Source organism: Ditibartonella apihabitans (assembly GCF_002007485.1).
GTDB classification, from domain to species: Bacteria; Pseudomonadota; Alphaproteobacteria; order Rhizobiales; family Rhizobiaceae; genus Bartonella; species Bartonella apihabitans.
This window is the reverse complement of record NZ_CP015820.1, coordinates 1038086-1153428: the sequence shown is the minus strand read 5'-3', so window position 1 is coordinate 1153428 and position 115343 is coordinate 1038086. Positions and strand designations below refer to the sequence as shown.

Genomic DNA, 115343 nt, shown 5'->3' with positions numbered 1-115343 from the left:
CGGTCATATATTCGCAACCATGATCGCCAACTCCCTCAACGACCGCAGCAACGCCGGAATTACGCACGGCAAAACGTTCGCCTGCCACACCGCGGAAATAACATTCGCCTTCAATCCCGCCATAAAGAACGGTATTTCCGACAATAATTGAATCCTCGGCGACAACATTGCTGTCTTCAGGTGGACGAACAATAATTCTGCCGCCAGAAAGACCTTTGCCAACATAATCATTACCGTCGCCAATAAGGTCGAAGGTTATCCCCTTGGCAAGGAAAGCACCAAATGACTGACCGGCTGTGCCCCTGAAATGAACGTTTATGGTGTTATCCGGCAATCCCCTTTGACGATAACGTCTCGCCACTTCGCCAGAGAGCATTGCACCGGCAGATCTGTCAACGTTGCGTATAAGCGTTTCAAACTCGACAGGCTTTTTTGTTTCGAGAGCTGCCGAAGCGCGCTCAATCAGCTTACGGTCAAGCACATCCTCAATCGGATGATGTTGATGTTCCGTGTGCCTTGTCTGTTTCTTTTCGGCATCGGGCTTATAGAAGATACGACTGAAATCGAGACCCTTTGCTTTCCAATGATCGATCGCCGGCTGTTTATCCAACAAATCCGATTGACCAATAATATCGTCGAGTTTTTTGAAGCCCATATGTGCCAGAATAGCGCGTACTTCTTCGGCAAGATAAAAGAAGAAGTTGATCACATGTTCCGGCGTTCCTTTGAAACGCTTACGCAATACGGGATCCTGTGTCGCAACGCCGGTCGGGCATGTGTTAAGATGGCATTTGCGCATCATGACACAGCCTGCAGCAATCAGCGGAGCTGTCGCAAAGCCGAATTCGTCAGCCCCGAGAAGCGCCCCGATAATGACATCGCGACCTGTTCTTAAACCGCCATCAACCTGTAATGCAACACGCGAACGCAAACCATTGAGAACCAGCGTTTGCTGGGTTTCGGCAAGTCCCATTTCCCACGATGAACCGGCGTTCCTGACCGAGGTCAAAGGAGAAGCTCCCGTACCACCGTCATAACCGGAAATCGTAATGTGATCGGCACGAGCCTTGGCAACACCTGCCGCAACTGTTCCAACACCTACTTCCGACACAAGTTTTACAGAAATGTCTGCAAATTCATTGACATTTTTCAGGTCAAAAATGAGCTGCGCCAAATCTTCGATCGAGTAGATATCGTGATGTGGAGGCGGTGAAATCAAACCGACACCCTGCGTCGAGTGACGCGTTTTGGCAATAATAGCGTCAACTTTATGCCCCGGTAATTGTCCACCTTCACCAGGCTTGGCACCTTGCGCTACCTTGATTTGTATAACATCGGCATTAACAAGATATTCTGCCGTTACCCCAAAACGTCCGGAAGCCACCTGCTTGATAGCCGACCGTTCCGGATTTTGTGTACCGTCCGGCAAAGGATAAAGACGATCAGGCTCTTCACCACCTTCACCGGTGTTGGATTTTCCGCCGATTTTATTCATGGCACGAGCCAATGTCGTGTGAGCCTCACGCGAGATCGAGCCGAACGACATTGCACCGGTTGAAAATCGCTTTACAATTTCGGTAGCCGGTTCAACGTCCTCGATAGCGACGGGTTTCGCACCACGCTCTTCTGCGCTTTTGATTTTGAAAAGACCACGAATGGTTTTTGCACGGGCGGTTTCACCGTTTATACGTTGTGAATAAGCCGTAAAAAGCGCCGGATTGGATGTGCGAACAGAATGCTGCAAACTTGCAACTGCATCTGGCGTCCAGATATGCGCTTCACCACGAATACGATATGCATATTCACCGCCAACATCAAGCGAATGGAGGAGAACAGGATCATTGCTGAATGCGGATGTATGGCGTTTAACTGTTTCAGCCGCAATCTGGTCCAGATCGACCCCTTCGATTGTGGTTGCTGTACCCGTAAAGAAACGGTCAACAAAAGACTGTTTTAGCCCGACTGCATCGAATATTTGCGCGCCACAATAGGATTGATAGGTTGATATGCCCATTTTGGACATAACCTTGAGCATACCTTTGCCAATCGATTTTATATAACGATAAATTACTTCGTGCTCTTCAACTTCTTTCGGAAATTCCCCGCGCTCGAACATGTCGATCAATGTGTCGAATGCGAGATACGGGTTAATCGCCTCTGCCCCGTAGCCTGCAAGGCAACAGAAATGATGAATTTCTCGAGGTTCGCCAGTTTCGACAACCAATCCGACGGACGTGCGCAACCCTTTTCTGATGAGATGATGGTGAACAGCAGCTGTCGCAAGCAATGCAGGAATAGGAATACGGTCCGGTCCAATCTGTCGATCGGACAGAATGATAATATTATAACCACCGTGAACCGCTGCTTCTGCACGCTCACAGAGGCGTTCGACCGCACCTTCAAGCCCTTCTGCCCCTTCCTGAACGGAATAGGTTATATCAATTGTCTTTGTATCAAAGTGGTCTTCCGTCTGGCCAATAGCGCGGATTTTTTCGAGATCGCCGTTTGTCAAAATCGGTTGACGAACTTCCAGACGCTTGCGACGCGAGGTTCCTACCAAATCGAATATATTCGGACGTGGACCGATGAAAGAGACGAGACTCATCACCAGCTCTTCACGGATTGGATCAATTGGCGGATTGGTAACTTGCGCAAAGTTCTGCTTGAAATAAGTATAAAGCAGTTTGGATTTATCGGACATTGCCGAGATCGGTGTATCAACACCCATTGAGCCGATCGGCTCTTGTCCGGTTGTTGCCATTGGTGAAAGCAGAAACTTCTTGTCTTCCTGCGTATAGCCGAACGCCTGTTGACGGTCGAGCAGCGACACATCCTTGCGTAAAGACCGCGGTTCGACGGGAGCAAGATCTTCCAGAATAAGCTGGGTGTTATCGAGCCATTGACGATAAGGATGCTTGGAGGCAATTTCGGACTTTATTTCTTCATCCGATACAATGCGCCCTTCCTCCAGATTGATGAGCAACATTTTGCCCGGCTGCAAACGCCACTTGCGAATAATGTGCTTTTCTTCAACCGGAATAACGCCGGCTTCCGAAGCCATGATGACATAATCATTATCTGTCACGATATAGCGCGCCGGACGCAGACCATTACGATCAAGCGTTGCACCTATCTGGCGACCATCGGTGAAGGCAATTGCTGCCGGTCCATCCCACGGTTCCATCAATGCCGCATGGTATTCATAGAACGAACGCCGTTCGACACTCATCAGACTATTTCCTGCCCAGGCTTCCGGAATGAGCATCATCATCGCATGAGGGAGCGAGTAACCACCCTCATATAAAAATTCCAAAGCGTTATCAAAACAGGCTGTATCCGATTGTCCTTCATAGGAAATTGGCCAGAGTTTTGAAATATCATTGCCGTAAAGCTCTGAATCGACCGAAGCCTGACGGGCAGCCATCCAGTTGACATTTCCTCTCAGCGTATTGATTTCACCATTATGAGCAATCATCCGATAAGGGTGGGCAAGTTTCCAGGATGGAAAAGTATTGGTTGAAAACCGCTGGTGCACAAGCGCCAAAGCACTTTCAAAACGTTCATCCTGCAAATCTTTGTAATAAGCACCGACTTGAAAGGCCAAAAACATGCCTTTGTAAATGACAGTGCGGGACGACAGACAAACGACATAAAAGCCATTATCTCTGCCACCTGTCTCATGGAAGATTCTGTTCGAGATAACCTTGCGCAGCACAAAAAGCCGCCGTTCAAAATCGTCATCCGATTTTATAGACGGGTCGCGACCGATAAAAACCTGCCGATGAACCGGCTCTGTTGCAACAATCGCAGGCGCTTTCGAGAGCGAAGAATTATCAACCGGCACATCACGAAAGGCAATAAAATGCTGGCCTTCCGAGGCAATAACTTCCTTGACAATCTGCTCGATATGGGCACGCATCGCTTCGTCGCGCGGCATGAATATATGTCCGACAGCATATTGACCGGCTTTCGGCAATTCCACGCCCTGTTCGGCCATAACTTCACGAAAAAAACGGTCCGGTATCTGGACCAATATACCTGCACCATCTCCCACCAAAGGATCTGCCCCAACCGCACCCCTGTGAGTGAGATTTTCAAGCATGAAAAGCCCATCTTCAATGATCTTGTGGGATTTTACATTTTTCAACTGTGCAATAAATCCCACCCCGCAAGCATCATGCTCATTTTTAGGGCTATAAAGTCCTTGCGCGGCCGGAATTCCATAAGCCGACGTGGCCCCTGCGCCCGCCAATGATGACGTTATTGAACCATTTTGAGTAATTTTATTACCTGAAATAACGCTATCCGACATTTAGAAAGCCCTTTTTTCACAAACCAATATGAAAACTACGCCAGAAATTTGCTGTTTTTAGTCTTCAAATAGCATTGTTAGCACGGCGTAATCTCTCGTTTAAGAAGCTATGTCAGAAAGATTCTAAGTTTTCAACTGCTAAACGTAAAAATTGAAATATTATTTCAATAATTGTTTATTTAATTTATTTTTATTATTTTAATTATGATATTTCGTTTCATTTATTTTTTAGCTGGAAGAAAAAGGCTTCCTCTCCTTTAAAAATCCCCGAGAGTCTGTGGCAGGCGAAGTGCCTCTCCGGATAAAGATTGGAATAGTGGTTTTAAAAACGCGCTTCAATTATTGTCGACTAAAATTCAAGGTTTGAGTAGAGCAAAAATTCATTCCGGTACATTCATTTCAGACAAAAATCGATAATAAAAAAGCGTGAGGCCTGTCATTGACAGACCAACACGCTTTCCGAAGTCAACATTCAGGAATAATTATTCCGCTGCTTCAACTTCCACATCATGTTTTTGAACACGCTTGTTAGTGTTAGAAGCTTTTGGAGTCTGCACCGCTATTTTACGCGGCTTCATTTCTTCGGGAATTTCCCGTTTCAATTCAATATGAAGCAAACCATTTTGAAGCTGTGCGCCAACCACTTCAACGTGATCAGCTAATTGGAAGCGACGTTCAAAGGACCGCGAAGCAATTCCGCGATAGAGAAAATCACCTTCATCATTTTCTTCTTCATGTGATTTCTCACCCTTTACAGTGAGTTGATGGCTTTGTGCTTCAATATCAATTTCATCTTCGGAAAATCCGGCCACCGCCATGGAAATCCGATAGGAATTCTCGCTCAACCGTTCGATATTATACGGAGGATAAGCTTGAACACTCTCCGGTTGTGTCATCGTATCAAACATATTGAATAAACGGTCAAAACCGACAGTTGAACGATATAATGGTGAAAAATCTACTTGACGCATAATAATTGCCCTCCTTCAGAGCGACGATTTGTTTGGTTACGGCAATCTCCAAAAAGGCAGATCAATATAACCAACGACCCCGTATCGGCGATCGCAAAGCTTATCTGGTTATTAATTAGTCGACTTTCAAGACATTGGCTAAAAATTGTTCAAAATTTAACATCCGCAAATAGACGCCAATCCCAAGTCGGGCGTAGAAGGTTTTTTTCATTACGCTCCTCTCGCTTAAGGTTCTCTTTCATTCATTTTCCCGAAATCGGAATTTTGTAATTTTACCCGTTCCAAGCAGGAGCAAGTTATGTTTTTGTGATACATTCCGATGAGGTAAAAAGTCGGAAATGTTTTTTAAATTTTGCGGACTAAATGGACAAAGGCTATAGCGAGACAACAAGGTGAGATAGTAGAATTGGACACGCTCCTGACAATGCCAAGCGACAAGAATGGAATTTACTTTCTCCACACGTCCTTGATGGAAACTTCGGACAAAAGACACTTGCGCATTGTTTCGAAAGTACAAAAACACAACTACAAAAAAGGCACTCTGATTTTTCTTCAGGGGATGGAAGATAGTTGTGAAAGATATGGAGAATTGTTTTACGAGCTATCGGCACGTGGCTTCTCTTATGCGTCCTTTGATTGGTATGGGCAGGGTGAATCTGTTCCTGAAACAGGGAATAAGAAAATTTCCAGATTAACCTTCGATATCAATCAGCACATAGGTGATCTTGACGAATTTCTGCAAAAGATTGTTTATCCCGATTGCCCACCTCCTTACTATTTTCTGGCTTATGATATGGGATGCCTTATCGCAATTTCCGCACTCGATATCATCAACAACCAGTGCCAACGCTTTATAGGTCTTTCACCGCTTTTCACTCCATTGGGGTACACGACCGGCAGTTTCCAAAGCAAACTCACCAGCCTCATGACCGATTTTGGTCTTGGCCGCTTGAAACTGCCACGAGCTAAATCACTATTTTCAAACATTAGCGGTCCGACAAAAGGAACGAATTCTGAAATTGATCGGCTAAAAAACTCGCAAAATATTCCTTTACCTGACAGGCGCTGGCTTGCCAGGGTTCTTGAAACAGTAAATTTTGCAAAGGCCCGCTTAAACAAAAACGATTTGCGTTTCCCGACGATTTTTGTTCTGGGGCATAATGATAAACTGATCAATACTCAGAAATTGCTTCGTTTTAGCAACAATGTCAGGCTCGCCGACATAATGACCCTTTTTGGTGCCGGGCACGACATCCTGAATGGGGCAGACAATTCTAAAAAGCAGTTCTGGGCACTATTCGACACGTTTATTCCGGGCACCAAGGCCTATGATATCAATTATTGAGGATTGATAGAGCTGCATCGCATAATTCCGGTGTAGCTGCTGCCACGATATTTCCGGCATCCTCCGCCTTTTCACCATTCCACTGCTTGATGACGCCGCCAGCCTGTTCGATAATCGGAATGAGTGCCATAATATCATAAGGTTTCAGTTCTGTTTCAACGACCAGATCAACAAAACCCGCGGCAAGCATGGCAAATGCATAACAATCCGCACTGTAACGCGTTAAGCGTGCTTTTGAGCGGAGTTCCGAAAAACGTGCTTTGTCTCCCCCTTTGAAAAGCTCGGGATCAGTTGTAAAAATTGTCGCTTCAGCAAGCAATTTGCACGAGCTTGTGTAAAGCTTCCGGTGCTGGCCATCATAATTTGTATAAAGATAACTTCCCTTTCCGGAACTGTAATAAAGTTCGCTTGTGAAAGGTTGTGTCATCATCCCTGCTACTGCTTTGCCAGCTTTTTTCAATCCTACAAGACTGCCCCAAACGGGCATTCCCGTAATGAAAGACCGCGTCCCGTCTATCGGGTCGACGACCCATATATGGTCGTTAAGCCCATTCAAAGCGGGAAATTCCTCACCCGCGATTCCATCATCAGGACATTGCTGATGGATAAATTCACGTAAGGCAATTTCTGTTTTGCGATCAGCAATTGTTACGGGGTCGAAACCACTTTTGTCTTTATTATCAATTGAAAGCGTATGTCGAAAAAAAGGTAGAGACGTCTCCTCTACTATTTTAGCGATTTTTGAAAAAATTCGAATCCCGGAAGATCACTCATGATTACTCTCGATTGTTTATTATCAGGTCGAACCGGATAGAGCTCATTTAAACTGCTTTTTCATAAAAAGACAATCACTGCCTGATACGTGCTCGCCACCGCAAAATGTTCTCGCATTTCCAATATATGATAGAAATCTTCGATTGGCTTTATCTTTCCGGCCAATTTACGTTCCGTCAGAAAAGTGACCGATTTGTCTTGTCTAACAATAATCACACTATTCGGCAGCTATTTTGCAAAGCGTGAATTCCTGTTCCGGAAATGCCATAAGATCAGCCGACAAAGAAGTGAGATCATTTTGCAGTGAAGCGAAATTATGGTTCGCTTCAAGTGTAATTTCGTCGAGATAGAGACTTCTATTGATTTCAATTTGAAGAGCATGGATATTTTCGGCGGGTTTTCCGTAATGGGCAGTAATAAAACCGCCCGAATACGGCCGGTTGAGACTGACATTATATCCCTTTTCTCTTAAAAGCTCGGCGGTATATTCAACAAACGCATTGGTGCAGGATTGCCCATATTGATCGCCCAAAATAAAATCCGGTTGTTCGCCACCGTTAAAAAACTTCAGTTTTCCAGGCATTGAGTGGCAATCTATAAGAACTGCAAAACCGAACCGTTTCCGCATTGAATTGAGCGTTGATTCAAGATGCTTATGATAGGGAACATATAGACTATCAATACGTTTCAAAGCATCTTCCAGATGGATTCGCCCGTTATATATCGGTAAATCACTCGCTACGTTTTTTGGTATAGTCCCCAAGCCTGCCATAACACGTGTCGACGGATTTGGAACATAATCCGGCATGGGTTCGAAAAACATATCAGGATCAAGCTCGTATTGGTCACGATTGACATCGATAAAAGACCGTGGGTAATTTGCTGCCATAAGCGCGGCACCAAGCCCTACAACTTTCCCGAAAAGCAAATCGACGAAACAATCTTCCGACATCCGGATCGTAAAATTGTCGAGCACGGATTGTTCCAGAAAGCTTTCCGGATAAAACCTGCCAGAATGAGGTGAATTGAACAAAAACGGCACACGCAGTTCAGCCGGTTCAAATATTGAAATGCTGTCACGCCGTTTGCATTCATATTAATAGCCTGCCCATTTTTTGTTTGTTTCATAAAAGGTAAACCAGTTTTTATGGCATTCGCAACCGGCAATTAACCATTATAAGAAACAAAGTCCATTCAACATGCCTTTACCGCTTTTTTACCAATCTAATTTATTGTATGAGTAAGAGTGAGATAAGGTTCCAAATCGAATAAACAACTGCTGGACATTATTATGAAACGAATTTTGCTTGCCGAAGACGATAATGATATGCGTCGATTTTTAGCAAAAGCTCTGGAACGGGCCGGTTACGAAGTTACCGATTTTGATAACGGTGCAAGCGCCTATGAACGGCTTCAGGAAGAACCGTTCTCACTTTTATTGACCGATATCGTGATGCCGGAAATGGATGGTATAGAGCTCGCTCGCCGTGCAACCGAAATTGATCCGGATTTGCGGGTAATGTTTATCACCGGATTTGCTGCTGTAGCACTCAACTCCGACAGCAATACACCAAGAGATGCAAAGGTTCTGTCCAAGCCATTCCATTTGCGTGAACTCGTTTCCGAAGTCGAAAAGATGCTTATCGCAGCTTAAAAGATATTTTTAAAAATCCACAATTTCCCGATTTATAAGCGATTTTTTATAAAAAGGCATTGACCTCACCGTTTTGTTGTGGTGTATGCAACAGCGTCAGATGGGCGTGTAGCTCAGAGGGAGAGCACTACATTGACATTGTAGGGGTCACAGGTTCAATCCCTGTCACGCCCACCATCTGTTTTTCAATTAATCCGTTTTCTTGCTTAAAAAATTTGTTTTTCCGTTTGTTGCTTATCGTCATAGAACGGCTACGAGTTACCTCTTTGTTGAAGCAAACAAGCTTTTATCCCCTCTTCATATCGCACTCTATTAATTAGGCCATTTAATCGTTTCTGGTTCATGCCATGTCAATCACATGACAATTGTTCAGAAGCTATGCGTTTCTGAAATCGGGAATCATTAAATCGGCTGCATATTCGGTTTTTTGATTCCCCACGTGACGAGTGCCTCTGCTTTTTTAAAAAATTTATGAGTGGAATTGCCGAGAAAGACAAAAATTCAATTGGCTATTCGCGTTGAAGCAAAAAACTTTTATCCAAACTGAAGGCAAAGTTGTAATTATGACAATTCAATCGCCATAAGCTCTGGTGAAGCCAATAATCACGAAGTTAATCTGATTTCCAAAATCGTTCAGATATCTCACAGGAAATAGCACGTAAAAAGCTGCCTGAACATAAAACGGCGCTCCATTTAATAGTTGCGTCCGGAATAAGCTTCTCTCGGGACCAGATGGTGTTAACCTCTTTCCCGTGAGGTTTTAGTTCCATTCAACTATAGGAAAGGAGTGGTATTAAAAGAAAACATCCTATGACTTTGATATCGGCAGGCTACAAAATTTCTTGATCAAAAATTCGCATAAATGACCGAAACTGCAATAAAAACCCGCCCTCGCCTGTACCGTATTCAAAACGAAGCCGCTTTATACTGACGAATTTTTGTCCACTTGAAACGCGCAGAATTAAACGAAATGGATTCAAGAAATATCAGTCATCGTTAAGAACTATTCCGATTGTCGTGGCCTGTTGCGTATATTATGCCCTGACAAATCACGGACATAGTGAATGCTGTTCACTCTCAAATGACAATCAATCCCGGCCACGAATTTAAAATTATATTTTTCAGCACCAATCGAGAGCTTAACGAGCGCGATCAAGAACTCTTTTGCATTCGATCAATTCAAACAAAGCTTCCTGAAGCAAGGTTTTGTTATCCTTGCCTTTTCCGATATTGCTTCCGCCCACTTCAGTGTCGGAATCGGATTTCATGAAGCTGAACAGGCCTCTGGATTGCGGTTGTTTTGCTGGTAGCGGTGTGTTTTCGGCTTCCTCTTCAGCTTTTTTCTTCCTCGTAATTGCATCAATTGCAGCAACGTCTCCATTGCCCAACGCAATTACAAAGGCTATGCCATTCTCTTTCAATAGGCGCTGTGCACCTTTTATTGTGTAACCTTGTTCATAAAGAAGTTGCCGAATTCCTTTCAGCAAATCCACATCGGCTGGCCGGTAATAACGCCGCCCGCCCCCACGTTTTAACGGCTTGATCTGGGAAAAACGTGTTTCCCAAAACCTTAGAACGTGTTGAGGTAGATCCAACGCTTCAGCAACTTCGCTGATTGTACGAAAAGCATCTGGACTTTTATCCATTTTTTGGCCTTTTCCGAATATAACAACCTCGAACTTTCTGGTAATTGACAGTTACCGCAATGCTACTTCAATTTTCACAAAACTCCGGCATATGCAAATAAACAATCGGCCATTGGCTCCTGCCACAGCTGTCGAATATCGGTCTTTTTGCTCTGCCTAAATATATATAGGTAATTTTACGATTTTTTGGACCGATGACCGTCGAGAATTTTTTTCTTCAAAACATTCGATGCCTTGAATGTCATAACGCGACGGGGGGAAATCGGCACTTCTTCACCTGTCTTCGGATTGCGACCAATACGTTCTGTCTTGTTACGAACATGAAAAGTTGCAAACGACGATAATTTTACCGTCTCGCCTTTGACAATTGCATCGCAAACTTCATTAAGGATCATTTCAACCAATGAAGCCGACTCTGTGCGTGACAGGCCAACTTTTCTGCAAACTGCATCTGCTAAATCCGCGCGCGTCACTGTATTACCAGCCATAACAATCGCCTTCTTATAATTGAAGTATAAAAAACTTATACGTTAAACATATTATCGGTCAAGTTGTCTTGGCACTACCAACGGATAAGAATAGCTCCCCATGTGAATCCGCCGCCCATTGCCTCCAGCATGACCAGATCACCTTTTTTTATTCTACCATCTTTAACCGCTACCGCAAGCGCCAAAGGCACAGACGCGGCCGAAGTATTGCCATGCTGATCAACGGTGATCACAACTTTTTCATCAGCGATACCAAGTTTTTTGGCCGATGCGTCGATAATACGTTTATTGGCTTGATGAGGTACAAACCAGTCAAGCTCGGAAGGCGATATTCCGGTTGCAGAAAAGCAATCATCCACAACGTCGGTAATCATCCCGACAGCATGTTTGAATACTTCTCGACCTTCCATTCGCAAATGCCCTGTGGTTTGCGTGGTCGAAGGGCCACCATCCACGTAAAGCTTGTCGACAAATGCACCGTCTGAACGTTGTTTACAGGCAAGAATACCACGATCACTGTTATTGCCACTCTGGTTCTCGACAGCTTCGAGAACAACAGCGCCCGCGCCGTCCCCGAAAAGCACACATGTCGAACGGTCGTTCCAATCAAGAATACGCGAGAAGGTTTCCGCACCAATGACAAGAATTCGCTTGGCCATGCCGCCTTTCAAATAAAGATCGGCAGTTGTCATTGCAAAAATGAAGCCTGAACAGACTGCCTGAACATCGAACGCAAAGCCGTGCGACATTCCCAACGCATTCTGTATTTCCACCGCCGAAGCGGGAAAAGTATGGTTAGGTGTTGCTGTTGCCAGAATAATGCAGTCGATATCGGCGACAGTAAGTCCGGCATTATCAAGAGCAGCTTGTGCGGCAGCCGCTCCAAGAGAAACGGTCGTTTCATCTTTTCCGGCAATATAACGCTGGCGGATTCCCGTCCGTTGAACGATCCATGCATCGGATGTCTCGACAATCCCCTCGAGCTCGCTGTTCAACATTTTCTTTTTAGGCAGCGCACTTCCTATGCCACATATGGCAGATCGAATCATTCAGTTCTATCCTTAACCAGCGAATCAATAATTAATTTTCAATGCGTTATATATGCTCCGCACCATGGCCCGCATGGTCACCATGATTGAGAAGTTCGGGTTTTTTATCGTGAAAATGCCTCAAATCCGCTGCGATTTTCTCGAGAAGTTTATTGTTAACCATTTCATAGCCTACACGTAAAGCAGAAGCAAACCCATCCGCATCGGTTCCACCATGACTTTTAATAACAACACCATTCAAACCAAGTAAGACACCGCCGTTTACACGTCCGGGATCCATTTTTTGCTTGAGCTTACGAAAAGCACTGATCGACAGAAGATAACCGAGTTTTGTCAGCCATGAGCTGGACATTGCTTCACGCAATATTTGCGCCATTTGCCTTGCTGTACCTTCGGCTGCCTTCAAAGCGATATTACCCGAAAATCCTTCGGTAACGACAACGTCGACAGTACCTTTCCCTATATCATTGCCTTCTACAAAGCCTTTATATTCCAATCCGTCGAGCCCGATTTCACGCAGCATCATGCCTGCCTGCTTGATTTCATCAAGTCCTTTGACTTCCTCCACTCCTATATTAAGAAGACCGACTGTCGGACGTTTGACATTATAAAGCGCACGAAACATACCGGCTCCCATGACCGCCAGATCAACAAGTTGATCCGACGACGCGCCGATGGTTGCACCTATATCAAGCACAAGACTTTCACCACGCAATGTCGGCCAAACCCCTGCAATACCGGGACGGTCGGCTTCTTCCATCATTCTCAAACAAAAATATGACATTGCCATCAATGCACCGGTGTTACCGGCTGATACACAGGCATCGGCTTCACCATTTTTCACAGCTTCGATCGCTTTCCACATTGATGACTTGCCGCGCCCGTTTCGCAATGCCTGACTAGGCTTCTCGTCCATACGGGTATAAGTTTCGGTCGCTATGAATGTTGAACAGGAACCAAGTTCCGGATAACGCTTCAAAACCGGTTCAACTGCACTCGCAACGCCATAAAAAATAAAACGTATTTCAGGAAAACGTTTCTGCGCAATTGCTGCACCGGCAATTGTGATCTCAGGGCCAAAATCGCCGCCCATTGCATCCACAGAAATTCTGATCACTCTCAAATGTCCTATTAGTTTCGAATTATATATAAGCAATGCCGCAATAAAGCGACGCTGTGTGAAACTTAACGCCAAAAATACCGGTTTAAGCCATTATACAACAATAAAATTTGTTTTTTCGACGACCTTGGCTATTTCAGTTGTTTTAAAATGGCAAAAGGTGAAGGTTCTGTTTTGTCTTTTTCCATATCTTCAATATAGTTTCCGTCCACGCCTTCTTTACGTGGATAAGGATCAATCGATAGTTCGAAGAATTCTTCAAGAAAAGCGCCGATATCAATTGAATCACCATGAAATACTTCAGGCGTGTCAGGACCTTCAGCATCTACAAAAACTTCACTTGTATTATCGTGCTCTTGATATTTGACAAGCTTGGAATCGTCGGGAATAAAAACCGACTCCACCTCTTCTTCTATATGTTTTGGAAGAGGCTCGAGTGTGACGACACAGGCCTGGACTATTTCGGCTTCAAACTTGCCTTTGACGCGAACGCCGCGTTTCTTCCATGGAGAAATATGAACATCGGCGCGAAACGATTTCACCTCCAGCAAGCCATGGTTTTCCACAAGCTTCAGCCGCTCTTTTTCATCTGCGTCAATCTTGATGCGGATTCCTTTCACCGGTAGCGAACGGACATTGACAGGATAGTGAATGGCAAAGCTCATGACGTGATGGTCATTATCATTATTGTGTGTTTGATCATTATCATCCATAACGATTTTGTCCTGTCTCTTTTCAACCGATAATTTTTCCCGATACCTTTAACGATATCGCCCGATACCTTTAATGGTTTTGTATGAGAGTCACAGAAAAGCCTTTGCTCTATTCCGATTTTTTTACATACTCATTGTTAATAATTGCAAGTCTCTAACGATGCAATCTATTGCAAACCGCTTTAAGGTGGTTTAGGCAAAAAGGTTGAAAAAGAATTTATCCCCGCCATGCGTTAGATGGAGATGTCATTGTTTTACACGGTCCGCATTACAACCCGAGCCAAGCGTGGGTTAATCATCGGTTTAATGGCTGCTACAACAATTACACTCGGTGGCTGTAAATCACATGATTTTCTCAACACAAGCCAGACCTATAATGAAGGCTATGTTCTTGACGAATCGGCACTTGCTTCTGTTCCTGTCGGTTCAAGTCGTGATCAGGTTTTGCTTGCACTTGGCTCGCCTTCGATGACAGCAATGTATGACAATGAAGTATTTTATTACATTTCCCAAACGCGTTATCGCGGTGCACAATTTATGAAGCCGAAGATTGTCGATCGTAAAATTCTGGCTATTTATTTCAACAAAAATGGGCAGGTTGAACGGATTGCCAATTACGGTCTGGAAGATGGTAAAGTTTTCGATAGCATTTCGAAGACAACCCCGACCGGTGGTCATGACCAATCATTCCTGTCCCAGTTGATCAAGGGCTCGAAGGGCGTTCCCCAGTTACCTACCAATGGCCGTTGATAGTCACTTCATTCCGTTTACAATAACTATTGTGGGCGGGGCGGAGGTGTTTGGCGCCATTATGCCGATTTCTGCACTCAGTGCTGATTGAATTAAAAAAGCTCTATCGAATGATAGAGCTTTTAGTTTTTGTTTATTGCAACCTATTTATGTCTCAATTCTTTTGCCATGCGGTCGAGAACGGCATTGACCATTCGCGGTTCTTCCCCGGAAAAGAAAGCTTTGGCAATGTCGACATATTCATTTATTGCAACAGCAATCGGAACATCTTTACGATTTTTGATTTCCCACGCCCCTGCCCGCAATATGGCACGCAGTGTAGAATCAATACGCGATAGAGGCCAATCCTCCGGCAAATGTTGACGAATCATCGGATCAAGCTGACGTTGTTCCTCCACCACCCCTGCTATGATGGCACGAAACCATTGCGGGTCAGCCTCGAGATATTGCTCGCCATCGACCTCTTGTCCCAAGCGATAAGTCTCATATTCCGATGTAATTTCCAAAATACCTGTTCCGGCAACATCCATCTGATAGAGCGCCTGAACAGCAGCCAAACGTGCAGCGCCGCGTTTATTCGCGCGGCGCGGCACGTTAATATTATTGGCAGGGCTTTTATTCAATGATTTACTCCGAACTTATGTTTCAGCGCGATCATATGTAGCGCTGCATCGGCGGCAAAACCGCCTTTATTCTTTTTATCAGGCAGTGCACGTGCCCAAGCCTGTTTTTCATTTTCGACTGTGATGATGCCGTTGCCGATAGCCAATCGCTTGCGAACGGTCAAATCCGCAATGCCGCGGCATGATTCGTTGGAAACAATTTCAAAATGATATGTTTCCCCTCTGATGACACACCCCAGTGCGACATAACCATCATAGTTTTTTTCGCCTTTTTCCGCAAAGGCAATGGCTGCCGGAATTTCCAAAGCTCCCGGAACAGTTACAACATCAAACTCTGCTCCCGCTGCTTTGAGCGTTTCCGTGGCACCTTTCAACAATGCATCGGAAATTTCATCATAAAAACGAGCTTCCACGATTAGTATGTGAGCCTTTTTCACGTTCTTCTTTGTCATAATCTGATCCTACAAACCAAAAATAGGGTTGGCACTCTATGTCCCTCAAAGCCCATTATAAACAATGGGAACGAGCCAATATACTTCCATTTAAAACAGTTTTTTAAAATGCGAAAGCGGCTTTTCTCAAAATGGCTCCAATAGAGTGCCATTTGAAGACAGCAAGGTAAATGAATTGAAAAATAACCGGAGCGCTAGCGACGGAACTCCGATAAGCGCGCAGCATATCGAGCCAATTGATCTATTTCAAGATTGACGCAATCGCCTTTCTTGCGCTCCCCCACGTTGTCACTTCCAGAGTGTGGCGTATGACCAATACGTCGAACAGATCACCATCGACCGAATTTATTGTAAGCGACGTACCGTCCAATGCGACAGAGCCTTTACGCGCAATAAAAGGAGAAAATTCCCGCGGTGCTTTCAATTGAAAACGCCTTGCATCCCCTTCTTCTTTTATCTCCATTATCTCGGCCAAACCGTCAACATGACCGGAAACAAGATGGCCGCCCATTTCATCGCCCAGTTTCAAAGACCTCTCAAGATTGATATGGCCACCAATTTTCCATCTGGAAATATTCGTAAGACGTAATGCTTCTTCCCAGGCTTCTACAGTAAAAGAATTTTTGTTTACGGCCGAACGGGATTTTTCAACAACCGTCAGACAGATACCGGAACAGGCGATAGAAGCACCGATATCGATTGTATCTATATCGTAATGGGTGAGGATTTTTATCCGTAAGCCTTCATTTAAAGGTTCTTTTTCGGCTAGCTCGCCAATATCCGTTACTATTCCGGTAAACATTCGGGAAGGAGCCTCCATTCACTGTAATTGTCTTTGCCAAATTCGGCTTGTTCGATTTTCGTGAAATCAGCAAGATATTTTTTGAAATCCGGTGCAGAAATCCTGTCATCGCCAAGCATTATTGTTGAACGGAACAGAACGACCTTGTCAACCGCCTTCTGGTCAAGAAAAGTCCGGGCTGTTATCGCACCGCCCTCGATCAGGACGCTTGAAATATTATTCTCAAACAATATGCGAAGGATTTGTTCGGGAGATATGGTCGTCTTGCTTCCATCACATTCAAGAAGTTTGACACCTTTTTCCTGAAGTTCGATTTTTTTTTGCTCGTTGCCGTTCTTGCGACTTATTACCCATGTCGGAATGGTTTTTGCTGTCGCCACCAGTTGGCAATCAAGAGGCATAGTGAGTTCCGGATCAACCACGACACGCACCGGCGACCGGTCTTCCAACCCTGACAACCGACAGGTCAGTTCGGGATTGTCTGCCAGAACAGTTCCAATTCCGATGAGAATTGCGTCGTTTTTCGCACGCATCATGTGGCTTACCGAACGCGATAGTTCATTACTGATCAGAACATTTTGCTTGCCTTTAATACCGATACCGTTATCAGCCGATATCGCCATTTTCAGCGTCACTTCTGGACGCGATAGCTCTCTTGTTGTCAGATAGGCACTCAACCCCTCGAAGGCTTTGCCTGCCAATATACCGGTTTCAACAATGATGCCGGCATTTTCCAATATTTTTACACCACGCCCGCTCACTCTTTTATCGGGATCAAGACGTGCAATGACAACACGTTTTATACCGGCATTCACAAGGGCATCGGCGCATGGGGGTGTTTTCCCGTAATGTGAACAGGGTTCGAGCGTCACATAAGCTGTGCCATTTCGTGCGTTTTCGCCAGCCATTGCCAAGGCTTGCGTTTCAGCATGTGGCCTTCCGCCTTTTGCTGTCACCCCATGTCCGACGATCGTATAACCATCGGAAGCGACTATAATCGCCCCGACTGAAGGGTTTTCGGCAGTTTGCCCGATATGCCAACTCGCCAGACGGATAGCGGCAGCCATAAATCGACAATCGGCAATTTTATCAACCATTATTGTTGTTTTCTTTTTCTCCGTCACGATCCGACAATTCGTCTATTACATCGTGAAAATCACTGGCATTGCGAAAATTGCGATAAACGGAGGCGAAACGGATATAGGCAATATCATCGATACCTTTCAGCGCTTCCATGACAAGGCGCCCTATTTGTTCCGATGATATTTCGGGTTCTCCCGAACTTTCAAGTTGTCTGACAATACCTGATATTGCCCTCTCGACACGCTCTGGATCGACATTTCTCTTACGCAAGGCAACTTCTACAGAGCGCATAAGTTTGTCACGGTCAAAAGGCACATGGCGACCGCTCTTCTTGGTGACCATCAGTTCACGTAATTGGACACGTTCGAATGTTGTGAAACGGCCGCCGCATACGGGACATATGCGGCGACGGCGAATAACCGAACCATCTTCGGCCGGACGCGAGTCCTTTACCTGAGTATCTTCAGATTGACAGTAAGGACACCGCATTTTTTACTCCGTTCAAATAATCAGCCAAGATAAGGATATAGCGGGAAACGTTCGGTCAATGCCTGAACCTTTTCACGTACATGTGCTTCTACAGCAGCATTTCCCTCATCCGAATTTGCAGCTTTCAAGCCATCAAGAACTTCGGAAATCAGCTCACCAATTTCATCAAATTCTTTTTCGCCAAAACCACGTGTGGTTCCTGCCGGTGTACCAAGCCGCACACCTGATGTAACAAACGGTTTTTCCGGATCGAAAGGAATTCCGTTTTTGTTGCAGGTAATATGGGCGCGGCTTAACGCACTTTCTGCCCGTTTACCGGTTGCATTTTTTGGTCTCAAATCAACCAGCATCAAATGGTTATCGGTGCCGCCGGATACAATATCAAGACCATTTTTAATAAGACGTGCCGATAAGGTTTTCGCATTTGCGACAACATTTTGCGCATAAGTTTTGAACGATGGGCGCAGAGCCTCGCCGAATGCAACAGCTTTTGCAGCAATGACATGCATGAGCGGTCCACCCTGAATACCCGGGAAAACAGCCGAATTGATCTTTTTCGCAATTGCTTCATCATTCGTCAAAATCATACCACCGCGCGGTCCGCGAAGCGATTTATGTGTCGTCGACGTGACAACATGGGCATAAGGAACAGGCGAAGGATGGACACCTCCGGCAACAAGGCCTGCTATGTGCGCCATATCCACCATAAGATATGCACCAACCTCGTCCGCAATTTCGCGAAACCGTTTCCAGTCCCAAAAGCGCGAATAGGCTGTGCCACCGGCAAGTATAAGTTTGGGCTTGTTTTCGCGCGCGATACGAGCGACTTCGTCCATATCTATTCTTTGGTCATCTCTGCGAACGCCATAAGATACCACATTAAACCATTTTCCGGACATATTGACCGGAGACCCATGGGTCAAATGCCCACCGGAATTGAGGTCAAGTCCCATAAATGTATCACCTGGCTTCAAAAGGGCGAAAAATACCGCCTGATTCATCTGGCTACCGGAATTCGGTTGCACATTTGCAAAAGCCGCTCCGAACAGTTTCTTTGCGCGTTCAATTGCAAGATTTTCAACCACATCCACATATTGGCAACCGCCATAATAACGCTTACCCGGATAACCTTCGGCATATTTGTTGGTTAGAACCGAACCTTGTGCTTCAAGGACAGCACGCGATACGATGTTTTCCGATGCAATCAACTCGATTTCATTACGCTGACGGGAAAGTTCGCCGCGAATGGCATCATAGATCTCGGAATCAGTTGTTTTAAGATCGTCGTTAAAAAAGCGCTTTTGCGCCACATCCACTTGGTCGCTCATGGGAAATATTCCTAACAATGAAAAATAGCCGCTTAATAATTATCACAGCGTTATATTATGTTAAACGCTTTCGACGTGAATAGCCAATAATTCGAAAAAAATCCTCAGAAAAATCAATTTGATCTGCAATTATTATTTACTGATCGCTTGATTAACCGCTAAAACTGCCTCTTGAATAATTTTTTCAGATAACACGTTTAAACGGTTACAAAAAAGAATTTATTTTTATCGCTTCGTAAGGCACAATATACCGCCTCTTCTGTAAAAGATTGGCTGTGTTCTTTGAGAAGAGATTAAAATCATTCGTGCAAGTCTTTTAACAACCCCAATCCCGGCGAAAATCAGGTGCAAGGAAATGCAAACAAAAGTTTTTATTGATGGCGAACACGGTACAACGGGCTTACAAATCAGGAAGCGGTTAGCCGCACGAGATGACCTCGAAATTCTGTCAATTCCGCTGGAAGACCGCCACAATGAAGCTGCGCGTTTGGAAAGATTGAATGCGGCCGATATTGCCATCCTCTGCCTTCCTGACAAGGCAGCAATTGACACTGTCAATAGTCTTGCAGGCAATGTGAAAATTCGCATCATCGACAGTTCCACGGCACACCGCATTGCCCCCGACTGGGTTTACGGTTTTGCCGAACTCACGAAAGGTCAGCCGGAACGGATAAGCTCGGCACGTTTCGTTGCCAATCCGGGATGTTATCCCACTGGTGCGTTAAGCATTATTCGTCCATTAAGGGAAGCCGGGATTATAGGAGAAGATTTTCCAGTCTCCATTAACGCTGTGTCTGGTTACACCGGTGGTGGAAAAAAGATGATCGCGCAAATGGAAGACCCAAGCTGTGACGAAAAGATAACCGCAAATTATTTCATTTACGGGCTTAACCTCAAGCATAAGCATGTGCCGGAGATACGTGTTCATGGTAAACTTTCACATTCGCCGATTTTCCTACCAAGTGTCGGAAGATTTCCCCAAGGCATGATTGTCAATATTCCGATTCACAATTCGCTTTTACAAAAAACCGTTACAACCGATGTTTTGCGTTCTATTTTCAAAGCCCATTATCACGATAGCAAGCTCGTCAGCGTTGCGAATGAACAGGAAACCGGTAATTTGGCGCGGCTTGACGCGGAATTGCTCGCCAATACAGACAAATTGAAAATATTTGTATTTGGTGATGATTCTGACGGGATTTACAATATTTCAGCCGTTCTGGATAATCTCGGTAAAGGCGCTTCGGGAGCAGCGGTGCAAAATCTTGACCTAATGATCGGAAAATCATAAAAATCCGGTTTTTCCTGCTCATCAATAATAGAAGACCGGCCATTATTGCCGGTCTAATTTTTTTTGCTTTTTTAATTGTTTGATTGTTTGCCGGCCGTTCATTCCGCTATTCCTGAGAGATTAAACGCACTGAAAGTCTGACTTTTTATCAAGCCGGTCATGCTTTTTCTACAGCATAAGCGCCTTTTGTTGCGCGCCAATGTGCAACGGCAAATACCAGTACCAATAGCGCAACACCCTGATGTATCAATCCCCAACTGATCGGTGCTTCAAGCAAAAGCGTGATGATTCCGAAAATAGCTTGAACAACAATGGCTAAAAGCAACAGCATTGCACGGCGCGCATGGGTTGTTCCCGATGCGAGCTTTTCGACTTTCAGAGCATGGACAAGCGCTGCCAACAACAGAAGATAAGCAAAACACCGATGGACAAATTGTACTGTCAACCGATTTTCGAAAAAATTGCGCCAGGATGGCTGATCGGCGAGCAATCCTTCCGGCACCAACTGGCCATCCATTAATGGCCACGTATTATAAACTTTGCCTGCATGGAGACCTGCAACAAGAGCTCCGAGATAAATTTGCACAAGCACCATAAAAACAAGCCAACCGGCAAATTTCTGTATGCTGCGATTGGCAGGCTTATCACTATAATCGGCAAGTCCGCGAGAAACATAAGTAACGAAGATCACAACAATACAGGCCGTAACAAGATGAATCGCCAGCCGATATTGACTGACACTTGTCAAATCACTGGCGCCGAGGCCGGACGCAACCATCCACCAGCCAATCGCCCCCTGAATGGCGATAATGACAGGAACCGCGATTAATTGTGGAAGAAACGTTTTTTCAATTCGTTTGGTCGCCCAAAACCAGATGAGTCCGAATAATGCAACAACACCGACAAGACGTGCCAATAAGCGGTGAGCCCACTCCCACCAGAAAATACCTTTGAATTGTGAAAGTGTCATTCCCTGATTGACAACTTTATATTGGGCTATTTGTTGATATTTCTCGAATTCATCTTGCCATTCTGCTTCGCCAATTGGCGGAATAACCCCGTGAACCGGCTTCCATTCGGTAATAGACAACCCTGAACCGGTAAGGCGTGTAGCACCCCCGACGATGACAATTGCCAAACAAAGAATTAATATGACATAAAGCCATATCTTAATCATTTTGCGATTGTGCGCCTGTCTGGCATTAGGCACGGTTTCATCAATTGCAGTCATTGTCATAACGAGACGCTTTCACTCAATAATATCTGCCGGGATTATCCGGTTCTTTTTCCTATTGGTGCAGCAATGTTTTTAAGAAAACAAGGGTGCAAGCCGCGACAAGCCGTCGCGTTTCCACTTTTTATCAATTATTGATGAGCCTGAATACCGGTTGCGCAGAATATTTCAAGAACAATTCCGTCCAATGATCTCCATCGGATTTGTCACCGGACGAAATAACAAGGCAATCGCTTTCAGAAAATATTTCTTCCAACCCGAATTCCGGCTCACCCGACATTGCAACAATAACAATCGAATAGCTGCTTTCGAGCGCCGAAATGAATGCCGGAATATCTTTAGAAAAATCCTTGGCACGAAGCGGACTGGCCAAACCTTGAGGCAAAATATCGACACCCGTGTCATAATCGTTATAGATAACTTCCGAAATTTTTGCGTCACCTGTCAATACATCTGTGAAACCACGATGAGGACCGATGAGATTTCCGATTTCATTGGTCGAGATATCAACCAAAAGAATTGCATTGTTCTCTTTTTTCAATTTCATCGACAAGCGCGCGGCAGTTTTTGCTGCTTTTTTGCCAACCACCGCAATAAATCCTGCTTGGTTTTGTTCGAGTTTTTCAACCGTTTCAGCTAAATTCAATGCAGCTTTCGGCGAGGACGGGGCGACCGAGTTCATGCTCCCGCCGTCGCTGTTTCCTTTACGATCGGAAAATTGACCATCCACGTTTCTGCGTGTTTTAAATAAAGCGCGGTTTTTAATGATCGTCTGAATAATCAAAAGTAACAAGAAAACAATTAAAGCGAATCCCAAGATTCTGCTTCCATATCGCGATAAAACAGATTGTTTTTCGACCGTTATTGGACCATTCACAACAACAAAAATGCTCGCCCGCAATAGGCCGGACTTCTCGATTGTTTTATCATAGTCGTCCCAAATCGCCTTCAATTTTCTCTCAAGTTCGTCAAGCGACCGATTGTCATCGGAAGAACTGGCAACGCCGCTCGCCGCATTGAGTTCATCGCGCAAACCGCGTTCAACTTTTGTCGCAACATCCGCTTGTGCGTAGAGACGTTTGATTGAGAGGTCAATATTACCTTCAAGCTCCGACTTTAGCGCATTCTGTTCAGCCCGCATTGCTTTGATCTGGGGATGGTTGCCCGCCAATTGGGTTTCCATATGGGCAATTTCTGCTGTCAACTTATTCAAATCATCAGTAGTTTTCAAAACTGCCGGATCATTGGCGATGAAGTCGAGAACAAGCGGTGACTGACCGGTATTCAAAAGATTTTTCAAAACCTCAATCGACGCATTATAGGCAACACGATTACCAATTGCGACAATGAGAGAAGAATAGAGGTCGTCGGTTTGCTTTTCTCGCTCCCCCTGTTTGGCGTTTTCACTAAAACTGTTCAAAGTCGAGCTCAAAACGTTGTTGCGCTGTGTACGAATAGTGGAAATCAGTGCCACATCGGGATTGGGATAGACTCGCTTCACTTCTTGGCGGATAGCTTCCAGCAAATTTGCCAATACAAGTTCGGCATGAGTCGCATTTTCATCATCAAACTCCAATAAAAGATGATTTTTATCATCACGGAGCGAAAGAAAATAATTGAATTTTTCAGGTTGACCGGAATTTCCTGCTTTTCCAACAGCTCGACCGTCCGCTTCAAAACCGGCTGCGATGTGACGATTGAAATGGCCCGATTGCGGTTATCGTCATCCAATGCCAGGCCATCCAGTTTTCTGATCGAAACTTCTACCTTTGCCTCGTAAATCTGCGGTTTTGACAAACAATAAAAGAAAGCGAGAACAAACAAAAAGCCGTAATCAGCAAAACAAATATTATGTTTTGCGGCAAAAAACGTGTGAAACTTCTATTCTTTCCGGCTTGTTCTGGCATTCCTGTTCAACTGATGCAAAAGACAATGCATTCCAGATAGAACAGAATGGGTAACTATCCCCTTAAAAAATAAAAATAAAACCGCCATAAAGGCGGTTTTTTGATGTTTTTGTCAAAAATAGTTCAACCGGCCGTATCAAGAGCCAATTGCGAGGAGCCATCCAAGTGATAAATATCGTCACGGAATTGGACAACCCCCTCTCCCGTTGACCAAGCGGAAATATAGACAAAATGAAGCGGTATGGGATCGGGAATATTAATCGGTGTATTTTGTCGGGAGGCAATCACCGCTTCCATACGTTGCCTGTCCCACCCGGGCGTATTCTTCAAAATCCACACATTGAGATCGCGAATGTTCTGAATACGGATACAACCAGATGAATCAAAACGCATCAAGCTATTGAACAGGGTTTGTATGGGCGTATCGTGCATGTACACCGAATAAGGATTGGCAAAATTGATCTTTGTCGATGACATGGCATTAATTTTACCCGGATCTTGCCGGAACATCATACTGACAGCCTCGTCACTATGCCAATTGATGCTTTCTGGGGGCACTTCCTCGCCACGATTATTAAAAATATGGATGCTGTTATCCGAAAGGTAGGACGGATTTTTTTGCATCAGAGGAATAATATCTTTACGAATAATCGACTTCGGTACTGTCCAGAACGGATTAAGGATGATTTGGCTGATTTTTGAATCCAGTAACGGGGTTTGTCGATCAATTTTACCGACAACAGCTGTGTGCCTTTGTGCAACCACACCATTTTCCACGGCTTCGATTTGCGCGGCCGGTATATTGACCATTACAAAACGCTGTTCCTGAGCTGTCATTTCGACTTTCGTCTTCAACCGCTCGACATTGATGTGAAGTTGATTAAGGCGCGTCTGGGCATCGACATTCATTGATTTATAGGTCGCCTCGCCCGTTACACCATCGGCTGGCAATCCATGACGGGCCTGAAAGCGTTTTACAGCGGCATCGACATAGGTGTCGAAAGATGAAGACATCCCCACACCACTTTGAAGGTCTCCCGACGCTGCAAGTCTTTGCCGCAACGCAGTTACTGCCGGATGTGTTACACCAATTTGCAATTTTCCCTGTTCTGTCGGAACTCTTTGCCAACCGCCGCGACTGACAATACCCTCATATTGCGTAATCGCCTTTTGAGTATCTTCAACTGTTGCAAAACTTAATACCGGCTGATTGGAAGCAACTTTGGTACTCCCTGCAGGACCTGCATCAAACTGGTCATCCCAACGGGCACGCCCCGATTGTGCAAACAATGTGTTGTTTGCCTTGGCTAAAACGGGAGCATATGACAGAGCCGTTACAGTTGCCAAAGATTTTAAAAAGAACCTACGGCCTATTGAAGGATTTTTGACCGATGTCATGTTTTTATTTGTCATTCTTGATTTTTCCACGCATGCACTTGTCGATAAAATCGACATTGACGCTTAACAGCATTTGGTAGAAGTAATTGTCACTTTTTCCTAGAATTAACCATTTTTGTGTCTTTATCATGTCTAACAAAAAAGTGACTCTCCGTTAGCTGATAGATATAGGCATTGTCACGTTAAAATTGGGTAACTAGATTATCTTTTTCTTCTTTTTGAGATAAAGAAAACCCCGAAACATAACAAATAGTATAGCGACCAAAAAATGGAATACTGCAAGCGAGGGGAAAAAAATAAAGCTTGAGCTATAGACAGTAAATGCAAGAGATTCTGTCAGGGCTGCAAAAAACCATAAGATTATTCCCCAAAGAGACCCCATCCACAGCCCAAGAGCTGCAATCGGATAGACAACGGACAAACTGACTGTCAGCACCTGCCAAAGCCAGGGCATGCGATCAATCCGCCATAGTGTTCCGGGAAATACGCCGACCATGCGTATCCAATAAAAAATGGAAAACAAGAGAGCAACAAAAGCCAGACAATGCAAAAAAATGGAATAAGATGATAATACCAGATTTGGTTTAGCTACTTGGCGTAACTGGTTATCCATTAAATATCCAATTCTTTTTCAACCGGTTGAAAATAGGAATCAACTATCTCGTCGGTAACACCGGCCAAATTTTCCGGTTGCCAATGCGGTTCGTTGTCCTTGTCTATTAATACCGCCCGCACACCTTCATAAAAATCATGATTATCCATCATGTGGTGGGCAACACGGTTTTCAAGCTTCAGACAATCGTCGAGCCCTAATGGTTTACATTGCTTCATCGCGCGCCAGGTCACCATCAAACTTGTCGGTGAACGTGCCAGAAGCGTTGCAAGAGTTTCTTTGGCAAAATCGTTGCCCTCATCGGCTTTTTGTTTGAGGAGATTAATGCCTTCCTCAAGCTTGTCGGTATTGAAGCACTCTGCAATCAGTGACCGCGTCTCGGCATTTGTTTCAAAATCGACTTCAATCGCATATTGTTCCAGCGCCGGGCGTGGGTTACCCTGCTCAATAATACTTGCGCGCAGATCTTCAAGCTTGTCTTGTGAAACCGCGTGGGTAGCCAGCCCCGTTTGCAAACAATCGCCCCATTTACATCTTGCACCGGTTAGAGCCAGATACATTCCGAATTGCCCGTTCAAACGGGATAGAAAATCACCTGCTCCGACATCGGGAAAGAAACCGATAGCACTCTCCGGCATAGCAAAAGTGGTATTTTCTGTCACAATCCGGTGTGAGCCATGAATAGAAATACCGGCGCCCCCGCCCATACAAATACCATCAAGTATAGCGATATAAGGCTTTGGGAAACGTCCTATATAGCTGTTGAGCTTATATTCGGAGGAAAAATAGTCATAAGCAGGGTGCCCTGCTTTGCCTTGCTTATAAGCATAAACAACATCACCGCCTGAGCAAAAAGATCTGCCTTCTCCCTCGACCACGACACATAATACATCGTCATCTGTTTCCCAACTGTGCAAGGCTTTTTCAAGTGCACGCAACATATCAAGACTTAATGCATTCAAAGCTTGGGGCGTGCGAGACGGACAATCCCTGCCCGACCTTCTTTTAAAAACGTGACCTCGTTCCCGCCACCAAAATCAAGTTGCATAGCCCAAAACTCCTTAGGAAAACTGAAAGGCTTTTGCTATTTAAATCATTATTGGACGTAAAATCAATCAACCTTGTTTCGTTGAGGCTCAAGGCAAGAGACAAAAATTAATATTTGGTAAATTTTTTGACTTAACGTTCTTTATTCCCAAGTGTGGGGAACATTTGCATCACAGCACCTATGAGATAAATGTAGAGGCCGGAAATTGTCATGCCTATTTTCACCCATTCCGGCGCTTCGAGCCGATAGCAAATCCCGATAATGCCGAGAGCACACCATATAAGAAAGACTGTCAAATTGAGTGGACGCAAGCGCACAACGCGCACCGGATGCAAAAAATAAATCGGAAGGAATGAAATAATCGCGGAAATCACAACAATGCTGAACGCTGTCCATTCTCCCGGTTTGACAATAAAAAGCGTAAAAATCAGCATATTCCAGACAACCGGAAAACCTTTGAAAAAGTTCTCCTTGGTTTTCATACCTGTGTCGGCATAATAAATAGCCGAGGAGACCACAATGATGGCGCCGGACAAAAATGACAGTCCCTCCCCCATGAAACCGCTTTGATAAAGCGCGAATGCCGGTATGAGCACATAGGTGACATAATCGATTATATTGTCGAGAAGTTCACCTGACCACGTAGGAAGGACATATTTTACCTGAAGCTTACGGGCAATCGGACCGTCAATACCATCAACCAATAATGCCAGACCGAGCCAACCGAACATTGCTGTCCATTCTTTTTCGGAAGCAGCGACCAGCGATAAAAAGGCAAGAAACGACCCTGATGCGGTAAGAAGATGAACCGAAAATGCCCTCGCCTGCGGCATCGTTACCTTTTTATGACGCAGTTTTTCGGCACTACTCTTTATTCTACCAGCAAGTTTATTTTTCAAAGCAGACCAGTCCCTCTCGTCAAATGCGATTATCACATTTCAGCATAAATTTTTACGCCCTTTCTATCACTGATCACAAAAATTAAAACAATTGATTGCAATTGCTAGATTGATCCACATATTGTGTTAAATTGACAATGAGATCGCTCTATCAGCTAATATAGTAGAAAGGCCCGACTATGGTAGTTCCAGTAGATAAAAATAATATAACAATTGCCGTCATCGGTGCTGGACCTGCCGGAATGATTTCTGCACTTGCAGCCGCTCAAAAAGGTTATCGTTCCTATCTGATCGGTCCGGAAACAAACAGCAATGATCTCAGAACCACTGCATTGATGATGCCGGCAATAAAAATTCTCGATTCTCTCGGCATTTGGGAAAACCTGAAAGACAAGGCAGCCGCACTTTCCACAATGCGAATCGTTGACGGAACAAAAAGGCTCATCCGCAGTCCGGTTGTGAGCTTTCATTCTTCGGAAATCGGGGAGATAGCCTTCGGTTACAATATGCCGAATGTTGCACTTAACAATGCCATCAGTGAGGCTGTAGCCGACTGTAAGCTGATCAAACGTCTCAATGTTTCGGCGAAATCTATCGTCCATAGCGATGATCACGTCACAATCACTCTGGAAGACAATTCTCATGTGGATGCCCGTCTTCTTATTGCTGCAGACGGGCGAAATTCGAAAGCACGCATTGCTGCGGGGATTGACTGCCGCCAGTGGAATTATCCGCAGACAGCCATTATCTTAAGTTTTTCCCACGAGTTCCCGCACAATAACATTTCTACCGAGTTCCACACGGAAGATGGCCCGTTTACACAAGTGCCATTACCCGGCAAAAAATCCAGTCTGGTATGGGTTCTCAATCCCGAACGCGCAAACAGAATTCTTGGACTTGGACCTGAGGGACTGGCGAGTGCGATTGAAGAGAGAATGCAGGCGATGCTCGGAAAGGTAACTGTTATTACACCTGCACAAGCTTGGCCTTTATCCGGCATAGTCCCGAAGGCATTTGCCGACAAACGAACAATTCTGGTTGGTGAAGCCGCCCATGTCTTTCCGCCGATTGGTGCCCAAGGGCTTAACCTCGGTATTCGTGACGCCATCAATACCGTCAAAGCCATTGAAAGCGATTCACAAGACCCCGGCAGCCAACGGGTCATGGAAAATTACAATAAATATCGCAAAGCCGATATTTGGGTACGTACCGGTTCGGTTCACGCTCTCAACAAAGCATTGCTTTCCGATATGTTGCCTATACAATTCGTGCGGAGTGCCGGTTTGGAATTGTTGAGAAACTTTGCTCCTCTTCGAAACATTTTCATGCGTGAAGGGATGTATCCCGGCAACGGTCTGCGCGCGATTGCAAAAGCTTTATGTCCAACGAGCAAATCGACGTTGACAAACTGACATTGCGTCTTCGATCAACCAAATTTTTCGTTCGTCCATCAGAAATAGAGCGAATATCGTGTTTTTGTAATCAGATGACATTTATATTTTACTTCCAGCGAGGCTAACACAAAAAGGAACGAGATGGTTCAAGCAGCAGATATAAATGGTACATTGGTCGCTGCCGACAAAAAGATCGTTGTCGATGGTGACCATTTTTTGCAAGTGGCCGCTCTGGTCTATCGCCTGCAAAAAGGTGCTGTCGAGTTTCTGCTCATTACAAGTAGAGGTACTGGTCGCTGGATTATTCCTAAAGGTTGGCCAATGCCGGGGCGCACTCTGTCTCAAGCAGCCCTTCAGGAGGCCTATGAAGAAGCAGGTGTGCGCGGTATTGCCGAGACGGCTTCGATCGGCTCCTATCAATATACGAAAACTGACATGCCTGGCGGTGAAAATGGCAATTTCAGTGTCGATGTGTTCGCTGTACTCTATTCCCATCAGGAGAAAAAATGGCCGGAACGCGGCCAACGCATCTTCGAATGGGTTACGCCGGAGGAAGCTGCTCATCGAGTCGTCGAACCCCAATTAAAAAAATTGCTTCTTGATTATCGTCCGCGTTGATAACAACCGGGTGACTCATGGCATATAGCCGTTGAATGCCTAGCTCCACCCCGTTCTCCGGATATTGATTCGATAGGGCTCGATTTACAGATATTTCCAAATCCCGTGAAATTACATCTGGCGGAAAAATAGCGACCACTTGTAGCGTCGGTGATTCGGGAATAGAACTCTTGCTATCTCACCATGAAATTTATGTTTTTTTAAATCCTCTCTTTGAGAATTCCAGCCAGAGATATTTTATGTTCACGTTATTTGACGAAAAATAAAGAGTGGAATTTATTCGTCCCCGTTATTCACATTATTTTTCCACCACTGAACCCACTATATCTAGTTGTTGTACGATTTGAACAAACGACTCCTTGACGGGAAAGTGGTTTTGTTCTTTTATAACTTCCAAGCTGATGTGCTTTAAAGCGCGTCACGTTCCACATTGTAATCATGAGTAAATCAGTGAGTAGTCAAAATTGTAATTGCGAGCGGGCATGGCTCGCAATTTTGTTGTTTTGCGTTGATTTGAGGGTCCATGAAGCGTTGTGTAAAACTTAAAAGTTTATAATAAATTCACTATATTTGGTATAGTCTTTGAGTTAATAGCACAACATATGCCAGCGAACATCTTTCGCTTAAAGAATGTGTGTTATAGGTAACTGCATTTGACGGATCACAAGAATGGTCCGTTTTTTGCTCGTGACTTACGATCATAAATTAGGGGTTAATCTCTCTCGCCCGTTGTAGAAGATTGAAGAGATTAGGGACAGTTTGTCGTCGGTTAAAACCGACAGGGGCAAACACAACATATTGAATAAGGACAGGCTATGAAAATTGCGCGCCATTTCACAAAGGAGGGACAATCTCCCTACACTGGTATTGAATTCCATAAAGCGACAAGTGAAATCAAAAATCCCAATGGTTCGATCGTTTTCAGGCTCGAAAATATTGATGTTCCCAGCCAGTTCAGTCAGGTAGCGGCCGATATTCTGGCACAAAAATATTTCCGCAAGGCAGGCGTACCGGCAGCCTTGAAAAAAGTAGAGGAAAATGGCGTTCCTTCATGGCTTTGGCGTTCTGTAGCAGATGAAAAAGAACTGGCAAAAATTGCCGAAGACAGGCGTTATGGTTCGGAAATGGACGCGCGACAGGTTTTGGATCGTCTGGCCGGAACATGGACCTATTGGGGCTGGAAAGGCAAATATTTCGATACCGAAAATGATGCCCGCGCTTTACATGACGAACTTGCCTATATGCTTGCCACTCAACGTGTCGCGCCCAACAGTCCGCAGTGGTTCAATACAGGGCTGTTCTGGGCTTATGGTATTGATGGTCCAAGTCAGGGACATTTCTACGTCGATTGGAAAACCGGAGAGCTGACAAGGTCGAAATCGTCCTACGAACATCCACAACCCCATGCCTGCTTCATTCAATCTGTTGCGGATGACCTTGTGAATGAAGGCGGCATTATGGATCTATGGGTGCGTGAAGCCCGCCTTTTCAAATACGGTTCCGGTACGGGTTCGAATTTTTCGCAATTGCGCGGCCAAGGTGAAAAACTTTCCGGAGGCGGTAAATCTTCCGGTTTGATGAGCTTTCTAAAAATCGGTGACCGGGCAGCCGGTGCAATCAAGTCGGGCGGTACTACGCGTCGCGCAGCAAAAATGGTTGTGGTCGATATCGATCATCCCGATATTGAAGCCTATATCGATTGGAAAGTTCACGAAGAGCAAAAAGTAGCCGCTTTGGTGACCGGTTCCAAAATTGTCAAAAAACATCTCACAGCCATTATGAAGGCTTGTGTCAATTGCGAAGCAGATAACGGAGACTGTTTTGACCCTAACAAGAACCCGGCATTAAAACGGGAAATTCGGGCAGCCAAAAAAGATCAAGTTCCGGAAAATTACATTCAACGCGTTATCCAATTTGCCCGTCAAGGCTTCCGTGATATGGAATTTGATACTTATGATACAGATTGGGATTCGGAAGCCTATCTTACTGTATCAGGGCAAAATTCGAACAATTCTGTTTCTTTGAAAGACGAATTCTTACGTGCTGTCGAAAATGACAGCGATTGGAACCTTATTCGTCGCACAGACGGAAAAGTGCATAAAACAGTACGCGCCCGTGATTTGTGGGACCGTATTTCTTATGCAGCTTGGGCTTCTGCCGATCCGGGTGTGCACTTCAATACAACCATGAATGATTGGCATACATCACCAGCCGAAGGGCCGATTCGCGCGTCAAATCCGTGTTCCGAATACATGTTCCTCGATGATACGGCCTGCAATCTTGCCTCGATCAATCTGTTGACCTATCGCAATCACGATGGTTCTTATGATCTCGAAGCTTATGAACATAGTGTCCGTCTATGGACTATCGTTCTCGAGATATCGGTGATGATGGCGCAATTTCCATCCAAAGAAATTGCCAAACGTTCCTATGAATACCGCACACTCGGGCTTGGCTATGCCAATATTGGCGGCTTGTTAATGACTTCCGGTATTCCTTATGATTCGGACAAAGGACGCGCAATTTGTGGTGCCCTTACTGCAATAATGACCGGCGTTGCTTATGCAACCTCGGCTGAAATGGCCAAGGAACTTGGTGCATTCAAAGGATATAAGCCAAATAAAGACAATATGTTGCGTGTCATTCGCAATCATCGCCGTGCGGCCTATGGGGAAACGACAGGTTATGAAGGTCTATCCGTTAATCCGGTGGCTTTAATCGAAAAAGATTGCCCGGATCCGAAGATGGTCGAACGCGCCCGTAAAGCCTGGGACAAAGCCTTGGAACTTGGTAAGCTCTATGGCTATCGCAACGCCCAAGCTACAGTTGTTGCACCGACCGGCACAATCGGCCTCGTTATGGATTGCGACACAACCGGTATTGAACCTGATTTTGCATTGGTGAAATTCAAGAAACTTGCTGGTGGTGGTTATTTCAAAATTATCAATCGCGCTGTGCCGGAAGCTTTACGCACATTAGGCTATTCCGAAAGCCAGATTGCCGAAATCGAGGCTTATGCGGTCGGTCACGGGAATATTAATCAGGCGCCAGCGATTAATCCGACAACATTGAAAGCCAAAGGTTTCACTGACGAAAAGATCGAAACTTTGAACGAGGCAATGAAAAGTGCCTTCGATATCAAGTTCGTCTTCAATAAATGGACATTGGGCGAGGATTTCTGCAAAAATGTTTTGAACTTCACTGAAGAACAGCTTGATAACGTTTCTTTCGAGATGCTCCCTGCTCTCGGCTTCTCGAAAAAGGATATTGAGGCCGCCAATCTTCATGTTTGCGGTGCAATGACGCTTGAGGGTGCCCCTCATCTCAAACAAGAGCATTATCCGGTATTTGATTGCGCCAATGCTTGCGGAAAAATTGGTAAACGCTATCTGTCGGTTGAAAGCCATATCCGCATGATGGCAGCCGCCCAACCTTTTATTTCCGGGGCTATTTCCAAGACAATCAACATGCCGAATGATGCGACTGTTCAAGATTGCGCCGATGCCTACATGTTGTCATGGAAACTCGCATTGAAAGCCAATGCGCTTTATCGTGATGGTTCGAAATTGTCCCAGCCATTGAATGCATCGCTCATTGCCGATGACGATGATGAAGATGCGGTTGATAACCTGATTGAACAACCGGCGGCTGCACGTACGGCAAAAGTTACAGAAAAGATCGTCGAAAAAGTCGTTGAAAAATATATTCATGAACGCGAAAAATTACCGAATCGCCGGCAAGGCTACACGCAAAAGGCGATCGTTGGCGGCCATAAAGTCTATCTTAGAACCGGTGAATTCGGTGATGGACGCTTGGGTGAAATTTTCATTGATATGCACAAGGAAGGCGCTGCATTCCGTGCAATGATGAACAATTTCGCTATCGCCATTTCGCTTGGGCTACAATATGGCGTACCGTTGGAAGAATATGTCGATGCTTTCACGTTCACCAAGTTCGAACCGGCTGGAATGGTTCAGGGAAATGATGCAATCAAAAATGCGACGTCAATTCTTGACTATGTTTTCCGGGAGCTCGCGGTTTCTTATCTCGGTCGTTATGACCTTGCCCATGTCGATATGTCCGACTTTTCCAACACAGCCTTGGGTAAAGGCGTTAGAGAGGGCAAGACAAACCTGATTTCAACAGGTTGGACACGCGGTTACAATCTGAAACTGACAGATCCCAAAGGGCCGGTTGCAAAAATCGCGACGCCAGCCACTAAGTCGAATGTAACGACATTGAAAACTGCAACTGCTGTCCAATCAAAAGCTTCATCAGCTTTGGAAACGCATGGCGCTACTGCTTTGAAACAGGACTTGGCTGAAGAAGAAAACAAAATCAATAATTTGTTCGATGCCGATACTTCTGAAGAAGCAAAAGCCGAAGAAATGGCCAATGAAGTTGCAGAGGCCAAGAAACTCGCATCTGACCGCAGAAAACAGGCTATGATGCAAGGCTACACCGGAGATATGTGCTCCGAATGTCAGAATTTCACAATGGTGCGTAATGGCACTTGTTTGAAATGTGACACATGTGGTGCTACAAGTGGTTGTAGTTGATCATTTTACATTTTTCCTAATTCTCCTAACGGCCCCTTTGAGGGCCGTTTTTTATCACTCCCCTATGGTTACAGAACGCGAAATTCATGCTCTGCTTTTTTCATTCCCGAAACACGAATGGAGCACGCGAAAAGACCTATCAAAAGACCCGATTGATCGCTCGGTTGCGTCATTTTCTACTTTTTCAAATCTATTTTCGGGATAGATCGCTTATAGAATATAAAAATCGATAATCGCAACACGCCAGCCCGATGAAGAAATCGCGAAAACAATTTGTTCAATTGTTCATGCGGTTCCATTTACATAAACAACGAACGCCGCTTGTTATAAATTCACGATCAGAAGCTGATTTGTATTCCTCGTCCTATGAGAGATTTTCCCGAACATAGGATAGATAATTACAATTTCTTTCCATCAACTTATCTCATGTTGGTTAACTTGCTGGTCTTTCACCGTATGGCCGCCAATTCACGACATATGCGCTATGATCAGGTCTGTCCAAATAAGACTTACGGTAACTGTTATAAGAAAAGTTTTAAACAGCCATAAAAACCAACTCGCCTAAGTTGGACAGCAAAATTTTTTTGTCACACAAAATATTCAACCGGCCTCTTTAGCCAAGAGATAAGAGACAAGAGCTGTTATCCAATCACTATAGAAACGAAAATACCTCAAAAAGGATAGAAACACCGATTGGTTGAAATATTCACTTTTTGATTCAAGTTTTTTATTTATGAGACTGATTTTTAATTACTTTTCAGACAAAAACAATTTTCGTCACTTCCTTGGAATGATCGAACAATTGCGCTTCTCTGATGATATTTCCTCTTTATGCAGCCTCGACCACAAAACGCATATGCTTACTGATCGCATTTTTAGATAACGACTTTAAGGCCTGAGACCATAATTTCGTGTTCCGATAAAAGTTTGAACAATTCTTTTTCAAAAAGATTTAAATTCTTTTCCAGTCACTGGCTAACTGGTGCCGGAACCATGTCATTTGGCGTTTTGCATAACGGCGCGTACCTGTTTTGGCTTTGACAATTGCCGTTTCGATTGAATCTTCACCTCGTAAAACTCGGTTGAATTCTGGTACACCAATGGCTTTCATAGCGGGCATTGAAGGATCCAATCCCAGTTTTATCAACGAACGGACTTCGTCCAAAGCACCATTATCAACCATTTTATCGAAACGATCTTCTATACGGCGATAAACAAGGTTACGGTCCGGCATTAAAAGTAATTTGGTGACATCTTCACCTTCAAGTACCGGTTTAGTCTTTTGACTTTGCCAATAACCAAGAGGTTTTCCTGTTGCCTCATAGACTTCCAGCGCACGAATAATTCTCTGGCCGTCATGTTCGCTCAAACGACGAGCGACCGGACCATCAATATCTTTAAGAATATTGTAAAGCGCAGATGCACCTTTTTTCTTCAGCTCTTCACGCCATTTTTCTCTTATATTTGCCGGTATATCAGGAATTTCGGCCATGCCTTCCAATAAGGTTTTAAAATAGAGTCCCGTTCCTCCGACAAAAATAAGAGGGCCTTCAACAGACTTTATGATATCCGACGCATCTTTAAGCCATTGACCTGTAGAATATTGTTTTTCTGGCGAAACATAGCCGTAAAGATAATGTGGAACGCGCCCCATATCATCATTGCTCGGCCGTGCGGTGATAATCTGTAAAACGCTGTAAACTTGCATAGAATCGGCATTGACAATCGAGGCCCCGCTTTTCTCTGCCAATTTTAAAGCAAAATCCGACTTGCCGCTTGCCGTTGGTCCCGCTATCAAAGTAATTGTTCTTTTTTTCATGAGCGGAGTTTTCTATGTCCCGAAGTGAGTTGCTTGTGGCAACGTTGATTGCCAATCCTGATAGACCGGTTTTAACACCGCAGCTCGTTGATAAAGCCTCTCATAGTCTTAATGCAAGCACTGTCTATTGGCTTTGTGACGGAGTTGCATGTGATATCCCGCTTGGTGACAATATCGGGCCAGAAAAAGCGAAACAAGCCTTGCGTGCCGCACTTCAGGGCGAACCGGTGGATTTTGCTGTCCAAATTCAAGACAAGAGGCGAAAAAAACTGCTTGTCGCCGACATGGACTCAACCATGATCGGACAAGAATGTATTGACGAACTTGCCGATGTTGCGGGATTGCGCGACTATATTTCCGACATCACCAGACGCGCCATGAATGGCGAAATTGCATTTGAACCGGCACTTCGCGAGCGGGTATCCCTGTTGAAAGGTCTGCCATTATCAATCATTGACGATGTCATTGAAAACCGTATTACTCTGACCAATGGAGGAAAAGAACTTATCGCCACCATGCGCGGGAATGGCGCTTACACCGCCCTTGTTTCAGGCGGTTTTACATTGTTTACAAAAAAAATAGCAAATGCAATCGGTTTTGACGAACACAATGCCAATGAACTTGTCGTTGAAGACGGGCATCTTGCCGGTGTTGTCAATGAACCGATTTTAGGCAAACAAGCAAAATTGGAAAAGCTTGAAGAACTCTGTAACAAATTGAATATTTCACCGGGAGATGCCATGGCCGTAGGTGATGGTGCTAATGACCTTGCAATGCTTAATCTGGCCGGTTCCGGTGTTGCACTGCACGCCAAGCCACTCGTGGCGGAAGCTGCTTCAATTCGTATTGATTATGGTGATCTGACCGCTCTTCTTTATCTACAGGGTTATCGCAAGTCGGATTTTCTCTATTGAAAAATATCTCGTAATCATACTCCGGCGAGAAAGAAATTCGCTTTCTCGAGTTTGATAGTCAATTCGCCAAATCCGATATGGTAAAAGGCGCTGAAAAACCAAATCATGGAAAATAGGCGCATTAAAGCTTGTTTCAAACACCGTCTGTTTTTGTGTTGAAGTGATAATTCAATGCGAACGGGTTGGCCTGAACAATTATAGAAGCAGTTACGCCTTATCATTGATAATGAATTTAGCTATCCGATATTGATGGTCAGAAAACATGTAAAAAAGCTCGCTCCAGTATCGTCCGAATATCGCACATCATTCAAGACGTAATGTAACGAAGCGTAATTCTCCATCCTCGCCAGCAACCATTAAAAGCGCATTTTTACGGCCGTTTGCGCGTAAAAGTTCTAACTGTTTTGCAACATCTTCCGGCGTTTTGACAGCCTGCTGATTGATATCAACGATAACCTCGCCAGTGCGAATACGTTTTTCGTCAGCCGCACTATTTGCCGTAACGGCAGTAACGACAACGCCATTAATATCCGGTTTGATATGGAAGCGTTTGCGCAGTTCGTCCGATAGTGCCGACAATGTCATCCCCATTGCGTGGATGGAATCAGAGGCTTCCGCCTTTTTGTCTTCTCCGCCATGCTCGTCGTCGTCAGAAGTCTCGGTTTCCAGTTCCTTTTCTTTGAGGCGCCCAAGTTTCACTTTTACTGTCTTCTCTTCGCCATTGCGAAGAATAGTTACGTCGACAATTTTACCCACGGGACTTTCAGCAACTATCCTTGGCAATTCACGCGCGTCTTTAATGGCATGCGTACCAAAGCGCGTGATCACGTCCCCGTCTTTCAATTGAGCATTATCGACAGTTTTATCGTCAATTTTGCCGGCAACAAGCGCACCTTCCGCTTTTGGCAATTTCAAACTATCCGCAACTTCCTGACTCACCGGCTGAATTCTTATTGCAAGCGAGCCACGACGGGTTTCACCAAATTGCTTGAGCTGATCCAACACACCGGTTGCCATATCGGAGGGGATCGCAAAACCGATACCGATAGAACCTCCGGATGGCGATATAATTGCGGTATTGATACCAATGACTTTGCCGTTCATATCGAAAAGCGGACCGCCGGAATTGCCGCGATTGATCGCTGCATCGGTCTGAATAAAATCATCGTAAGGACCGGCACTAATGTCACGATTGCGCGCCGAAATAATGCCGACTGTCACTGTGCCGCCAAGGCCAAACGGATTTCCGATAGCCATAACCCAATCGCCGATGCGTGCACTTTCAGAATCACCGAATGAAACGGCGGTAAGTTTTTTGCCCTTGGGGTCAACCTGCAAAAGTGCGAGATCCGTTTTACTATCTTTGCCCAGAAGCTTTGCCTTGAGCTTGGAACCATCGGTAAAATTGACCTCTATATCATCAGCATCAGCGATGACATGATTGTTGGTGACGATTAGCCCTTTTTCAGCATCAATGACAAATCCGGAACCAAGAGACTGGACTTTGCGCGACTGGTTCAATTCGTTTTTATCATTTTTCGACGAGAAAAAGTCGTTAAAATATTCCTGAAAAGGTGCTCCCTCTTCCACTTTCGGCGGGGTGGTCTTGTCTGTCTGTTCTGTGCCTTTTATTGTTTGGGAGGTTGAAATATTGACAACTGCATCCAACAAACCCGACGCAAGATTTGCAACCGATTCAGGTGCTTTGTGTTCCAACGCGACTTCTGCAAAACTTTCAGACTGAGAAAATGAAACAACCGAGCAAAGAGCCGCAGCAAGCATAAAACGCTTTAACACCATATTCCTATCCCATCTGAAAGCGACAATGACCGTGCTATCATCCCGTTTAAAACATTTCATGACAAAGGGGAATGACTGAATTCTTCTTGAACCCGCCTTTACCCCAATTATCAATAGCTGATTTTTACCCTATCATTTACGAATATGAAAGCCACACAATAATCAAACCGATGACCATTGCACAAAAGCCGCTCAGACGTAATATATGTTCAGGCGTCACATGTATCTGTGACGCCATTTTCTTTACCAATACCGGAAAGCCTGCATAAACAAGTCCTTCGATAAAAAGAACAAGACCAATTGCAGTAAAAAAGAGCTCCATCAATTATTTGCCGGTGCAGTCACTTTTCCGGTCGCGAGCGGATTATGGAAATAATAGAAGAAATCCTCGTTCGGCGAAATAACCATCGGTGTCGATTTCAACGTCTTATAATTTTCCATTGCCAGCCAGAAATCATAAAATGACGGATTGGTTTTTCTCGCTTCCAGCAATAGACGAATGCTTTCGGCCTGTCCTTCACCGCGGGTAATTTCGGCGTCACGCTTGGCCGCTGCAACGATTTCTTCGTATTCGCGATTGGCTTCGGCCACAATGCGGTCCCGTTCCTGCTGACCACGAGCACGAATATTTTCGGCTGCTGCCTCACGTTCGGCGGCCATCTGGCGATAAACGTCTTCCGATACAGCATCTGTCAAATCGGTTTTACGGATTCTGACATCAACAATTGTAATGCCGAGTGAACCGGCATCAGCCGAAAATTGCTGCTGAACCTCTTCCATCATAGCTCCGCGTTCATCCGACAGGGCAGCTTTGAATTCGCGCTTTCCATAAACGGCACGCAAAGCATCAATGAAGCGTGGTGCCAGGTTTTCCTCTGCCGCAACTTGCGGACGACCCGAGCTGATGCGCTGCAAGAACAATTTCGGATCGGTTATCCGATAGATGAAGAATGCATCGACCTCATAATAGGCACCACCGCGGACCTGCACGGATTGCGTAGGAACATCATAGCGCAACAGACGATTATCAATAATGACTGTTTGGTCGATAAAAGGCGTTTTGAAGTAGAGTCCCGGTTCCTGTTCGACTCTGACAATTTGCCCGAAACGTTTAACTGCAATCTGCTGACGTGGATAGACGATAAATACCGACATCCAGATCGCTAACAGAACAACAATAATGACACCAAGGGCAATGAAAAAACGGTTCTGCTGCATTACTGTTGCCCTCCTGTGGTATCAGAGCCAGATTGGGTTGGCTTTGCCGCCGTGGAAGTTGCGGACGGCCGATCCTTTGCCGACATCAATTCGTTCAAAGGCAAATAGGAAACAGGTCCACCGTTTTTCTGATCAAGCACCAGTTTATCCGGTGCATTGAGAATGCTTCCTATTGTTTCCATATAGAGACGGTAGCGGCTCGCCTCGGGGGCTACTGCTGCCTCATGCGAGATTGCTTCGAAACGTTCCGCACGGCCTTTTGCCTCTTCAATCATCTGGGCTTTTTCACCCTTGGCAACTTCGCGTGCTTTTGAAGCCTCACCGTTGGCTTGCCCCAATTTCTTGAAACGTACGCGGTTACCCTCTTCAATCATACGTCCACGTTCCTGTTCAGCCTGCTGAACAGAATTAAAGGCTGCTGCAACTTTCGTCGGCGGAGCAGCCTCGCTTATAGAAACACGATTGATCTGTACACCGATTTGATATTTATCGGCTGTCGACTGGATAATCTTTTTCACGTTATCGGCAACTTCTTCTTTCTTGTCACGCAGAACATCGTCAACCGGACGGCGTCCGATCACTTCGCGCATGGCACTTTCTGCAACCTGACGCACAGTGCCTTCCTGTTCATTGACATTGAAGAGATATTTGCTCGGATCGGAAATGCGATAATATACGGAAAAATTGACATAGACGATGTTCTGGTCGCTTGATAGCATCAAACCGTCGCTCTGTTGCGTTTGCCCGGGCTTACCGCCGATGGCAATCGATTTTTCCGTAAGTGGCACTTTCAAATAATTTTCAATCGGCCAAAAATGGAAATGAAGACCGTCATTGATAATGCCAGATTTCGGCACACCAAATCTCAGTTCAACAGCCTGTTCATTCTGCTGGACAATGTAGAAACACTGAAAAAGCCAGAATATGATTGCAACGATAATCACAACAAGTACGATGGCACCACCGCCGAACTGTTTGAGTGTATCCTGACCTTTGCGCAAGATATCGTCTATATCCGGACCATTACCGCCATTATTTCCGCCGCCATTGCCGCCCGAACCTGTCGGCTTTCCGCCCCACGGATTTTTGTTATTGCCATTATCATTTCCACCACCGCTCCAAGGGCTTCCGCCGTTATTTCCGCCGCCTCCCCATGGGCCGCCGCCATTCTGATTGCTCCAGGGCATAATCACCTCTTGCTCAGCGCTATAGTCGCGCAAATTTATCGTTCCTCTTTTATAGGGATGTAAATCTAACGTTTCAACGCATTGATCGCGCTTTTGTCCTTTTTTCAAAGCTTATTGACGTTTATAGACGACAAATCTTGTAGGAAATGTGTCTTTTGGCCCTTCCGGCACCATTTCAGTTGATAAAGCTCGCCAATTTTCAGGATTGAATGACGGGAAAAATGTATCGCCTTCAACGGGTGATAATATCTCCGTCACATACATACGATCGGCAAAAGGCAACGCTTCTTTGAAGACCGTTCCTCCACCGATGACAAATATCTCATCCGTTTTTGCTTTTATTGCTTCTTCCTCGGCTATCTGTCGTGCTTCGGAAAGAGAATGGGCAACAAGCGCCCCCTCGCCCGAAAAAGACTTGTCCCGGGTGATGACAATATTGACCCTTTCCGGTAGCGGCTTTCCGAGCGAATCCCATGTTTTACGCCCCATAATTACAGGATGCCCGAGTGTCAGTGATTTAAATCTCTTCAAATCGGTTGACAAACGCCACGGCATTCCGCCATCGCGACCAATAACACCGTTTTCAGCAACAGCAACAATGAGACTGATCGTTGTCATCAGACTGCCACCGGTGCTTTTATGTGCGGCGCTGCTACATAGTTTTCGAGTTCAAAATCCTCATATTCGAATTTGAAAAGATCCTTGACTTCCGGATTAAGTTTCATCGTCGGCAAGGGCAATGGTTCGCGTGTTAATTGCAGCTTCGCCTGTTCAAAATGGTTGGTATAGAGATGGGCATCGCCGAATGTGTGAACAAAATCTCCGGCCTTCAACCCTGTGACTTGTGCAATCATCATTGTCAACAAAGCATATGAGGCAATATTGAAAGGCACTCCCAGAAATATGTCTGCCGAACGTTGATAAAGCTGGCAAGACAGTTTTCCATCGGCCACATAAAACTGGAACATGCAATGACACGGCGGCAATGCCATTTCATCAACCAATGCGGGATTCCACGCCGAAACAATCAGTCTACGGGAATAAGGGGTCTTGACAATCATGTCGACAACCTTGGCAATCTGGTCGATGTGGCGGCCATCCGGAGCTGGCCAGGACCGCCATTGATAGCCATAAACAGGTCCGAGATCGCCATTTTTATCTGCCCATTCATTCCAGATAGAAACGCCGTGTTCGTTCAACCATTTGATATTGGTATCACCACGCAAAAACCATAACAGCTCATAGATAATCGAGCGGACATGAAGCTTCTTCGTGGTCAAAAGCGGAAAGCCTTTGGAAAGATCAAACCGCATCTGGTAGCCAAATACCGAACGCGTCCCCGTTCCGGTACGATCGGAACGGTCAACGCCGTTTTTCAGAACATAAGAAAGAAGGTCAAGATAGTTTTTCATGACTTTTTCATTAGCAGATTCTTTTCAAAAGGGGAATAGCCACCCCATGCTCACCCCCACCTCTTTCAACAATAAATCACACTGGAAGTTAAATCACGTGTGAAGATTGTATTTTTCGGTTTTGAAACGTCTGAACTACTCTGCCGCTGTCGCGCGGGAATTTTTACGATTAATCTTTTCCGAAGCTTCAGGCATTTTCAAGTAATGAATCATGTAAGTTCTATAACGTCTTCATTCGAAACGCATTTTCGAGGAGCATTATCGAGATATGTGAGGCTTTGAAGCGAAGTTCGTAAATTAAAAAGACTTTCGTAAACTTCTGGCTTTGGAAATTCCATTATCGGTAAAACCACGTTCGACAAGAGTTCGGAGAGTAATATTCGGACACGTCATTATTTTGGAAGCCGGAAATTTTGCAGAAACTGTCGGACTCTCAAGATTCAAAAGTTTTTCGGCCTCTGATTGTTGGTAAGTGAGAACGAGGCGAACCTAACCTGTCTCATTGAATAAACAGGCCTAACACCCGATTTTTCACTCTAGCTAAGATAAGTTTCAACCAGCCGCACCCAATAAGTGCTTGCACGCAATAACAATTCATCATTGAAATCATAATGGTCGCTGTGGAGGTTTGCGGTGTTGCCATTACCTATAAAGAAATAACAGCCTTGCTTCTTCTGAAGCATATAAGAAAAATCTTCACTGAAAGTGAACGGTTGCGACCGCTCTTCGATAGCGTCTTTGCCAAACGTTTTTTCGGCAACACTACGAGCAAAAGCGGTCAGTGTTCTATCGTTTTGGCAAGCAGGATTGAGATGAAAATAGTCGATTTCACATTTTGCTCCGAAGACATTTGCCTGATATTCGGCAATCTCTTTTACACGTTTTTCAAGAAAATTGCGCGTTGTCTCGTCATAGCTGCGGATCGTCAGTTTCAATTCTGCGGTTGCCGGAATGATGTTATATGCTTCGCCGGCGTGAAAACTTGCTACCGTTACAACGGCAGCTTTTAACGGCGATATATTGCGCGAAACTATTGTTTGCAATGAAGTAACAATTGCAGCACCGACAACAATCGGATCGACCGATGTTTCCGGCTGCGCACCATGGCCGCTTTTTCCCTTAACAACAATTCTTGCGCGGTCCGAAGCGGCGGTTGCGGCACCCGGAATAAAGCAGAATTTCCCTACTGGAACACCCGGAACATTATGATAGCCGAAGATAGCCTCGCAGGGGAATTTTTCAAAAATTCCCTCTTCAATCATACGCCGTGCACCCCCCAAACCTTCTTCGGCCGGCTGGAAAATAAGATTGAGCGTACCGGAAAATTGCTTTGTGCGAGCCAGATAGCGAGCCGCCGCCAACAAGCTTGATGTGTGCCCGTCATGGCCGCAGGCATGCATTTTTCCGGAGTTTTTACTGGCATAGGACAAGCCGGTTTGTTCGGTAACCGGCAAGGCATCCATATCAGCGCGTAGCCCCAATGTTTTTTCGCCATTTCCGGCTTTTAAAGTTGCAACTATGCCGGTTCCGGCAAGCTTGGAGACTTTATATCCCCACCCCTCAAGCAATTTGGCAACAATAGCAGAGGTTGCTTTTTCTTCAAAACCGGTCTCGGGATTGGAGTGGATTTGATGGCGCAACGCGGTCATTTCTGGCAGATAGAGCCTGATGGCAGCAGCGACTTCACAACTATCTTCTATCATTTTCAATTACAGCCGGCGTGCCTTTCTCGCGAGGCACTCCGGATTTTCCCCTATTTCAATTTCGTTATTTTACCAGAATATAAAAGTGCCACAACGCTTATAAAAGCCGCAAACATAATATAATAGGCAATTGCACGATTGTCTCCGGTCATTCCGATAAGCGCGGTGGATATTGCGGCAGAAAAACCACCGAATATCGTAACGGCTATATTATAGGAAAGTGCAATTCCTGAAGAGCGGAAAGCTGTCGGAAAGAGTTCGGATAAGGCTGCCGATGCAGGCGCCGTATAAAGCACCATAAGAACCGCATAAAAGAATTGTTGGCCGATAAGGACCCACACATTCGGATGGGCTGACAATATCCAGAATGACGGATAGGCGAAAACAAAAATGGCGATAGCCGCTCCAATCATAATCGGACGCCGTCCGATCTTATCCGACCATGCTCCAACCAGCGGGCAAAACAGTAAAACAACGCCCATTACGATCATGCCGAGATAAGGAGACGTCAAAGCCATATGCAAATTGTTAATTGCATAGGTTGCCATAAAGGAACTAGCGGTCTTGCTCGTCACTGTCCAGATCATAACAATGCCGATACCTATCAATAGCGGCTTCCAGCTATTTTTGAGCAAAATGGCAAAAGGTACATGTTCTTTGACGCCTTTGTTCCTCTCGGCCAAGAATTCCGGTGATTCGTCAATTTGTCGACGAACGTAAAATCCCACAGGAGCAACCAGCATGCCGAAGGCAAAAGCCACACGCCAGCCCCAAAGCGCAACATCTTCAAGCGGCAGAAACGCGGTAATCATCCAACCTATGATGCCTGCCACAAGAAATGCGCCCGTCTGACTGACCTGTTGCCAAGCAGCATATTGGCCCCGTTTATTTGCAGGCGCCGTTTCAACGAGGATAGACAATGCCGAGCCGATTTCTCCTCCCGCCGAGATACCCTGTATAAGTCTGGCAATGACAATAATTATCGGTGCAATTATGCCGATCTGCGTATAAGTCGGACATATTGCGATAATCCCCATGCCGATAGCCATCAGAATCATCGTCAACGACAATGCCGACTTTCGACCTACGCGATCGGAATAACTTCCCAGAATAATGGCTCCAAGAGGACGGGTCAAAAAGCCTATGGCAAAAGTGATAAAGGTAAGCAGCATCGACACCGTTTCATTGCCGGTCGGGAAAAACTGGTCGGAAATGAGATAGGCAAAAAGTGCATAGGCACCGAAATCATACCATTCGAGCATGCCCCCTATAACGGCAGCGATAATAACTTTCCTCGAAACCGCCGGACTTTCGTTTTCAGTCGAATCTTTCGTAAGCGTCTGGGCGCTCTGCATGAGTTCTCCTTAAGGTTATCTGCTTTTTCCAAAATATCATAAAGATAATCAACTATATGTTGGTTTTTTAAAATGAAAGCCATAACGAAAAACCGAGGACTTTCAAGTTTCCAGAAGTTAGTGGGTTAACTGTTTCAATATGAAGAATAGTCAATATTGGATAGAAAATAGATCGGTAACTTTCGGAGCATTGAGCAATATGGCAGCATTTCCGAAACTGCCCGAAACCTATTTATTGCTCAAATTGCGTTCAGTCCTTATCCTTCAACGTGCTTTAAGCCGATTGAATATAAAACCGGAACGAGAAACGGCAGCAAAACTCTTTATTAGGCGGCAAAAAAATATCGAACTTACAAGGGTTTACGAACACCTGTTAAAAAATAGATTCGGCATTTTTCAAGCTCTCGGTCTTACCTTTTATTTGCGCCTGATGTCACCCATGTCCGGCAATGGTTTTATGTAGGCCGAGAACCATTTATTTCACGTATCACGCTATAATTGTCCTGAAGGAGGCAAACTTCATGCCCCATTATTAAAAGGGCGCACATGATTTCAAGTTTTTCCAGTAAAAACTGGTGAGATCGACAAGCATTGCCATGCTTGATTGAACTCGTTCAAAAAACGGCAGGATTTTCATTTCCGTTCAAACTGACGGCTGCACATCAATGGAGAGAGACAATGAAGCGTTTTTCAGGGATATTTCGGTGGATTTATGTTTTTAAATTGCCCTTGGCTAAAACTTGGCGCTAAGACTAATTGGAATAGAATTATTTTGTTTAAAACAGGAGTACAACATGAAAATCCTAGCAGCTGGACTCGTTTTGGGAAGCCTTATGATGAGCTTTTCCGCACATGCTGAAAACTTGCGTATCGCAACCGAAGGAGCCTATCCGCCATTCAGTTACGTTGACTCCAATAACAATCTTCATGGTTTCGATGTCGATATCGCCTATGCATTATGCGACAAAATGAAAGTTGAATGCACAGTTACAGCCCAGGATTGGGAAGGGATCATTCCCGGACTTCTCGCAAAAAAGTATGATGCTATTATTGCTTCAATGGTCCCGACCGAAGAACGCAAGCAAAAAGTCGATTTCACAAATCGCTATTATACAACAACACTTGCTGTTGCTGTTCCGAAGGATTCGGACATCAAGGACCTCAGTCCACAATCTCTCAACGGAAAAAATCTCGGTGCACAGGCCGGTACAACACAGGCAATCTATGCTGAAGATAACTATGCCCCCGAGGGAACCAATCTGAAGCTTTATCCAACGCCCGAAGAAGCCAATAGCGATTTGATCAATCACCGTCTCGACGCGATTATTCATGATAAATTCCCGCTTCTGACCTGGCTTGAAAAAGATGGCAAGGATTGCTGCAAACTACTTGGCGAAGTTGAAGGTACAAGAGAGCCGATTTCCATTGCCATTCGCAAGAATTCGGATGATTTGAAGAATCGTCTGAACAAAGCGATTGATGATATTCGTGCTGATGGTACCTATGACAAAATTGCCAAAAAGTACTTTCAATCCGATATTTATTAATTAACCGGTTGAATCATTTTGCAATTTTTCTATCGGCTATTGATAACGAATAACCGGAGCTTTCATTGATGATCGAGTATTTGTCATTGCTGTCATTTGGCAGTGGCGGTTGGGGTATGGTTATGCTCATCGGAGCGGGAGTGACTTTGTCACTCGCGCTTTGTTGTCTACCTTTGGGGCTTCCCCTTGGTCTCATCTGCTCGCTCATGATTCAGTCGGATGTGAAATTTTTCCGGATTATTGCAACAATATTTTCCGCAATATTCCGAGGATTACCTGAATTATTGACATTGTTTCTTGTCTATTACGGATTGCAGACCCTCGTACAATCATTGATGGCACATCTTAATATAGAAGCAGACTTTTCGGTCAATGCATTTTTTGCCGGTGTTTTGGCTTTGGGAATGGTCTTTGCCGCTTTCTCCTGCGAAGTGTGGCTCGGCGCTTTCAAAGTACTGGATAGCGGCCAATATGAAGCTGCCAAAGCTTTGAGTCTTTCGCCTGCCACAACGTTTTTTCGTGTGGTTTTACCACAACTCGCACGCAACGCCCTGCCCGGTCTTTCAAACAACTGGTTGACATTACTCAAGGATACGTCTCTTGTTTCAACGATCGCGCTCGTCGATGTGATGCGTCAGACAAATCTCGCTGTCGCAGCAACGAAAAAACCGATGTTTTTCTACCTGACTGCCTGTGTCATCTATCTTATCTTTTCGGCCGTTTCTTCTTTCATTATCCGCCATTTGGAAAAGCGTGCCAATGCCTGTTATCAAAAGGTATCCGCATGATGATACCCGACTTTTTGCATTTTATCATCAATCCGGATATTTTGAGCCGCTATGGCCCGAAATTTATTGACGGTTTTTTCGTCACCGTAAAACTCGTGGCGCTTTCCTATACGGTCGGCTTTTTCTTGAGCATCATGATAACATTTGCTTGGCGCTCGAAACATTCGTTTCTGCGTTTACCGGCTCGTATTTACATCTATTTCTTCCGTGGTTCGCCGCTCCTTGCACAATTATTTCTCTTTTATTACGGCATCGGCTCATTCAGTGTTTTTTGGAAAAGCGTCGGATTGTGGTGGTTTTTCCAAAGCTCATGGTGGTGTTGTCTGTTCATTTTCGCGTTGAATACCGCTGCTTATCAGGCCGAAATTTTCCGCGGCAGCATGCAATCGGTACCTAACGGACAATATGAAGCGGCCAAAGCATTGGGGCTTAGCCGGAAAACCACATTCATCCGTGTTATATTACCGCAATCCATGATCATGGCATTGCGTCCTTTAGGAAACGAGTTCATCCTTATGATCAAAGCCAGTGCTGTTGCATCTCTCGTAACAGTTTATGATCTGATGGGCGTTGCCAAACTTGCCTATTCACGTACATTCGATTTTCAGGTCTATATCTGGGCGGCTGTACTTTATCTGATTATCGTTGAAATTGTTCGGCGCTTGATCGGCGTGACAGAACGTAGACTGACACGTCATCTGCGTTAATGTCAGCCGAATAAAAGAGGATTGCGGGATTACGTTCAAATGAAAAAATTTGATGTTATCGTGCTCGGAGCCGGAATTGTCGGCGTATGCACATGTTTACATCTTCAATTGAGAGGCTATCATGTCTGCCTTGTCGATAAAAAAGACGCCGGACAGGGAACAAGTTACGGCAATGCGGGATTGATTGAGAGATCAAGCGTCATTCCTTACCATTTTCCGCGAGAATTTTCGCGTCTTATCGCCTATGCCTTCAATCATCAAACCGATGTGCGGTTTGACTGGACTTACCTGCCTCACATAGCACCATGGCTCTTCAAGTTCTGGTGCCAATCATCACCGAAAAACTTAAAAAAATCGACTTTGGCTTTGTTGCCGCTTATCGAAAATAGCGTCAAAGAACACGATTTTTTAGCCGAATTAGCCGGTGCCACTTCCTTTATCGAGCCGAAGGGGTGGCTCGAGATATTCCGCACCGATAAAGATTTTGATAAAGCGAAAAACCATCTTCTTTCGCTTGAGCGTTTTCACCTCAATTATGACGTTCTTGACCGGAACGCTTTAATTCAGCGTGTTCCATCTATCAGTCCGCAGCTTGTCGGCGGTATTCATTGGCTTGACCCGAAAACGGTCAATGATCCCGGCGGGTTGACCGCCGCTTATGCGCGTTATTTTATCAAACAAGGTGGGAGTTTCGTGACACTCGATGCTTTGAAAACCGAATATAATAACGGGCTCTGGCAAATAAATGATAACGGCATATCGATCGGGGCACCCGACATTGTCGTTGCTCTTGGCCCCCAGTCCATCCAATTTATGAACAAATTCGGCTATCGTCACATTCCGTTTGCCGTAAAACGTGGCTATCATATTCACTTCCGCCAAGTTGACGAGAAGACTGTTCTTGAGCATTCAATATGTGATCCCGTCGCCGGTTTTGTATTGGCGCCAATGCGTCAAGGAATCCGGCTCACAACAGGAATCGAATTTGCAAGTCCGAAAGCCCCGCCTTATTGGACACAATTAAAGCGGGCTGAAAAAATTGCAAAAAACATTTTTCCGCTCGGTGAATATGTCGAGACAAAACCTTGGCTCGGTGAACGCCCTTGTCTTTCGGACATGCGTCCGATTATCGGGAAAGCGCCTGCACATAAAGGTCTTTGGCTCAATTTTGGTCATGCGCATCATGGATTGACGCTTGGAGCGGTTAGTGGAAAATTACTTGCCGAGATAATGGCAGGTGAACAACCATTGACATCTCCTGATGCTTTCAGTCTAACACGGTTTTGAGAACCAGAAACGGAGAACAACAGCAATGGCGGCAGTTCAGCACAATAATAACGATAAAGCCAAATCTGATGAACATGTCATTGTCATTCAAGAATTAAACAAGTGGTACGGTGAATTTCAGGCCCTTCATAATATCTCGCTCGACGTTAAAGCGGGAGAACGCATTGTTTTATGTGGGCCATCCGGTTCCGGTAAATCAACCCTTATCCGCTGCATAAACCAGCTCGAAGTTCCCGAACAAGGAAGCATCCGCATTTATGGCGTCGATATCATGACTGCAGCGCCACAAGAGCAGAAAAATGTGCTCCGCGAAGTTGGCATGGTATTCCAGCATTTTAATCTCTTTCCCCATATGACTGTCATGCAAAATTGCATTCTTGCTCCCATGACCGTTCAAGGACTGACAAAGGAAAAGGCAAAAGAGCGCGCAATCAAATATTTGAGCAAGGTCGGTATCGAGGCTCATAGCGAGAAATACCCATCCCAGTTATCCGGCGGGCAGCAGCAACGCGTTGCTATTGCTCGTGCTCTTTGTATGGAACCCAAGGTCATGTTGTTTGATGAACCAACCTCGGCTCTTGATCCGGAAATGGTCGGAGAAGTTCTGGATGTTATTGTCAAGCTTGCCGAAACCGGCATGACCATGCTTTGCGTCACACATGAGATGGGATTTGCGCGCGAAGTCTCAGAACGTGTTCTTTTTCTCGAAAATGGAAAGATTCTTGAGGACACAACACCTGATAAATTCTTCTCAAACCCTGATAATCAAAGGGCTAAAGATTTTCTTGCAAAAATAAAACACTAATAATCGAGTGTTAAACCGCTTCATGAATGGCGTTTTAAAACGAAATTACGCCCTATGATGACCGAATGATAGGTTTCATCTGCCTGTTTCGACAAATTTTAACGGGCAGCACAAAGCATTTTAACCTCTCAAGCGATTTCGGATTAAGTGCGTAGATCATTATAAATTTGCGGTAGAAATATAAGCGATAGACGCATTTATGTTAAAAATAACCTGAATTCGATTCTGTGCTGTTTTCAATTTCACTCAGCATTGATAAACTTCAAGCATTTCACTGAAGCTTCAGATATTTCAACAAGGCTTGCGATGCAATTTCACCCGACGGTGCAGATGTCTTCATGGTCGTTTTGATCAAAGAAAATCCGTCAAGTTGGGCTTGACGAACCGGCCCGGCAACAACCAATTGTTCGACCTGACGGGCCAGCATACCGGGACGCAAAAATTCATTGAAATATTCCGGAACAACTGGCCGGTCGGCGATGATATTGGGCAATGCGGCGCTCCACACTTTTACCCGTGGCAATATAAAGGTTTTTGAAAAAAGATCCGCTTTATAACCAAGAACCATCGGAATATTGGCTAGTGCCAGTTCCAGAGAAACAGTACCGGACGCAGCAAGTGCCGCATCGGCTTTTGCAAAAGCTGCCCATTTTGCCTCTTCACCAACCACAATTTCCACTTTTACCGGCCATTCACTCATAAGTTTGCGCACACTGTCGGCAAGCCTTGGCAGAGTAGGCAAAACAAAATTGATAGCCGGCTGCCGTTTTTTTAAAATTTCCAAGGTTGCCCCGAAAATCGGCATCAAACCACGAATTTCAAAATGTCTCGAGCCCGGTAATACGACCACTGTCGGCTCCGACTTTTTCTCTTCCAAATGGCGCAACCGCATTCTTTCCATTGCCAGCAATGGCGGATAGGTCAACAATCTATGACCGACATAAGTTGCCGGGGGCCCTTGCAAATCATGCATAACCTTTTTTTCGAAAGGGAGCACAACAAGAACATGGTCGATATAGGAACACATTGCCTTGGCTCGTTCGGGGCGCCACGCCCAAACCGAAGGAGCAATATATTTTATGATAGGGATTTGAGGCGCGAATTTCCGGACTTTTTTCGCAACACGGTGGGTAAAGTCCGGACTATCGATAATGATCAGACAATCCGGCTTTTCATCAGCAATAAACCGCGCCAGACGGTGTATATGCAGGATGAGCTTCGGCAGTTTTTTCAAAACAGCACCAAGCCCCATTAAAGCTATGTCATCGACATTAAAGGCACTTTTTAGCCCCAACGCTTCAAGATGTGAGCCGCCAACGCCTATGAGTTTGATATTGCGTCCGGTTTTTCGTGCCAATGCCGATATCAGATCTGCTCCGAGCAAATCTCCGGATTCTTCGCCGGCAACGATAGCAATTTTAATAGGACCATCAGACATATTCGTTCTTTCCGAAGGTCTCGATAAAAAGCGAACATTTATCTGCTTGTTCAACTGTCTCTTTTAATGAAACGATGAAAGTTCGCTCTGCTTCAACGGCAACACCATCCAAATGACATTGTTTGGCATGGATAATTGTTTCAGGCCCAATGGTGGGCAAATCGGCTCTTTCATCCTGTTGTTCTTTAGCTCGCTTGACCAGCACACCCCCTGTTAGAGGAATGCGTTTTTCATTACGCATTTCCGTGACACGGCGCAACATGTTATCGGTACCCTCCGCACCTTCAACGGCCACGACGCGCCCTTTTACAGCAACTGCTCCCTGACCGATATCAAGTTTTCCCAAAATTGCAGCTGCCTCCGCTGCAAGCATAATATCCCGCCAATTTTTTTCGTCAGCGCGTTTCTTCGTCAGATTGAATCCTTTGGGTGCCAATAATTGTGGAACGACTTCGTGGGCGCCCACAACATGAAAACCATATTTTTCGACAACGCTAATGAAGGCTTTCAAAAGCGCATCGTCTCCCTGCCCCAAAGCATGAAACAATTTTGGCAATGCTGATAACGTTGTCCAATCAGGGCGCAGATCTTTGAGATTAGGCCGACTTTTGACACCACCTGCCAATATAACATTGGTGATATTCGCTTTTTTCAAAGCTTTTATCAGTCTTGCTAGCTGTACGACCGATATTTCACAGTGCTCATAGGAGTAAAGTCTCGGATCGGCCTCGCCTTTCAGTGGAACAAGAAACGGCTTTTCTCCCATTTCTTCTATTGCGTTGGCAACAGCCAAAGGCAAAACACCATTTCCCGCGATGATAGCGGTGCGACCGGAAAGGCTACGTTTTGTGTCGCCCTTCCCCATATTCAATATCCGATATCGCCGCTGTTATTTGTGTTATCGAGTTTTGGCGTACAAAACGCGCGTTTATGATCAGCTTCAACAAAATCGATAATGTCAGTTACCGCTTTTGAAGCTGGATAGGCATTACGCACGTCAATGGCTCTTTCGGCAATGGGTTTGGTTCTGTCAAAGAGCATCGGTACAGCATGACGCACAGCGTGAATTTCGCTATGCGGCAAACCTGATCTTTTCATGCCTATAATATTCAAGCCACCCAGCCATGCGTGGACGCCGATAGCAGACCCATAGGGAATGAGATCACCAACCAGAGCGGCCAAACCACCAACAAAAGCGTGATGCCCGACACGAACGAATTGATGAACCGCACCGCCGCCGCCAATAATCACATAATCACCGATCACGACATGGCCACCAATCATCACATTGTTGGAAAATGTAACGTGATTTCCCAAAGCACAATCATGAGCCACATGGGCATAAGCCAAAAATTCGCAATCATCGCCAACCGTTGTTGTTCCACGGCTTGTATCCGACCCGCGATGCATGGTGACACCTTCACGGATGATGCAATTTTTTCCGATAACCAAAGTGGTACGCCCACCTTTGTGTTTATTATTTTGAGGATCTCCCCCTAAAACTGCATTCGGATAGACAAGAGCGTTTGACCCCAATGTGGTTGGGCCCATTATGACAACATGGCTCAACAAACGGGAATCATCGCCAATAACAGCATCGACGCTAACGGTACAAAAAGGCCCGATTTTTACATTGGTACCAAGTTCTGCACCTTTTTCCACTATCGCAGTTGGATGAATTTCAACACCGGACATTCTAGAACCCTATTCTTCTTTATTCTCGGCAACCGCAATCATAGCAGCAACTTCCGCTTCTGCCACGCGATTTCCATCAACTTCCGCAATGCAAGAAAAGCGCCTGATTCCACCATGTTGTTTCAATTTCTTGACATGGAGCCTCAACTGATCTCCCGGCACAACAGGTTTACGGAATTTTGCTTTATCGACGGTCATGAGATAAACAACGCCGGGTTTTTCGTCGCCCTGAACAAGCAACGAAATTGCGCCGGCAGTCTGAGCCATCGCTTCAATGATAAGCACACCCGGCATAATCGGGTTTTCCGGAAAATGCCCTGTGAAGTGCGGTTCGTTTACCGTAACATTTTTAATGCCAATTGCCGATTGATCACCGTCAATATCAATAATACGATCAATAAGAAGAAACGGGTAACGATGAGGCAATATCGACAACAGCTTACGAATGTCTACTGCCTCCAGACTGTTCTTCTCAACAGCAGCGTTCATCTTGTCATTTCTCCTTATTGAACTTTGTCATATTTCTTAGCGCCGCAACTTCACGGAACCATTGTTTGATCGGGCGAGCGGGGCTACCACCCCATTTTTCGCCGTCAGGTATGTCATTCATAACGCCACTTGCTGCAGCGATCTGCACACGTGAGCCAATTTTTACGTGATCGGCCAGACCGACACTTCCTCCCAATTGCGTCATATCACCGATTGTAGAACTACCTGCAATTCCACAATGCGCAGCAATCAAACAAAAACGTCCGATTTGCACATTATGAGCAATTTGAACCAAATTATCTATTTTTGTGCCTTCGCCGATGATCGTATCTTTCAATGCACCGCGATCAACTGTCGTATTGGCACCGATTTCTACATCATCCTGAATAATAACGCGCCCAAGCTGCGGAATTTTTTCAATGCCGCTCGGTCCACCGACATAACCGAACCCGTCCTGACCTATTCTCACTCCCGGATAAAGACGAACCCGATTACCTATAAAGCTATACTGAATTGAAACAGATGGCGCGATATAGCATTCACGCCCTACCCGACAATTTTCACCGATGACGGCCGTTGAGGAAACAAGTGTACCGCTCCCCACTTCTGCTCCGCGTCCGATAACAGCACCCGGTTCGACCGTCACTCCTTCTTCGAGTTTTGCCTCCGGATGAACAAAAGCTTTTGGTGAAACTCCATATTCTCCAAACCACGGAGCCGGTGTTGAAGCTGTCGGAAACAGGATGCGTCCAATCATCGCAAAATCACGATGTGGCGATTGCGTTACAAGAGTAGCAATATTATCAGGAACTTTGGAAGCAACATCTTCGGAACAAAAAACGGCAAGAGCCTGGCTCCCGAGCAACGCTTTTGCAAATTTTCTACTTTCGACAAAAACGAGAGAACCCGGCTCCGCATTATCCAGCGAAGAAAGATGCTTGATTACTGAACCACTTAATTCAGGATTGCGTAAAGCGGCACCTGTTAAAGCTGCCGCCTCGCCAACAGTCAACTGTCGGGACGGCGTAAAAAATAATGAATCCGCCATCAGAACACTTTCTCTCCCGACCCTTCAAGATCGGGAGAAAGGGAAAATTAGAACTTGGTTGACACACCAAAGTTGAAGTTCTGTGTCCGGTCACCGCTCTCTTTAGCAACAGGCCAAGCATAGTCAAAGCGCAATGGCCCAAATGGCGAAGCCCACATCAAGCTGACACCGGCAGATGCACGCCATGCACTTTCATCACCGGTAACGGCTTGTTCAAAGTCATAGACCGGATCATACTTATTGCCATAAAGAGTTGCCGTATCTGCGAAGAACGCACCACGCATACCCAAGCTATCGGGAACAACCGGCATCGGGAATTGGATTTCCGCCGTGGCATTCATATAGGTTGTACCACCGAGGAAGTACTTATCTCCGTCTGTAGAGCGCTGACGAGGACCGATACCGTTATATTTGAAACCACGTATCATGTCCGAATTGCTCTTGAACATATCGAAGATACGGACACCATCGTCACCGATCTCGTGGATATAGCCACCGCCGACAGACAGCAAACCAACGAGATCGTATGTTTCCGAAATCGTCTTGTACATCATGGCCTTACCGGTCGTCTTCAAGAAGTTTGCGTCACCACCGACACCGGCATATTCCTGAATACCGCGAATGAAGAGACCATCATGCGGGTTTTTCATGTCATCTATAGTATTATAGGTCAAACCATAGCTGACCGACGAACGAATCCACGGACTATTCTTCGACGCTTGAACAATGGCACCGGAATAATCTTTCATCTCTTCATATTCTTTAATAGTACCGTGCTCTCTTGCACGATCCGCGTAGCGACCCTCGTGGTCAAGATCATATTCTTCCTGAACATAGTTATAAGCGATGCTACCGGTTAACTGTTCGGTAATCGGCACACCAAAACGAACCGAACCGCCTGTTTGTTTGACATCATAGTCGTCATTCATACGATATGTACGACGAAAAACATCAAAACCGGCCGACAACCGATAACCAAGAAAATAAGGTTCGGTAAATGACAAATTATAGTTACGTGCGTCATCTTCACCGGCACCGGCACCAATACGAACATATTGGCCACGCCCCAAGAAGTTACGCTCTGTAATAGAAGCTTCAACCGAAGCACCCGGCGAATCGCCACCTGTTGTATAACCACCACCGATAGAGAACTCACCCGTTGATTTTTCGGTCACATCAACAACAAGGATAACCTGATCCGGTTCTGAGCCCGGAGCTGTTGAAACATTGACAGTCTGGAAGAAGCCCAACCCTTCAAGGCGCCGTTTAGCACGCTGCACCATTGTCTGGTTATAAGCATCGCCTTCATTCAGGTCGAGCTCGCGACGGATAACATAGTCACGTGTTTTATCGTTACCGCGAATTTCAATTCGCTCGACATAGGCCCTCGGTCCTTGGTCGATATTGTAAACGATAGACATCGTATGATTATTGAAATCACGGTCACCACGAGGTTCAACTTTAGCAAAGGCATAACCCGAATCAGCAACCTTGTTATTGATTGCCAATACCGAGTCTTCAATGCGCTTGGCTGAATAGACATCGCCTTCATGGGTCTTCAGCACTTTTTGCATCGACTGGGTATCAATCCCTTCAATCGTGCTATCAACCTGTACATCGCCTAATTTATAGCGGGCACCTTCATCAACAACGAATTTGATTTTATAGGAATTGCTGGCTTCGTCGAATGTCGCATCAGCCGAAACAATCTGAAAATCTGCATAACCGTGATTGAAATAGAAACGGCGCAAAGCTTCCTGATCAGCCTGCAAGCGATCATCACTATAAACATCGCCTCTGGTCAGCCAAGAAAGGATATTGGAGCGTTTGGTTGCGATAACATCACGCAGACGGCGGTTACCAAAAGCCTTATTTCCTTCAAAGGTAATATCGTCAATCTTGGTTTTCTTACCTTCTGTGATCTTGAAGACGACATTCACACGTCCTTGCCCGAGATCGACAGTCTGGGCCGAAACCTCTGCATCATTACGACCTACATAACGATAGGCATCACGAATGGACTGTTCGTCGGATGCAAGTTTGGCAGGATCGAAAGCTTCGCGCGGCTTAAGCGAAATAACGCGCTGCAAATCAGGATCCTTGACCTTTTTATTACCTTGGAAAAGCACCTGATTGACGACTTCGTATTCCTTGACAGAAACCACGAGCGTACCACCAACCTGCTTCATCTTGACGTCGGAAAACAGCCCCATTGCAAAAAGCCGCTTCAAACCTTCATCAATATCATTATTGGAAAAATTCTTTCCAACCTTGATACCCGTGTTATCACGAATCGTCTGTGCGTCAACACGCTGGTTGCCACGAACCTCGATGGCGTGAACGACAGCCGCCTGTGCAACCCCCATTCCCAAAACCGAGACAGTTACAGTTGCCGGAACGGCCATTGCTACCGTAAGTGCCAGTGCAGATGCTGCGCTAAGAAATTTCGAATTCGCCGTCATTGGCTTCTTTACCCTTGTTTATTTGTTTCCAGACACACCGTGCCCAAAAATGCTTATATATCCCTAATAGCGGGTTTTTTTATACAAGCAAGGCCTTCCGTTAAAATCTGCCTACTTCTTTACTCACCGTGGCATGTATGCCACGGCATTTCACAAATATGGTAAACAGTTTACATCATTTTTAAATAACAAACATCGCCCAACTTGATAAACTGTTAACACAGCTTAATCAACCTAACCAGCATAAATAATCGTTGGATATTGCAAATAACATAAAAGCAACGACAATAATAAAGCCGACGGTAAAAATGATTTCCTGAATACGCTTGGGAACCGGCCGCCCGATAACACCTTCAATAACATAAAAAACCAGATGCCCGCCATCAAGCGGTGGCAATGGAAACAGATTTATCAACCCGATGCCGATTGAAAGAAACGCTGTAAGATTGAGAAGCGACATAAATCCGGTCTCGCTTACCTGCCAAGCTATCGTTGCCGTTTTCGAAGGGCCGCTCAATTGACAGCGATCTTCCCGCCCTTCAATCAATCGCCCGAGAAAACGAACTGTCTGAACGACAATAAAAGCCGATTTGTCCGTTGCTTCACCAATTGCCGAAAACAATCCATAATTGACATGTTTTTCATAGGCCGGATCCAGTCTTCCCGGATTATTCGGATCAGCAGGTGCTCCAGCGCCAATCATGCCGACGCGAACTTTATTGCCAAATCCGTCATCCCGTTCCGTCGGTTTTGGCGTAATGGTAACGTTATAAGGCTGCCCTGATCTTTCCAGCGTAAAATCGATCGGATCACCTCCGTGGAGCGAAACATAACCGATGAGGTCGTCGAAACTTTCAACCTTTTGACCATCCATCTCTATAAAACGGTCTCCGGGTTTTAACCCTGCCGTCATTGCGGGCGCACCATCCACCAATGAACCGATAACCGGTTCAATGATTATTCTGCCATAGGAGAAGAAGAAAAACGACAAAACCACAACGGTAAAAAGTGCATTGGTAAATGGTCCGGCAAAAACGGTAACAGCACGAGCCCAGGCACCAGCAGAAGCAAAAGATCCGGGAAGCGCCGCCGCATCCGCTTTTGAAGCCATTCCGGCAGCATCTTCGTCGCCGATAAATTTCACGTAGCCGCCAAGAGGTATCAATGCAATGCGCCACCGTGTGCCACGCTTATCGGTCCGCGAACAGATTTCCGGACCAAATCCCAATGAAAATGCACTCGCGCCGATACCGCACCAGCGCCCCACGAGATAATGGCCCATTTCATGGACAAAAATAATGACCATGATGACACATATCACACCAAAAATACGCAATAACGGTGTGCCGACATCAGCAATAAAACTCATTATTTCCAAGAGAGGCTCCGTCAATCAGATCAGGTTAAACATATTTGAAGGAACTGTCATATCTGCAGCGATTGCTCCGACGAGATAAAGCAGAATGGCAGCAAAAACCAGTCCATCGACGCGATCCATAAAGCCGCCATGTCCAGGCAGGAAGCGCCCTGAATCTTTTACACCAAAGTGCCGTTTTACCCACGATTCAGAAATATCTCCAATTTGCGATACAATCGAAAGAGCAAGAGACAGTACAGGGATAAACAAATTGGCTGGAGTAGTATCAAGAGCTACAAACGCTACGAGGCATCCGCCTGCAGTACCGGCCAATGCACCGCCAATGGCCCCACTCCACGTTTTATTAGGAGAAAATTTGGGAGCAAGTTTCGGTCCGCCGAGCGAACGTCCATTGAAATAGGCCGCTATATCCGTTCCCCAAACAATAGCGAAGAGATAAATAATCGCACCGAATCCGAATGGTTCTTCGCCTCTTATATATGTCAAGGATAGAACGGGCAAAGTTGCATAGAGATAGCCTCCAGCAACCCAACCGGTTTTTCTTCCTGCCACAAGTGCGAGGACAATAGCACATAAAAAAATCACGACAAAAACGAGAGGCGCTGAAAAATCAGCAACAAGCAGAATGCCAAAAATAATATATGCCACGGAGGCAATAATTTCGTCTATTTGCCGCCAGCAGCTTTTACTAATCCCTCTCCACTCATATAAAACAAAGCCTCCAACGCACCAGGCAAATAAAGCAAATAGAAAGCCGCCTTCCCATGTCAGAAAAAGTGCTATAGCTGCAAAGACAACAGCTGTCAGAATTCTCATGAGAAGATTAGACATCGGTTCTCCGATCCGAACAATATGCATCTCGAACTATAATTTTCATCCAATTTCTTTTTAAGACAAAGATCAGAGTTATAACAACTTTTCTTTTTTATAATCGGGAATCCGCCCGAAACGACGTTCACGCAACCAATAATCTTCAACAGCTATATCAAGTTGTCTTTCATCGAAATCAGGCCAGTAACAGGGAGCAAAATAAAATTCGCTATAAGCCGACTGCCAAAGCAAGAAATTCGACAAACGTTGCTCCCCGCTGGTGCGGATTATTAGGTCAGGATCCGGCATTTCAGCCGTATCAAGATATTTTGAAAAAACGGCTTCATCAATTTCATCAATATTGATAGTTCCGTTCGCCAGAGATTTGGCGATTTTTTTTACAGACCGGACAATTTCGGCACGTCCACCATAGTTGAATGCGACAACAAGATTGAGTCCGTCATTTTTTTGCGTAATTGTCTCTGCTTCATCGAGTAGACTCTGAATATCCGCTGGCACCTCTTCACGATTGCCTATCACCCGTACACGGACATTATTATCGCGAAGATCAAGCAGATCACGTTTTATAAATAACTTCAGAAGTCCCATCAGATGATTGACTTCAGACTCCGGTCGTGACCAGTTTTCAGAAGAAAAAGCAAAAACAGTCAACCATTCGAGCCCCATTTGACTGGCATGATGCACAATTCTATGAAGTGCTTCCATGCCAATCTTGTGACCGGCAATTCTGGGTAATCCACGAGCACGTGCCCATCGGCCGTTTCCATCCATAATGATGGCAATATGACGTGGATATAACATATTTTTCCGACCTGTTTGCTGCAATAAATAGTTTTAGACTTGCATAATTTCCGCTTGTTTAGCAGCCAATACCTTATCGATCTCGCCGATCGTCGTATCCGTCAATTTCTGAATTTTATCAGAAGCAATACGGCTTTCATCCTGACTGATCTCGCTATCCTTTTCAGCCTTTTTCAATCCTTCCATTCCGTCGCGACGAACATGGCGGACTGCAACACGCGCCTGCTCCGCATATTGGTGAGCAATTTTAACAAGCTCTTTGCGGCGTTCTTCGTTAAGTTCCGGCAATGGAATGCGCAAAGTTGTACCGTCCGTTATCGGGTTCAGGCCCAATGAAGATTCTCTGATGGCCTTGTCAACTGCAGACACCATTGATTTATCCCAGACTGAAACCGACAACATGCGCGGTTCCGGTACGGAAATATTGGCGACCTGATTAAGCGGCACAGTCGAGCCATAAGCTTCGACCGTTATCGGTTCAAGCAAGCTCGCAGAAGCACGACCGGTCCGCAAACCAGTGAGCTCGTGTTTGAATGATGAAATGGCGCCTTCCATACGGCGCTTGAGATCGTCGATATTTGTAGCGTCACTCATACTAACTCTCCTTCGGATTATTTTTAGACGAATATTATTCCGATACCACTGTATAGCGTCCGGTGCCATTCAACACATTGGCCAGTCCACCCTTTTCACTGATCGAATAGACAATAATAGGAATATGGTTTTCACGAGCCAGAGTAATTGCGGTGGTATCCATAACTGCAAGACCCTTTTGGATAACTTCTTCATGCGTTAAATGGTCGAAACGGGTTGCAGAAGGATCCTTTTTCGGGTCGGCCGAGTATATTCCATCAACCTGGGTAGCTTTTAGAAGCACGTCCGCTCCGATTTCTGCCGCTCTAAGGGCGGCTGCCGAATCAGTGGTAAAAAACGGATTTCCGGTGCCACCTGCGAAAATGACTACCTTGCCCTGACTGATGTAGCCGACAGCCTTGCGTTGCGAGAAACTTTCACAGATTTGTGGCATTGCGATGGCGGAAAGCACAACCACATCTACCCCGAGTTTTGTTAGTGATGTGCGCAATGCAAGAGAGTTAATCGCTGTTGCCAGCATCCCCATATGGTCACCGGTTACGCGATCACCACCGCGTGAGGCGACTGCAACGCCGCGAAAAATATTTCCGCCACCGATGACAACGCCGACTTCGACACCCATTTCATGCGCATCAGCTATGTCTTTGGCAATACGATCAACGACTGAAACATCGATACCGAAACTTTGCCCACCCATTAATGCCTCGCCAGAGGCCTTCAATAAAATTCGTTTGTAGAGCGGGGTATCTGTCATCAATAGTCTCCAAATGCAAAATTCATTTGCGCCTTCGATACACGAAGGGCACCGCATTGTCACGCGATGCCCTCTCTACAACGTTTTTTCCGTGTCTCACAATGCAAAAGCACTGTTTTTACGCAAATAAACCGGATTTTGTCCAAAAATCAGCCTTTTACTGCTGCAGCGACTTCGGCTGCAAAATCACTTTCGGCTTTTTCGATACCCTCACCAAGGGCAAAACGGACAAAACCTTTTATTTTTGCCGGTGCGCCGATTTCTTTTTCTGCATTCTTCAAAGCCTCGCTTACAGTTTCATCAGGATTGATGACAAAGGCCTGTGAAAGCAGAACAACTTCTTCATAAAATTTGCGCATACGACCTTCCACCATCTTTTCTACGATGTTGGCCGGTTTTCCAGACTGGTGAGCCTGTTCGGAATAAATTGCTTTTTCACGCTCGACTGCTGCCGGATCGACTTCCTCGGCAGTCAATGCCAAAGGATTTGTTGCAGCCACATGCATAGCAACCTGCCGACCAAAATGTTCGGCTGCGTCTTTATCGCCATTGGTTTCAATCGCAACAAGAACACCGATTTTACCAAGACCGTCACCAATACCGTTATGAATATAGGTGGCAATAACGCCATTATCGACAGATAGCTCAGCGGAACGACGGAATGTCATGTTTTCGCCAATTTTGCCAATGGCATCTTTGAGTGTCTCGGCAACAGTTTTATCTGACCCCGGATAGCTTGAAACCGAAATTTTTTCCAATGTTCCATCCGTATCCAGCGCGGCTTTTGCAATATTGCGAACAATATCCTGAAACGCATCGTTACGGGCAACAAAGTCTGTCTCGGAATTCACTTCGACAAGAACAGCCTTTTTACCGTTGGAGGCTACACCTACGAGACCTTCAGCCGCTGTACGACCAGCTTTTTTATCAGCCTTGGCAATGCCCTTTTTACGCAGCCAATCAACGGCTGCTTCCATATCGCCATTTGTTTCTGCAAGTGCTGTCTTGCAATCCATCATACCGGCGCCCGACAATTCGCGAAGTTCTTTCACCTGTGCTGCGGTAATGCTCATATTTGCCTCTTAATCTTAATAACGGCGAAAGCGTGCAAGGATTATCCCTCAGCACGCCCGCGACCATACATCATTGAGTTGAAGTGCCCTTGTCTCAAGGGCACAATTTATTCGTTATTCTGCGGCAGGAGTTGCTTCTTTATTTTCTTCCAGAGCAGGTTCGACAGGAGCTTCTGCCTGTGCACCAAGATCAACGCCCATTGCGCCTTGTTGACGGGCGATACCATCAAGGGCAGCCTTTGCAACCAGATCACAATAAAGAGCAATCGCACGTGAAGCATCATCGTTTCCAGGAATCGGATAATTGATATTATCCGGATCGCAATTGGTATCGATTATAGCAACAACCGGAATCCCCAGACGTTTGGCTTCATCGATTGCAATTTTTTCTTTGTTTGTATCAATGATAAACAGAAGGTCCGGAACCGAACCCATATCCTTGATACCGCCAAGTGCGCGATTGAGTTTATCGCGGTCATGTTCAATATTAAGACGTTCCTTCTTGGTGAAGCCCTGTGCTTCATTAGCAAGAATTCCGTCCAGTTTGCGCAAACGCTGAATAGAATTGGAAATTGTTTTCCAGTTGGTCAACATACCGCCAAGCCAACGTGCATTGACATAATATTGAGCCGAGCGGTTGGCCGCTTCCGCAATGATGTCGGAAGCCTGACGCTTGGTGCCAACAAAAAGCACACGACCACCGCGGGCAACCGTATCCGATACCACCTTCAAGGCGTTATGGAGTAACGGTACAGTCTGTGCAAGATCGATAATATGAATGTTATTGCGCTGCCCATAGATATAGGGAGCCATTTTCGGGTTCCAGCGATGTGTCTGGTGACCAAAGTGAACACCGGCTTCCAAAAGCTGGCGCATAGTAAAATCTGGCAATGCCATTTTTTTATCCTTTCCGGTTGAACCTCCACGGAATGAGGCAGGTAACACCTGCCACCGGCGGAAAATTGCGGATTTCTCCCGCAATCACCCTTTTCCCGTGTGTGGAATATTTGGTTAGTTAAGTGATATCGCACAAAGTTTCAAGTCTTTTAACGTCCACCGGTCGATATTCTTACACAAAATACAAAAATCGTTGTAACCGGTGTTAGTCTTTACAATTTTCTTTTGAAGTCGGGACATCAAATAATTTGAAAGTTTGCAATTTACCCCGAACAGAAAAATTTCCATAATCCATTACAAGATCGCGTGTGATACCATTCTCATAAAGAAGAAAGCTTGTTCGATAGACTGGTAAACCGTCCTGATTCTCGTCATCATTAAAATAGGAAATCGTCACCGGCCAATAAGGTTCTTTTCCGAGTTTCCCCATGATTTTGGTTTCATCGTCGGATTTTGCATCCACTTTATCGCCTAACACCACGGTCGCTTCGGTCAGACGATCGGCATCATCCGAGCCATCGAACAAGACTGTCCGGTAAAAATGCTGGCCTGCTTTTGCTTTACGGATGACTTCTTCAGTCTGGATTGTCGGAAAAGCGGCCGATTTTAACTTGACCTCATTTTCTTTGGGCTTCTTCGTATTGACAATCATATTTCCATTGGAAATTTTCGCAACGCCATCCGTTTCACTTGTAACTTCCCGATCGATTATAGTTTTGCTTACAAAACGGAATTCTTTACCATTTGCCGATTCAAAACTGGTCATTTGTTGATCGGTAAGACGCGTTGGTGAATCAGCCATATTGATGCGCGTGACGAAGCGAAACCTTGTTGTATAACCTTCACAAGCCGAACCATTGAATTCATAAGCCATACGGCCGACGAGACCCGAAATACCCGATTTATCTGCAGCATTTTCAAGCTGGAGGTCATAGATTGCCAGATGCGGCACCATGACAATTTTATCTTCGCCCCGTGCAACGTTCACGCACATAACCGATAAAATAAAGGCAAATAGAAATTTTGGCATCCGCATATTCCTGTTTTTTCCTTAACCTTGGCGTTATCATATATAATGGTAAAAAAGCGAGTAATTTCTTTTTTTGAAGATCGCATTTCCATGTTCGAGAAAATGGGTTATTGAGCAAATATGAAATGACGGGAAAAGAGGTAAAAAATGTCTGATACGATTGAAAGTCGTTTGCAAAAACTTGGCGTTACAATTCCCGCTGCTGTACAACCTGTAGCAAATTACGTGACTGCCAGAAAATCCGGTAACCAGCTTTATATTTCCGGTCAACTTCCGCTTAGTAACGGAAAGCCTGTCGCAATAGGCAAAGTCGGCCGGACAGTCACTTCCGAACAGGCAAAAAAATCTGCCGAAGCATGTGCAATCAACATTCTTGCACAAGCCAAAGCCGCTTTGGGAGATTTGAGTAAAATCAAACAGGTGATAAAAGTAACCGCTTTTGTTGCAACCGACCCCAATTTCACCGACATTCCTCAAGTTGCCAACGGTGCTTCGGATTTGTTTGTCAATGTTTTGGGTGAAGCCGGAAAGCATGCTCGTTCGGCTGTAGGAGTTGCTGCACTGCCAATGGATGTTCCGGTGGAAGTGGAAGCAATTCTGGAAATCTGAGTGATGAGGATTGATTGGTTATCAAAAAGGCCCATCGCGAATAGTGGACTTCATGGCTACGATAAGTCTGTTCAAGAAAATACGCTGCCGGCATTCGAACTGGCAGCGCTTGAAAATTATACCATTTGTTGCGATGTCCAACTGTCTCATGACGGCGTTCCGATGGTATTTCATGGCGCTTCTCTTGAACAAATAACAGGCCAGAAAAAACGTATCATAGATCTCCGTTCATCGGAAATTGCCAATATCCAAACCAGTGAGGGCAAGCCACGCATTTTTACCCTTGAGGCACTTCTTCAAAACATTGCCGGCAAAGTCCCTGTTCTGGCAAATCTGGAAGGCAATGAAGGAGAAGATGCGGGCCTGATTTCAACGGTGACAGAGTTGTTGGTTGCTTACCCGAACAAATCGGCAATCATGTCTCAGGATGTGCATATTTTACGGCGCATACGTTTCGGTGACCGTGCAATACCACACGGGATAAAAGCTGAAGGAAACAAGCGCTCGGAGATTGAACAACACTTTGCAATGCTTGCTCATGATATGGAGTTCGTGGCCTATAATTTCAGGCAGTTGTCCAATCCTTTTGTACGGTTTGTCCGTGAAAAGCTGGGCATGCCCGTTCTTGCTTTTACTATTCACAATTCTGAAGAGTGGGAAAGAGCACGTGTTAATGCCGACCAAATGATATTTGAAGGTTTTAAACCCGACAACGACAATTAAACCCCGTACATCCTAATAGTTAGTGCGATGTTTAAAACAATAAGTGAGGAGAAAAATGCAACAAAGTTATGATGAAAATAATATTTTTGCGAAGTTGATTCGTGGAGAAATTCCCTCTATCCGCGTTTATGAAGATGACGATGTCATCGCTTTCATGGATGTCATGCCGCAAGGTAAAGGGCATACATTGATTGTTCCACGGAAAGGCTCCCGCAATCTACTGGATGCTGAGCCGGAGACTCTTGCTAAAGTAATCAAGGTTGTGCAGAAAATAGCAAAGGCTGTTAAAAAAGCGTTCAATGCAGATGGTGTAACTGTCATGCAGTTTAATGAACCGGCAAGCGGTCAAACTGTTTTTCATCTCCATTTCCATGTTATTCCCCGTTTCGAAAATGTTCCTTTGAAGCCACATAGCGGGGAAGCAGTCGATACAAAAACACTGGAAGAATCTGCCGCAAAAATCCGCGCAGCACTTTAAAACAAAGGCGAGCCGCGTTAATCAACCGGTTTTGCGCAAAAGCAGCATAATGAACCGGTTTATCAGAAATGCCTGCCCGATGGTTCATCGCGCAGGCATTTTTGTCTCGATATGATTTATTTTTCGACGTTATATTTTGCTGCTATATATATCGTCATTGCATTCATTGATCGGCTGGCGTCGGCTTTTTTACCCGCCTTCCGGAAGCCTTGACTGCTCTCACCGGTTTTTTGTTCGTTTGTGCTTCATTACTGATAATTTCCAAGGCCAGTTTGTTTTTGTCCGATTTGTCGGTCATAACTTTAACAGTACCGCCATGGCGGAGCTTTCCGAACAATATTTCTTCAGCCAGCGGCTTCTTTATATATTCTTGAATAACCCGCGATAGAGGACGAGCCCCCATACGTTGATCATAACCTTTATTAGCAAGCCATTTGGTTGCATCGTCACTCAACTCGAAGGTTATTTCCCGATCGGCAAGTTGTGCTTCGAGTTGCAAAATAAACTTCTGTACGACCTGATGAATAATCGGTTCGGACAAGGGTGCAAATGGAATGATCGCATCAAGCCGGTTACGGAACTCCGGAGGAAATAACTGGTTAATTGCCTCTATGTCATCACCCTCACGCTCGGTCTTTCCAAAACCGATTGCAGACTTTGCCATATCCACTGCACCAGCATTTGTCGTCATAATAAGAATGATGTTGCGAAAATCGATCTGCTTGCCGTTGTGATCGGTCAGCTTACCGTGATCCATCACCTGTAGAAGAATATTATAGAGATCAGGATGCGCTTTTTCTATTTCATCAAGCAAAAGCACAGCATGTGGGTTCTGGTCGACAGCATCTGTCAACAATCCGCCCTGATCGAAGCCGACATATCCCGGTGGTGCACCTATCAATCTCGAAACAGTGTGCCGTTCCATATATTCCGACATATCAAATCGTAACAACTCGATGCCGAGAGACGCTGCAAGTTGTTTGGCGACCTCCGTTTTACCAACGCCGGTCGGACCTGAAAATAGATAGCTCCCTATAGGCTTGTCCGGTTCGCGCAGACCGGCACGGGCAAGCTTGATCGATGAAGTCAAAGCGGCAATCGCTTTATCCTGCCCATAAACCACTCTTCGCAATTCTTTTTCGAGATTTGCCAATGTTTTACGATCATCGCGTGATATGTTTTTTTGAGGAATGCGTGCCATTGTTGCAACCGTTTCCTCAATCTCTTTCACACCAATTGTCTTTTTTCTTTTGTCTTTAGGCAAAAGCATTTGTGCCGCGCCCGTCTCGTCGACCACATCTATCGCTTTATCAGGTAGCCGCCTGTCTGACATGTAACGTGATGAAAGTTCCACCGACGCCTTCATAGCGTCATCGGTATATTTTATCTGATGGAAGTTCTCGAAATAAGGCTTCAAACCTTTCAGAATTTCAATGGCATCATCAATAGACGGTTCGTTGACATCGATCTTTTGAAAACGCCGTGCCAAAGCCCGATCTTTTTCGAAAATCTGGCGGTATTCTTTATAGGTCGTCGAACCGATGCAACGAATAAGCCCCGAAGAAAGTGCCGGTTTCAAAAGATTTGCCGCATCCATACTACCGCCCGATGTTGCGCCCGCGCCGATCAGAGTATGAATTTCATCAATAAAGAGAATGGCACCCTTATAGTTTTCAAGCTCTTTTACAACCTGTTTCAAGCGTTCCTCGAAATCGCCACGATAACGGGTACCGGCAACAAGCATTCCCATATCGAGTGAAAAAATCGTAGCACTGCTTAAAACGTCCGGCACTTCGCCATCGACAATTCGTTTTGCCAAGCCCTCGGCGATAGCTGTTTTACCTACTCCGGGATCTCCAACCAGAAGCGGATTGTTTTTCGACCTCCGGCATAAAATCTGGATTGTTCTGGCAATTTCTTTATCCCTACCTATCAATGTGTCAATCTTGCCCTGACGCGCACGTTCATTAAGATTGATACAATATGCCGAAAGTGCATCGGTATCCTTGTTGGCCGATTGCGAAGTTGACACCTCGTCATCAGAATCATCCAGCGGGAAGCTCGCAGCGCCATTTTCGCTTGCGATACCATGGGAAATAAAATTGACCGCATCATAGCGTGTCATTCCCAGTTCCTGAAGGAAATAAGCAGCAAAACTTTCCCGTTCGGCAAAAATTGCAACAAGAACATTTGCACCGGTTACAATATCCCGTCCTGCCGACTGGACATGGATAACCGCACGCTGGATAACGCGCTGGAACGAATTGGTAGGCTTGGTATCTTCATCATCGCCTATCTGCGAATCGAGTTCCGATTGGACATATTGCGTCAAACGGGTACGTAATTGTTCAATGTCAACGTTGCAAGCAAGGATAACGGCTTTAGCATCAACATCATCAAGCAACGCCAATAACAAATGTTCCAATGTCGCATATTCCTGATGTGCGTCACTGGCAATCATAAGCGCTCTATGAAGGGCCTTTTCGAGGCTTGTGGTAAAAGACGGCATCGGAGTTCACTTTCTTTCCATTACGCATTGCAAAGGATGCTGATTTTCCCGGGCACAATCCATAACTTGCGCAACTTTTGTTTCGGCGACTTCATAGGAATAAACACCACATTCACCAACACCCGTATGGTGAACATTCAACATAATACGCGTTGCATCTTCACGATTTTTACGAAAAAATTTTTGTAAAACAAACACAACAAAATCCATAGGCGTGTAATCATCATTCAAGAGGAGAACACGATAAAAATCCGGTTTTTTTACTTTCGGAAGGGATTTTGTTGCAACACCGGTTTCAAAACTACCTGTGTCTTCATTTTCCTTCCCGCCATTCTGTCCGGCTAATTTTTGCAAACTTAATTCTACCAAGGTTATTGTTCTTTCTCGCCCATGCATTCCATGTAATGTATTTTTAACAGATTATAAGTCCCAGAATCGCAAGTTTAATAATTGTTTTACGCCATTTTCCACCACTAAGCTTCTCCCTTTAGCCAAATAATAATCACGAAAAATTTGTTCTCATAAAGAAATTGGTAACGCTGTCATATTAATCTTCCCCGCGAAAAGGCGGCAGGGGTCTCTGAGGCCCCTTTTTGTCGCAAATTCTGTTTGGCGTAATAAAAGGTCGTAAAAAGTGCAAAAAGCCTACCAAAAAGTAGCTCGTTTCATAAAGAAAGCCGCCATTGCAACTCTCATATTTTCAGTGTCTGTGACCTATGCACAAGCAGCTCCCCAAAGCGCTTATGCCGATAAATATGCCGCTATAGTTGTCGATGCCAATACCGGACGAACCTTATACGAAGTTAATGGAAATGCACGTCGCTATCCGGCATCCCTCACGAAGATGATGACGCTTTATCTTTTGTTCGAGGCAATGCAATCGGGCCGCGTCACACCAAACACCCCTATTCCGGTTTCCGCCTATGCAGCTTCCCGTCCACCCACAAAAATCGGTTTCAGAACCGGCCAAACGATTCCGGCAGAGCTTGCAGCCAAGGCATTGATCACGAAATCTGCAAATGATGTCGCAACTGCAATCGGTGAATATCTTGGCGGTTCCGAACAGCGCTTTGCCCAGATCATGACGGCAAAAGCACGTCGCTTGGGCATGATGAATACCAATTTTGCCAATGCGTCGGGTTTACCGGACGTACAGAACTATTCGACGGCACGCGATCTTGCAATTTTATCTTTGGCGCTCCGCGAACATTTTCCGAAGCAGTATGACTGGTTCAAAACCACAAGTTTCCAGTTCCGCGGCCAAACCATTAACGGACACAACCGGTTGGTACGGGATATGAAAGGCGTTGACGGTATTAAAACCGGCTACACCCGCATGTCCGGTTCTAACCTTGCTACATCTATGCGTATGGATGGACGCTCTATTGTTGCCGTTGTCATGGGTGGCAAATCATCTGCTTTACGCGATGCACACATGGCAGAGCTTTTGCGCCGTTATCTACCGGAAGCAAGTCGAGCCAAAACACGCGCCCCTCTTATTGCGGCAACACAATATGACTTGCCGGAGCCTCACAAAGCACCCGTTCCGGTTGCCAAAGCCGACATAGCCGTGGCTAAAGCCGATACAACTGCTTCGACGCCGAAGCCAGAAGCTGTAACGACTGCTTCAAATCCGCAGATTGCCAAAAAGCCGGATAATAACTCTGATGTTTTGACCGCGCTTGCCAACACAACAGCAAAAACCGCTCCGGCTGTAAAAGAGCTTGATCAGGCAATCGTTTCAAAACAGAAAAACGATGCCAATGAAAAAACAGCTATCGATCCCGTAATTACCGCATCTGCGCCAACCAACGGGCGTTCCGACCAGACAGGCTGGGCTATACAGATCGGTTCTTTGCCAAATCAACAACAGGCAACGGAAATGCTGTCAAATGCATCGGATGCCGCCCGCTCGGCTTTGGCAACAGCGACACCTTATACCCAGATTTTTGAAAAAGACGGCCAGCGCTACTATCGCGCCCGTTTCGTCGGTTTCAATACAAAAAAAGCGGCATGGGACGCCTGTTCGCTTCTAAAGAAAGCAAATTTTAACTGCTATGCGATAACAATGTAACCAATGTCTGAGTTTTGCGTAAAAGGTAATCAAGCTATGGCAAATGCAAATGATATGGTGTTAAAAGCCCGCTCCGTTAATCACGAGGGCTCGCTTCTCGCTTTGCGATCTCTTCAGCAGGCTGCTTTGAAATTGGCTGACCTGAAAGCGACGCCGCGCGGTATCACCACGCGCTCGCTTCTTGGTCTCCTGATTTGCCAAACACAACGTAACCGTCGTCTGGCTATGCCACCGGTTCGCATCCATTTGCGTGTTGCAAGTCCACGTGGATCTTTCGGTGTAAAATTCCGCTTGGGATCGACAAATATCTAAACCCCTAAAGTCTACAAAATATCCGCCTGCTCTAAAGCAAACCGAGATCGGCCAGTTCCTGTTTTAAAGCAGCCGGCAGGCGGGCTTTCTCACTCGTATTGTCATCCTCTGGCGCTTCACTTCCATCAAGATAGCGCCACCCTTGGAAAGCACGTCTCGGCTGCCAGATTGTCGGTATAATTTTTGGCTCGAGAACAAGCTTACAACGATGGATACCTTCATCATCGGTAAAGGGGCGAATATCCAGAAATTTTTGTCGGCATAGTATATTGCCTTTCATCACCCAATAAAGCGAGCCACCGTAGAGAAGTTCGTCAATTCTTTTTGGCACCATACGAGTGATGTGATATTGCTCCGGTTTTTCGCCAGCAGCTTTCAGTTGTTCCAAACGATAATCAATCCATTGGGCAAGCTCCTCCGGTGAAGAGCAGCCAACACATAATTTTACCATGTGAAGTGTCATAACTTATTACTTAACAATCCGTCACATTGACTGCAAGTCCACCCTTGCTTGTTTCTTTATATTTGTCACTCATATCACGGCCGGTTTCGCGCATCGTTCGGATACAGGCATCCAATGAAACAAAATGGCTTCCATCGCCATGAAGTGCCAGCGAAGCGGCTGTCACCGCTTTAACGGCGCCCATGGCATTTCGTTCGATACACGGTACTTGAACAAGGCCTGCTACCGGATCACATGTCATCCCCAGATGATGTTCAAGAGCAATTTCCGCAGCATTTTCAATCTGCATCGCTGTACCACCCAAAGCAGCGGTCAAACCTGCCGCAGCCATAGAAGCTGCCGAACCAACCTCACCCTGACAACCGACCTCCGCTCCCGAAATAGACGCATTATATTTTATGACACCACCAATCGCTGCAGCAGTGAGCAAAAAATTACGTATGCCGTCGCGTTCGGCTCCGGCACAAAACCGCAAATAATAACTGAGTACCGCCGGAACCACCCCTGCCGCGCCATTGGTAGGCGCGGTTACAATGCGGCCACCTGCGGCGTTTTCCTCATTAACCGCTATTGCATAAGTGGAAAGCCAGTCATTTGCCGCTAAAGGCCCAACATGATTTCTTTTGCTATCGCTCAATAATTTGTCATAAAGCTTCTTGGCTCGGCGCTTGATGTGTAACCCCCCGGGTAATTCGCCATCATGATGAAGTCCGCGATCAACACTTGATTTCATCGCAAGAAATATTTTATCGAGCCCCTCATCAAGTTCATTTTGCGTCATCATCGTTTCTTCATTGGCGCGCTTCATTTCGGCAATAGACAGGCCGGATTTTTTCGCCATATCAAGCATCATTGTTGCTGTATCAAAGGGAAAAGGAACAATCCGGTTGTCATTTTTTTTATTATGTTCAACGCGATTTAATTCGTCCTCGCTCACAACAAATCCGCCGCCAATCGAATAATAAACGCGCCGCAAAAGGACGTTTCCAAATTGGTCAAGTCCTTCGAAAACAAGACCATTGCTATGCCCCGGCAACACCGTCTTCCGATCGAAGATCAAATCTTTTTCAGGATCAAAATGGTAGGCCGGATGACCGGCAGGCTGAACTTTCTTTGTCTGATAGACTGACTGAACCAATTTATCCATGTTATCGGGATCGACACTTGCCGGTTGTTGCCCCAACAAGCCCAATATAACAGCACGATCTGTTGCATGTCCGAGACCTGTAAAGGCCAATGATCCATGTAAAGAGACACGCAAACGGGTAATTGAAGTATTGACCGGTTTAGGCCAATTGTTCGACAGGATCTCCGCCAGGAACCTGTTGGCTGCCGTCATTGGCCCCATTGTGTGAGAGCTTGACGGTCCTATGCCGATTTTGAATAGTTCGAAAACTGATAGAAACATGGATTTAAACGAACAAATCGATATCCATTATCAAATGGACGTTTGTGCCTGAACAAATTCTAGAAACCGACAGTCAGATAAATCACGGCAATAATGGCAATGAGTCCGAGTGATGCCCGAATAGCGATGCCCCAACATGATTTTTCGACAATTTCATCCATAAAGCACCTTTTGATACCCGCAATACAATCAACGCAGAATTCGTATTGAGCACACCTATAACGGTGAACCTGCAAAGACACAATATTAAAATTTGATTAACAATTTTTTCTATTCACAAAATATTTTTGAGGAATTTATCATTAGAGCAAAGCAAAATCCCGTTCCGGCCGCACTCAATCAACAAAGCGAACAAAATCCTCCAACGGGACACGTTCGGTCGGAAAATTGTTTTCAGGTGCGTTTTCATCGCGATAGCCTAAGGCAAGTCCGCAAATAACCTGTCGTTCAGGCGGTATCTGAAGCTCGTCAGAGATCGTTTTATGATATTCTGAAAAAGCCGCCTGAATACAGCTATCAAGACCAAAACTTCTCGCTACAAGTGCGATTGTCTGAATAAAACAGCCAAGGTCGAGCCAACTGCCAAGCTCCATATCCCTGTCCATTGTAAAAATAAGTCCCACCGGAGCACCAAAAAACATAAAATTTTTTGCTTGTTGGTGTTCGATCTTGCTTCGCTCGGAACGTGCGATACCCAATGACCGATAGAGATCCCAGCCGACTTTACGCCGCCGCGCGAGATAAGGCTCACGCCACGAACGGGGATAAAACTGATATTCACATTCTTCTTTTATGCCTGCCACCGACATGTCAAAAAGTTTTTGTCCCAACTTTTTCAATGCCCCGTTATGAAGAACGATAACTTGCCAAGCCTGTATATTTGCTCCCGAAGGTGCTCGCGACGATAAGCGCAAAATATCTTCCACCATCTTACGGTCAACGTCTTTATCCAGGTAAGCCCTGATAGACTTTCTACTTTTTACAACGTCGCAAAATTTTTCAATTTTGGTCATTTTTATGTTCCACCCACAGGAAAAATGAACAAGCGGCCTAATTTACCCAAGCAAAGCAAAAACTTTGTGTTAGATAGATAGCAAAGGATACCGATATGAACCAGCCTGAAACGATTAAAATACGATTACAAAAGGTTGATCTCTTTCGCGGACTCGCACTGATTGGCATGGTGGTTTATCATTTCAGTTGGGATTTGAGCTATTTTTCCTATATAGACCCTCAAGTTCCTGCTGAAGGCAGTTTGCGTGTTCTGGCGCGCATTGTCGCGTTTTGTTTCCTGTTTATTTCCGGTTTCAGTCTCTATCTTGCACAGGGAAAACAGTTCCGCTTTTCGCCCTATTTCCGACGCTTGTCGATCATCGTACTGGCTGCTCTGGTTGTCTCTATTGTTACCTATTTTATCATGCCGCAAGGCTTCATCTATTTCGGAATATTACATGAAATAGCTGTGGCAACCGTCATCGGATTGCTCTTCTTGCATACGCCGCTTGTATTGAATTTTTTGGCTATTTTTATTTTTGTTCTGTTGCCATTCATACTGAAATCGGATTTTTTCAATGTACCTTATCTGCTATGGATCGGATTTTCGAGCTATCCCCGCCCCTCATTTGATTATGTTCCGGTTTTCCCGTGGTTCGGCTCAGCTCTTTTAGGGCTTACAACAGCCCGCATCTGCGACAAGTTCCATCTATTTATATATTTGCAAAACGGGATCCGCCCACAATGGCTCAATAAATCCCTACAGCTCATCGGGCGCCACAGCCTCATATTTTATCTCGTTCACCAACCTGTCCTGTTAGCTCTCCTTTATTGTATCTCTGCTGTTTTTCCCCCTTCTGCGGATGCATTGCGTAAACCTTTGGAAAGGGCTTGCGTCAATGAATGTAGTGAGAGCCAGGCTGATAGTCATTTATGTACTGCTTTTTGCAGTTGCGTATTTGACCAAATAGATCATCAACAAATGATGAGCGAATTTTCCAGAGGAGAGGTCAGCCAGACCGATGAAAGATTACAAAAATCCATCAATGCTTGCTGGGGGCAAACTGTTCTGAAGCAACAATAGCTTTGATGAAAGAGTTAAGACTGTCCCGAATTTATCTTCGACTTAACCATTGACTTCGCGTTCGGCCAAACGCTCGAAACAGATTTCTTCTATGCGTTCAAGCTCATGCAATGATTCGTCTATATCGCGGCGCATCTGTTTGAGATCCTCGCGTTTTTCTTTTATTTCCTGCAACACGTTCTCGACCTTCACTGTATCGTCAAGCGGCGTACCGGTAACGGTCAACAAAGAGGCAATTTCTGCCAAAGTGAAATTCAGTCGTTTGGCTCTTAATATCTGTTGCAACCGATGCCGATCAAGCTCGGTATAGAGACGTGTCCTGCCACGGCGCATCGGGACAATAAGCCCCTGATCTTCATAATAACGCAATGTCCGCGTTGTTACGCCAAATTCCCGCGTAAGTTCACCTATTGAATAATATTCATGCATAAGCTTACCAAACAAGGTTCGACTAACAATCTGTCAAACCTCAATATTTCCATCTTTTATTTCCACAATAGCGTTGAAAAATGCTGATGCAATAGAACGCAGCCATTAAAATTCCATTCCACCACAATTATATCTTCGCACCAACCGACCATATCACTCACAACGCTTTTCATCGCTTTCAACGCTGATTATGGCAATCTCTCTAAATTGACTCCATTTTTTGTCGTTTATTAAGCCAGCAATAGGCTTGCTTCAACACCGTTATCTCAGACTAAAATGCGCATGTTCAGCTATCTGTATCAGCTAACCAACACGAGAATTCTTCTCTTATATTTGAATTTTTAAAAGGGTGATGCAATTATGCTCTATTTCAAAGGCCTTAATCCGTCTATCATACGGACAAAGTGAAAACGTCGTCAACAAACGAACACGTCAAGCGAAGTGTGCCATCATGCATAAGAAAATTTGGATATTTGGCTTGATCGTTTTGATTATCATTGCCGCCATTCCAATTTCTTTCAACAGCCTCGTCAACTGGCTTGGCAAATCCGAGCTCTATGCTTTTGCCGAGGATAAAAATTATTGCCGCACCGAAAGCTGTGAAGAAGGTATTGCTTATGTTACGGAACTTCTCCACAAACAATCGGGAATTGACGCAAAAGATGTCCCTTGGTGCATGGCTACTAATCGCATTTACTATACCGATCTTTATTCGCTTAACGGACTGAAAGTAAAATTCACAAATTGGATGTATGAAACCTGCGAACGCCATGAGCTAACTCTTGACGATGCCAATATCGAAATCGGTGACCACCAACATGATGAGCCCGACCATTGATAGGACTGATCTCGTTGTTACGACTAATGTGGATTACAACCGGTACTACCAGAGTGACTTAGTAGCGCGAATATTTCCGCTTACAAACCGTCTCGCTAAATGACGTTACTAAATATGGTGGCCCCCAAGATCTTCTGTTTTGTTGTCGTGTGACAAATTATCCCGCTTTTCATTTGCTACTGTTTTCTCCTTTTAGTTCCGATGATCAAGCCCTTTCCAATTCTGTTCGGAAAATTTCATTCCTTCTCGTGCTTTTACCAGCTAACTCTTAATCTCTTACACACTCTTGATAGTAGCTATCGTGGATTTCTTTCACAATCTTAATAATACCTGTCGTGGGATTTGGATAAGTCTATTTTTAACCCCCGTTTACGTATTTTTTTATTTTACGATAATTATTATTGTTTCTTCCTATTTCAAATATTTTAAATACAATTTTATTTTATATATTTAAATAAAATTTTCTTACTAAAGCATATTAATTATTTAATTTCTTTATTTTGATGTTTATATAAAATAGATTTTTATATTAAAATATATTTATCAATAAAAATTGATTTAAATTAATAATAATTTTATGACTGTAAAATTCTATAATTTTTCTAAATAAATATACAAAATATCGCACTAATGATTTTATTGGTGAGGACGGATTTCAATTCTTATCAATCATATTGACCACATTGTAATGACATGTTTTGATCTCGAAGCGACCAAGCGTTTTTACATGGAAATTTTGGAGCTTAAGTTCGACGTTTTCGGAGAACAACGTTTTGTACTCCGCTTCAGCAATCAGAAGATAGAAGTCAATCTCCATCAATATGGCAAAGAATATGAACTTAAAGCCCATCTGCCCGTTCCGGATACCTCTGTTTCATATCAAAACTTTCTATTGATAAAGTCATTACTCACCTGAAAAAGAACAACTGTCCTATTATTGAAGGTCCTGTCGAACGCACCGGAGCGAATGGGAAAATCCGTTCCGTTTACATACGGGTCCCCGATTTGAATCCGGTTGAAATTTCCGAATAGCTGAAATGCTAACTGGTTGAACAGTTTCTTTTTAAAAACCGCCTCTCCCTTTCAAGCCCGAAAATTTTCAAACGTTAAAATACAAAAAAGCCCGACCGTTAAGTCGGGCTTTTCTTTTGTTCTAAAACCAGCCTGATAGTGGGCTTATTCAGCCGCTGTATGTGTCATATCAGACAACATAGCATTGGCTTTATCGCCACCATTGGCTTTGCGATGTTCATCAACGATCAGATCGTCACGAGCTGTTGCAATGCGACGGATCTGGGCAATTGTGCCACCGGTACCGGCAGGGATAAGACGACCAACGATAACGTTTTCCTTCAAGCCCTGCAAAGTATCCATCTTTCCGGCAACGGCTGCTTCAGTAAGCACACGCGTTGTTTCTTGGAAGGATGCTGCAGAAATAAATGACGGTGTCTGCAGTGAAGCTTTGGTAATACCCAGTAGAACAGGATTGCCGCTTGCCGGTTTCTTACCTTCTTCGATGAGCCGATCATTAACTTCCTGTAGCTCGATCCGGTCAACATGGTCACCCGGAATATAGCCGGAATCACCGGAATCGGTAATTTCGACTTTTTGCAGCATCTGGCGAACGATAACTTCAATATGCTTATCGTTGATCACAACACCTTGGAGACGATAGACAGATTGTATTTCGTTGACGAGATAGGAAGCCAAAGCTTCCACACCCTTGATGGCCAGAATATCATGTGGTGCCGGATTGCCGTCGAGGATATAATCACCCTTTTCAATCTGGTCACCATCCTGCAGATGGAAAGGCTTGCCCTTCGGAATGAGATATTCAACAGGCTCGACCGTATCATCATTCGGCTCGATTGTGATGCGCCGTTTGTTCTTATAGTCGCGTCCAAAGCGGATTGTGCCATCAATTTCAGCAATAATAGCATGATCCTTCGGACGACGTGCTTCAAAGAGTTCGGCAACGCGTGGAAGACCACCGGTAATATCCTTGGTCTTGGCGCTTTCCATTGGTAAACGACCAATAACATCACCAGCCATTACATGAGCACCCGGTTCAACCGAGAGAATGGTTTCAACCGACATCATATAACGGGCATCACCACCCTTCGAAAGCTTGGCGATCTTGCTGCCTTTTTTATCGGAATAGATAACAATGGCAGGCTTAAGATCGGCGCCACGCGGATTGGCACGCCAGTCAATAACCTGACGTTTGGTGATACCGGTTGCTTCATCGGTCGTTTCTGTAACAGATAGACCATCAACCATATCCTCGAAGCCGATATAGCCTTCAACTTCGGTCATGATCGGACGGGTATACGGATCCCATTCGGCAATACGCTGACCACGTTTAACGACATCGCCATCGTCAACGAAGATGCGAGCACCATAGGTAATGCGGTGAGAAGCGCGTTCCTTACCGTTTTCATCCTTGATAAGGATAGCCATATTACGGCCCATAACGACCAGATGGCCTTCAGAATTGCGAACAACCTTGCGGTGGCGCAATTCAACCTTACCTTCATAGGATGCTTCCAGATAAGAGGTATCAACAACCTGTGCGGTACCGCCCAAGTGGAATGTACGCATTGTCAACTGTGTACCCGGCTCCCCGATAGACTGGGCTGCAATAACACCGACTGCTTCACCCTGATTGACCGGCGTACCACGTGCGAGATCACGACCATAGCACTTGGCACAAACACCGATGCGGGTTTCGCAAGTCAGAGCAGAACGGATCTGGACAGACTGGATACCGGCAGCTTCAATCTTGGCAACATCCGCTTCCTCGATCATGCGGCCGCCTTCAACGATGACTTCACCCGTTGTCGGATGGATAATATCGTGAAGTGCGGTACGACCAAGGATACGTTGGCCGAGGGAGGCAACAACCTGACCGGCATCAACGATAGCCTGCATTGTCAGACCTTTGTCTGTTCCGCAATCAACCTCGGAAATGATAGCATCTTGCGCAACGTCGACAAGGCGACGGGTCAAGTAACCGGAGTTAGCTGTCTTCAATGCTGTATCGGCAAGTCCCTTACGGGCACCGTGTGTCGAGTTGAAGTACTCGTTCACAGTCAAGCCTTCCTTGAAGTTGGAGATAATCGGTGTTTCGATGATTTCGCCCGAAGGCTTTGCCATCAAGCCACGCATACCACCCAGCTGCTTCATCTGGTTCGGCGACCCACGGGCACCGGAGTGAGACATCATGTAAATCGAATTCATCGGTTTTTGACGCCCAGTTTCGGGATCAAATTCAACCGCCTGAATGCGTTTCATCATCTCGTCGGCAACGCGATCGGTACATTTACCCCAAGCGTCGACAACCTTGTTGTACTTCTCACCCTGTGTAATAAGACCGTCATTATATTGCTGTTCATATTCCTTGGCCAAAGCCTCGGTTTCCTGAACCAGTCTTGCCTTGCTTTCCGGTATAACCATATCGTCCTTGCCGAACGAAATGCCGGCACGGCAAGCATTGGCAAAGCCCAGAGACATGATGCGGTCACAGAACATGACTGTTTCTTTTTGTCCGCAGTGACGGTAAACATGGTCAATCATCTTGGAAATGTTCTTTTTGGTCATTTCCTGATTGACAATGTCGAACTTGATGTTCGGGCTTTTGGGCAGTGTTTCACCGATGATCAGACGACCCGGCGTGGTATCGTAAATCTTCGAAACAACATTACCCTCTGCATCAATACTCTTGACACGCCCTTTGATCTTGGTGTGAAGCGTCACAACTTTACTCTCCAAAGCGTGCTGCAATTCACCCATATCACCAAAAGCCATCCCCTCACCCGGCTCATGTTCGCAAACAATTGACAGGTAATAAAGGCCAAGCACCATGTCTTGCGAAGGAACAATAATCGGCGCGCCGTTGGCAGGGTGCAGAATATTGTTTGTCGACATCATCAAGACGCGGGCTTCGAGCTGGGCTTCGAGCGACAGCGGTACGTGGACAGCCATTTGGTCGCCATCGAAATCGGCGTTGAAAGCTGTACACACCAGCGGATGAAGCTGGATTGCCTTACCTTCGATCAAAGTCGGTTCAAAGGCCTGAATTCCCAAACGGTGCAACGTCGGAGCGCGGTTCAAAAGAATTGGGTGTTCACGGATAACTTCTTCGAGAATATCCCAAACTTCAGGGCGTTCTTTTTCAACGAGCTTCTTGGCTTGTTTTACGGTTGATGAATAACCCTTTGCATCAAGGCGTGCGTAAATGAACGGCTTGAATAGTTCCAAAGCCATTTTCTTCGGCAAGCCGCATTGATGCAACTTCAGTTCCGGTCCGGTCACAATAACAGAACGACCGGAATAGTCGACACGCTTGCCGAGCAGGTTTTGACGGAAACGTCCCTGCTTGCCTTTCAGCATATCCGACAGCGATTTCAACGGACGCTTATTGGCACCGGTGATGACACGACCACGACGACCATTATCGAACAGAGCGTCAACAGCTTCCTGCAACATACGTTTTTCGTTACGTACAATAATGCCGGGAGCGCGAAGCTCGATCAGACGTTTCAAACGATTGTTACGGTTGATGACACGACGATAGAGGTCATTCAGGTCGGACGTCGCAAAACGGCCACCATCCAACGGAACTAACGGGCGCAAATCCGGCGGAATAACCGGAATGACTTTCATAATCATCCATTCCGGACGATTTCCCGATTCAATGAAGTTTTCAACGATCTTCAGACGCTTCATCAATTTCTTGATTTTCAGGTCCGATGTCGTTTCTGCCAATTCGGTGCGCAAATCTGCAGCAATTTTCTGCAAATCCATTGCAGCCAAGAGCTCGTAGATAGCTTCTGCACCGATCAAAGCTGTAAACTGGTCGGGGCCGAATTCGTCAACTGCCATCATATATTCTTCTTCGGAAAGAAGCTGATGCATCTTGAGCGAGGTCAAGCCCGGTTCGGTTACAATGTAGTTTTCAAAATAAAGAACGCGCTCGATATCCTTGAGGGTCATATCAAGAAGCGTACCGATGCGGCTCGGAAGTGATTTCAAAAACCATATATGTGCGACTGGAGCAGCAAGTTCGATATGCCCCATACGTTCACGGCGAACACGTGAAAGAGTTACTTCAACGCCGCATTTTTCGCAGATAATGCCTTTATATTTCATGCGCTTGTATTTGCCGCACAGACATTCATAGTCCTTGATCGGCCCGAAAATACGCGCGCAGAAAAGCCCGTCACGTTCTGGCTTGAACGTACGGTAGTTAATGGTCTCGGGCTTTTTGATTTCGCCGTAAGACCAGGACAGAATCTTCTCAGGGCTGGCGATTGATATCCTGATGGAATCAAACGTCTGTGTAGGCGCCTGAGGATTGAAAAGATTCATGACCTCTTGGTTCATGCCGTTCTCCTTCAGGGTTTTACTAAAAACCCGTTGCGATAGTTGTTTTGTAAACTGTTAAACAAAAACCTATCTCAATAGAAATCTATTTGTTCGACTTAACAAAAGCCAATGGAGGCGCGCCCTCTTGGGCGCACCTTTCAGATTACTCGGCTGCATCCGGCAAGTTTTGCTGCTGAGCCAATAATTCACGCGTGTCATCAAGCTCGACATTGAGCCCGAGAGACCGCATTTCCTTAACTAGAACATTGAAGCTTTCCGGTATACCCGCTTCAAACGTATCATCGCCACGAACAATAGCTTCGTAAACTTTGGTACGTCCAGCCACATCGTCCGACTTCACTGTCAGCATTTCCTGCAAGGTGTAAGCGGCACCATAAGCTTCAAGTGCCCAAACCTCCATCTCGCCAAAACGTTGACCGCCGAACTGTGCTTTACCACCCAACGGCTGCTGGGTAACAAGCGAGTAAGGTCCAATCGAACGGGCGTGAATCTTGTCGTCGACCAGATGGTGCAGTTTAAGCATATAAATATAGCCCACTGTCACCTGACGATCGAAAGGTTCACCGGTACGGCCGTCAAACAGCTGAACCTGTCCTGAAGTTGCAAGCCCTGCTTCCTTCAACATATTGTTGATATCGGCATCATGTGCACCATCGAAGACCGGTGTCGAAATCGACACACCATGGCTCATCTGGTCAGCAAGACGAACAATGCTCGGATCATCGTATTCACGGATTGGCTCGTTACGGTCATTATCGGGAATAATATCCTCAATACGTTGACGTAACGGCTTGATATCTCCGCCTTTACGATAAGCTTCCAATAAATCGCCTATCTGCTTGCCAATTCCGGCACAAGCCCAACCAAGGTGGGTTTCAAGAATTTGCCCGACATTCATTCGGCTCGGAACGCCCAGAGGGTTCAACACGATATCAGCGTGTGTACCATCTGCAAGGAATGGCATGTCTTCAATCGGCAGAATGCGCGAAACGACACCCTTGTTACCATGACGCCCCGCCATCTTGTCACCCGGCTGGATTTTGCGCTTAACAGCAACAAAAACCTTGACCATCTTCATGACGCCCGGAGGCATTTCGTCACCACGCTGGACTTTTTCAACCTTGTCCATGAAGCGACGCTGGAGAGCATCCTTGGATTCGTCGTATTGCTTGCGCAATGCTTCAATCTCGCCCTGGAGCTTTTCGTCCTCGACCGCAAACTGCCACCATTGTGAACGCGGAAATTCGTTCATGACAGCTTCATTAAGGCTCGTGCCTTTCTTGAAGCCCTTAGGCCCTTCGATAGCTGTTTTTCCATTCAGCATATCAATAAGGCGTGCATAAACGCTGCGGTCCAGAATGGACTGTTCGTCATCACGGTCTTTGGCCAAACGCTCGATTTCTTCGCGTTCGATAGCCATAGCACGTTCATCTTTTTCAACGCCGTGGCGATTGAAAACACGAACTTCAACGACTGTACCAAATGCCCCCGGAGGCATACGCATTGACGTATCACGAACATCGGAAGCCTTTTCACCGAAGATAGCTCGCAAGAGCTTCTCTTCCGGTGTCATCGGGCTTTCACCCTTCGGCGTGATCTTGCCAACGAGAATATCACCAGGTTGAACTTCGGCACCGATATAAACAATGCCTGCTTCATCAAGGTTTTTCAGTGCTTCTTCCGAAACATTCGGAATATCACGTGTAATCTCTTCCGGTCCAAGCTTCGTATCACGGGCAGAAACTTCGTATTCCTCGATATGGATCGAAGTGAACACGTCTTCTGCAACCATGCGTTCGGACAATAGAACAGCATCTTCATAGTTATAGCCGTTCCACGGCATGAACGCGACGAGAACGTTACGTCCGAGAGCCAAATCGCCGAGATCGGTCGAAGGACCATCAGCAATGATATCGCCCTTCTCGATATGGTCGCCAACACGAACCAAAGGACGCTGGTTGATACAGGTCGACTGGTTGGAGCGTTGGAATTTATGCAAACGATAAATATCAACACCCGATTTGGTAGGGTCGAGATCCTGAGTCGCACGAATAACAATACGCGTTGCGTCAACCTGATCGACAATACCACCACGTTTGGCCGCAATAGCAGCACCGGAGTCACGAGCAACGATCGGTTCCATACCGGTTCCGACAAACGGTGCTTCGGCGCGAACCAGTGGCACAGCCTGACGTTGCATGTTGGAACCCATCAAAGCGCGGTTCGCGTCATCGTTTTCGAGGAACGGAATAAGCGCTGCAGCAACAGAAACCAACTGCTTCGGTGAAACGTCCATGAGGTCGATATTCTCGCGAGGCGCCATCAACACTTCGTTAGCATGACGACAAACGACGAATTCATCAACAAATTTGCCGTCATCTGACAAATTGGAATTTGCCTGCGCCACATAGTGCTTCGACTCTTCCATCGCCGATAGATAAACGACTTCGCGTGTAACCTTGCCATCAATGATCTTGCGATACGGACTTTCAATAAATCCATATTTGTTGACACGGGCAAATGTTGCAAGCGAGTTGATAAGACCGATATTCGGACCTTCCGGAGTTTCGATCGGGCAGATACGACCATAATGGGTCGGATGCACGTCGCGAACCTCGAAACCGGCACGTTCACGGGTAAGACCACCCGGTCCCAATGCCGACAGACGCCGCTTATGGGTAATTTCCGAAAGCGGGTTGGTCTGGTCCATAAACTGCGACAACTGCGACGAACCGAAGAATTCACGCACAGCAGCAGCAGCCGGTTTTGCATTGATAAGATCTTGCGGCATAACCGTGTCGATCTCGATTGAAGACATACGCTCCTTGATGGCGCGTTCCATCCTCAACAAACCAATGCGATACTGGTTTTCCATCAGTTCACCGACAGCGCGGACGCGACGGTTACCGAGGTTATCAATATCGTCGATTTCACCACGACCATCACGCAATTCGACGAGTGTCTTGACGACTGCCAGAATATCCTCTTTCCGCAAAATGCGGATAGTATCCGGACAATCAAGATCAAGACGCATATTCATCTTTACGCGACCAACGGCCGAAAGATCATAGCGCTCCGGATCAAAAAACAGCGAATTGAACATTGCTTCGGCTGTTTCAAGTGTGGGCGGTTCGCCAGGGCGCATAACCCGATAAATATCGAACAGAGCATCCTGCCGACTTTGATTTTTATCGGCTGCGAGAGTGTTGCGAATATAAGCACCGATATTGACGTGGTCGATATCCAGCACATTGATTTCGTCAACATTCTGGTCAAGCAAAATCTGGAGCGTTTTCTCATCAATCTCGTCGCCGGCTTCAAGATAAATCTCGCCGGTTTCGTAATTGACAATATCTTCAGCCAGATACGAACCGAAAAGATCATCTTCCGTAGCCTTGATCTCTTTAAGGCCTTTTTCAACGAGTTGCTTTGCCGCACGTGCTGTCAGTTTCTTGCCAGCCTGTGCAACAACTTCACCCGTATCGGCATCAACAAGATCAGCCAGCAACTTCATTCCTTTATATCGTTCAGCCGAATAAGGAATACGCCAACCATCTTTGGCTCGTTTGAAAGTGACGGTATTATAGAATGTCGACAGGATTTCCTGTCCATCCATACCGAGTGCCATCAAGATACTTGTTACAGGTATTTTACGGCGGCGATCAATACGAGCATAAACGATATCCTTGGCATCAAATTCAATATCAAGCCAGGAACCGCGATACGGGATAATACGTGCAGCAAATAACAATTTGCCGGAAGAATGGGATTTTCCCTTATCGTGATCAAAGAATACACCCGGTGAACGGTGCATCTGTGAAACGATAACACGTTCCGTACCATTAACAATAAAGGTACCATTTTCTGTCATAAGGGGCATATCGCCCATATAGACATCCTGTTCCTTGATATCTTTAATATCCTTGGAACCGGTATCTTCATCAATATCGAACACGATCAAACGCAGCGTCACCTTGAGAGGTGCCGCATAGGTAAGATCGCGTTGCCGACATTCTTCAACATCGAATTTCGGTGGATCAAATTCGTAACGGACGAATTCGAGCATGGATGCACCCGAAAAATCCGTTATCGGAAACACCGACTTAAATACAGCTTGCAAGCCTTCGTCTTTTCTTCCGCCCTTTGGTTCATCAACCATCAGGAACTGGTCATAAGAAGCCTTTTGAACCTCGATAAGGTTTGGCATCTTGGCCACTTCGGGAATCTTTCCGAATACCTTGCGCACGCGCCTGCGACCGTTAAATGAAAGGGTCTGAGCCATCGTCGCTCCTCGATTTGTGCCCTTCGGGAAGTTATACTCCCTAGAGGCAATACATCATCAATCTGCATGAAGCAGACCAGTTAAAGTAGACCAAAAAATGACCTACATCCTACTTATTTTATACGCCATCCGGTAAAACGGATGGCATTGGCAACCCCCATGCTACCGGAGCGCCTTGTTTTCTCAAAGACCGACGACCAACCATCCAATCGTTGATTCTAATGTCATGTCCCTGAACGGTTTAAACCCGTTTCCTGACAGCCACCGAACTGTCAGGAAAAGGGTTCAATCCAAAGTCCGTCTTCCAGCTCTTTCGAGTGGAACCGGTGGGTAAGCACCCACCGGCTTTACGAACTTATTTAAGTTCAACCTTAGCGCCAGCCTTTTCAAGCTGTTCTTTAAGTTTCTCTGCTTCGTCCTTCGAAACGCCTTCTTTAACAGGCTTCGGAGCACCTTCAACCAAATCCTTGGCTTCTTTAAGTCCAAGACCTGTAATGCCACGAACTTCCTTGATGACGTTGATCTTCTGGGCACCGCCAGCAACGAGAATAACGTCAAATTCGGTCTTTTCTTCAGCAGCCGGAGCAGCAGCGCCGGCAGCGGCAGCAACTGCTACCGGAGCAGCAGCAGAAACGCCCCATTTTTCTTCAAGCATCTTGGAAAGCTCTGCAGCTTCCAAAACGGTGAGGTTGGAAAGGTCTTCAACGATCTTTGCGAGATCAGCCATTTTTATATTCCTTCAATTAAAAGGTTTAACCAATTGTTTAACAGCGAACCGGCTAAAAAGATTTTCCTATCTTTTTTAATAACCGGTTTGCGAAACAGCCTTAAGCCGCTTCGCTCTTGCGGGCATATGCGCCAATAACACGTGCGACCTGACCAGCAGGTGCCTTGACAACCTGAGCAATGCGGGTAGCCGGTGTGGAAATCATTCCGACCAGTTTTGCACGCAACTCGTCGAGCGACGGCAATGAAGCCAAAGACCTCACGGCATCCGCGTTCAAGTTGGTGGTACCCATTGCACCGCCAAGAATGACAAGTTTGTCATTAGCTTTAGAAAATTCGACAGCAATTTTCGGTGCTGTCACCGGATCCGAAGAATAGGCAATCAGTGTCTGTCCGGTGAACAGATCTGAAATTGATTCCGAATCCGTGCCTTTAAGAGCGATCTTGGCAAGGCGGTTTTTTGCGACTTTTACGGAACCGCCAGCTTCACTCATTTTCGAACGCAGTTCGTTCATTTGTGAAACTGTCAGACCGGAATAGTGAGCCACAACGACCGAACCGGACTCTTTTAAAGCCCCATTGAGCCATGTGACAAATTCGCGTTTTTCCGCTCTATCCACTGTCTCTCTCCATTTAACAGGTTTTATCAAAAACCCGTCGGGTTGCCTTGAGATAACAGAAACCATTTCCGTTATCAGTGAGGATCCTGTCCCCTTCTTCACGCTTTTTACAGCGCTCAAAGGCAACGCTGGTTCAAACCTTTTAGTCTCAAAAACATCCAGGTCATTACCCCAGTCTCATGCAGGTTTAACTCTATTAAGACACTCACCGTGTCACCCACAATCTCGGACAGGACATTCCGGGTTTCCCCGGTATGACCCGGGCTTCTTTAAAAAGCCCGGATTGATACACCAGCCAACGGCCGGTTGAATTCTTATTGCTCCGGACGGACCGAAGCCAAATCGATCTTGACACCAACACCCATTGTTGACGACAGACCGACGCGCTTCAAATAGTCGCCTTTTGCGCCTGACGGCTTTGCTTTCAAAACAGCATCAGCGAATGCTTTCACATTCTGGGCAATCTGCTCGGCACTAAAGGAAGCTTTGCCAACACCTGCATGAACAATACCGGCTTTTTCAACACGGAATTCAACGGCACCACCTTTTGATGCCTTTACTGCAGCTGCGACATCCGGAGTAACAGTACCAACTTTAGGGTTCGGCATCAAGCTACGCGGTCCGAGGATTTTACCCAGACGACCAACCAGTGGCATCATGTCCGGTGTAGCAATACAACGATCAAACTCGATTGTACCGCCATTTACAGTTTCAAACAAATCTTCTGCACCGACAATATCGGCACCGGCAGCTTTTGCTTCTTCTGCTTTATCTCCGCGAGCAAAAACAGCAACGCGTACATGACGTCCTGTTCCATTCGGGAGATTGACAACGCCACGAACCATCTGGTCTGCATAACGGGGATCAACGCCCAAATTCATCGTGATTTCGATTGTTTCGTCAAACTTGGCAATCGCACGATCTTTGACCATCTTGACCGCTTCGTCCAAAGGATAATACTTGTTAAAGTCTACACCTTCACGGATTTTCTTAAGTCTTTTTGCTATCTTCGCCATGATCTTAGCCCACCACCTGTAGACCCATTGAACGGGCTGAACCTTCAATCATGCGCATCGCAGCTTCAACGTCATTGGCGTTAAGATCTTTCATCTTGGCTTGCGCAATTTTACGAACTTTGTCGCGAGAAATCGTTCCGGCAACTGTCTTGCCAGGCTCTTTTGAGCCCGATTTCAAATTGGCTTCTTTTTTCAAGAAATAAGAAACCGGCGGCGTTTTCATCGAGAATGTAAAGGATTTGTCCTGATAATAGGTAATAACAACCGGAATCGGAGAATTCTTTTCCATTTCCTGCGAAGCAGCATTGAATGCTTTACAAAATTCCATAATGTTGATGCCGCGCTGACCAAGAGCAGGTCCAATTGGCGGAGACGGGTTTGCCGCTCCTGCCGGAACCTGCAGCTTAAGCTGGCCTGCAATTTTTTTAGCCATAATAATCTGCCTTTTTAACTATGCCGAAAACCGGCGGTTTGATGACCGGTAAAACCGGCCTTGCAGTTTTGTGGTCTGGTTTTTGCAACCGGCTAGAGCCGCATTCACCTTCCACAACTCAATTCTCAAAAAGCACTTTAAAAAGCACTTCTTGAAAAAATACCTCAAAGCTTTTCCACCTGACCGAAATCAAGGTCAACAGGAGTAGCACGTCCAAAAATAGAAACTTCAACTTTCAGGCGGGATCTTTCATCCTCGACTTCCTGAACGATTCCGTTAAAGGAAGCAAATGGGCCATCGGCCACGCGAACTTGTTCGCCCACTTCAAACGAAACAGAAGACTTCGGACGCTCGATTCCTTGTTGAACCTGATTAAGTATCTGGTCAGCCTCACGATCGGTAATCGGAACCGGTTTCGAATCCGACCCCAAAAAACCGGTTACCTTCGGCGTATTTTTTATGAGGTGATAGACATCATCCGTCAAATCAGCGCGAACCAGTACATAACCAGGGAAAAATTTCCGCTCGGAATCAACTTTGCGCCCACGCCGAACTTCAACTACTTTTTCGGTCGGAACAAGAATCTTCTCAAAGAGATGATCCAAGCCTTTCAGCTTTGCTTCCTTTTCAATAGCCTCTGCAACTTTTTTCTCAAATTTGGAATAGGCCTGAACAATATACCAACGTGCAGCCACGGTTACTTTTCCTTGAACTATTAGCTGAAAAGACGTTTCAGAAGGGCGATACTCTCCCAAACGCCAAAATTCATAATCTGGTCTGCGATAAAAAAGAATGCAGCTGCAAACGCCGCCATCAAAACAACCATAACCGTTGAAATTGTCGTTTCGCGACGAGTCGGCCAGGTGACTTTTGCAGTCTCGGCACGGACCTGCTTGATAAATGTAATGGGATTTGTCTTGACAGCCATCACTTTTCCTACATTTTTTCTTTAAAACTATCGCGAATCACAAAGTCAACTTCAAACATGCCAAAACCGCGAAAAGCTCCTACAAAAGCCTCACGCGATTTCATCGTTAACACTAAATAAAGCGTTATTCATAAAAATACAAGCCAATTTTTGAAGCAGCCGCTTCATATGATTTGTAATTTTATTTCTTGAAGCCAAGTTCCTATCACGAACAGACTATCCAAAACCGTCTTCTGTTCCTGATAAACTATATCTATCCCTTTTCAAAAAACCGGATAAAATCGCCCCACCCTATTCGAGCGAACTGTAAAATTTTGCATCCTGTTTTAAAAAAGGGAAATGGCAGGGGCAGTAGGGTTCGAACCCACGACCTGCGGTTTTGGAGACCGCCGCTCTACCAACTGAGCTATACCCCTTCAGATCAAGGCAGACGCATTGTCATACACTACGTCTGCCTTTTATCTAAAACTATTCAATGATTTTGGAAACGATACCGGCACCAACAGTGTGGCCACCTTCACGGATAGCGAAGCGGAGCTTCTCTTCCATAGCAACCGGAACAATCAGTGTGACATCCATCGTTACGTTATCACCCGGCATAACCATTTCTGTACCTTCCGGCAGTGTTACAATACCGGTAACGTCTGTCGTACGGAAATAGAACTGCGGACGATAATTGGTGAAAAATGGTGTGTGACGACCACCTTCATCCTTTGTCAAAATATAAGCTTCTGCCTTGAACTTGGTGTGCGGTGTAACTGTACCGGGCTTCGCCAACACCTGTCCACGTTCGACACCTTCACGTTCAATACCACGAAGAAGTGCACCAATGTTGTCGCCTGCTTCACCTTCATCAAGAAGCTTGCGGAACATTTCAACGCCGGTTACCGTCGTCTTTGTTGTCGGACGAATACCAACGATTTCAACTTCATCACCAACCTTGACAATACCGCGTTCAACACGGCCGGTAACAACTGTACCACGACCGGAAATCGAGAACACGTCTTCAATCGGCATCAAGAAAGGCTGATCAATCGGACGCTTCGGAGTTGGAATATATTCATCAACTTCGTGCATCAAAAGACGAACAGCATCTTCACCGATTTCCTTGTTGGTGCCTTCAAGAGCAGCCAATGCAGAACCCTTGACAATCGGAATCTCGTCGCCAGGGAAATCATATTTCGAAAGAAGTTCACGAACCTCAAGCTCGACAAGCTCGAGAAGTTCTTCATCATCTACCTGATCAACCTTGTTCAAGAAAACAACAATTGCAGGAACGCCAACCTGTCGGGCAAGAAGAATGTGTTCACGTGTCTGAGGCATCGGGCCATCAGCAGCGGAAACAACAAGAATTGCACCGTCCATCTGGGCAGCACCGGTGATCATGTTCTTGACATAGTCAGCGTGTCCCGGGCAATCAACGTGGGCGTAGTGACGCTTCTCTGTCTCGTATTCTACGTGTGCTGTAGAAATCGTGATACCACGAGCACGTTCTTCCGGCGCAGCATCAATCTGGTCATACGCCTTGAACTCACCAAAATATTTTGTAATCGCTGCCGTCAGCGTTGTCTTACCATGGTCAACGTGACCAATCGTGCCGATATTTACATGCGGCTTCGTACGTTCATATTTGCTCTTTGCCATCGCCGTCGATCTCTCGTCTTGTTAACACCCCTATCGGGGTTTCAGAACCGATTTTTGCCGGATCAAAAATTCAAACCGGCTTACATTTCAAAAAAACGGAAACTTCCGTCTGGTCACAACAAGGGGTTAGCCCCACATCTTTTTTTTGCTTTATCGTCAACGACCGTCTGGAGCGGGTAGCGGGAATCGAACCCGCGTATTCAGCTTGGAAGGCTGCTGCTCTACCATTGAGCTATACCCGCACGTTGACTCCGGCTCCGGTAAATGGTGGAGGGGGTTGGATTCGAACCAACGTAGCATACAGCAACGGATTTACAGTCCGTCCCCTTTAACCACTCGGGCACCCCTCCATTAAAAATACCTAGCGGAGTTGCGCGATAAGGCATATACAACCAGACCAAATACATAAAGAACTCGTTCTGTTTGTGTGGGGCGTTATGCCGTTTACCATTGCCTCTGTCAACAGGTTAAATCCCGTTATTTTCGATTTCATAACAAAAAGTCTTTTTTGACATTTTTTGGTATCGGATCGACATCTCAATCGGCTATAAAAAATTATGAATGAAAAAACCCCCAAAGATTCTCATTATGCCCGCTTACGCCGCCAATATCGCGATCGTACCGGCAAAAGACCCGAGAAAACCAATAGACAAAAAATCGAACCGGCCGCATTTAATGCGGGTGAGCTCAGACTTTATGGGCTTCACACAGTGGCGGCAGCGCTGCGTAACAAAAAACGCAAGCTTGAAAAACTTTTTGCCACGCGAAATGCGCTTGACCGGCTCGATATCAACGAATCAGAAATAAATTGTCCGGTTGAAATTGTTGCGCCGAAAATGCTCGACTCGCTGGTTGGCAGCGATGCTGTACATCAAGGCGTTGTTCTCGAAACCGAGCCTTTGGCGCCCCGTTCACTCGACGAACTTTCGGATACCGATCTTGTTATTGTACTTGATCAGGTTACAGACCCTCACAATGTCGGTGCTATTATGCGTTCGGCCGTTGCATTCAATGCCGGCGCTCTCATTACCACAAGCCGACATTCTGCACAGGAGACAGGAGTATTGGCGAAAGCTGCTTCCGGTGCTTTGGAACTTATAGACCACATCACCGTGCGCAATCTCGCAGAGGCGCTCGAAGAACTGCACAAAGCCGGTTTCACAAGTTTCGGACTTGATTCGGAAGGCCCGCTTCCGCTTGAACCGAGCTTAGAGGGCAAACATATTGCCCTCGTTCTGGGCGCCGAAGGAAAAGGATTGCGGCAAAAGACACGTGAAACTGTTTCGGTCCTTGCGCGCCTTGATATGCCGGGAGCGATAAAATCACTCAATGTTTCCAATGCCGCTGCGATTTCGCTTTATGCCGCCCGTAATCATCTTCACTAAATTGAAGGCTAAAACACAAGAAGCGTTTTACTCGCACAGACCCCTCCCTATTGGAGGCTGTGCTTGCTCTACATCACGGTATTCCAGGTTTTAATTGCCACGGATTTTCGCCTCGCTAGATTTCTTGATTTCTGCGCTTGTCGAACAATCCAATAAGAAAGAAACCGGCTACCAATCCGCCGATATGGGCGACCCAGGCTATCGAACTGCCCTCGCCGCCCATTGATGGTGTTGCAAGACCGGTAATAATATCGATAATTATCCATGTGCCGATAAAACCAACGACATTCCTTGAGGTGACCGATTGTCCGATAGACAAAATCGGACCGGCAAATTCCGACCTTCGATCTTCAGAAAATGTACGGACTTGACGAAAACCGTATCGGCTAGCTGCCCCCATCATACCTGATATTGCGCCCGACGCACCAACCATCGGCACATAACTTTCAGGATAAATGAAGAGATGTGCAAAAGCTGCGACAGCCGAACAGATAAACCAGAACACAATAAATCTTATATTGCCTATCCGGTTTGCGAGCGGTGAGCCGAATATAACGAGCCACATCATATTGACACCCACATGCATAAAATTCGCATGCAAAAATGAATAGCTTACCGGTGTATACCAGAATTTGAATAAAGCATGAGTGAAGAACGCTGGAATAAACGAACAATATATATAAAATAACTCATAATATCTCGGTGAAAAAAATATTCCGGAATAATAAAGCTTAGTACACAGATAGAGACAATAGCAATAATGACGGGAGGTATATTGAAAATTGGCGCATGTTTCCTGCGATTGTTGTTATAGTGACTAAAATCATCGTTCACATTCAATCTCCCGAGATCGGACGTGTTTTTTTACATAACACGGTATAAAGCGCACATATATAATCTCTGCAACAAGTTCGACACAAGTTTGTGTCAAAACGACAGCTGCAACCAAAGCTTGTTCATCGGCTGGTGATATAGTTAGCAAAAATGGCAACAAGACAAGTGAATTACGTGTTGAAACACTGAAACTCAATGCGATTTCCTGTTTTCTGCAAAGTTTAAAAAGCTTTGCGGTGAAAAAGCCGACAAAAGGAGCGAGACAAGCATAAAGACCATAAAAAGCTATTCCATAAATAAAAGCATGTGATAGCGCCTTTTCACTGCTGCCATAGTCCGTTGTGTTTTCATAAATCCCTGTTGCCTCGTCGGCCGATCTTTTTGTGAAGGCATAACCATTATCGTCAAATATCGAGAAAAGTTCCGAAAAAGCGTATGCAGCAATTATCATTAAAGTGAATGCCGTAATCATCACGACGCTGTTTTTCATAAAAGAGGTCGAATATGCGACGACCTTGTTATAGCGAGAAATGGATTGCAAAATCCAAGCAAGAGCGAGAGGAACGAGCAGAACCTGAAAAATGGATATGATAAAGTCGATAATATCCGGTCGAGTAGCTTGCATATTTTGCTCGTCATAAAACCAGCCGCTAGAAAATAACATCAAAAAAGCGAGCTGAATGATTAACAAAACGGGCAATGCGGCCGTCAGTGAGGAACTGTCACCTTTGGCCAAACGACAAAACGACACGACATAATCGACGCAAGGTGCGCAAAGGAGAATCATGCCGTAAAAAGCAAAGGCGAGATAAGGAGCTTGCAAGCTTTGCTCGTAGGGAGAATGCGATGGATCGGATAATTGAAAGAAAAGTCCCGCCCCTATCAACAACAATAAGGCTACCAATATCGGAATAAATACAAAATTTCCAACAAGAAGCGCCGCCACAAAACGCTTATTGCCGAGATTGTCAATTACCGAGGAAACAGGAACCTGCAAGAAGGTGACAAACAATAATACCGGCAGAATAAAATTCAGGACTTCATTTGCGCTGCTCGCGACGCGAAATAAATAACCGATAGCGGTTCCGCCTAGAATGGCCAGAAAATAAAATTTAATTTGATGTTTTTCTAAAAAAACAAACCAATCCCGATGTTCCGTTTCCATTATTTAATTACAATTTTGAGGTTTTCCTGCCCTTCTTTTAACAGCATTTTATAAAGAATTTCTGCATTTGCCGTCTTCAAGCGGATGCAACCATGACTTGCCGGACTCCCTAAACGGCTTACATAAGATGTGCCGTGGATGGCGTAACCTTGATTATAAAATATTGCATAAGGCATCGGCGCATTGTCATATTTCCGGCTTCGCCACATTTTGTGCATTCTGACAGGACGATAAGTCCCGCTTGGAGTCGCATATCCTTTCCGTCCAGTGGATACTTTCCAATGGTAAAGTGTTTTACCATCTTTTTTAACAATCATTGTCTGATTCGAAACGTTGACGAGTGCCAAAATATCATCAGCCGATGCTGGCCCCATCAGTGAAAACATAAAAATCGTGGCTCCACTCAAAAGAGCAGATATTTTCCAATAATTCATGGCCCTATCCCGCTCAAAATTCACAAAAAACGCGATAGATAGAGTAAAACGAAAAAATACAAAAACGAAATAAAAAGTTAAAAAATAGTTAATTCAGCCCTTTGAAAATTCGTAACTGTCAGTATTTGGGCATTGACTGCATCTGGTCCAGAACTTGCTGAAAGGCTCTTTTATCAAGGAAACCATCTACATAATTTCCACGTCCGACAAGTTTGAAAATAAAGCCACTAATTGCATACTGACGAAATTCATCTTCGGGAATGAATATGCGCCCCTTTTCCGAATTGGTACATCCGATGGTACAAACAATATTCAGTTTTTCTCTCGCAACATAGCGATAGTTGCGTTTTTGCGACCAGGCGAGACTAATATCCAGATCGTTGCTATTCGTGGAAGTTGCTATTGTATCAATGACATAGCCCTGATTGCTAATCCATTTTGCCTGCATTTCCAACTGAATCAAAGGATTGTTGGTAAAATAAAAGCTCTTGGAACTCAGCTCTGTAACACGCGTATAATAATCATGCGTGGTTGAAGGTTCTGTTGACCATTGACAACCGGTCAAACAACAGGCCAAAAATAATGATGCAAAAATCTGTTTCACCACACGAATTGATGGCATAGTGAGCCTTCCAGTACTTCGATTTCCTGATAAACGAAACTAATACCCGATGCTTACGCCAAGCTTGAGCCGATATTTTCAAAACTGTTTTGAACAAAAATAACCCGAATATAAAAGAAGCACGTACTCAAATTAGCAAGGGTAAAGTTGAAAACCCGAATACTGAAAAGCCAAACCGGAATAGCTTTTGACATTCGACGACAGCAATTTTCATTATTTTTGATGAGGCACAGTCATTTTAGGAGCTGTTACCAAGCCTCCCACACCGGATTTTTTGAGCCAAAACAGTTGCCCGTATATTCCTATTCCAATGCATCATTTTCCAAGGCATTAGTGGCCGTTTTACGGAACACCAAATCCCCACTATTCGAATGGGGTAATATTTCGCACATGTTATGAAGTTATAAAAAAGCGAATAATGTTGAAGATTGCGAATTTCAAAAAAAGAATAATCTGTTTAAAATAGGTCCGTTATAATTCCCTAATAAACTATGATTTCTCTATTTTAACACCATCATTTTTAACTTTTTGATTTGTTTATCAAAACAATAAAATGAAACAATTTGTTCATTCAATATAGAGAAATACAAAAAAGTAACGTTATACCGCTCTATAACAATCTATCATTGGGGAGCCGGAACTTTGGATTTTTGTTTGCAGTCTTTCAACCACACATCATAAATCGGGTGTTCGACAGCATTAAGACCGGGGCTGTCGGCAAACATCCAGCCAGTGAATATACGTTTGATTTTTTTATCGAGGGTGATTTCATTAACTTCGACAAACCCGTCTGTGCGTGTCGCTTCATCTGACGAGCTTGTATAACAGACCCGCGGCGTCACCTGAAGAGCACCGAATTGGTAGGTCTCGCCTATATAGACATCGAAGGTTGTGATGCGGCCGGTAATTTTATCGAGACCGGAAAAAACAGCAACAGGATTACTTAATCTCGTTGTTTCCTGCGCATAAGATGATGCAGTCACAAAAAGCCCAAGGAATAAGGCAAACAGGACAAATAAGCAACGTCTGAAAAACGGTTTAAAAAATCTCATAGCACCGCATCAATGGTTATCTATTATAATTCGAAGCTTATTTGCCAATTATGGCAATATGGCGAAAAAACAATCCGATTTCCGCTACGAAATGGCTATTTGCCCGGTGTCCACGCGTCGTAATCGCCGGTAACATGAGGACGTTGACCATGATGGGCAATCGAACCTTTCGGCGTATAGGCCTTGCTTGTACCGGTCAGATTAGGAAGATGCGGTTTCTCCCACTCACGTGCATGATAGTTTTCTGCACTTGGTGGTGTATCTGTGCGATGATGAATCCAACCATGCCAACCTGCAGGAATCGTTGAAGCTTCCGAATAATTCTTGTAAATGACCCAGCGCCGCGGATAGCCGTCTTTATGGCGGCTGCCTTCATAATAGATGTTTCCGAACTCGTCTTCACCTACGCGCTTGCCATGTAGCCACGTGAAAAAACGTGTATTAATGGTGTTACCGTTCCACCATGTAAAAACCTGTTTCCAGATACCAGCCATTTCAGTGTGAGCTCCTTCAAGTTCAGCCCATAAGCTTCAAACGAAAAACCAACTTTTAACGTTATGCAGCTCATCAACATTAAAAGCAAGTCAATATTGACGTGATCAGAACAGTGTCTTCTCCAAGACAACATCGTCATTCGACTTGTTCTCGGTAGTTTTCCCGAGGTGTTTATAACCTTGTTCTTCAAAAAATTTCTGTGTCCTCTCATCTTTTTTATTGAGAGCTACACGAATTTTACGGGCAGCCGGAAAAGCTTCTTCAAGCTCGATCAATAATCGTTGACCAATCCCCTGCCCCTGACTTTCCGGTTTTACGCACAGATGAAGCACGAGTGCAATTTCAGAATCACCTTTGACGGCTCCCTGAGCTGCATAGGCAACACCATGAAGAGTATCCCCGTCATCCGCCACGACATATTCGGATGCCGGACGACTGAGCATTTTCTTCAAAAGATCAGGCGTATAATCGTGAGCGATTTTACGATTAATTTCTTCACGTCCGATAATATCATCTAATGTTGCATGCCATGTTTCGATCAATAGATCATGAATAGCATTGATATCATCCTTGGATGCAGTGCGAATCCACATGGTCGTTATTCTATCCCGAGTTTTGCCCTAATCAGTTTATTTACTACTTGAGGATTTGCCTTACCACCGGTTTTTTTCATGACCTGACCGACAAACCAACCAGCCAATGTCGGCTTTTCTTTGGCTTGAGCAACTTTATCCGGATTGGCAGCAATAATTTCATCGACAGTTTTTTCGATAGCAGCGGTGTCGGTAACCTGCTTCATGCCGCGTTCCTCGACGATTTTTGCAGGGTCACCCCCTTCGTTCCAAACGATCTCGAAGAGATCTTTTGCAATTTTTCCGGAAATCGTACCCTCTTTTATCAAATCGATAATTCCGCCAAGTTGATCTGCGCTCATTGGAGATTGCGAAATATCAAGGCTTGCTTTGTTCAAAGCGCCGAGCAAATCGTTAATGACCCAATTCGCAGCAAGTTTGCCATCGCGACCGGCAGCAACCGACTGGAAGAAATCGGCAATTGCCTTCTCGCTTACAAGAATGGAAGCATCGTAAGCGCTCAAACCCATTTCATTAATGAAGTTTGATTTGATTTCATCAGGCAAGGCCGGCAAGTCGGCTTTCAGATCGTCGACAAATTTCTGGTCAAAAACCAAAGGCAACAAATCGGGATCAGGAAAATACCGGTAATCATGCGCTTCTTCTTTCGAACGCATCGGCCGTGTTTCACCCTTTGCAGAGTCAAACAGCCGTGTTTCCTGATCAATTTTGCCGCCGTCCTCAAGAACCGCTATCTGCCGACGCGCCTCATAGTCGATTGCCTGCCCGATAAAACGGATCGAATTAACGTTCTTGATTTCGCACCGTGTACCGAAATCCTCACCCGGACGACGTACCGAAACATTGACATCGGCACGCATTGCACCTTCATCCATATTGCCATCACATGTTCCGAGATAGCGAACGATCGTACGCAATTTCGTGACATAGGCCTTCGCTTCATCTGACGAACGCAAATCCGGCTTTGACACAATTTCCATCAGTGCAACGCCTGAGCGGTTAAGATCGACAAACGACATTGTCGGGTGTTGATCGTGGATAGATTTTCCCGCATCTTGCTCGAGATGGAGCCGTTCGATACCGATTTCTACATCCTCGAACTCACCTTTTTTATCAGGACCGACAGAGATGATAATTTTACCTTCCCCGACGATTGGCTGTTCAAATTGCGAAATCTGATAGCCTTGGGGCAAATCGGGGTAAAAATAGTTTTTGCGATCAAACACAGATTTTAAATTGATCTTGGCATTCAGACCTAATCCGGTTCTCACGGCCTGTTTGACACATTCGATGTTGATGACAGGCAGCATACCCGGCATTGCAGCATCAACAAGAGAAACATGAGCATTGGGTTCAGCCCCGAATTTCGTGGAAGCGCCGGAAAAAAGTTTGGAATTGGAGGTTACCTGAGCGTGTACTTCCAATCCGATAATGACTTCCCAGTCTCCGGTAGCTCCGGAGATGAAACGTTTCGGGTCTGCTGTGCGGGCATCAACGAGTGTCATTAGAAATCCATCATTCTTATTTTAAAGATAAAATTATTTCTATTGGCTAGTCCAAACAAGCGGCAAGTGCAAGCAAAGAGTGTTGTCCTTATAAAAAAGGCCCGGAAAAACCGGGCCTGATTTATTTTATCCAACAGCAAATCAATCTTTTTTCGTTGTCTTTTTTGCGGCTGCCTTTTTGGCAGGTGCTTTCTCTTCCGCATGAGACTTCGAAGAAGACTTCTTGTCATCAGCCTTTTTGTCTTCGGATTTCTTGCTTACGGTCTTTTTCTTTGCCCCTGATTTCTTCGGAGAATTTTCGTCTTCTTCCTCTTTCATCAGCTCTTCGGCCGTCACTTTCTTGTCAGTGACTTTGACTTTACCGAGAAGATGATCAACGACTTTCTCTTCGAATATAGGAGCACGCAAATTGGCGACTGCATCAGGAGTACGACGGAAAAATTCGAATATTTCTTTTTCCTGTCCAGGATATTGGCGAACCTGATCATACACCGCCCGTTGCAACTCATCTTCCGAAACGCTGATTCCGGCCTTTTCACCGATTTCAGACAAAACAAGGCCCAACCGGACACGACGTTCAGCGAGCTTGCGATATTCGTCACGGGCTGCTTCTTCTGTCGTTTCCTCGTCCTCGAAAGTACGACCGGCTTGCTTCAACTCGTTGGTGATTTGTGCCCAGATATTATTGAATTCGACATTGACGAGACGTTCCGGTGTCTCGAAATCGTAATCATTATCAAGAGCATCAAGAATCTGACGCTTTACTTTTTGACGTGTGATTGTGCCATATTGGTTCTCGATTTGCTCGCGAATGACGTCGCGCAGCTTTTGGAGTGATTCGAGACCAAGTTTTTTGGCGGCTTCATCATCGATTTTCAGTTCGTCCGGCTTCGAAACCTCTTTCACTGTTATGTCAAAAGTGGCCTCTTTACCAGCCAGATGTTTTGCATTGTAGTCATCAGGGAATTTTACTGTAATGACTTTTTTGTCACCTGCTTTCACACCGATAAGCTGCTCTTCGAAGCCGGGAATGAATTGTTTGGAACCGAGAACAAGTTGCGCATCATTATCAGCGCCACCTTCAAACGGTTCACCATCAAGTTTACCGAGATAATCGATCGTTACGCGATCGCCGTCTTCGGCCTTGCCTTTCTTTTCCGTATAGGTACGGGTGGAAGAAAGAATGCGCTCGACCTGTTTATCAACATCGGATTCAGGAACTTCCACGACTTCGCGTGTAACAGCGATGCCGGAAACATCTTTAAGATCGAATTTCGGCAAAACTTCATATTTCAAAGTAAAGACGAAGTCGGCATCACCATTCAAGACCTTTTCGGCCTCTTTTTCGTCTTCGCTCATATCAATTTCCGGCTGGGTGGCCGAACGTTCATTGCGGTCTGAAAGAATGGAACGCGGCGTATCCTTCAGAATCGAATTGATAACGTCAGCCATAAACGACTTGCCATACATTTTCTTCAAATGGCTGACAGGCACTTTACCAGGGCGGAAGCCATTCAGCTTGACCTTGTCTTTAGCGTCGTCAAGACGTTCGTTTAGTTTTGCTTCCAGATCTTTAGCCGGGATCACTACCTTGATCTCGCGCTGCAATCCCTTATTAAGCGTCTCGGTAACTTGCATCGAACAACCTTCATTTTTCTGAGGACAAGTACTTAAGCCCTGTCCGATACCAATTCTGCTCTAACACCCAAGCGTCAGAATACCATGAAACGGACTTCCGCCTCGCGCGGAACTCCGCAAAAATTCTCTTTGCATTCAAGGCCGTTGCTTTGGTGCGGATGAAGGGACTCGAACCCCCACGGTTGCCCGCCAGAACCTAAATCTGGTGCGTCTACCAATTTCGCCACATCCGCAAATCCTGATAATCAGGTTTGCAACAAACCATAGGCAAGCGGCGTCTCTATATCATTCAATTTCTATCAATCAAAGGAAAAAAGCCGACTCTTGCGTTTTTTACCGGATATTTAAGAAAAGAACCACCATAATTTCTGAAGACAAGGAATAATGCGTAGATAAGCTGGCAAAATATCTCCTCGCGAACCATTCCAGGCAATGTTCCCGCCGAATAGATAAAAACAACCCTCGCGCGAACTTCCGGTTGAGATCTTCGATAAACTTCACAAGGCTTTGCAAGATTGCGTTTTTCCGATTTCCCGAATAGTTCACTTCACAACAAAAATCGTTAATGCATTTGCCCTGATTTTTGTCGTTAGGTTTTGGTTTCGACCGTCGGAACTTGGTTTTTGTCGTCAAATTGTCCGCTTTGGTTTGCTTTACGATTGCGCAACAATACCCCTCCCCTTTCGACAATCCGAGTGACTTTTGTTTTCATTGTTCCAATGTAATCATAAAGCAAAAACTGTGTAACGAATGAGCGCCAAAAATATAGTGTTTTTGATTCGCCAATATATGTTTCACTCGAGTAAATATTCCCGTTATCAAAAAGCAAAACTTCATGTCGGATAACAATACCACTCCGACAGCTATATCGGATAAAGTGCTCTTGGACCGTTTTTCGCACTTTATCCGAATTCACTTTCTTTCGCGATAAAGCGGAACCACTTCATCTTTAACGGGAAGCAATGCTTTCGTCTCAAATTTTTTTTCGATTACAATTTTCTTGTTTCTATAATACGCCCGACCACTCATTTTCTTGGACCTTGCTCGTTATATCAAAGCAGCAATAACCGGTTAATCTTGACAATATTTCGGGATTGAACTGCTAAAGTTTCACCCTTCGTAACTTCATGACGACCGCTTGTTACTCGCAAATGACATAATGAGGTTGCGGACAATAATCATTCTGGCAAGATTTTACATATTCAATCTATTCTACTGAAAAAATAGTCTGAAGAACGGTCATTGTCTCAGTGCCTTTTGTACCATAAGGTGTTATTGACCGTTCCACGCTTGGAATTTTATGTTTTGCGCAAAGAATGATGATGTCGAATTTTTCTATGAAGCCGATCCATGTTATTGGCGGCGGTCTGTCCGGCAGCGAGGCTGCGTGGCAAATAGCCGAAGCAGGTATTCCTGTTATTTTGCATGAAATGAGGCCGGTCGAAAACACGCCCGCTCATAAAACTGCAAATCTTGCGGAACTCGTCTGTTCCAATTCATTTCGTTCCGACGATGCTTCAACCAATGCGGTGGGGCTCCTTCACGCCGAAATGCGGCTTGCCCATTCGCTTGTTATGAAGGTGGCTGATGAACATCAGGTTCCGGCAGGCAGTGCACTTGCCGTCGATCGTGAAGGATTTTCAAAAACAATTACCAATATCATTGAAAACCATTCCCTGATCAGTGTTGACCGCAGCGAACTTGTGACACTTCCGCCAAAAGAATGGGGGAATGTAATTATCGCAACGGGACCTTTGACATCTCCCCGTCTCGCAGAAGCAATTGTAGACATTACCGGAGCCAATTCGTTATCATTTTATGACGCAATTGCGCCTATTGTTTATAGGGACAGTATCAATATGGATATTTGTTGGTATCAGTCCCGTTATGACAAAGTCGGGCCTGGCGGTACCGGCAAAGATTACATTAATTGCCCGCTCGACAAGGAGCAATATGAGCACTTCGTACAAGCGCTGACAGACGGGGAAAAAATCGAATTTCATGAATTTGAAAACGTACCTTATTTTGATGGCTGTCTTCCTATCGAGGTAATGGCCGAGCGTGGTCCCGAAACCTTGCGTCATGGTCCGATGAAGCCCATGGGACTTACCAATGCACATAATCCGACTGTAAAAGCTTATGCTATTGTACAGTTGAGACAAGACAACGCGCTTGGCACGCTCTATAATATGGTCGGCTTTCAGACCAAGCTGAAATATGGCGAACAAACGCGCATTTTTCGCTCGATTCCTGGTCTTGAAGATGCCGAATTTGCGAGGCTTGGCGGAATCCACCGCAACACCTATCTCAATTCGCCTGTCTTGCTCGACGAAACATTACGGCTTAAAAAACGCAAAAACTTGCGCTTTGCCGGCCAAATGACCGGATGTGAAGGCTATGTTGAATCGGCTGCAATCGGGCTTTTGGCAGGGCGCTTTGCTGCCGCTGACTACAAGGAGAAGGAACCTCGCATACCGCCAATTACTACGGCATTCGGGGCGTTGCTTAATCATATCACGCGTGGTCATATAATGAGCGACGATGGTGGCAAACAATCCTTCCAGCCAATGAATATCAATTTCGGTTTGTTTCCGCCTGTCGAGATTGAAAAACCGGAAGGCAAACGTTTACGCGGCAAAGAAAAAATACTGGCTAAAAAACAGGCTTTGACGAAACGCGCGCTTGCCGATTGCGAAACATGGTTGAACGAGGAGAAACTTCAGTGAGTAACACGCCTATTGTTGTCTTTGACCTTGACGGAACACTTGTTGATTCCGCGCCGGATTTGCTCGACAGCCTCAATTTCTGTCTTGCGCAAGAAGGCCTCAAAACGTTCGAGCCTGTTGACATTCGTCGTCTTGTCGGCATGGGCGGACGTATTATGATCGAACGTGCGCTCAGTTTCCAGAACATCAAACCGGATAATACGCATGTCGAACAGTTGCTTTCCGTATTTATGCGTCATTATGAAGAAAATATGCCGGGAAAGACACAATTTTTCGAAGGCGTTGACAAAGCACTCACAAAACTCTCTGATGCGGGATACAAGCTTGCCGTCTGCACCAACAAATATGAAAATTTGGCCCGTCACCTTTTGGAAGGAATGGGCGAAGCCGATCGTTTTGTAACGATTGTCGGCGGAGACACATTTGCCTATCATAAACCGGATGCCCGACATATTCTTTCTACCATCGAACGTGCTGGCTGTTCGCCTGATAAAGCAGTTATGGTGGGTGATAGCCAGACCGACATCCTTGCGGCACAAAGTGCAGATATTCCCGTTATAGCAGTCGATTTCGGTTATACCGACAAGCCTGTCAGTACATTCAATCCGACCAAAATAATCAGCCATTATGATGAATTGACCCCGCAATTGGTCGCCGGATGCATGATGTGAAGTTTTCAGGAACTGTAACAGGAAATCTAACGGCCTTGCACAAAGTGAGGTGAAGTCGCAATGAAACATATCCTTACCTTGTCAGATAAAAAGCCGCTGTTTGAGGGGCTAACCCGCTCGGTATACATCAATGAGCAAAATCCCGACTATCTGATAAAAATCCCCTCGCCCGCATGGCGTAAAAAAATCGCCGGTTTTTCGCGTCTACGACAATTAAGAAAAGCAATCGATATCAACTCGCCCAATACCCGCGAAATTCGGGAATATATGCGTCATTTTACCGATCCCGATATGGCAGAAAATGAAAAACATCTGATGCAGATTGCCGGAATCGTTTCAACTGACATAGGTTGGGGATTACTCGTCAAAGCTGAAAAGGATTCGTCGGGAAGTTATGCAAAGCCTTTTGGCCATTACCAGAATGATATTCCAAAATATCGTCAAGAAATTGAAGATTTCATTCACTGGGTAAAAACAACAAGTATTATCTGCTACGATCTGAAATTCGATAATATATTACTAAGCTCAAGAAACGGAAAATCTACCCTTGTTCTCGTAGATGGCATCGGGGAAACCGGACTTTTTCCGTTGCGCGCATGGTGTCAAAAATATAACCGGGCAAAAAATATTCATGAACTTCACGAATTCACTGACGCACTGGCGCCATTTCTTGACTTGAAAAACCGCAAATAGCCATCAAGAAGACAATGAAAAGCCCGGCACTCAAGAAAGACCGGGCTTTTAAAACATGGCAATGGATTATTTGTTGTTGACGGCGTCTTTCAAACCTTTGCCAGCCGAGAACTTAGGAACATTGCGGGCAGGAATGGTGATTTCTGCGCCTGTTGAAGGGTTGCGTCCTTTCGTGGCAGCACGGTGGGAAACTTCAAATGAACCGAAACCGGGAAGACGAACATCACCGCCATCTTTCAAAGCATCGGTGACAGAAGCAATAAATGCATCTACGGCTGAAGCCGCTTGAGTTTTTGTGATGCCGGCTTTTTCAGCGACAGAGCTGACCAATTCGTTCTTATTCATTGGATAATTCCTTTCTTTCTATTACCGGACAATAGTGATTCCACCGGTTGCGAGCGAGTTTATTGAAAACTATGGCAAACAGAAGCCAAATTTTAAAAAAAAGCCTGAATCTTCGGGATAATCACAGTTATTCACGGAAAAAATAACGTAATTCACAATTGAAAAACGAAAATAACAAGAAAAGGCAGTCTAAACTGCCTTTTCTCAATGTTTGTATATGTCATTACTGACTTGTGATTCAGTGGGCTATAGAAGTAACGCCATCCTCATCACTTGATATATTGTTGGTAACCGGCGGATTTGCAGGCTCTACCCATTCAATCGGTTCGGGACGACGAACAAGTGCATGATCAAGAACTTCACTTGCAAAACTTACCGGAACAATTTCCATGTTGTTTTTGACATTATCAGGAATATCAACAAGGTCTTTCGCATTCTCTTCAGGAATGAGCACCTTCTTGATACCGCCGCGTAATGCTGCAAGCAATTTCTCTTTCAGCCCGCCAATCGGCAAAATCCGTCCACGCAACGTAATTTCGCCTGTCATCGCGATATCCTTGTGGACAGGTATACCGGTCAGAACCGAAACAATTGCCGTTACCATGGCAACACCTGCTGACGGACCGTCTTTTGGTGTTGCACCTTCGGGAACGTGAACATGGATATCACGGCGTTCGAACAGAGGAGGTTCAATACCAAAATCCACCGCCCGCGAGCGGACATAGGATGCAGCAGCCGAAATTGACTCCTTCATAACATCGCGCAGATTACCGGTAACTGTCATACGGCCTTTACCCGGCATCATAACGCCTTCAATCGTGAGTAATTCACCGCCGACCTCGGTCCATGCAAGTCCGGTAACAACACCGACCTGATCTTCACCTTCAATCTGACCGTAACGGAATATCTTGACGCCAAGAAACTCGTCGATATTGCTGTCATCGACTTTAACCGACTTCTTTTCTTTCTTGACAATCTCCGTCACAGCCTTGCGTGCAAGTTTCATCAATTCGCGTTCAAGCCCGCGGACCCCTGCTTCGCGCGTATAATATTGAATGATCGAGCGGATCGCTTCATCAGTTACAACAAACTCTTTCTTCGAAAGCGAATGTTCTTTCATGACTTTCGGGAGAAGATGGCGTTTGGCAATTTCCATTTTCTCTTCTTCGGTGTAACCGGCAATACGAATGATTTCCATACGATCCATTAAAGGTTCCGGAATATTCAACGTATTTGCAGTTGTCACGAACATAACGTCCGACAGGTCATATTCGACCTCGAGATAGTGATCCATAAAGGTGTTATTCTGTTCTGGATCAAGCACCTCGAGTAATGCCGATGATGGATCGCCTCTGAAATCCTGCCCCATCTTGTCAATCTCGTCGAGAAGGAAAAGCGGATTGTTTTTCTTCGCCTTTTTCATCGACTGGATGATTTTGCCGGGCATGGATCCGATATAGGTACGACGATGACCACGAATTTCCGCTTCATCGCGCACTCCACCTAAGGACATACGCACATATTCACGTCCCGTCGCTTTGGCTATCGAACGGGCAAGCGAAGTCTTACCAACTCCGGGCGGTCCAACGAGACAAATAATCGGCCCTTTTACTTTGGCTGCACGGCTTTGGACAGCAAGATATTCGACAATACGTTCTTTGACTTTCTCAAGACCGAAATGTTCCTCATCCATAACTTTTTCCGCATAGTTAAGGTCATTCTTGATCTTGGATTTTTTGCCCCACGGGATACCGAGGAGCCAATCAAGATAATTACGTATTACTGTCGCTTCAGCCGACATAGGAGACATATTGCGAAGCTTTTTAACTTCACCTTCTGCCTTTTCACGGGCTTCCTTCGACAATTTCGTTTTCTTGATGCGTTCTTCCAATTCAGAAATTTCGTCGTGGCCATCTTCGCCATCGCCCAATTCTTTCTGAATAGCCTTCATCTGCTCGTTAAGATAATATTCGCGTTGGGTTTTCTCCATTTGCCGTTTAACGCGCGAACGTATCCGTTTTTCGACTTGCAAGACAGAGATCTCGCCTTCCATAAAGGCAAGTGCTTTCTCGAGCCTTTCGCGAACAGACAATAATGCAAGCATTTCCTGTTTTTCGGAAAGCTTGATTGCCAGATGTGAAGCGACCGTATCGGCAAGTTTCGTTGCATCATCTATCTGGCTGACAGCACCAATGACTTCCGGAGAAATCTTCTTGTTCAATTTCACATAGTTTTCAAAGTCCGAGATGACCGAACGCATCAGTGCCTCGATCTCGACCTTGTCTTCTTCCGGTTCATCAAGTGGTGTTGCATAAGCTTGGTGATAGTCCGGATTATCCGAAAAACCGGTAATTTTGGCGCGCTTTACACCTTCCACCAGAACCTTGACAGTCCCGTCCGGTAATTTCAACAGCTGCAGCACATTCGCTAATGTACCAACATCATAAATATCGTCGGCCTTTGGATCATCGTCCGAAGCATTCTTCTGGGTAGCCAGCAGGATCTGCTTATCCTGACCCATCGCCTCTTCAAGAGCACGAATGGATTTTTCGCGACCAACGAATAGCGGCACAATCATATGGGGGAAGACAACAATATCGCGAAGCGGCAAAACAGCATAAAGCTTACTGCCGACATCCGCCGTCTTCTCTAAATCATGTTGCATAACATTTCCTTTCTGGAGCCTTGGGCTCGTTTGCAACGTCGGCACCCCTCATATTAAGCAGATACCCACGCACAAAGGGATTAGGTGGTGGCTCACCACCTATAAATCAAGAGCTGCGCGATAACGAAAGACAAGATCGCCCGATATTTTAAATGCATAGGATTTCGGATTTTATTGTCCGACCACTTGAAAAATCAAGCGGATGCATTTTCCTTGGAATGGTCCCGCTCGGCATAGATGTAAAGCGGACGCGCTTTACCTTCTACAACATCACTTGAAATAACCACTTCCTGAACACCTTCCAATGTAGGAAGTTCGAACATCGTATCCAGCAAAATCTTTTCCATGATGGAACGCAATCCGCGTGCGCCGGTTTTCCGCTCGATAGCTTTATTGGCAATTGCCCGTAATGCATCATCATGGAATGTCAATTTGACATCTTCCATTTCGAATAAGCGCTGATATTGCTTTACCAATGCATTTTTCGGCTGCGACAGGATTTGAACCAATGCATCCACATCCAGATCTTCCAAAGTTGCTATAACCGGCAGACGCCCAACAAATTCCGGAATGAGACCGAATTTCAACAGATCTTCCGGTTCGAGATCATGAAAAATCTCGCCAATACGGCGTTCATCCGGTGCTTTGACTGTGGCACCGAACCCGATTGATGTTTTTTCTCCACGAGCAGAGATAATTTTTTCAAGGCCGGAAAATGCACCACCGCAAATAAACAGGATATTGGTTGTATCCACTTGCAAAAATTCTTGCTGCGGATGTTTGCGACCACCCTGCGGGGGAACCGACGCAACCGTACCTTCCATAATCTTTAGCAATGCTTGCTGGACACCTTCGCCCGAGACATCACGTGTGATCGACGGATTATCGGATTTGCGCGAAATCTTATCGACCTCGTCAATATACACGATGCCGCGTTGTGCCCGCTCGACATTGTAATCGGCAGCTTGCAACAGTTTCAGAATAATATTCTCGACATCTTCACCAACATAGCCTGCTTCCGTCAAAGTGGTTGCATCGGCCATTGTAAACGGCACGTCAATAATTCTGGCAAGTGTTTGCGCCAGATAAGTTTTACCGCATCCTGTTGGTCCAACCAGCAGAATATTCGATTTCGACAATTCGATATCATTGCTTTTCGACTGGTTTGCCAAACGTTTGTAATGATTATGGACAGCAACTGCCAAAACACGTTTAGCATGTGACTGACCGATAACATAATCATCAAGAACAGCCATGATTTCCTGCGGTGTCGGAACGCCATCACGTGCTTTCACTCCGGAAGATTTATTTTCCTCACGGATAATATCCATACAAAGCTCGACACATTCGTCGCAAATGAACACCGTGGGTCCAGCGATAAGCTTACGCACCTCATGCTGACTTTTGCCGCAGAATGAGCAATAAAGCGTATTCTTCGAATCGCCCCCGTTATTACCAATTTTGCTCATTTCCTTTATCCTTTCGCCCGAATTGCATGAAATATTTTGCCTTTTCGGTTAAACTTTTCAAGCCCATTCCACCAAGAAACTAAAACAAATCAAAATTACGGCCATCTATATAACCGTTTTCCCCCTAAAACATGTAAACGCTAAATGTTATTTTTACTAAAAATCGGGAAGCGGCGATTTGATGGCTTATTGTTTCAAAAATTATTGAAACGACCGCTACCCGATCTTGTAAAATTTAGTCGCTCTGTTCTTCTTCGGCCTCGGCACGATACTGAATGACCTCATCGATCAATCCGAATTCTTTCGCTTCATCTGCTGTCATAAAATGATCGCGATCGAGTGTACGTTCGATGGTCTCATAATCCTGACCTGTATGATGAACATAAATTTCATTCAGCCGCCGCTTCATTTTTATGATATCCTGCGCATGGCGCTCGATATCCGAAGCCTGCCCCTGAAAGCCGCCGGAAGGCTGATGCACCATAACGCGTGCGTTCGGCAATGCAAAACGATGCCCTTTGGCACCGGCAGTCAATAAAAGCGACCCCATAGAAGCTGCCTGCCCCATACAAAGAGTTGAAACAGCGGGACGGATGAATTGCATCGTGTCGTAAATAGCCATACCCGAAGTGACAACACCACCGGGAGAATTGATATAGAGGCTGATTTCCTTTTTCGGATTTTCTGCTTCGAGAAACAGAAGTTGGGCGCAGACAAGCATTGCCATGCTGTCTTCAATCGGGCCATTGATAAAGACAATTCTTTCCTTCAACAAGCGGGAAAAAATATCATAGGACCGTTCGCCGCGATTGGTCTGTTCCACAACTATTGGAACAAGATTGAGGGCAGTCTGGATCGGATCACTCATTTTCACTTCCATATTATACGAATCGTCGTTTGCGACCTGAAATGTCGTTATAACCAGAATATCAATCCATTAGAAGATCAATAGATTTTTGTTTTGCCTTAAAACGCAAGGCCATCGGAACCGCTACCGGATGATTTGTGAGAAAATTATCTCAAGAAGATTACCATACGTTATTTCTTCATCTGAAATAGCGTTTTTATATGTGTTCATCCCGCTTCAACTTCAAGTCTTTCAACAAAGGCTCACACATTTATACAAACAACACTTACAATTGTTTTAACGTGGTACAGAAAAACACAACAGCAAGCGGCTTTATATAAAATTGATGATTTCAATTTCAACATCCGGTTATTGCAGTTGTTGCCCGACAGTCATGATACCCTGTCCGACCCAAATCCAAGGAAGTTGCTTTACGAGCACTTTCTAATTTTTTTGCTGTTCAACTATCTTGAAAAAACCGGGAATTCTTTTTGTTGCCCAGTCATAGAAACTTCCTTCTTTAATAGGGTCGGTCGTTCTTTCCTTTTTATGAACATGAAAACCTATAAAGCGTGGATCGTCGAGCGGCTCAAGACCATAAGCAGGATCAAAAATACGTTCGGTATCACGACCGGTCCAATAATAAAAAGTTTCCTTTTCTTTGGCCTCACCAAAAAAGCCGTATCTTTTGGCGAGCCTTGATATTCCGTCATTGCCAAAAACCGTGATTCCCAATCGTCCGGGGACAACAGGCAAATTTTGTCTTTTGAGACGCCACGGTATCCATATTCCCCGATGAAAACCGAGCCAGTCCGGCACCATTTGGCCGCTTTCAAGATAGTCATCATATTTCTTGATGATAGGATTGTCAGCCGGAAGATAAAGTGCAGAAACCCCTACGCGCGAACGATTTTCTCGGGCAAGCCATACCTTTCCCTCTTCCGGATGGAATTGTTTGACAAGGTAGACATCAGTATCAAGCCAAACACCGGCGCGGTTTTTCATGAGCCTCACGCGAAACAGATCAGACAATTGCACAATCGTCCGTATAGGCTTGAAATCGGGAAATTTCGGATCAAGCCGATAAAGTGTCGAAAGCGGCAATATCGGCTCCGCCTCAAGGAGCTCGACACCTTCAGGCACGTTTTCCACATTTCCATGGCTATAAAGTTTGACATGTTGACCGGTCATTACCATTGACGAAAGGCACAGCCAATCAATAGGACGCAAGCGATCTCCATACCAGAAAGTGCAGATATCCATTCGAAGACCTCTTAGAAATATTCCAGGCTGACACGAAACAGTTGTTCTACATCCCGTACGGCATCGGCCATTGCAAAAATAACAACCATATCACCTGCAAGAACACGTGTATCCCCCCTCGGACGGATCATCGAATTGTCGCGATAGATAGCGCCAATACGCAATCCTTGAGGTAATTCGAGTTCTGACAAGGGCTTTCCGACAAGTGGAGACGTCTGCATAGCTTCTGCTTCAATAATTTCGGCTTCTCCGTTCGACACCGAATAGACCGAGCGAATACGCCCTCTACGCATTTGCTGAAGCACTTTTGAAATTGTGACACTGCGCGGATTAAGATGGGAATCAATGCCGACAGTTCTGGTAAATTCCTGAAAAGCAATATTGTTAATGAGAACCATATTCGACTTGCAGCCAAACATTTTGGCCATAATGGCACTCAGCACATTGACCTGATCCTGATTTGTCAATGTCACGATCAGATCGGCCTGTTCGACATTGGCTTCCTGCAAAATCGCCGGATCAAGGGCACTACCATTCAGCACAACGGTACGATCCAATTGATCGGTGATAGCAAGCGCCCGCGCTTTATCCGCTTCGATAATGCGTAACCTTGCCTTGTGTTGACGTTTTTCCATTGCGCGGGCAACATAAAGTCCGATATGACCACCGCCTGCGATAATGATACGGTTTGCTGCCTGCTCGTCATGACCGAACAGCCCCAAAGCACGGCGCACCTGACTGCGTGAAGCGACAAGATAGGTGATGTCCCCCACTTTCAATTCTGTATTGGCATGGGCAATGAAGAGTTTCTTTCCCCTTTTGACGGCTGTCACAGTCGTTAGCAAATCCGGAAAAAGATCGGTCAATTGTCTAAGCGGTGTGTTGATGACGGGACAATCTTCCATACATTCAAGTGCCAGAGCAACAATTTCGTCATAACTGAAATAAAGAACGTCCAATGCACCTGGTAGAGCAATGCGGCGCAACACCATCTCGCCAACCTCGATTTCCGGCGAAATAACGACATCAATTGGCAAAGCATCGCGCTGGAACAAACCCTGATATTGCGGATCAAGATAGGATTGGTTACGAACACGTGCAATTTTTGTCGGCACATTGAAGAGCGCATGGGCAACCTGACATGCCACCATATTGACTTCATCGGAAAGCGTTACAGCAATGAGCATATCTGCTTCATCGGCACCGGCTGCGCGCAAAACATCAGGACGTGCGCCATGTCCGACAATACCCCGAACATCAAGAGTATCACGCACTTTTTCGATCAGCTTCGGCTCGATATCAATAACCGTAACGTCATGTTGTTCATTGGAAAGACGTTCTGCTATCCCGTAGCCGACCTGACCAGCCCCGCAAATGATGACGCGCATATTTTAAGAAACTCCAAGCGATTTCAGTTTACGGTGCAGTGCAGACCGCTCCATGCCGACGAATTCGGCAGTCCGCGAAATATTACCACCAAACCGGTTGATTTGTGCAACCAGATATTCCTTTTCGAACAGTTCGCGTGCTTCCCGTAACGGCAGTGCCATAATATGCAAATCTGAATCTGTAGGTGCACGTGGCAATGTATCGCCGACTTCTGCGGGCAGAAGTTCGGCCGTAATCGGACCGTCTCCTCCTTCGCCGCGCGCCAGAATCAACAAACGCTCGATATTATTGCGTAACTGTCTGATGTTTCCGGGCCAACTATGAGCTTGTAGAATTGCCATCGTATCATCACCGATTTCACGCGGTTTTATCCCAGCCTGCTCGGAAATCTGGTGCACAAAATAATGCACAAGTTCGGGAATATCCTCCCGATGGCTTGCAAGTGGTGGAACAGCAATCGGCACGACTGCCAGACGGTGGAACAGATCTTCGCGAAAACGGCCTTCGGCAATCAACCCTTCCAGATTCTGTGCTGTTGACGAGATAACACGCACATCCACTTTAACACGTTTGCTCCCCCCTACCCGTTCGAATGTCTGATCGGTCAAAACGCGCAAAATCTTGCTTTGTGTTTCGCGCGGCATGTCCGCAATCTCGTCAATATAGAGAATGCCGCCATGTGCCTCTTCAAGAGCACCAACTTTACGCTCTCCTCCATCCATTTCGGTCCCGAAAAGTTCGATTTCCATTCTTTCAGGCGTAATGGTTGCCGCGTTGATTGTCACAAACGGGCCGTTTGCACGGTTTGAAAGGGCATGGATTGCCCGCGCTGTCGTTTCTTTGCCTGAACCTGATGGGCCGGTAATCATGATACGGCTATTGGTGGGCGCCACTTTTTCGATCGTCTGGCGCAAATGGTTCATCACAAGCGACTTGCCGAGCAATTCCGGCGTAACACTTGATTGTTTGCGCAATTCATTGACTTCGCGTTTCAACTTGGATG

At 45.4% G+C, this 115343-nt stretch carries 98 protein-coding genes, 5 tRNA genes and 2 pseudogenes (2 of these 105 running past the window's edge); 26 read left to right on the top strand and 79 right to left on the bottom strand.

Features of this window, described 5'->3' with window-relative positions; translation table 11 throughout:
* Both gltB and BBC0178_RS05195 read right to left on the bottom strand, forming a co-directional pair.
* A protein-coding gene (gene gltB, locus BBC0178_RS05200; RefSeq protein ID WP_078039440.1) for a glutamate synthase large subunit crosses the window boundary here: on the bottom strand, positions 1–4312 show its 5' portion. Its footprint begins 416 nt before the window's first position; 4312 of the gene's 4728 nt are visible here — the first part of the coding sequence; it begins with the start codon at positions 4310–4312; the stop codon falls past the left edge of the window.
* Between the two features lie 482 nt (positions 4313–4794).
* Complete coding sequence (locus BBC0178_RS05195; protein WP_077971255.1) at positions 4795–5283, bottom strand: Hsp20 family protein; 489 nt, start codon at positions 5281–5283, stop codon at positions 4795–4797.
* A 406-nt stretch (positions 5284–5689) separates the two neighbouring features.
* Here BBC0178_RS05195 and BBC0178_RS05190 point away from each other — a divergent pair, with 406 nt between their 5' ends.
* A complete protein-coding gene (locus BBC0178_RS05190) occupies positions 5690–6628 on the top strand; it encodes an alpha/beta fold hydrolase (RefSeq protein ID WP_149867421.1) in 939 nt (312 codons plus the stop codon).
* Here the strand turns inward: BBC0178_RS05190 and hisN are convergent.
* Both hisN and BBC0178_RS05180 read right to left on the bottom strand, forming a co-directional pair.
* Positions 6618–7385 (bottom strand): histidinol-phosphatase, encoded by a 768-nt coding sequence (hisN, locus tag BBC0178_RS05185; RefSeq protein ID WP_078039438.1) that lies wholly within the window; start codon positions 7383–7385, stop codon positions 6618–6620. The genes BBC0178_RS05190 and hisN overlap by 11 nt on opposite strands.
* Before the next feature lie 234 nt (positions 7386–7619).
* Positions 7620–8444, bottom strand: a complete 825-nt coding sequence (locus tag BBC0178_RS05180; protein WP_225868346.1) for an N-formylglutamate amidohydrolase — start codon at positions 8442–8444, stop codon at positions 7620–7622.
* Between the two features lie 249 nt (positions 8445–8693).
* Here BBC0178_RS05180 and cpdR point away from each other — a divergent pair, with 249 nt between their 5' ends.
* Both cpdR and BBC0178_RS05170 read left to right on the top strand, forming a co-directional pair.
* Positions 8694–9056: a cell cycle two-component system response regulator CpdR gene (gene cpdR, locus BBC0178_RS05175; protein WP_075870787.1), complete on the top strand. Its 363-nt coding sequence runs from the start codon at positions 8694–8696 to the stop codon at positions 9054–9056.
* Positions 9057–9158: 102 nt separating this feature from the next.
* Positions 9159–9233: transfer RNA gene (locus BBC0178_RS05170), tRNA-Val, on the top strand.
* A 962-nt stretch (positions 9234–10195) separates the two neighbouring features.
* Here BBC0178_RS05170 and BBC0178_RS05165 read toward each other — a convergent pair.
* The 5 genes from BBC0178_RS05165 to BBC0178_RS05145 all read right to left on the bottom strand — a co-directional run bounded on the left by BBC0178_RS05165 (position 10196) and on the right by BBC0178_RS05145 (position 14072).
* Positions 10196–10702: a MerR family transcriptional regulator gene (locus BBC0178_RS05165; RefSeq protein WP_077971252.1), complete on the bottom strand. Its 507-nt coding sequence runs from the start codon at positions 10700–10702 to the stop codon at positions 10196–10198.
* A 176-nt stretch (positions 10703–10878) separates the two neighbouring features.
* Positions 10879–11190 carry an integration host factor subunit alpha gene (locus BBC0178_RS05160; RefSeq protein ID WP_077971250.1) on the bottom strand — a complete coding sequence of 104 codons (312 nt, stop codon included), beginning with the start codon at positions 11188–11190 and terminating at the stop codon, positions 10879–10881.
* A 74-nt stretch (positions 11191–11264) separates the two neighbouring features.
* A complete protein-coding gene (locus BBC0178_RS05155; RefSeq protein ID WP_077971248.1) occupies positions 11265–12239 on the bottom strand; it encodes a beta-ketoacyl-ACP synthase III in 975 nt (324 codons plus the stop codon).
* Between the two features lie 46 nt (positions 12240–12285).
* Positions 12286–13356, bottom strand: coding sequence for a phosphate acyltransferase PlsX (gene plsX, locus BBC0178_RS05150; RefSeq protein WP_078039436.1), 1071 nt, complete (start codon positions 13354–13356; stop codon positions 12286–12288).
* Positions 13357–13490: 134 nt separating this feature from the next.
* Positions 13491–14072, bottom strand: coding sequence for a YceD family protein (locus BBC0178_RS05145; RefSeq protein ID WP_225868345.1), 582 nt, complete (start codon positions 14070–14072; stop codon positions 13491–13493).
* 237 nt (positions 14073–14309) lie between these two features.
* Between BBC0178_RS05145 and BBC0178_RS05140 the strand changes: the two genes are divergently transcribed.
* Complete coding sequence (locus BBC0178_RS05140) at positions 14310–14822, top strand: outer membrane protein assembly factor BamE (RefSeq protein WP_077971242.1); 513 nt, start codon at positions 14310–14312, stop codon at positions 14820–14822.
* 143 nt (positions 14823–14965) lie between these two features.
* On the opposite strand, the gene nusB is transcribed toward BBC0178_RS05140, so the two are convergent.
* From nusB to glyA, 6 genes and pseudogenes are all read right to left on the bottom strand, one after another.
* Complete coding sequence (gene nusB, locus BBC0178_RS05135) at positions 14966–15445, bottom strand: transcription antitermination factor NusB (protein ID WP_077971240.1); 480 nt, start codon at positions 15443–15445, stop codon at positions 14966–14968.
* Positions 15442–15897: a 6,7-dimethyl-8-ribityllumazine synthase gene (locus tag BBC0178_RS05130; protein ID WP_078039435.1), complete on the bottom strand. Its 456-nt coding sequence runs from the start codon at positions 15895–15897 to the stop codon at positions 15442–15444. Before BBC0178_RS05130 ends, nusB begins: the two co-directional genes overlap by 4 nt.
* 194 nt (positions 15898–16091) lie before the next feature.
* Positions 16092–16699: pseudogene (locus BBC0178_RS05125) on the bottom strand (riboflavin synthase).
* Positions 16684–17796: a bifunctional diaminohydroxyphosphoribosylaminopyrimidine deaminase/5-amino-6-(5-phosphoribosylamino)uracil reductase RibD gene (ribD, locus tag BBC0178_RS05120; RefSeq protein WP_078039434.1), complete on the bottom strand. Its 1113-nt coding sequence runs from the start codon at positions 17794–17796 to the stop codon at positions 16684–16686. Before ribD ends, BBC0178_RS05125 begins: the two are co-directional and overlap by 16 nt.
* Positions 17789–18271: a transcriptional regulator NrdR gene (gene nrdR / locus BBC0178_RS05115; protein ID WP_077971234.1), complete on the bottom strand. Its 483-nt coding sequence runs from the start codon at positions 18269–18271 to the stop codon at positions 17789–17791. The genes ribD and nrdR overlap by 8 nt, the downstream gene beginning before the upstream one ends.
* Before the next feature lie 20 nt (positions 18272–18291).
* On the bottom strand, positions 18292–19599 hold the full coding sequence (glyA, locus tag BBC0178_RS05110; RefSeq protein WP_077971233.1) for a serine hydroxymethyltransferase: 1308 nt from the start codon (positions 19597–19599) through the stop codon (positions 18292–18294).
* 355 nt (positions 19600–19954) lie between these two features.
* On the opposite strand from glyA, the gene argC reads away from it, so the two are divergent.
* On the top strand, positions 19955–20890 hold the full coding sequence (gene argC / locus BBC0178_RS05105; RefSeq protein ID WP_078039433.1) for an N-acetyl-gamma-glutamyl-phosphate reductase: 936 nt from the start codon (positions 19955–19957) through the stop codon (positions 20888–20890).
* A 157-nt stretch (positions 20891–21047) separates the two neighbouring features.
* Here argC and BBC0178_RS05100 read toward each other — a convergent pair whose 3' ends face one another.
* The 6 genes and pseudogenes from BBC0178_RS05100 to pcsA form a co-directional block, all read right to left on the bottom strand.
* A complete protein-coding gene (locus BBC0178_RS05100) occupies positions 21048–22127 on the bottom strand; it encodes a COX15/CtaA family protein (protein WP_225867969.1) in 1080 nt (359 codons plus the stop codon).
* A gap of 124 nt (positions 22128–22251) precedes the next feature.
* On the bottom strand, positions 22252–23700 hold the full coding sequence (locus BBC0178_RS05095) for a hypothetical protein (protein WP_078039432.1): 1449 nt from the start codon (positions 23698–23700) through the stop codon (positions 22252–22254).
* A gap of 454 nt (positions 23701–24154) precedes the next feature.
* On the bottom strand, positions 24155–25444 hold the full coding sequence (locus tag BBC0178_RS05080; RefSeq protein ID WP_077971227.1) for a L,D-transpeptidase family protein: 1290 nt from the start codon (positions 25442–25444) through the stop codon (positions 24155–24157).
* Positions 25445–25625: 181 nt separating this feature from the next.
* Entirely contained in the window at positions 25626–26042 is a 417-nt protein-coding gene (locus BBC0178_RS05075; RefSeq protein ID WP_078039429.1) for a DUF6163 family protein, read from the bottom strand.
* Positions 26042–27090, bottom strand: a pseudogene (locus BBC0178_RS05070) (enoyl-CoA hydratase/isomerase family protein). The gene BBC0178_RS05075 and the pseudogene BBC0178_RS05070 overlap by 1 nt, the downstream one beginning before the upstream one ends.
* A 131-nt stretch (positions 27091–27221) precedes the next feature.
* The gene (pcsA, locus tag BBC0178_RS05065) at positions 27222–27989 is read right to left on the bottom strand and encodes a phosphatidylcholine synthase (protein WP_078039428.1); all 768 of its coding nucleotides are present in this window, start codon (positions 27987–27989) and stop codon (positions 27222–27224) included.
* Positions 27990–28168: 179 nt separating this feature from the next.
* Here pcsA and BBC0178_RS05060 point away from each other — a divergent pair, with 179 nt between their 5' ends.
* From BBC0178_RS05060 to BBC0178_RS05050, 3 genes are all read left to right on the top strand, one after another.
* Entirely contained in the window at positions 28169–29401 is a 1233-nt protein-coding gene (locus BBC0178_RS05060; protein ID WP_078039427.1) for a UbiH/UbiF family hydroxylase, read from the top strand.
* Positions 29402–29524: 123 nt separating this feature from the next.
* Positions 29525–30001 carry an NUDIX hydrolase gene (locus BBC0178_RS05055; RefSeq protein ID WP_078039426.1) on the top strand — a complete coding sequence of 159 codons (477 nt, stop codon included), beginning with the start codon at positions 29525–29527 and terminating at the stop codon, positions 29999–30001.
* An 815-nt stretch (positions 30002–30816) separates the two neighbouring features.
* Entirely contained in the window at positions 30817–34560 is a 3744-nt protein-coding gene (locus BBC0178_RS05050; RefSeq protein WP_078039425.1) for a vitamin B12-dependent ribonucleotide reductase, read from the top strand.
* A 952-nt stretch (positions 34561–35512) separates the two neighbouring features.
* On the opposite strand, the gene miaA is transcribed toward BBC0178_RS05050, so the two are convergent.
* Complete coding sequence (gene miaA, locus BBC0178_RS05045; RefSeq protein WP_078039424.1) at positions 35513–36379, bottom strand: tRNA (adenosine(37)-N6)-dimethylallyltransferase MiaA; 867 nt, start codon at positions 36377–36379, stop codon at positions 35513–35515.
* Between the two features lie 14 nt (positions 36380–36393).
* Here miaA and serB point away from each other — a divergent pair, with 14 nt between their 5' ends.
* Positions 36394–37293, top strand: coding sequence for a phosphoserine phosphatase SerB (gene serB, locus BBC0178_RS05040; RefSeq protein ID WP_078039423.1), 900 nt, complete (start codon positions 36394–36396; stop codon positions 37291–37293).
* Between the two features lie 303 nt (positions 37294–37596).
* Here serB and BBC0178_RS05035 read toward each other — a convergent pair whose 3' ends face one another.
* The 8 genes from BBC0178_RS05035 to BBC0178_RS05000 all read right to left on the bottom strand — a co-directional run bounded on the left by BBC0178_RS05035 (position 37597) and on the right by BBC0178_RS05000 (position 45968).
* The gene (locus BBC0178_RS05035) at positions 37597–39093 is read right to left on the bottom strand and encodes a Do family serine endopeptidase (RefSeq protein WP_078039422.1); all 1497 of its coding nucleotides are present in this window, start codon (positions 39091–39093) and stop codon (positions 37597–37599) included.
* Between the two features lie 136 nt (positions 39094–39229).
* Positions 39230–39415 carry a DUF2065 domain-containing protein gene (locus tag BBC0178_RS05030; protein ID WP_078039421.1) on the bottom strand — a complete coding sequence of 62 codons (186 nt, stop codon included), beginning with the start codon at positions 39413–39415 and terminating at the stop codon, positions 39230–39232.
* On the bottom strand, positions 39415–40311 hold the full coding sequence (hflC, locus tag BBC0178_RS05025; RefSeq protein ID WP_077971213.1) for a protease modulator HflC: 897 nt from the start codon (positions 40309–40311) through the stop codon (positions 39415–39417). The genes BBC0178_RS05030 and hflC overlap by 1 nt, the downstream gene beginning before the upstream one ends.
* The gene (gene hflK / locus BBC0178_RS05020) at positions 40311–41498 is read right to left on the bottom strand and encodes an FtsH protease activity modulator HflK (RefSeq protein ID WP_077973518.1); all 1188 of its coding nucleotides are present in this window, start codon (positions 41496–41498) and stop codon (positions 40311–40313) included. The genes hflC and hflK overlap by 1 nt, the downstream gene beginning before the upstream one ends.
* Positions 41499–41609: 111 nt before the next feature.
* Positions 41610–42119 (bottom strand): dihydrofolate reductase, encoded by a 510-nt coding sequence (locus tag BBC0178_RS05015; RefSeq protein ID WP_149867420.1) that lies wholly within the window; start codon positions 42117–42119, stop codon positions 41610–41612.
* Positions 42116–42910, bottom strand: a complete 795-nt coding sequence (locus tag BBC0178_RS05010) for a thymidylate synthase (RefSeq protein WP_078039419.1) — start codon at positions 42908–42910, stop codon at positions 42116–42118. Before BBC0178_RS05010 ends, BBC0178_RS05015 begins: the two co-directional genes overlap by 4 nt.
* Positions 42911–43446: 536 nt before the next feature.
* The gene (locus BBC0178_RS05005) at positions 43447–44613 is read right to left on the bottom strand and encodes a M20 aminoacylase family protein (RefSeq protein WP_078039418.1); all 1167 of its coding nucleotides are present in this window, start codon (positions 44611–44613) and stop codon (positions 43447–43449) included.
* Between the two features lie 50 nt (positions 44614–44663).
* A complete protein-coding gene (locus tag BBC0178_RS05000) occupies positions 44664–45968 on the bottom strand; it encodes an MFS transporter (protein ID WP_078039417.1) in 1305 nt (434 codons plus the stop codon).
* Between the two features lie 794 nt (positions 45969–46762).
* Here BBC0178_RS05000 and BBC0178_RS04990 point away from each other — a divergent pair.
* The 5 genes from BBC0178_RS04990 to BBC0178_RS04970 all read left to right on the top strand — a co-directional run bounded on the left by BBC0178_RS04990 (position 46763) and on the right by BBC0178_RS04970 (position 51102).
* A complete protein-coding gene (locus BBC0178_RS04990; RefSeq protein ID WP_075870819.1) occupies positions 46763–47515 on the top strand; it encodes a transporter substrate-binding domain-containing protein in 753 nt (250 codons plus the stop codon).
* Positions 47516–47583: 68 nt separating this feature from the next.
* Complete coding sequence (locus tag BBC0178_RS04985; protein ID WP_077971202.1) at positions 47584–48303, top strand: ABC transporter permease; 720 nt, start codon at positions 47584–47586, stop codon at positions 48301–48303.
* Positions 48303–49010: an ABC transporter permease gene (locus BBC0178_RS04980; RefSeq protein WP_078040373.1), complete on the top strand. Its 708-nt coding sequence runs from the start codon at positions 48303–48305 to the stop codon at positions 49008–49010. The genes BBC0178_RS04985 and BBC0178_RS04980 overlap by 1 nt, the downstream gene beginning before the upstream one ends.
* Before the next feature lie 39 nt (positions 49011–49049).
* The gene (locus tag BBC0178_RS04975; protein WP_078039415.1) at positions 49050–50297 is read left to right on the top strand and encodes an NAD(P)/FAD-dependent oxidoreductase; all 1248 of its coding nucleotides are present in this window, start codon (positions 49050–49052) and stop codon (positions 50295–50297) included.
* A 25-nt stretch (positions 50298–50322) separates the two neighbouring features.
* Positions 50323–51102: an amino acid ABC transporter ATP-binding protein gene (locus tag BBC0178_RS04970; RefSeq protein ID WP_078039414.1), complete on the top strand. Its 780-nt coding sequence runs from the start codon at positions 50323–50325 to the stop codon at positions 51100–51102.
* A gap of 271 nt (positions 51103–51373) precedes the next feature.
* Here BBC0178_RS04970 and lpxB read toward each other — a convergent pair whose 3' ends face one another.
* From lpxB to BBC0178_RS04900, 14 genes are all read right to left on the bottom strand, one after another.
* Positions 51374–52540 (bottom strand): lipid-A-disaccharide synthase, encoded by a 1167-nt coding sequence (gene lpxB / locus BBC0178_RS04965; protein WP_078039413.1) that lies wholly within the window; start codon positions 52538–52540, stop codon positions 51374–51376.
* Positions 52533–53405, bottom strand: a complete 873-nt coding sequence (locus tag BBC0178_RS04960) for an LpxI family protein (RefSeq protein WP_077971194.1) — start codon at positions 53403–53405, stop codon at positions 52533–52535. Before BBC0178_RS04960 ends, lpxB begins: the two co-directional genes overlap by 8 nt.
* 2 nt (positions 53406–53407) lie before the next feature.
* Positions 53408–54235, bottom strand: coding sequence for an acyl-ACP--UDP-N-acetylglucosamine O-acyltransferase (gene lpxA / locus BBC0178_RS04955; protein WP_078039412.1), 828 nt, complete (start codon positions 54233–54235; stop codon positions 53408–53410).
* Positions 54236–54244: 9 nt separating this feature from the next.
* Entirely contained in the window at positions 54245–54724 is a 480-nt protein-coding gene (gene fabZ / locus BBC0178_RS04950; RefSeq protein WP_078039411.1) for a 3-hydroxyacyl-ACP dehydratase FabZ, read from the bottom strand.
* A 4-nt stretch (positions 54725–54728) separates the two neighbouring features.
* On the bottom strand, positions 54729–55772 hold the full coding sequence (gene lpxD, locus BBC0178_RS04945) for a UDP-3-O-(3-hydroxymyristoyl)glucosamine N-acyltransferase (protein ID WP_077971188.1): 1044 nt from the start codon (positions 55770–55772) through the stop codon (positions 54729–54731).
* A gap of 47 nt (positions 55773–55819) precedes the next feature.
* A complete protein-coding gene (gene bamA, locus BBC0178_RS04940) occupies positions 55820–58234 on the bottom strand; it encodes an outer membrane protein assembly factor BamA (protein ID WP_077971186.1) in 2415 nt (804 codons plus the stop codon).
* A gap of 229 nt (positions 58235–58463) precedes the next feature.
* A complete protein-coding gene (gene rseP / locus BBC0178_RS04935) occupies positions 58464–59612 on the bottom strand; it encodes an RIP metalloprotease RseP (RefSeq protein ID WP_078039410.1) in 1149 nt (382 codons plus the stop codon).
* Between the two features lie 15 nt (positions 59613–59627).
* Entirely contained in the window at positions 59628–60443 is an 816-nt protein-coding gene (locus tag BBC0178_RS04930) for a phosphatidate cytidylyltransferase (protein WP_078040372.1), read from the bottom strand.
* Positions 60444–60518: 75 nt separating this feature from the next.
* Complete coding sequence (locus BBC0178_RS04925) at positions 60519–61244, bottom strand: isoprenyl transferase (protein ID WP_078039409.1); 726 nt, start codon at positions 61242–61244, stop codon at positions 60519–60521.
* Between the two features lie 33 nt (positions 61245–61277).
* Complete coding sequence (gene frr / locus BBC0178_RS04920; protein WP_078039408.1) at positions 61278–61838, bottom strand: ribosome recycling factor; 561 nt, start codon at positions 61836–61838, stop codon at positions 61278–61280.
* Positions 61839–61872: 34 nt separating this feature from the next.
* Positions 61873–62592: a UMP kinase gene (pyrH, locus tag BBC0178_RS04915; RefSeq protein WP_078039407.1), complete on the bottom strand. Its 720-nt coding sequence runs from the start codon at positions 62590–62592 to the stop codon at positions 61873–61875.
* Between the two features lie 149 nt (positions 62593–62741).
* Positions 62742–63665, bottom strand: a complete 924-nt coding sequence (tsf, locus tag BBC0178_RS04910; protein WP_077971181.1) for a translation elongation factor Ts — start codon at positions 63663–63665, stop codon at positions 62742–62744.
* 114 nt (positions 63666–63779) lie between these two features.
* Entirely contained in the window at positions 63780–64562 is a 783-nt protein-coding gene (rpsB, locus tag BBC0178_RS04905) for a 30S ribosomal protein S2 (protein WP_077973510.1), read from the bottom strand.
* A gap of 205 nt (positions 64563–64767) precedes the next feature.
* Complete coding sequence (locus BBC0178_RS04900; protein WP_078040371.1) at positions 64768–65592, bottom strand: cell envelope integrity EipB family protein; 825 nt, start codon at positions 65590–65592, stop codon at positions 64768–64770.
* Positions 65593–65739: 147 nt separating this feature from the next.
* On the opposite strand from BBC0178_RS04900, the gene BBC0178_RS04895 reads away from it, so the two are divergent.
* From BBC0178_RS04895 to BBC0178_RS04885, 3 genes are read left to right on the top strand one after another with little or no spacing between them, the layout of a single operon-like run.
* Complete coding sequence (locus BBC0178_RS04895; protein WP_077971180.1) at positions 65740–66201, top strand: RidA family protein; 462 nt, start codon at positions 65740–65742, stop codon at positions 66199–66201.
* A gap of 3 nt (positions 66202–66204) precedes the next feature.
* Positions 66205–66924 carry a glycerophosphodiester phosphodiesterase family protein gene (locus BBC0178_RS04890; RefSeq protein WP_078039406.1) on the top strand — a complete coding sequence of 240 codons (720 nt, stop codon included), beginning with the start codon at positions 66205–66207 and terminating at the stop codon, positions 66922–66924.
* 55 nt (positions 66925–66979) lie between these two features.
* Positions 66980–67402, top strand: a complete 423-nt coding sequence (locus BBC0178_RS04885; protein WP_077971178.1) for an HIT family protein — start codon at positions 66980–66982, stop codon at positions 67400–67402.
* A gap of 163 nt (positions 67403–67565) precedes the next feature.
* Here the strand turns inward: BBC0178_RS04885 and clpA are convergent, their stop codons facing one another.
* Together clpA and clpS are read right to left on the bottom strand one after the other, a co-directional pair.
* Positions 67566–69911 (bottom strand): ATP-dependent Clp protease ATP-binding subunit ClpA, encoded by a 2346-nt coding sequence (gene clpA / locus BBC0178_RS04880; RefSeq protein ID WP_078039405.1) that lies wholly within the window; start codon positions 69909–69911, stop codon positions 67566–67568.
* 6 nt (positions 69912–69917) lie between these two features.
* Positions 69918–70307, bottom strand: coding sequence for an ATP-dependent Clp protease adapter ClpS (gene clpS, locus BBC0178_RS04875; RefSeq protein WP_078039404.1), 390 nt, complete (start codon positions 70305–70307; stop codon positions 69918–69920).
* A gap of 238 nt (positions 70308–70545) precedes the next feature.
* On the opposite strand from clpS, the gene BBC0178_RS04870 reads away from it, so the two are divergent.
* Positions 70546–71985 (top strand): D-alanyl-D-alanine carboxypeptidase, encoded by a 1440-nt coding sequence (locus tag BBC0178_RS04870; RefSeq protein WP_078039403.1) that lies wholly within the window; start codon positions 70546–70548, stop codon positions 71983–71985.
* Positions 71986–72021: 36 nt separating this feature from the next.
* The gene (locus BBC0178_RS04865) at positions 72022–72297 is read left to right on the top strand and encodes a hypothetical protein (protein WP_077971174.1); all 276 of its coding nucleotides are present in this window, start codon (positions 72022–72024) and stop codon (positions 72295–72297) included.
* A gap of 31 nt (positions 72298–72328) precedes the next feature.
* Here the strand turns inward: BBC0178_RS04865 and BBC0178_RS04860 are convergent, their stop codons facing one another.
* The 3 genes from BBC0178_RS04860 to BBC0178_RS04850 all read right to left on the bottom strand — a co-directional run bounded on the left by BBC0178_RS04860 (position 72329) and on the right by BBC0178_RS04850 (position 75181).
* Positions 72329–72760: a DUF1489 family protein gene (locus BBC0178_RS04860; RefSeq protein ID WP_078039402.1), complete on the bottom strand. Its 432-nt coding sequence runs from the start codon at positions 72758–72760 to the stop codon at positions 72329–72331.
* 10 nt (positions 72761–72770) lie between these two features.
* A complete protein-coding gene (locus BBC0178_RS04855; protein ID WP_078039401.1) occupies positions 72771–74168 on the bottom strand; it encodes an L-serine ammonia-lyase in 1398 nt (465 codons plus the stop codon).
* A 335-nt stretch (positions 74169–74503) separates the two neighbouring features.
* The gene (locus BBC0178_RS04850; RefSeq protein ID WP_078039400.1) at positions 74504–75181 is read right to left on the bottom strand and encodes a nitroreductase; all 678 of its coding nucleotides are present in this window, start codon (positions 75179–75181) and stop codon (positions 74504–74506) included.
* Positions 75182–75276: 95 nt separating this feature from the next.
* Between BBC0178_RS04850 and BBC0178_RS04845 the strand changes: the two genes are divergently transcribed.
* The gene (locus BBC0178_RS04845) at positions 75277–76245 is read left to right on the top strand and encodes an acetyltransferase domain-containing protein (protein WP_078039399.1); all 969 of its coding nucleotides are present in this window, start codon (positions 75277–75279) and stop codon (positions 76243–76245) included.
* A 42-nt stretch (positions 76246–76287) separates the two neighbouring features.
* Here BBC0178_RS04845 and BBC0178_RS04840 read toward each other — a convergent pair whose 3' ends face one another.
* Entirely contained in the window at positions 76288–76674 is a 387-nt protein-coding gene (locus tag BBC0178_RS04840; RefSeq protein ID WP_077973506.1) for a MerR family transcriptional regulator, read from the bottom strand.
* Positions 76675–77125: 451 nt separating this feature from the next.
* Between BBC0178_RS04840 and BBC0178_RS04835 the strand changes: the two genes are divergently transcribed.
* Together BBC0178_RS04835 and BBC0178_RS11955 are read left to right on the top strand one after the other, a co-directional pair.
* Positions 77126–77512 carry a hypothetical protein gene (locus BBC0178_RS04835; protein ID WP_078040370.1) on the top strand — a complete coding sequence of 129 codons (387 nt, stop codon included), beginning with the start codon at positions 77126–77128 and terminating at the stop codon, positions 77510–77512.
* Between the two features lie 688 nt (positions 77513–78200).
* Positions 78201–78428 (top strand): VOC family protein, encoded by a 228-nt coding sequence (locus tag BBC0178_RS11955; protein WP_225868344.1) that lies wholly within the window; start codon positions 78201–78203, stop codon positions 78426–78428.
* Between the two features lie 260 nt (positions 78429–78688).
* Here BBC0178_RS11955 and rpoC read toward each other — a convergent pair whose 3' ends face one another.
* The 12 genes from rpoC to BBC0178_RS04770 all read right to left on the bottom strand — a co-directional run bounded on the left by rpoC (position 78689) and on the right by BBC0178_RS04770 (position 92899).
* On the bottom strand, positions 78689–82897 hold the full coding sequence (rpoC, locus tag BBC0178_RS04825) for a DNA-directed RNA polymerase subunit beta' (protein ID WP_078039398.1): 4209 nt from the start codon (positions 82895–82897) through the stop codon (positions 78689–78691).
* A 145-nt stretch (positions 82898–83042) separates the two neighbouring features.
* Positions 83043–87182, bottom strand: coding sequence for a DNA-directed RNA polymerase subunit beta (gene rpoB / locus BBC0178_RS04820; RefSeq protein WP_078039397.1), 4140 nt, complete (start codon positions 87180–87182; stop codon positions 83043–83045).
* A gap of 355 nt (positions 87183–87537) precedes the next feature.
* Complete coding sequence (rplL, locus tag BBC0178_RS04815; RefSeq protein ID WP_077971165.1) at positions 87538–87909, bottom strand: 50S ribosomal protein L7/L12; 372 nt, start codon at positions 87907–87909, stop codon at positions 87538–87540.
* A gap of 100 nt (positions 87910–88009) precedes the next feature.
* A complete protein-coding gene (gene rplJ, locus BBC0178_RS04810) occupies positions 88010–88528 on the bottom strand; it encodes a 50S ribosomal protein L10 (protein WP_078039396.1) in 519 nt (172 codons plus the stop codon).
* A gap of 314 nt (positions 88529–88842) precedes the next feature.
* Positions 88843–89544, bottom strand: coding sequence for a 50S ribosomal protein L1 (rplA, locus tag BBC0178_RS04805; protein WP_077971161.1), 702 nt, complete (start codon positions 89542–89544; stop codon positions 88843–88845).
* Between the two features lie 4 nt (positions 89545–89548).
* On the bottom strand, positions 89549–89977 hold the full coding sequence (rplK, locus tag BBC0178_RS04800) for a 50S ribosomal protein L11 (RefSeq protein WP_077971159.1): 429 nt from the start codon (positions 89975–89977) through the stop codon (positions 89549–89551).
* A gap of 164 nt (positions 89978–90141) precedes the next feature.
* Entirely contained in the window at positions 90142–90672 is a 531-nt protein-coding gene (gene nusG, locus BBC0178_RS04795) for a transcription termination/antitermination protein NusG (RefSeq protein ID WP_078039395.1), read from the bottom strand.
* 20 nt (positions 90673–90692) lie between these two features.
* The gene (gene secE / locus BBC0178_RS04790) at positions 90693–90905 is read right to left on the bottom strand and encodes a preprotein translocase subunit SecE (RefSeq protein WP_078039394.1); all 213 of its coding nucleotides are present in this window, start codon (positions 90903–90905) and stop codon (positions 90693–90695) included.
* 340 nt (positions 90906–91245) lie between these two features.
* Positions 91246–91321: transfer RNA gene (locus BBC0178_RS04785), tRNA-Trp, on the bottom strand.
* A gap of 52 nt (positions 91322–91373) precedes the next feature.
* The gene (tuf, locus tag BBC0178_RS04780; RefSeq protein WP_077991855.1) at positions 91374–92549 is read right to left on the bottom strand and encodes an elongation factor Tu; all 1176 of its coding nucleotides are present in this window, start codon (positions 92547–92549) and stop codon (positions 91374–91376) included.
* Between the two features lie 168 nt (positions 92550–92717).
* Positions 92718–92791 (bottom strand) — tRNA-Gly (locus BBC0178_RS04775).
* 23 nt (positions 92792–92814) lie between these two features.
* Positions 92815–92899: transfer RNA gene (locus tag BBC0178_RS04770), tRNA-Tyr, on the bottom strand.
* Positions 92900–93106: 207 nt separating this feature from the next.
* Here BBC0178_RS04770 and BBC0178_RS04765 point away from each other — a divergent pair.
* Complete coding sequence (locus BBC0178_RS04765; RefSeq protein WP_078039393.1) at positions 93107–93934, top strand: TrmH family RNA methyltransferase; 828 nt, start codon at positions 93107–93109, stop codon at positions 93932–93934.
* A gap of 115 nt (positions 93935–94049) precedes the next feature.
* Here BBC0178_RS04765 and BBC0178_RS04760 read toward each other — a convergent pair whose 3' ends face one another.
* The 10 genes from BBC0178_RS04760 to BBC0178_RS04715 form a co-directional block, all read right to left on the bottom strand.
* Positions 94050–94502 carry a rhomboid family intramembrane serine protease gene (locus BBC0178_RS04760; RefSeq protein WP_236823669.1) on the bottom strand — a complete coding sequence of 151 codons (453 nt, stop codon included), beginning with the start codon at positions 94500–94502 and terminating at the stop codon, positions 94050–94052.
* Between the two features lie 255 nt (positions 94503–94757).
* A complete protein-coding gene (locus BBC0178_RS04755) occupies positions 94758–95933 on the bottom strand; it encodes a hypothetical protein (protein ID WP_078039392.1) in 1176 nt (391 codons plus the stop codon).
* Positions 95933–96367 carry a L,D-transpeptidase gene (locus tag BBC0178_RS04750; protein WP_077971152.1) on the bottom strand — a complete coding sequence of 145 codons (435 nt, stop codon included), beginning with the start codon at positions 96365–96367 and terminating at the stop codon, positions 95933–95935. The genes BBC0178_RS04755 and BBC0178_RS04750 overlap by 1 nt, the downstream gene beginning before the upstream one ends.
* A 118-nt stretch (positions 96368–96485) precedes the next feature.
* Positions 96486–96989: a hypothetical protein gene (locus tag BBC0178_RS04745; protein WP_077971150.1), complete on the bottom strand. Its 504-nt coding sequence runs from the start codon at positions 96987–96989 to the stop codon at positions 96486–96488.
* A gap of 623 nt (positions 96990–97612) precedes the next feature.
* Positions 97613–97999, bottom strand: a complete 387-nt coding sequence (locus BBC0178_RS04740; protein ID WP_418214914.1) for a DUF2155 domain-containing protein — start codon at positions 97997–97999, stop codon at positions 97613–97615.
* 137 nt (positions 98000–98136) lie between these two features.
* A complete protein-coding gene (locus BBC0178_RS04735; protein WP_077971146.1) occupies positions 98137–98535 on the bottom strand; it encodes an NADH:ubiquinone oxidoreductase subunit NDUFA12 in 399 nt (132 codons plus the stop codon).
* Positions 98536–98640: 105 nt separating this feature from the next.
* Positions 98641–99129 carry a GNAT family N-acetyltransferase gene (locus tag BBC0178_RS04730; protein ID WP_078039390.1) on the bottom strand — a complete coding sequence of 163 codons (489 nt, stop codon included), beginning with the start codon at positions 99127–99129 and terminating at the stop codon, positions 98641–98643.
* Between the two features lie 5 nt (positions 99130–99134).
* Positions 99135–100634 carry an Asp-tRNA(Asn)/Glu-tRNA(Gln) amidotransferase subunit GatB gene (gene gatB, locus BBC0178_RS04725; protein ID WP_078039389.1) on the bottom strand — a complete coding sequence of 500 codons (1500 nt, stop codon included), beginning with the start codon at positions 100632–100634 and terminating at the stop codon, positions 99135–99137.
* Positions 100635–100775: 141 nt separating this feature from the next.
* Positions 100776–102272 (bottom strand): trigger factor, encoded by a 1497-nt coding sequence (gene tig, locus BBC0178_RS04720; RefSeq protein ID WP_077971141.1) that lies wholly within the window; start codon positions 102270–102272, stop codon positions 100776–100778.
* 150 nt (positions 102273–102422) lie between these two features.
* Positions 102423–102505, bottom strand: a tRNA-Leu gene (locus tag BBC0178_RS04715).
* A 1089-nt stretch (positions 102506–103594) separates the two neighbouring features.
* Between BBC0178_RS04715 and trmFO the strand changes: the two genes are divergently transcribed.
* Genes trmFO through BBC0178_RS04695 form a run of 3 tightly spaced genes read left to right on the top strand, consistent with a single transcriptional unit; the run spans position 103595 to position 106362 of the window.
* Positions 103595–104998 (top strand): methylenetetrahydrofolate--tRNA-(uracil(54)-C(5))-methyltransferase (FADH(2)-oxidizing) TrmFO, encoded by a 1404-nt coding sequence (gene trmFO / locus BBC0178_RS04705; protein WP_418214913.1) that lies wholly within the window; start codon positions 103595–103597, stop codon positions 104996–104998.
* On the top strand, positions 104971–105669 hold the full coding sequence (gph, locus tag BBC0178_RS04700; RefSeq protein WP_188317773.1) for a phosphoglycolate phosphatase: 699 nt from the start codon (positions 104971–104973) through the stop codon (positions 105667–105669). The genes trmFO and gph overlap by 28 nt, the downstream gene beginning before the upstream one ends.
* A gap of 60 nt (positions 105670–105729) precedes the next feature.
* Positions 105730–106362 (top strand): YrbL family protein, encoded by a 633-nt coding sequence (locus tag BBC0178_RS04695; protein WP_078039386.1) that lies wholly within the window; start codon positions 105730–105732, stop codon positions 106360–106362.
* A 66-nt stretch (positions 106363–106428) separates the two neighbouring features.
* On the opposite strand, the gene BBC0178_RS04690 is transcribed toward BBC0178_RS04695, so the two are convergent.
* From BBC0178_RS04690 to ntrX, 7 genes are all read right to left on the bottom strand, one after another.
* Complete coding sequence (locus BBC0178_RS04690) at positions 106429–106707, bottom strand: HU family DNA-binding protein (protein ID WP_077971136.1); 279 nt, start codon at positions 106705–106707, stop codon at positions 106429–106431.
* A gap of 238 nt (positions 106708–106945) precedes the next feature.
* Positions 106946–109372 (bottom strand): endopeptidase La, encoded by a 2427-nt coding sequence (lon, locus tag BBC0178_RS04685; RefSeq protein ID WP_077971135.1) that lies wholly within the window; start codon positions 109370–109372, stop codon positions 106946–106948.
* Between the two features lie 194 nt (positions 109373–109566).
* Positions 109567–110841, bottom strand: a complete 1275-nt coding sequence (gene clpX, locus BBC0178_RS04680; RefSeq protein WP_077971134.1) for an ATP-dependent Clp protease ATP-binding subunit ClpX — start codon at positions 110839–110841, stop codon at positions 109567–109569.
* A gap of 235 nt (positions 110842–111076) precedes the next feature.
* Positions 111077–111709: an ATP-dependent Clp endopeptidase proteolytic subunit ClpP gene (gene clpP / locus BBC0178_RS04675; protein WP_077971133.1), complete on the bottom strand. Its 633-nt coding sequence runs from the start codon at positions 111707–111709 to the stop codon at positions 111077–111079.
* A 423-nt stretch (positions 111710–112132) separates the two neighbouring features.
* Entirely contained in the window at positions 112133–112951 is an 819-nt protein-coding gene (locus tag BBC0178_RS04670; protein WP_078039385.1) for a glycosyltransferase family 32 protein, read from the bottom strand.
* An 11-nt stretch (positions 112952–112962) separates the two neighbouring features.
* On the bottom strand, positions 112963–114339 hold the full coding sequence (gene trkA, locus BBC0178_RS04665; protein WP_078039384.1) for a Trk system potassium transporter TrkA: 1377 nt from the start codon (positions 114337–114339) through the stop codon (positions 112963–112965).
* A gap of 3 nt (positions 114340–114342) precedes the next feature.
* Positions 114343–115343: the 3' portion of a nitrogen assimilation response regulator NtrX gene (gene ntrX, locus BBC0178_RS04660; RefSeq protein WP_077971127.1), read on the bottom strand. Its footprint extends 364 nt past the window's final position; only the last 1001 of its 1365 coding nucleotides appear in the window; its start codon lies beyond the right edge, outside the window; its stop codon occupies positions 114343–114345.

Excerpts from the sequence above, each read along its gene's own strand:
- BBC0178_RS04975 (WP_078039415.1), top strand. The coding sequence starts at position 49,050 with ATGAAAAAATTTGATGTTATCGTGCTCGGAGCCGGAATTGTCGGCGTA.
- BBC0178_RS04860 (WP_078039402.1), bottom strand. The coding sequence starts at position 72,760 with ATGACACTTCACATGGTAAAATTATGTGTTGGCTGCTCTTCACCGGAG.
- rpoC (WP_078039398.1), bottom strand. The coding sequence starts at position 82,897 with ATGAACCAAGAGGTCATGAATCTTTTCAATCCTCAGGCGCCTACACAG.
- BBC0178_RS05000 (WP_078039417.1), bottom strand. The coding sequence starts at position 45,968 with ATGCAGAGCGCCCAGACGCTTACGAAAGATTCGACTGAAAACGAAAGT.
- BBC0178_RS04690 (WP_077971136.1), bottom strand. The coding sequence starts at position 106,707 with ATGAATAAGAACGAATTGGTCAGCTCTGTCGCTGAAAAAGCCGGCATC.
- BBC0178_RS05055 (WP_078039426.1), top strand. The coding sequence starts at position 29,525 with ATGGTTCAAGCAGCAGATATAAATGGTACATTGGTCGCTGCCGACAAA.
- BBC0178_RS05160 (WP_077971250.1), bottom strand. The coding sequence starts at position 11,190 with ATGGCTGGTAATACAGTGACGCGCGCGGATTTAGCAGATGCAGTTTGC.
- tig (WP_077971141.1), bottom strand. The coding sequence starts at position 102,272 with ATGCAAGTTACCGAGACGCTTAATAAGGGATTGCAGCGCGAGATCAAG.
- lon (WP_077971135.1), bottom strand. The coding sequence starts at position 109,372 with ATGCAACATGATTTAGAGAAGACGGCGGATGTCGGCAGTAAGCTTTAT.
- clpS (WP_078039404.1), bottom strand. The coding sequence starts at position 70,307 with ATGCATGGGCGAGAAAGAACAATAACCTTGGTAGAATTAAGTTTGCAA.
- BBC0178_RS05195 (WP_077971255.1), bottom strand. The coding sequence starts at position 5,283 with ATGCGTCAAGTAGATTTTTCACCATTATATCGTTCAACTGTCGGTTTT.
- BBC0178_RS04990 (WP_075870819.1), top strand. The coding sequence starts at position 46,763 with ATGAAAATCCTAGCAGCTGGACTCGTTTTGGGAAGCCTTATGATGAGC.
- lpxB (WP_078039413.1), bottom strand. The coding sequence starts at position 52,540 with ATGTCTGATGGTCCTATTAAAATTGCTATCGTTGCCGGCGAAGAATCC.
- BBC0178_RS05155 (WP_077971248.1), bottom strand. The coding sequence starts at position 12,239 with ATGATTCGATCTGCCATATGTGGCATAGGAAGTGCGCTGCCTAAAAAG.
- BBC0178_RS05010 (WP_078039419.1), bottom strand. The coding sequence starts at position 42,910 with ATGAAAAACTATCTTGACCTTCTTTCTTATGTTCTGAAAAACGGCGTT.
- BBC0178_RS04670 (WP_078039385.1), bottom strand. The coding sequence starts at position 112,951 with ATGGATATCTGCACTTTCTGGTATGGAGATCGCTTGCGTCCTATTGAT.
- hflK (WP_077973518.1), bottom strand. The coding sequence starts at position 41,498 with ATGCCCTGGAGCAATCAGAATGGCGGCGGCCCATGGGGAGGCGGCGGA.
- BBC0178_RS04745 (WP_077971150.1), bottom strand. The coding sequence starts at position 96,989 with ATGCCATCAATTCGTGTGGTGAAACAGATTTTTGCATCATTATTTTTG.
- clpP (WP_077971133.1), bottom strand. The coding sequence starts at position 111,709 with ATGAGTGATCCGATCCAGACTGCCCTCAATCTTGTTCCAATAGTTGTG.
- trmFO (WP_418214913.1), top strand. The coding sequence starts at position 103,595 with ATGTCGAATTTTTCTATGAAGCCGATCCATGTTATTGGCGGCGGTCTG.
- BBC0178_RS05080 (WP_077971227.1), bottom strand. The coding sequence starts at position 25,444 with ATGACAAATAAAAACATGACATCGGTCAAAAATCCTTCAATAGGCCGT.
- BBC0178_RS04695 (WP_078039386.1), top strand. The coding sequence starts at position 105,730 with ATGAAACATATCCTTACCTTGTCAGATAAAAAGCCGCTGTTTGAGGGG.
- rpsB (WP_077973510.1), bottom strand. The coding sequence starts at position 64,562 with ATGGCATTGCCAGATTTTACTATGCGCCAGCTTTTGGAAGCCGGTGTT.
- BBC0178_RS04730 (WP_078039390.1), bottom strand. The coding sequence starts at position 99,129 with ATGTGGATTCGCACTGCATCCAAGGATGATATCAATGCTATTCATGAT.
- rplK (WP_077971159.1), bottom strand. The coding sequence starts at position 89,977 with ATGGCTAAAAAAATTGCAGGCCAGCTTAAGCTGCAGGTTCCGGCAGGA.
- serB (WP_078039423.1), top strand. The coding sequence starts at position 36,394 with ATGTCCCGAAGTGAGTTGCTTGTGGCAACGTTGATTGCCAATCCTGAT.
- BBC0178_RS04885 (WP_077971178.1), top strand. The coding sequence starts at position 66,980 with ATGCAACAAAGTTATGATGAAAATAATATTTTTGCGAAGTTGATTCGT.
- BBC0178_RS05145 (WP_225868345.1), bottom strand. The coding sequence starts at position 14,072 with ATGGATGATAATGATCAAACACACAATAATGATAATGACCATCACGTC.
- BBC0178_RS04925 (WP_078039409.1), bottom strand. The coding sequence starts at position 61,244 with ATGTTATATCCACGTCATATTGCCATCATTATGGATGGAAACGGCCGA.
- BBC0178_RS05060 (WP_078039427.1), top strand. The coding sequence starts at position 28,169 with ATGGTAGTTCCAGTAGATAAAAATAATATAACAATTGCCGTCATCGGT.
- BBC0178_RS05140 (WP_077971242.1), top strand. The coding sequence starts at position 14,310 with ATGGAGATGTCATTGTTTTACACGGTCCGCATTACAACCCGAGCCAAG.
- gatB (WP_078039389.1), bottom strand. The coding sequence starts at position 100,634 with ATGACACTCGTTGATGCCCGCACAGCAGACCCGAAACGTTTCATCTCC.
- gph (WP_188317773.1), top strand. The coding sequence starts at position 104,971 with ATGGTTGAACGAGGAGAAACTTCAGTGAGTAACACGCCTATTGTTGTC.
- BBC0178_RS04750 (WP_077971152.1), bottom strand. The coding sequence starts at position 96,367 with ATGAATTATTGGAAAATATCTGCTCTTTTGAGTGGAGCCACGATTTTT.
- BBC0178_RS05165 (WP_077971252.1), bottom strand. The coding sequence starts at position 10,702 with ATGGATAAAAGTCCAGATGCTTTTCGTACAATCAGCGAAGTTGCTGAA.
- BBC0178_RS04835 (WP_078040370.1), top strand. The coding sequence starts at position 77,126 with ATGCATAAGAAAATTTGGATATTTGGCTTGATCGTTTTGATTATCATT.
- BBC0178_RS04930 (WP_078040372.1), bottom strand. The coding sequence starts at position 60,443 with ATGTCTAATCTTCTCATGAGAATTCTGACAGCTGTTGTCTTTGCAGCT.
- BBC0178_RS04895 (WP_077971180.1), top strand. The coding sequence starts at position 65,740 with ATGTCTGATACGATTGAAAGTCGTTTGCAAAAACTTGGCGTTACAATT.
- BBC0178_RS04850 (WP_078039400.1), bottom strand. The coding sequence starts at position 75,181 with ATGACCAAAATTGAAAAATTTTGCGACGTTGTAAAAAGTAGAAAGTCT.
- BBC0178_RS04890 (WP_078039406.1), top strand. The coding sequence starts at position 66,205 with ATGAGGATTGATTGGTTATCAAAAAGGCCCATCGCGAATAGTGGACTT.
- argC (WP_078039433.1), top strand. The coding sequence starts at position 19,955 with ATGCAAACAAAAGTTTTTATTGATGGCGAACACGGTACAACGGGCTTA.
- nrdR (WP_077971234.1), bottom strand. The coding sequence starts at position 18,271 with ATGCGGTGTCCTTACTGTCAATCTGAAGATACTCAGGTAAAGGACTCG.
- clpA (WP_078039405.1), bottom strand. The coding sequence starts at position 69,911 with ATGCCGTCTTTTACCACAAGCCTCGAAAAGGCCCTTCATAGAGCGCTT.
- BBC0178_RS04840 (WP_077973506.1), bottom strand. The coding sequence starts at position 76,674 with ATGCATGAATATTATTCAATAGGTGAACTTACGCGGGAATTTGGCGTA.
- glyA (WP_077971233.1), bottom strand. The coding sequence starts at position 19,599 with ATGAGCGACCAAGTGGATGTGGCGCAAAAGCGCTTTTTTAACGACGAT.
- miaA (WP_078039424.1), bottom strand. The coding sequence starts at position 36,379 with ATGAAAAAAAGAACAATTACTTTGATAGCGGGACCAACGGCAAGCGGC.
- clpX (WP_077971134.1), bottom strand. The coding sequence starts at position 110,841 with ATGAGCAAAATTGGTAATAACGGGGGCGATTCGAAGAATACGCTTTAT.
- BBC0178_RS04985 (WP_077971202.1), top strand. The coding sequence starts at position 47,584 with ATGATCGAGTATTTGTCATTGCTGTCATTTGGCAGTGGCGGTTGGGGT.
- BBC0178_RS05075 (WP_078039429.1), bottom strand. The coding sequence starts at position 26,042 with ATGGATAACCAGTTACGCCAAGTAGCTAAACCAAATCTGGTATTATCA.
- secE (WP_078039394.1), bottom strand. The coding sequence starts at position 90,905 with ATGGCTGTCAAGACAAATCCCATTACATTTATCAAGCAGGTCCGTGCC.
- BBC0178_RS04760 (WP_236823669.1), bottom strand. The coding sequence starts at position 94,502 with ATGATGTGGCTCGTTATATTCGGCTCACCGCTCGCAAACCGGATAGGC.
- BBC0178_RS04970 (WP_078039414.1), top strand. The coding sequence starts at position 50,323 with ATGGCGGCAGTTCAGCACAATAATAACGATAAAGCCAAATCTGATGAA.
- BBC0178_RS04855 (WP_078039401.1), bottom strand. The coding sequence starts at position 74,168 with ATGTTTCTATCAGTTTTCGAACTATTCAAAATCGGCATAGGACCGTCA.
- rplL (WP_077971165.1), bottom strand. The coding sequence starts at position 87,909 with ATGGCTGATCTCGCAAAGATCGTTGAAGACCTTTCCAACCTCACCGTT.
- BBC0178_RS05050 (WP_078039425.1), top strand. The coding sequence starts at position 30,817 with ATGAAAATTGCGCGCCATTTCACAAAGGAGGGACAATCTCCCTACACT.
- ribD (WP_078039434.1), bottom strand. The coding sequence starts at position 17,796 with ATGGTTGATAAAATTGCCGATTGTCGATTTATGGCTGCCGCTATCCGT.
- rplA (WP_077971161.1), bottom strand. The coding sequence starts at position 89,544 with ATGGCGAAGATAGCAAAAAGACTTAAGAAAATCCGTGAAGGTGTAGAC.
- lpxD (WP_077971188.1), bottom strand. The coding sequence starts at position 55,772 with ATGGCGGATTCATTATTTTTTACGCCGTCCCGACAGTTGACTGTTGGC.
- pyrH (WP_078039407.1), bottom strand. The coding sequence starts at position 62,592 with ATGACAGATACCCCGCTCTACAAACGAATTTTATTGAAGGCCTCTGGC.
- BBC0178_RS04865 (WP_077971174.1), top strand. The coding sequence starts at position 72,022 with ATGGCAAATGCAAATGATATGGTGTTAAAAGCCCGCTCCGTTAATCAC.
- BBC0178_RS04960 (WP_077971194.1), bottom strand. The coding sequence starts at position 53,405 with ATGGGGAAGGGCGACACAAAACGTAGCCTTTCCGGTCGCACCGCTATC.
- trkA (WP_078039384.1), bottom strand. The coding sequence starts at position 114,339 with ATGCGCGTCATCATTTGCGGGGCTGGTCAGGTCGGCTACGGGATAGCA.
- BBC0178_RS11955 (WP_225868344.1), top strand. The coding sequence starts at position 78,201 with ATGACATGTTTTGATCTCGAAGCGACCAAGCGTTTTTACATGGAAATT.
- tsf (WP_077971181.1), bottom strand. The coding sequence starts at position 63,665 with ATGAGCATTACCGCAGCACAGGTGAAAGAACTTCGCGAATTGTCGGGC.
- BBC0178_RS05130 (WP_078039435.1), bottom strand. The coding sequence starts at position 15,897 with ATGACAAAGAAGAACGTGAAAAAGGCTCACATACTAATCGTGGAAGCT.
- rpoB (WP_078039397.1), bottom strand. The coding sequence starts at position 87,182 with ATGGCTCAGACCCTTTCATTTAACGGTCGCAGGCGCGTGCGCAAGGTA.
- cpdR (WP_075870787.1), top strand. The coding sequence starts at position 8,694 with ATGAAACGAATTTTGCTTGCCGAAGACGATAATGATATGCGTCGATTT.
- BBC0178_RS04735 (WP_077971146.1), bottom strand. The coding sequence starts at position 98,535 with ATGGCTGGTATCTGGAAACAGGTTTTTACATGGTGGAACGGTAACACC.
- hflC (WP_077971213.1), bottom strand. The coding sequence starts at position 40,311 with ATGCAGCAGAACCGTTTTTTCATTGCCCTTGGTGTCATTATTGTTGTT.
- lpxA (WP_078039412.1), bottom strand. The coding sequence starts at position 54,235 with ATGTCCGGTGTTGAAATTCATCCAACTGCGATAGTGGAAAAAGGTGCA.
- BBC0178_RS04755 (WP_078039392.1), bottom strand. The coding sequence starts at position 95,933 with ATGGAAACGGAACATCGGGATTGGTTTGTTTTTTTAGAAAAACATCAA.
- bamA (WP_077971186.1), bottom strand. The coding sequence starts at position 58,234 with ATGACGGCGAATTCGAAATTTCTTAGCGCAGCATCTGCACTGGCACTT.
- BBC0178_RS05005 (WP_078039418.1), bottom strand. The coding sequence starts at position 44,613 with ATGATAGAAGATAGTTGTGAAGTCGCTGCTGCCATCAGGCTCTATCTG.
- BBC0178_RS05035 (WP_078039422.1), bottom strand. The coding sequence starts at position 39,093 with ATGGTGTTAAAGCGTTTTATGCTTGCTGCGGCTCTTTGCTCGGTTGTT.
- fabZ (WP_078039411.1), bottom strand. The coding sequence starts at position 54,724 with ATGAACGCTGCTGTTGAGAAGAACAGTCTGGAGGCAGTAGACATTCGT.
- BBC0178_RS04900 (WP_078040371.1), bottom strand. The coding sequence starts at position 65,592 with ATGCCAAAATTTCTATTTGCCTTTATTTTATCGGTTATGTGCGTGAAC.
- BBC0178_RS04765 (WP_078039393.1), top strand. The coding sequence starts at position 93,107 with ATGAATGAAAAAACCCCCAAAGATTCTCATTATGCCCGCTTACGCCGC.
- BBC0178_RS04845 (WP_078039399.1), top strand. The coding sequence starts at position 75,277 with ATGAACCAGCCTGAAACGATTAAAATACGATTACAAAAGGTTGATCTC.
- frr (WP_078039408.1), bottom strand. The coding sequence starts at position 61,838 with ATGAGTGACGCTACAAATATCGACGATCTCAAGCGCCGTATGGAAGGC.
- BBC0178_RS05100 (WP_225867969.1), bottom strand. The coding sequence starts at position 22,127 with ATGACAATGACTGCAATTGATGAAACCGTGCCTAATGCCAGACAGGCG.
- tuf (WP_077991855.1), bottom strand. The coding sequence starts at position 92,549 with ATGGCAAAGAGCAAATATGAACGTACGAAGCCGCATGTAAATATCGGC.
- BBC0178_RS05030 (WP_078039421.1), bottom strand. The coding sequence starts at position 39,415 with ATGGAGCTCTTTTTTACTGCAATTGGTCTTGTTCTTTTTATCGAAGGA.
- BBC0178_RS04980 (WP_078040373.1), top strand. The coding sequence starts at position 48,303 with ATGATACCCGACTTTTTGCATTTTATCATCAATCCGGATATTTTGAGC.